This is a genomic window from Leisingera sp. SA32, assembly GCF_056033425.1.
Genome location: NZ_JBVYHB010000006.1, coordinates 113,436 through 228,778 on the forward strand (window position 1 = coordinate 113,436; position 115,343 = coordinate 228,778).

The following is a 115,343-nucleotide window of genomic DNA, read 5'->3' on the forward strand; positions in this document are numbered from 1 at the left end:
TACGTGATCATCGGCGTCGGCTCGGCTGATGCGGTCTTGGCCGACCGACCGGCGGAATGCGGCCGTTACCGGGTCTGCGTTATGCGGCGACCCGGACGGGTCCGCTGTCGATCGGCGTCAACGAGGCGGGCGAGTTTGTGCGCGGTACTCCGGACCGGCCCAGGCCGAACATGCAGCTGTATTTCTCGCCGCTGAGCTATACCAAGGCCCCCGTCGGCAAGCGACCGTTGATGAACCCGGACCCGTTTGCAGGGTTCCTCTTCGGGGTACAGCCGACCCGACCCACCAGCAGAGGGCATATTGCTCTGCGCTCCGAGGACCCGATGGCAGCGCCGGAGATTCACCCCAATTCGCTCAGCACTGAGCAGGATCGTCAGGACATGATCGAAGGCAGCCGCGGGCTAGTCCCAGACCGTCAACCCTTGCAAGGCGACGACGCGCTTTATTGGCCGGGAGATCTACAGCACGGGCGAGATGAACGCTGCGGCGGAACCAATTCCCCCGTGCGGCGTTGACTCCCGGTAGCTGGGTTGCGCTGCCGGGCCGCCCGACGGGTAGCCCTGCGACCAAGCTCAGAAATATAGGAGCATCCCATGACCAAGCAGCAACCGAAATATGACGTCATCGACGGTCTGAAGGGCTCGGAGCAGCATCACCCGCTGAAGAACCGCCCGGGCGAGAAGGGCGATCCAGACCACACCGACCCGGAGGCAAAGACCGAGGGCGGCGATGACAAGGTAGAGAACAAAGACAAAAAGTGACCCGCCGCCCTACGCGGAGACCGCCCGATGGGTGGCACCTGAGCGGCGCAGCCGCGTCTGGACAGCCTGCCTCGGTGTTTGGCGCCCCATGGCAACATTGGCGCTGTCCGATGGATTTGGGGGGTCAATCTCTACTCAGCACAAGGACCATTTGGTGACAGTTCTGCGCAGGCCAGAAGATTTGCTGCATCCACGCCCGCAGGGACTGTATTGCCCTGCGGGCGATTTTTATATTGATCCGGTGCGCCCTGTGCCACGTGCGATGATCACGCATGGGCACGCTGACCACGCCAGGGCCGGTCACGGCACCGTCTGGGCAAGCCCGCAAACCCTGGACATCATGGCGATCCGCTATGGCGCCGAATTCTGCGATCAGCGCTGTGCGGTGGAGGACGGTACCGAGGTGAATAGCCTCAGGGTCAAGTTCACGCCAGCAGGCCATGTGCTGGGCTCCAGCCAGATCACGGTGCATGACGGCAACATCGGCATCACGGTGTCCGGTGACTACGCGCGCGCCAGCAATCCCGCATGCGCCGCATTTCAGGTGGCGCCTTGCGATGTTTTCGTGACCGAGGCGACCTTTGGCCTGCCGGTGTTCAACCATCCCACCGCGGAGTCCGAGATTGAAAAGCTTCTGGGCTCTGTCGCGGCGCAGCCCGAGCGCTGCCACCTCGTTGGCGCTTACGCCCTGGGCAAGGCGCAGCGGGTCATCGCGCTGCTGCGGCAGGCAGGCTGGGACCAGCCGGTCTATATTCACGGCGCCTTGCAGCGGCTGTGCGACTATCACATCGAACAGGGCATAGATCTGGGAGAACTGCGCCCGGCGACCAGTAACGACGACAAGGCAGCGTTCAAGGGGCAGATCATTCTTGGCCCGCCTTCGGCCTTTGCCGCCACTTGGGCACAGCGGTTTCCCGATCCGGTGATCTGCTTTGCCAGCGGCTGGATGCAGGTGCGGGCGCGCGCGCGTCAGCGTGGCGTTGAGCTTCCCCTGATCCTGAGTGACCATGTGGACTGGCCTGATCTGACCCGAACGATCCGGGAACTGGCCCCGCAGGAGGTCTGGGTGACCCATGGCCGCGAGGACGCGCTGGTGCGCTGGTGCGCGTTGAACCAGATCAAGGCGCGCCCTCTGCGTTTGGTCGGATACGAGGAGGACGAAGACTGATGCAGGCCTTCGCCACCCTTCTGGAGCAGCTCGCCTTCACACCCTCCCGCAACGGAAAAATTGTGCATTTGGTCAATGCCTTCCGCACGATGCCGGACCCCGAGCGCGGCTACGCATTGGCGGCGATTACGGGCGATCTGAAGCTGCGCAATGTGACGCCGTCGCTACTGCGCCAGATCGTGTCGGAAGAGACCGATGCCGAATTGTTCCGGCTGTCTTACGAATTTGTCGGGGATCTGGCCGAGACCGTAGCGCTGATCTGGCCGCACGCCGACGCTCCCGTGGATCTGCCCCTCTCCGATGCAGTGGCAGAGCTTTCGGCGGCCGCAAAGGCACAGCTGCCCGATCTCATCTCACGGCGGTTGACCCAAATGACGTCCTCGCAGCGGTATGCCTATCTGAAGCTGGCCACAGGAGGTCTGCGCGTCGGCGTCTCTGCCCAGCTTGCCCGTGTTGCGCTGGCGCAATTCGGTGCGGTGGCCGTGACCGAAATCGAAGAGCTTTGGCACGGGCTGTCGCCGCCATATCTGCCGTTGTTTACCTGGCTGGAGGGCGGTGACAAGCCTGTCAGCCTGGCCGCGGCCCCGTTTCGCCCGGTGATGCTGTCTACTGCAACCGACCTTGAACAGTTGGCGGATTTGCCCCCTGCCGATTACCTCGCGGAGTGGAAGTGGGACGGCATTCGTGTACAGGCGGTCAACGACGGCGGCACCCGGCGGCTGTATTCGCGCACAGGCGAGGACATCTCTGTATCCTTCCCTGATGTGATCGAGGCGTTGACCGCGGATGTGACGCTGGACGGTGAACTGTTGATAAGGCGCGGCGAAGACGTGGCGCCTTTTGGCGATCTGCAAAAACGACTTGGCCGGAAATCCGCGTCAAAGTCCATTCTGGCAAGCCACCCGGCGGCGCTTCGGGTCTATGATCTTTTGTTTTGGAACGGTGAGGATCTGCGGAACCGACCGCTGATCGAACGCCAGGCCAGCCTGCGCGCTTGCGTGGCAGAGCTGGATACCCCGCGCATTGATCTTTCTGTTCCGCTGGACTTTGACAGTTGGCAGCGTCTGGCGGACCTGCGGTCTGACCCGCCCGGAAAGGTCATCGAAGGCGTGATGATAAAGCGCCGGGACAGCCCCTATATCGCCGGGCGAAAGCGGGGCAACTGGTACAAGTGGAAGCGGGATCCGATGCTTGTGGATGCGGTTATGCTGTATGCGCAGCGCGGTCATGGCAAGCGGTCCGGCTACTATTCCGACTTTACCTTTGGCGTGTGGCAGGGCGACCAGCTGGTGCCGGTGGGCAAGGCCTATTTCGGATTTACCGATGCCGAGTTGAAGGAGCTGGACCGGTTCGTGCGCAACAACACAACGGAACGGTTTGGCCCGGTGCGTGCGGTCAAGCCGGCGTTGGTGTTGGAGGTGGCATTCGAAGGGCTGAACGAATCCAGCCGACACAAAAGCGGCCTGGCGATGCGGTTTCCGCGTATCCACCGGATCCGTACGGACAAACCTGCGTCTGAAGCTGGCACGCTGGAGGAGCTGCGCGGCCTACTTTGACCTCCCTTGCATTCGCGCCGTCCGCCCCGCTGGCGCCCGCGGCCCGGAACGGTTGGACACCTCTCAACCTCTCCGCCGATCCGGCAGCCCGCCCTGTGGCCGCGCAACCTGTTGGTGACAGGGTTTTCCACCGGCGAGCGCTGCCGTGGTGCTGTCGCGCACCGATCTGAGCGAGTGCTGCACATGTGGCCGTTGCGCTAGCAGGCCAAGGTGTGGCGCATAGCCCCAGGTGCGCGCACGCAGCTGATGCACCTCACTGAGCGGTGCAGCCATATCGACGTAGCGCCGGTTTCCATCGCGCACAGGTTCCAGACCGGGCTGCTGTCCCTCGGGCAGGCCAAGGAAACGGGCCATGGCAGCGACGGTTGCCGTTGGGTCGGCGACGATGTCTTCGTACCGCAGCACCAAAGCATGGTGGAGATAGCGTAAATCCTGAAGCAGGACGTCATGGGCGTCCAGCCAATGCGCGTGAAGGGCTTCGTCGGGATCGCTCACCCACCCGCGCACCGATCGCGCCACGGCCTCCGGGTGCCGGGTCACGAACACAAAATGCGCCAGTGGAAACAGTTGCTGTAGCAATCGCGACCGGGTCAGATTGACCGGAGACTTCTCAACCCTCCACGCAACGTCGGCCGGGAACCACGCTGCCCAATCCTGTTCCATGCGCCGCTTTGTTTCAAGGGTGTTGAGGGCGTGCGTTTCGGTGAGGTGCTGATGCGGATCGGTTGCAAAATGCATCGGCCGCCCCGACAGCGCATGATGCGGAATGGCGCCTTGCAGATACGCTCCCTCGTTTTCAGGCACTGGCGCGTCGGTGATGGCACCGACCCCGGACAGGCTGGCAATCAGCCGGGCCGTCAGGCTGGTCCCGGACCGGTGGAGCCCCCCGACAAATACATACCGGTGAAGGTTGGGCCGCCGTGGGAATGGGTCTGGCACACGCGGTCTCCTGATTTTGTGACGCGGCAACGGATATGTAACGCCCGCCGCGGTCAATTGGTTGCGGCAGACGGATAGCCCGCGAGTAACGTGTGCCATGGCGACCAGCGCAAGGCGGCGCAACTTGTGCGGTGGGATCCGGTCGTCGGGTCGCGTCGGGAACGCTGTCATTTCCACCATCGTGCAGGAACCGATTTTCGCTGGCGGGCGTTAATCCCGCAGACGTAAGGATTTCTCAATGTACATCATGCATCTGGCACTCGGCGGTTGCCTGACCGCCCCAACTGTCCGCTATGGGATAACCCAAGACACGGGCGGACACATCGCCTATGTGCTTGGCGCCGCATCGGCGCAGGCCGCCAGCAAACGGGTAGAGCGGGTCGACATCGTCACCCGCGCGTTTTCCGCCCAAGACCTGGATCCTGTGCACAGCCAGCTGGAACAGCCGGTCACGCCAAGCCTGACGATCCGGCGGATCAGGGGGGCAAGCGATCGGTATCTGGAAAAAGAACGCCTGGCCGCGGATCTCCCGGCGCTCAAGTCGTCCTTCATTGCGCTTTTGGCGCAGCTGGACAAAAAGCCCGATATCATCCACGCCCATTTCGCCGATGCCGCCAGTCTGGCCGCCGCCGCTGAAACCCGGCTCGGCATTCCCTTTGTCTACACCCCCCATTCGCTTGCGATCGATAAGCAGGCCACCTGCACCCACCGTGCAGGCGCCGATCTGAAGGTCCGGATGGATCAGGAGCGGCGGGCCATGCGCCAAGCCCGCGCGATCATCGTGTCGTCCCGCGACGAGGCGGAGCGGCAATTGGGCGGCTATGGGGAAGATACCGAGCCGCGCACGCATCTGGTGGAACCAGGCGTCTCGATACCGGCTGGGATCTGCACCACCGGTCGAACGGCCGCCAGATCCATGCTGGCACAGCATCTGAGCAACCCGCAGCGTCCGATCATCCTGGCCGTCGCGCGCCCGGTGGCGCGAAAGAACCTGGTACGACTTGCCGCGGCTTATGCGTATTCACCCGCGCTCAACGGTCAGGCCAATCTGGTGATCCTGGCCGGACAACATTCCGCAAATAGCCCCGCCTCGCGCGCAGGACACGGGGTGGTTGCGCAGCTGCGCGCCATTGCCGAGCGGCCGGATATGCGGGGGCGGATTGCGCTGCCCGCGACGCATGATCCCGAAACCGTCCCTGAACTCTACCGGCTGGCCGCGCAAAGCGGCGGTGTCTTTGTCAATCCGGCGCTGCACGAACCCTTCGGATTGACCACGCTGGAGGCGGCGGCCCATGGACTTCCGGTTGTTGTGACACGGGAGGGCGGACCTCGGGACGTTGTCCGCGAGTTGCAGAACGGAAGCATCATCGATCCCCGGGACGAGCCAATGATATCGGACAAGGTGCTGGAGCTGCTGGAAGACCGCAGGCAGTGGCAGCACGCGGCCCGGAGCGGCCTGTCGCGGATCGGCCGTTACAGCTGGGATCGCTGGGCCCGACAGGCGGACAGGGTTTACCGGCAGGCCACGCGGCCCTGCCGGGTCAGCGTCGCGTCTTCGCGGGCAACGCTGATATCTGACCTCGATGACACCCTGACCGGCTGCCCCGAGGGGGCGGCGGCATTCAGGGCGTGGCTGACGGAGACCGGAACGCGATTCATTCTGGCGACCGGCCGTGCGATCGTGTCGGCGCGTGCGGTCCTGTCCCAGTGGAACCTGCCCGAACCTGAGGCTTTTATCACTGCGGTCGGCACCGAAGTTCATCTGCGCGACGGCACGGGGACACTGCGGCTGTCCCAGCGGTACGCAGATGACCTTGCGCAGAACTGGCCCCGGCAGAGCGCAATTGCCGTGATACGCCGACTCGGCATCCAGTGGCAGGCACCAATAGAGCAGCGGCAGTGGAAACTGGGGTTGTTTGGCACCGCCAAGGCGGCAGAACAGCTGCGCGAGGCCTTCCAGCGCGAGGGGCTGTTGGTTCGGGTCATCCACTCGCATGGCAACTTCATCGACGTGGTGCCGTATGCCGCGGGCAAGGCCAAGGCAGCAGAGCATCTGATGTCCCGCCTCGGCATCAACCGCGCCAGCTGTATCGCTGCGGGCAACTCCGGGAACGACGAGGACCTGTTGCGATCCATGCCGCGGTCCATTCTGGTCGGCAATGCCGATCCGCAGATGCGGCCGCTGCGCGAGCTCGGTCATGTCTATTCGGCAAACCGCAGTTTTGCGCCGGGGGTCCTGGAAGGGGCCGCCTACTGGCAGAGCCAGATGCGTGCGGCCCGGCCGCACACGGGGGGTGCCAAGGCGCAAGCGGGTCAATGAACACGGGCCTGAACATCGTGCCCCGGCGGGCGCCGATCGGCTATTTCGTCCACCATCAGGGGCGCGGCCATGCCGAAAGATGTGCCGCACTGGTGAACGTCCTGCCTCCGTCCCGCCCAGTCCAGATTTTCTGCGCGCGGGCGGACATCTTTCCACCGCTGAACGCGAATGTCTCAGTGGAGGTCATCCCGTCTCTGTTCGAACCCGCGGGTAACGAGACCCCGGTGCCGTTCGAGGATGCCCCGGACACGGTTCACTGCGCGCCACTGGGCTGGCCGGGCATCCGCGAGGCCATGGGGCGTATCGCTGGCTGGTTTGCACAGGCCGATCCGGCGCTGATGGTCTGCGATGTCTCGGCCGAACTGGCGCAGTTGTGCCGGATTTGTTCCGTCCCGCATGTTGGGGTTCTTCAGCATGGGCGCCGGACGGATCCGGGACACAAGGCGGCCTATGATGGCGCAATCGGGCTGTTGGCGGCCTGTTCAGAGCGTCTGGCGCAGCCGGATTGGACGAGCAGGATGCGGGCGAAAACCTTCTTCGCGGCGGGGCTGGGCGCGCGCCTGCCCCCCGCCGATCGGGCGCAGGCCCGCCGCAGGCTTGGTCTGGACGACGACGCAGAGGTCATTCTGGCAATCGCCGGGGAGGGCGGCAGCGGCATCACGTCAGCCCCGCTGGCCGTTGGAGCACGCGCCCTGTCACAATCGGTCTGGATTGCGGCGGGGCGGTTCCAGAGGGACTGGCACGCGACCGAGCCTTCAAACCTGTTGTTTCCGGGGTGGGTCGAAAACGTGGCGGACCACTTGATGGCTGCCGATGTCATTATCTCAACCGCCGGTAACACCGTGTGCCACCAGGTCTTGCAGGCGGGAAAACCGTGGCTCATGGTACCGCAGTGGCGCTACTTCGACGAACAGCGCCTGAAAGCCCGCGCTGTCCAGAAGGCTGGCGCCGGTGTGGCGCTTGCGCAGCTGCCATCCTGCGCGGCCAGCTGGCGCGCGGCGCTGGCGTCGGCAAAATCGCGGCATGACCCGCAAAAACAGACGCAGCTGATCGACAAGGCTTCGGAGCGTAAGGCGGCGGCCTGGCTCGAAGACCTTGCGCTGCGGGTCTCGCGGCCCTCCCGCTCCGCCGAAACTGCCGATGCCATTGAAATTTCAACCTGATGAGGATCTGCTATGACACATGCGACGGTTTCTGTACTCACCCTTGTGTCGGGCAGGGAAAATCACCTGCGCAATCTGATGCTGGGCCTGGCCCGGCAGTCAGTGAAACCCGATGAGCTGGTTGTCGGCGTGATGCAGGACGATCCGCCGCAAAATCTTCCTCAGATGGAATGTCCGGTGCGCCTGATCCCGGTTTCCGGCGACGGCCTGCCGTTGGCCAAGGCGCGCAATGCTGTCGCGCGGCAATCCCGCGGTGCATTGCTGGCCTTTCTGGATGTGGATTGCATTCCGGCCCCGGATTTTCTGGCGGACTACCTGCGCCACAGCCGACACGCCCAGGGCGTATTCATGGGCGACGTGCTCTACCTTCCAAAGGGCGCGGCGGCCACGGGATGGGATTACGACGGACTCGAAGACGCCGCCGAGCGCCATGTCGACCGCCCCGGCCCGCCCGATACCGGGCTGCGCGCCTGCGAGGACTACCGGTGCTTTTGGTCACTGAACTTTGCCATGCGCCGGGCGGATTGGGTCGCGAGCGGCGGCTTTGATGAACGGTTTACCGGCTACGGCGGCGAGGACACCGATTTTGGCAAGGCTGTCACCACGTCAGGCCTGCCCCTGTGGTGGACGTCCGGCGCGCGCGCCTACCACCAGTACCATCCGCACTGCATGCCCCCGATCCACCACATCCCGTCAATCCTGCGCAATGCGGAGCTGTTTGCCGAAAAATGGGGCTACAGGACGATGGAGCACTGGCTGCACGCGTTCAAGATGATGGGACTGGTCGAAGAAACGCCAACCGGGCTGCGCCAGATCAGGCCACCGTCGCGTGCAGATTATGCGCTGTGCCGACAACAGGAGGACATGCCCTTCGCCTCCTCAGGCCGGGTCATCAAGATTTTGCGAAAGCAGCACGGCGACGGCGAGCAGAACATCGCGGCCGAGTGATGAGGATCGCCCTTCTTGCCCACGTGCGCCATCCGATCGCGCCGCCCTTCAAAGGAGGCATGGAGGCCCATGCATGGCATCTCGCCGCAGAGCTCTCGCGTCTTGGGCATGAGGTCACGCTGTTTGCCTCCGGCGATTCCGCAGCGGGCCTGCCGCCGGGCGTGCGGCTGTTTCCGGTGTTCGAGGCACATTACGATCGCGAATTTCCCTGGCACCGGTGGCACGGCACCGCGGCGCTCAACGCGCATCTCGATGCCGGGTTCACCCGGGTGCTGGACGCCCTGCGCACGGGACGGTTCGACGTCGTCCATAACAACAGCCTGCATCGCTTCCCGCCGCGGTTTGCACGGGCAGCACGGATTGCGATGCTCACCACCCTGCATGTGCCCCCCTTTGATGCCCTGCGCCGGGCTGTCCACGACGGTGCGGCGCCCTGGAGCCGGTTTTCGGTTCCCAGTCGCCAGCAGCTTGGTCTGTGGTGGGAGGCGCCTGCGGCACCTGTCTATACCTCGGTTCTGCCAAACGGGATCCCGCTGGATGCCTGGCCCTTCGCGCCAGGCGGCGGGCGCAGCGCCGTGTGGGCCGGCCGGATCACCCCGACCAAGGGCACCCATCTCGCGGCGCAGGCGGCCGTGCAGTCGGGCGTGCCGCTGAATATTTTCGGAACGATCGAGCATCAGGACTATTTTGACAGCGACGTGCGGCCGTGGCTGGGGCAGACTGTGCGATATGGCGGCCATTTGACTGGCCCGGAACTCGCCCGTGAATACGCCAAGGCGTCGGCGTTCCTGTTCACGCCACTGTGGGAGGAGCCATTTGGCCTGTCAGCGGTCGAGGCAATGGCAACAGGCCTTCCCGTGGCCGCCCTGGACCGCGGCGCCGCACGCGAAGTGATTGGCGATGCGGGATGTTTCAGCCGCACCGCCACGGCCACCGATTTGTCCGCCGCGCTTTGCGGCGCACTGGAGATTTCGCCGCGGACGGCCCGTCAGCGGGTCGAGACACGATTTTCCCTGTCTGTCATGGCCCAGAACTGCATTCGGGAATACCATCTGGCACGGGACAGCCTGGCCGTCCCTTATGAAGCCGCCAGCTTTTCCCACCGGGAACTCGCGCGACCCTGACGCATGCGCCGGGCAGGAAGACTGCGAAAGTTTGAGCCACGGAAGGAGGTCCGCCAGCCCGTGCCTCTCTTCCTCGGTGATCCCGAACACCTGACCTAAGGTCATATGCAGGGCAATGATTTGATCGCCGCCAAACCCTCGCCTGATACTTAGTGGTTGTTGCGCAACGGGTGCTTGCGGGCCACATCGCGATAGGTCTCGGCCCCGTCGATTACCATGCCTTCAGAGAACGGGCGCGCGGTGGAGCGGAACAGGCTTTGCCAGGGGGTCTGGCTTTCGGGAACCGCATAGCCGCCCGCCGCCTCCAGGCGCGCGCGCCGGGCCGCCAGCTCCTCCGCGCTCAGCAGCACGTCGACGCGGCGCGCGTTCAGGTCCACGCGGATGCGGTCGCCGTTTTCCAGCAGCGCCAGCCCGCCGCCATCCGCCGCCTCCGGCGAGGCGTTCAGGATCGACGCCGAGCCCGAGGTGCCAGATTGCCGCCCGTCGCCGATGCAGGGCAGGGCGCGAATGCCCTGTTTGATGAGGTAAGACGGCGGCCGCATATTCACCACCTCCGCACCGCCCGGATACCCCTTGGGACCGGTGCCACGCATTACCAGAACGCAGTGGGCGTCAATCGCCAGCGTCGGGTCGTCAATGGTGGCGTGAAACTGCTCTGGCCCGTCGAACACAACCACCCGGCCTTCAAAGGCATTCGGATCCGCCGGATCCGACAGGTAGCGGCTGCGAAACTCCGCGTTGATGACAGAGGTCTTCATTAGCGCGCTGTCAAAGAGGTTGCCCGACAGGTTCAAAAAGCCGGCATTGGCCACCAAGGGCTGCGACACCGGACGGATCACATCGGCGTTCGCCGTCTGCGCTGACTGGTAATTCTCAGCCACCGTCTTGCCATTGGCCATGGGGGCGTTGGGGTGCGGCAGCAGATCGGCCTTCAGCAGCTCTGCAATCACTGCAGGTACGCCGCCCGCGTGAAAGAAATCCTCGCTCAGGTAGGTTCCGGACGGCTGCATGTTCACCAGCAGCGGCACCCGGTGACCCAGCCGTTCCCAATCGTCGTTGGTCAGCTCAACACCAAGGTGGCGGGCAACCGCGTTCATATGGATCGGCGCGTTGGTGGATCCGCCAAGCGCGGAGGCCACCACGATGGCGTTCTCAAACGCCGCGCGGGTCATGATGTCGCTGGGGCGCAGATCCTGCCTGACCATCTCGACAATGCGCAGCCCGGTGTAATAGGCCATCTGCCCGCGCTCGCGGTAGGGTGCCGGGATCGAGGCCGAGCCGGGCAGCTGCATGCCCAGGATCTCCGCCAGGGAATTCATCGTCGAGGCCGTCCCCATGGTGTTGCAATAGCCCACCGACGGCGCCGAGGAAGCGGCCATTTCTAGAAAACCCTCGGCGTCGATCTCACCCGCGGCCAGTTGCTGGCGGGCCTCCCAGATCACACTGCCGGAGCCGGCCCGCTTGCCCTTGTGCCAGCCGTTCAGCATCGGCCCGACCGACAGAGCAATTGCCGGAATGTTCACCGTTGCCGCCGCCATCAGCAGCGCCGGCGTGGTCTTGTCGCAGCCTATGGTCAGCACCACGCCGTCGATGGGGTAGCCATAAAGCGTCTCCACCAAGCTCAGATAGGCGAGGTTTCGGTCCAGCATGGCCGTGGGCCGCTTGCCGGTTTCCTGGATGGGATGCACCGGCACCTCCAGCACAATGCCGTCGGCGGTGCGAATCGCCTCACGGGTGCGCTGCGCCAGCTCCAGGTGGTGGCGGTTGCAGGGCGACAGGTCGCTGCCCGTCTGGGCAATGGCGATGATCGGCTTGTCCGAGCGCAGCTCCTCCAGCGTCAGCCCGTAGTTCAGGTAGCGCTCCAGATAGAGCGCCGTCATCTCCGGATCATCCAGGTTGTTGAACCACTCGCGCGAGCGCAATTTGGCAGCAGTCATGTCGGGCTCCTATCTTCCGGTGATCCCGGGAAACGCAATCAGCAATGCAAGTGCCAGCATCTGCATCGCAATGAACGGCAGCAGCGAGCGGAAAATCTCGCCCAGCGAAATCCCCTCGGGTGCGACCGATTTGAGGTAGAAGGCAGCCGGTCCAAACGGCGGCGACAAGAAGCTCACCTGCATGTTCATCGCAAAGACCACGCCGAACCACACCGGGTCAAAGCCAAGATCGCGCACGATCGGCACAAAGATCGGCATCGTCAGCAGCGCGATGCCGACCCAGTCGAGGAACATGCCCAGCACGAACAGGATCAGCATCATCACCAGCACAATAACGGTCGGATTGTCGGAAATCCCGGTCAGCAGAGAGGACACGAAATTGATGCCGCCCATCAGGTTGAACACGCCCACCAACGCCGAGGCCCCGATGCCGATCCAGACGATCATGCCGACGGTCGACAGCGTCTGCAACGCAGCCCCCTTCAGCAGCGCCAAGGTGAATTCGCCGCGGATGATGGTCGACAGGGTTACCCCGATCACCCCGATGGCCGAGGCCTCGGTGACAGAGGCGATGCCGCCGTAGATCGAGCCGAGAACAAAGATCACCACCATTACAGGCAGGATCAACCCCTTGAGCAAGCGCAGTTTCTCGCGCCGCGGTATTTCGCCAACCTCCGGCACCGGCGCCACTGCCGGGTTCAAATAGGCGCGGATCAGAACATAGGCGATGTAAAAGCCCGCCAGCATCAGCCCCGGCAGGAAGGACGCGGTGAACAGATCGCCGATCGACACGCTGGCGGTCAGACCATAGATGATCAGCACGATCGACGGCGGCACCATGGTTCCCAGCGCGCCGCCGGCGCAGCAGACGCCAATCGCCAGCCGCCGGTCATAACCCAGCCGCAGCATCTGCGGTAGCGCCAGCAGGCCCAGCAGTACCACCTCGCCGCCGATGATCCCGGACATCGCCGCCAGAACCACCGCCACCAGCAGCGTCTGGATCGCCACGCCGCCGCGCAGCCGGCCGCCCACCACGCGCATCGCGTCGAACAGGTCGCGGGCAATGCCGGAACGGTCCAGGATCGCCGCCATCAGCACGAACATCGGCACCGAAACAAAGACGAAGCTGTTGACAAAGCTGAAGATCCGCGAGGTGATCAGCGGCACCGCCATCGGCCCGAACCACCCCAGCGCAAAGACCAGCGCCACCAAAAGGGTGACAAAAGCCAGCGGCATTCCGGTCAGCAACAGCAGCAACAGCATGGCAAACATCAGCAATGTTGCCCATTCGATGCCCATCGCCTTGAGGTCGGGCATCAGCGTCAGAAATTCCATGGATCAGGGTCCCGGCTTGCGAAGGTAATTGAGTGCCAGTACGGCAAATTGCAGGGCCATCAGCAGCAGCACGGCAAACAGAAACAGCTTGGTCAGACCGGGCGTCGGCGGGTTCCAGGCACTGCCGCTGGTTTCCAGGCGCAGCATCCCCGCAGGTGTCCAGACCGCGCGCGCAACGCTGCTCCAGGAGGCCCAGGCGAAACAGGCGCAGGCCAGGCTGCACACGATTGAAATGCCCGCATCCATGGCGCGTCGGGCGCCGGGCGACAGCTGGTCGTAGATCAGCACCACCCGGATGTGGGCGTTGCGCGCAGCGGCATAAAGGCCGCCGAATACAAAGGAGCAGGCGGTCAGAAAGATCACCGTCTCATGTGCCCAGACCGTCGGGCGGTTGAAGCCATAGCGCAGGATGACCTCCAGAAACAGGATGCCCGCACAGGACAGGATGGCGATGGCAAAGCCGGTGCCGCACAGGTTAATGATTTGGCCCAGTGCGCCGGCTTCGGCAACGGCGCCGCTGTCGGCCTTGGGGCCGGTTTCGGGGATCGGGGGCGTTGTGTCGTTGGTCACGGGAACGGGTCCATCAAGAAAAAGGCAGCCCGGCCAGTCCGGCGCCGGGCTGCCCGTCTGTCTGCGGGTTTACTGCAACAGACCTTTTTCGCTGAGATAGCCGGTCAGGGTGTCATAGACCTGCTGCGAGGCGTCGGAGGCTTCTGCCGCGGCGGCCCATTCGCCCTTGGCAATCGTGCGGAACCGCGCGCGCTCCTCGGCCGGCCAGTCATGCACGGTCACCTTGCCGGACGCCACGGCCTCGGCCACGGCGGCGGTGTCACGCTCGGCGAGGATCGACACCTGCTTGCGGGCGAAATCCGAGACGCTGTCCTCCAGCGCGGTCTGGATATCAGCGGGCAACGCGTCCCAGGTCGCCTTGTTGATGCTCACCTCCACCAGCGGCATCGAGTGGAAACCGGGATAGACCGGATGGCTGGCGATGTCGTGCATGCCCTGCTCATGGTTGGTGGAAAACACCGTGTAGTCGGCCGCGTCGATCACGCCTTTGTCGAGCGAGGTGAAAACCTCGCTGCCGGGCAGGTTCACTGGCGCCGCACCCGCCGCGGCAAAGACCTTCTGCACCATGCCCTCGGGCGCACGCATCTTCAGACCCTTCAGATCATCCACGCCGTTCAGCGGCACCTTCGACAGGAAGGCCTCCAGCCCCGGGGTGGTGGCGCCGATGAAATGCAGCCCGTAGGGTTCCAGCAGCTGGTTCATCAGCTCCTTGCCGCCGCCGTTTTCCATGAAATCCAGCATCTGTTCCGGGTCCGACCAGGCCCCGACCGGATTGGCGATCAGGCCAAAGGCAGGTTCCTTGCCCGCAAAGTAGGACGTGTCCGTGAAATGACCGGTCAGGATGCCCGCCGCCACCGCATCCTGTGTTTCGGTATGCGCCACGATGCTGCCGACCGGCAGCAGCTCAATCGCGACCCGGCCACCTGTCCGCTCGGCCACATCCTCGGCCCAGGATTGTTGCAGGATGAAATTTGCATTGCCTGCCGGGTCCGACGACTGGAAGCGGAAATCATACTCTGCCGCCAGTGCTGCCCCCGATACCGACAGCGTCGCAACCACTGACCACGCCAGCCCCTTGAGAATCGTCTTCATTGGTTAGTCCTCCCTTAGTGTTGCCGCATCAGTAATGATTGCGCAATCATTTGTCAACTTGCACCCCTTCTTTGATCATGCGATGCTTTCTTGAAATGAAGAAAACCAAACAAACCCATAAAGTTACCCTGAAAGACGTGGCGGCGCATGCGGGTGTCAGCGCAATCACGGTGTCCCGGACTGTCCGCGCGCCCCATCTGGTGTCCGAAAAGGCGCGTACAAAGGTGCAGCACTCCATCGAGGTGCTGGGGTACGTGCCGGATGCCGCCGCCTCGGCGTTGGCCTCCAACCGGACGGATGTCATCGGGCTGTTGATCCCGTCGGTAACCAACAGCGTTTTCACCGATGTGCTCACCGGTCTTTACGACGCACTGGAGGGCAGCAGATTCTCGATCCAGATCGGCAATTACCGCTACAGCCCCGCCACCGAAGAAAAGCTGGTGCGCACCTTTCTCAGCCAAAAGCCTGCCGGCATGATCCTGACCGGCGTTGATCAGACGGAAGCCTGCCGCGAATTGCTGCTTAATGCGCCCTGTCCGGTGGTGCAGATCATGGACAGCGACGGCGAAGCGGTCGACAGCGTGATCGGCCTGTCGCATTTCGACGCCGGGCGCTCTGCGACCCGGCACCTTGTGGCACAGGGCTATCAGCGTATCGGATTTCTGGGTGCCCGGATGGATCCACGGTCGCAGCGGCGGTTCGCGGGTTTTCGCGCCGCGCTCACAGAATGCGGTATGTTTGACGAACGCCGGGTGGTGACAACGCCCAAGGCGTCAAGCTTTGGGCTGGGTGCCGACCTGTTGCGCGACCTGTTGGCCCGCGCGCCTGATACGGATGCGCTATTTTGCAACAATGACGACCTCGCTGCCGGCGCCCTGTTCGAGGCTCAACGCCGCGGCATTCGCGTCCCGCAGGAGCTGGGCATCTGCGGCTTCAACGATCTGGAGCTGAGCCGCAACCTCAACCCATCCCTGACGACCGTGGCCACGCCGCGCTATCAGATCGGGCAGGAGGCGGTCACGCTGCTGATGCGTGCACTTGATAAGCCTGAGGGCTCCGGTCGCCAGAACATCGACCTCGGTTTCGAGGTGATCCCGCGCGACACGACGCGCCGCTGACCACCGCAGGGGCGGCGCCGGCGATCTGCCGGTGCCACCCATTGTTTGCTATCAGATATCCTTGACCAGCCGCAGGGCGTCATAGATCGCGGCATGGGTGTTGCGGGCGCTGACGGCATCACCGATGCGGAACAGCTGGAACGCGCCATCCGGGTTGCGGGCGATGGTCTGCGGCCGCCCGTCGATCAGCGCGTCGTAATCGACGGCGCCGTGGTTGCGCGACTGCGGCTTAAGGTCGAAATAAAGATCATCCAACGGCATCGTGCCATAGTTCACCACGATCTGATCATAGGTCTTCTCCGAGATGAAATCGCTGTAGTCGGTCCCGATCCGGGCCTTCAGCAGGTTGCCGTCGCGGCTGACATCGATCAGACGTCGGGTAACGGTAAAGGTCACATCCTTGTCCTGAAGAGCACGCATATAGGGCACCAGGTTCATCGCCATGATGTCCGGCGCAAAGACCCGGTCCGGCGTCATCACCTCAACCTTGGCACCAGCCTTGGCGGCGACTTCTGCGGCTTGCAATCCGGGGTGATCGCCGCTTTCGTCGTAGATCAGCACATTCTGTCCCGGCTTCACATCGCCGGAGATCAGATCCCAGCTTGTCACCACCAGATCCTGTTCGTGCCCGCTCTCGAACAGCTCCGTATTGGGCAGACCTCCGGTGGCGACGATCACCACATCCGGGTCCAGCGCTGTCACGTCCTCCGCCTCGGCCCAGCTGTTGAAGCGGAACTCGACATCCCGCGCCGCGCATTGCGCCATGCGCCAGTCGATGATCGAGATCATCTCGCGGCGGCGCGGGTTCTGCGCCGTCAGCCGCAGCTGACCGCCGGGATCCGGCTGCGCCTCGAACACGGTGACCGCATGGCCGCGTTCGGCGGCAACCCGCGCCGCCTCCAGCCCGCCCGGACCGGCCCCGACAATGACCACCTTCTTGGTCTCGCCCGCCGGGGAGATGTCGTGCGGCATCGTCAGTTCGCGCCCGGTGGCCGCGTTGTGGATGCACAAGGCGTCGCCGGCCTGATAAATCCTGTCCAGACAATAGGTTGCCCCGACACAGGGGCGGATGTCGTCCTCCCGTCTTTCGATGATTTTGCGCACGATATGCGGATCGGCCATATGCGCCCGTGTCATGCCGACCATGTCCAAAAGCCCCGCCTGAACCGCGTGACGGGCGGTCGCCACGTCGGGGATCCGGGCGGCGTGAAAGGTCGGCATGCCGGTCGCGGCCCTGACCGCGCCTGCAAAATCCAGATGCGGCGCGGTCCTCATCCCCTGCACCGGGATCACGTCGGTCATCGCCGGGTCGGTGTGAATGCGGCCGCGGATCACATTCAGGAAATCAACCATGCCGCTGTCCGCCAGACGTTTTGAGATCTCAAGCCCCTCTTTCGGCGTGATGCCGCCCGCTTCGGCCTCATCCGCCGTGTAGCGCAGGCCGACGATGAAATCGTCGCCGACGCGGTCGCGGATACCGCGCAGCACGTCTAGGGGAAATTTCAGCCTGCTATCAAGTGACTGGCCGCCATAAGGCCCCTCCAGATCATTGGTCAGCGGCGACCAGAACTGGTCCAGAAGATGGCCGTAGACCTGCAATTCGATGCCGTCCATACCACCTTCCTTCATCCGCTCCGTGGCGTCGGCGAAGTCGCTGATGATCCGCTCTATGTCCCAATCCTCAATCAGCTTGGGAAAGGCCCGGTGCGCCGGTTCACGATGCTTTGACGAGCTGACCGAAGGCAGCCAGTCCCCCTTGTTCCAGCCGGTGCGGCGGCCCAGGTGGGTCAGTTGGATCATCACTGCGCAGCCGTGTTCGTGGCAGGCATCGGTCAGGTTCCGGATCCAGGGCACGACCTCATCTCGGTAGGCGAGGATATTGTTGAACACCGGCGGGCTGTCCTTGCTGACCGCGGCGGAGCCTGCCGTCATCGCCAAGGCGACACCAGCCTTGGCGCGTTCGGCATGATAGGCGGCATAGCGTTCCTTGGGCATGCCGTCCTGGGGGTAGGCGGGTTCGTGACTCGTGGTCATGATCCGGTTCTTCAACGTCAGATGCTTCAGCTGAAAAGGTTGCAAAAGCGGGTCATTGGACATTGCGTATTCCTTGAATGCTACTGTGCGGGCAATCCTAAAGGGTGGCGTCAGTACCAGGCATCTTTCACCGAGGCTTTCTTGCGGGCAATGAAATCCTGCAACGCCGCGTCGGTGGCCGCGTCCATCGCGGGGGCCTCGTAGTTTGCCAGAGTGTTCTTCCAGCGCGTGTTGGCGCGCTGTGCGGCGTCGGCGCTGCCTTGTTCCTCCCAGCTCTCAAACGGCTGGTCGTCGTTCAGGCCGCTGTCCCAATAGGCCGTTTGATAGTGGCGCAAGGTATGCGCGGTGCCGAACAGGTGTTCGCCGGGCCCGTTTTCGGCCAGCGCGTCGACGCCCAGCGTGTCCTCGCTGACGGTGATCCCGTTTAGATAGGCATGCAGCGCGCCGCACATGTCGGTATCCATGACAAATTTCTCGTAGGACATGGACAACAGCCCATCGAGGAACCCGGCCGCGTGCAGAATATAGTTCGCACCGCCCTGAACGGCGGACATCATCGACATCATCGACTGTTGCATCGCCTGGGCGTCGGGCCGCTTCGAGGTGCTGAAATTGCCCGCGCAGCGCAGCGGCATGTTCAGCCGCCGGGCCAGCTGCCCCATCACCAGCGATCCAAGCGCCGGTTCCGGCGTGCCAAAGGTGGGCGAGCCGGTCCGCAGCGACATTGACGACAAGAACCCGGCAAGCACTGCCGGAGCCCCGGGGCGCACCAGTTGGGTAAGCGCGCAGGAGGTCATCGATTCCGCCAGACACTGGGCGACCGCCCCCGCCATCGTCAGGGGCGACACCGCCCCGCCCAGAAGAAACGGCAGATGGATCGACCCTTGTCCGGCGCTGGCATATTCGCGAATGCCCCGCGTCGTGACCCCATCCAGAACCAACGGCGAGGTGGTGTTGAAATTCCCGAGGATCACACAGTTCTGGTCGACAAAGTCGGAGCCGAACAGGATGCGGCACATCTCGACACTGTCGGCGGCGCGTTCCGGAGCGGTGATTGATCCCAGAAACGGCCGGTCGCTATAGCGCATGTGGGCATAGACCATGTCCAGATGGCGTTTGTTCACCGCGATGTCGGTCGGTTCGCAGATCGTCCCGCCAGAGTGGTGCAGCCAGGGCGAAGATTGCGCCAGTTTCACAAAGTTTTCAAAGTCCTCGATCGTGCCGTAGCGCCGCCCCTTGTCTAGATCCATGACAAAGGGCGAGCCATAGGCGGGCGCGAAGACCATCGCGTCGCCGCCAATTTCAACGGAATTCGCCGGGTTGCGCGCGTGCTGGGTGAACCGGGCCGGCGCCGTACGCAGGATTTCGCGGATCAGTCCCGGCTCAAACGTGATGTTCCAGGCGTCAGCCGACAGGGGCCGCACCTTGCCACCCGCGCGGCGAAACAGCTCCACGGTTTCGGGGTCGTCGCGAAACTCCAGCCCGATTTCGGCCAGTATCCGGTCGGCAGCCTGCTCAATCCTGATGAGTGAGCCCTCGTCAAGAAGATCATAGGGCGGGATTTTTCGCGTGATGTAGGGAACGCGCAGGTGCGGGTTCTCGCCTGGCGCGCTGCCGCGGCGGGTGTGTGTCCGGCTGCGGCGGCGGCGGAGGTTCGGCTCTGGCAGCTCGGTCATGGCACAGCTCTTTCGTTGTCTCGGGATGGGATTGGCACCATCCTGCTGCCAACCGCTGTGGAGCAGGGTGCTGCTCCCGGCGACACGCGGCAATTACAGATAAATTTGCCTTGGCTTAGCTGAGTTAAGTCATCACTCTGGAAACCGGGTGCAATACAACGGCTGATTGGCACCCCGCCGCAAGTTGAGTGAGGTGCGCTTGCCCCAACGCCCGTATGATCTGCCCCCGCTGAGCAGCCTTGTCGCCTTCGAGGCCGCTGCCCGACATGTGGGGTTCAAGGCCGCCGCGCGCGAATTGAATGTCACGCCCGCCGCGATAAGCCATCAGGTGCGGGCGTTGGAGACGGAGTTGCGCTGCCAGCTGTTCACGCGCCACCATCGCGGCGTGGAGCTGACGGAAACCGGCGCCTATCTGCTGGTGGCCCTGCAACGCGGGTTCGAAACGATGGGCGATGCGATGGATCAACTGCGGCAGAGGTCGAACCGGGCTTCGGTCACGATTCGGGTGACCACAGCGGTCAGCTCACTCTGGCTGACGCCCAAACTGGCACAGTTCTGGCGATCGCATGGCGATATCTCGGTGGCTCAGATTGTCAGCGACACGGACCACTCCGGGGCGGATTGCGACCTGAGCATTCACTACGGGGACGTGTCTCGCGAAAGCGGCACGTGCAGCATTCTGTTTCATGACCAGATCATGGCCCTTGGCAGCCCGAGGTTCGCCCAAGCGCACAGGGTGGCGGGGGCCGCCGAACTGGCGAGACTGCCGCTGATCCATTTCGATTCCGCTGTGTCCGGTTGGACCGATTGGCACGGCTGGTTGCGCGCTCTCGGCTACGCTGGGCCGGTGACAAACAGCCACCGCGTCAACAATTACGTGATTGCCCTGCAGGCCGCGCGGGATGACATGGGGGCCGTGCTTGGCTGGGTCGGCCTGACCCGAACCTATCTGGAGACCGGCGCATTGGTGCCGCTGTTACCGGAGCGGGTGGAGACCGCCGAGGACTTCTACATAAAGCTGTCGCCGCACCCATCACAAAGAGCACGTCTGGTCTACGACTGGCTTTTGACTGCATCATGAGTGCCGCCCAAAGGCCCCTGCAACCCGGCCGGCCGTCTGCTGACGTTCGGCAACACGATCCCGGCGGCCGTCATCAGATCCTGCTGGAACTGTCCCTTCGCCCGCGCTTGCTCCGCCGGATCGGGAAGCCGCAGAAGATAGGCGGGGTGAAGGGTGATGAGCACCGGCAAGCCGCCCGGCCCCCGCTCGATCTTGCCGCGCCGGGACAGGATGCCCGCTCCCTTGCCCGTAAGGCTGAGAGCCGCAGTGGCGCCCATGGCGAGGACCAGTTTGGGTTGCACCGCGGCAATCTCGGCCTCCAGCCACCACCGGCACTGCTCTATCTCGGGCATGTCGGGGCGCTGGTGGATGCGGCGCTTGCCACGGGCGGTGAATTTGAAATGCTTGACCGCATTGGTGACATAGGCGGCCTCCCGGTCCAGCCCGGCTGCAGCGGCGGTCCTGTCGAACATTTGCCCGGCGGGACCAACCAGCGGGCGGCCGCTCAGATCCTCCATGTCGCCGGGTTGTTCCCCCACCACCATGAGATCGGCGTCTGCGGGGCCTTCGCCCGGTACCGCCTGTGTCGCGTGGCAATGCAAAGGGCAGCGCGTGCAGGCGCGGATCGCCCGGGGCAGATCCTCGGTCGGCCCGTCCCAGGCTGATGTGCAAGACGCCAACTGCGCCTGCACCTGCGCCATGCGGGCCGGGGGCAGGGTGGGGCCTGCCTCGGCCATGGCACGGGCGCGCGCCGGGGCCTCGGCAATCATCTGGGGGATCAGGGCGGCCTCGGGCATGTTCTTCCAGTATTTCTTCGGCATCTCCGATTGCATCGCCTTCACCTTCAGGCGCGCCGGATTGAAGATGTTCTGGAAATAGGTGATCCAAAGCTGCTCGCCCGCGTCCGCGGGCAGATCGGGCTTGGCGTGGCCCGCCTCAAAGCGCAGGGTGCCGTTCTCAAAAATCGCCGAGACATCGGGGGTCAGGATGCGCCAGTCCATATCCGCAAAGCGCCGCACAAAGAAATCCGCCGTGGGTTCCACCGTGTGATGCGTCGGCTCAAACCAGGCGGCAAAACTGCGACGGTCCGCATCCGGCGCGCCGATTTCGCGAAAGCGAACAAAGGCTTTCATCTTGTGCTGGCACCGACGCACGTTCTTTTCCATCTGTCGCAATTTCGACAGATCGGCATCACCCCGGTCGGCCATCAGATTTGGCGCATCCTTCAGCCTCCACAAAAAGGCATACAACCGGGCAAAGCGTTCCGGATCGCTGTGCCAAACGGCGGTTTCAGCCATCGTGATAAAGCTGCGCGGCACCGACGCGCGGCCCGTGGCCGGCGGTGCGGCGTCGCCGCCAAAGAGGTCGGGCGCGGCGGCATGACCGCCCCAGAGAATCTGCTCGGGCGGCACCCCGGCGGCGAGGAAGCCGCGCGCTGCCGCGCGCCACGCGGCAGCCGTGCCAATCTGTGGCAGGGTGACGCGGTGCATCAGAACAGGGTCAACTGTTCGGGCGGCGGTGTGAAGCGCGCGCGCAGGTTGGCGCTGTCGGTCAGCCCGCCCGGCGTCCAGCCCCCGGCAGTGACAAAAGCGCGCGCCTTCTTCATCGACGCCCCCATGCGCAGCAGATCTTCGTAGCGCAAGCTGCGGTGACGCCGCGTCGCCAGAATGCGATTCACGGTCTTCACCCCAAACCCCGGCACCCGCAGCAGCATCTCTCGGCTGGCGCGGTTGACGTCGAGGGGAAAGACCGCGCGATGCGCCAAGGCCCAGGCGAGCTTGGGATCGACCTCCAGATCCAGATTGCCGTCACGGGTGACAGAGGTGATCTCGTCCAGCTGGAAATCATAGAAACGCAGCAGCCAGTCTGCCTGATACAGCCTATGCTCGCGTTGCAGCGGCGGGCGGATCAACGGCAGTTTGGCGGAACTGTCGGGGATCGGCGAAAAGGCAGAGTAATAGACACGCTTGAGCTTATAGCTGGAATAAAGCCGCGTTGACTGGCCCAGCACGGTTGCATCGTTCGACCCATCCGCGCCGATGATCATCTGTGTCGACTGGCCTGCCGGTGCGAAACGCGGCGGGCGCTTGCCGGAAAAGGACCTGTCCTTGCTCGCCTCCTTGGTCATCCGCACGTTGGCCATGGCGCGGCGGATCTGCTCGGGCTTCTTCTCGGGCGCATACTGCTGCACTGCCGTATCGGTGGGCAGCTCCACGTTGATCGACAGACGGTCGGCCAGACGGCCCGCTTCCTCGATCAGCTCAGGCGCGGCGTCGGGGATCGTCTTGAGGTGGATATAGCCCCGAAAATTTTCCTCGTGCCGCAGTTTTCGCGCGATCTGCACCATGTCGGACATCGTCGCGTCGGGCGAACGGATCACGCCAGAGGACAGAAATAGCCCCTCGATATAGTTGCGCCGATAAAATTCGATGGTCAGCTTCACCACCTCGTCGACGCTGAACCGCGCCCGCGTGACGTTGGAGGAGACGCGGTTGATACAGTAGCTGCAATCGTAGATGCAGAAATTTGTCATCAGGATCTTCAGCAGGCTGATGCAGCGCCCGTCGGGGGCGTAGGCATGGCAGATGCCGCTGCCTTCGTTGGACCCCAACCCCTTGCCGTCGCGCGAATGACGCTTGGTCGAGCCCGAGGACGCACAGGATGCGTCGTATTTCGCGGCGTCACTGAGAATCGCCAGTTTTTGTTCGAGTGTCTGCTTTGCCATATGTTCTACATATGTTCTGTGCGCAGCCGTGTCACCCGCTGACGCGCAGAACCGCCCGGATTGGGCGTGAATTCGCCTGACACGCCACCATTTGCAGCTGCGGCTGCGCCCGCACGCCGAAAGGTCGGGTGCCAGCGGTCGTGGTATCGCCGTGGCAGGCGCGTGATTTGCAGAGAATTGCATCCTGACAGCTTTTCTTTTAGGTTGGTAAGCTGGCGAACGCATATCGCGATACCGCCCCTCGCCGCAGGTCAAGGAAAACCCAGATGCAGAAAACCGCCGCGGCTGACGATTTGTCCGGCATGCTGGATGTGCTGAATGCTCTGGATGACGAGACTGTCGTCGTGGACGCGACCGGCTGCATTGTCGCTGTCAATCCGGCCTGGGAAGCGTTTCGGGTTGAAAACGGGGGCGCGCCGGACAGCTGTTCGATCGGCAGCAACTATCTGGCGGTCTGCTCCTCAGCCGAAGGAACGTCGAGTGCCACCGCGTCTTTGGCGGCGGAGGGTCTGAACACGACGCTCACGACAGGCAGCCCTTTCCGTTGCGAGTATCCCTGCAACAGCCCAACCGAAAAACGCTGGTTCGAACTGTCTGCGAACCGTTACCAGAAAAACGGCAGATCCTATCTGATCGTGCAGCACCGCAACATCAGCAGGCGGCATGTTGAGCGGGAGGAGATCGAGCAGGCCTATGTCAACGCCAGCGCCATGACCGCGTTGATCGCCTCGACCAGCGATGCGGTCATCAGCTATGATTTGGATGGCAATATCATCACATGGAACCCCTCCGCAGAGCGGCTCTACGGCTACCGGTCGGCAGAGATTCTGGGGCGCTCCCTTGAAACGCTGTACCCGGAAAAGTGGCCCAAGCGGGTCGCCATCTACCGCGATGAGATCATTGCGGGCAGGCTGCGGGACTTTGAGGCCACGCGTGTCGCCAAGGACGGCACGGAACACGAGGTCTGGATCAGCTGCGCGCCGATCCGCAACGCAGAAGGCGAGGTGATCGCGATCTCCAACATCCACCGGGACGTGACGGAGGTGCGCAAGGCAGAACGCGCCCGCGACCTAATCGCGAGCGAGGTGATCCACCGCGCCAAGAACATGCTGGCCGTCGTCTCGGCCATCCAGCGCCAAACCGCGCGCAGTGCCACAACGCTGGAGTCGTTCAACAAGAGCTTCGGCGCCCGCCTGGCGTCGCTCTCGAAATCGACGGATCTGTTGGTCCACAACGCCTGGACCAGCGTCCCGCTCAGCCGCCTGGTCGCGGAACACCTCGAACCCTTTACGGCTGTCGACAAAGACCAGCGCATGGTGATCTCTGGGCCGGACATCGATCTGCAACCTGAATCGGTCCAGACAATCGGCATGGCCCTCCACGAGCTGGCGACGAACTCCGCGAAATATGGCGTGATGCAACAGCGTCAGGGGCAGGTTGCGATTTCCTGGCAGGTCGCGCAGCCCGGCGGGCCATTGCAGTTTCGGTGGCTGGAAACCGGGATGGCCATTGAGGGCAAACCCAGCAGGCACGGCTTTGGTCATTCGGTACTGACCACCTATGCGACAACGGCCCTGGACGCGCAGGCCTCCTATGTGGTGGATGACCGCGGGATTGTCTGGGAGATCGAGGTGCCACCGTCGCATTTTCACGCGCGCTGACATCGCCCGGCACCGATGCCGATCTGGGCGCTTTTGGCGTACTGGGCACCCTCCGGCCCCGGCGCGATGCCGACTCGTGCGGCGCAGCCCGGCCAAGAACGTCTTGCCATGCAGCTTTTTTCCAGCCTATCGACACATATGCGCAGGTTGCCCTTTCTAATACCGCTGCTGGCGACGATCGTGATTGCGGTCGGCGTCTTCACGGCGTCCGGCGCCTATTTCCGCTCGGAGGAACGCGCCAAGGCGGCGGGGCGGCTGTCGCTCTACCGCAGCTCCGTGGTTGCCGAACTGGAGCGGTTCTCGCATCTGACTTATGTGCTGGCCCGCGATGCCGCTGTGCGGGCGACCGCCAAGGGACAGGACACAGACACGTTGAATGCGCGGCTGCGCAGCTTTGCCGCCAAGGCAGGGCTGGACGCCATCTACCTGATGGATGCCGACGGAACCACCATCGCCGCCTCCAATTATGGCCAGCCCAGCAGCTTTGTCGGGCAGGGTTATGCCTTTCGGCCCTATTTTCAGCAGGCGCTGGCGGGCCGCCAAGGGCGGTTCTTTGCCATTGGCACCACAACCGGGTTGCCCGGCTATTTCATCGCCGATCCGGTGCTGGGCACCGACGGGGCGCCAATCGGGGTCATCGCCATCAAGATCAGCTTTGCCCGGCTGGAGCAAAGCTGGCGCAACTCGGGCGAGCAGGTGTTGCTGGCGAATGACGACGGCGTGGTGCTGCTGGCGTCGGCGCCGGATTGGCGCTACCGGGTGCTGTCGCCCCTGTCTACCACTCAGCGTCGCCGGATCCTGGAAGCCCGGCAATTTCCGGACCAAGCGCTGGAGCCGCTGGACTGGCAACCGGGTGCGCGTGGCCGCGCGGTCATTGCGGACCGCGCCCAGCTGCACCTGACGGCCGCCATCCCGCCACATGACTGGACCTTGCATTACTTTGCCAGCGACGACCGTGCGGCGGCGCGCAGTTGGCTGCTGACCTCGCTCGTTGTTGTTGCGGCTGGCATGGCACTGTTGCTGTTGCAGCTCCAGCGCGCCCGGCGGATCAGCGCCGCCTTGGCCCGGTCGGAACAGGAAGAGGCCCAGCTGCGCCGCGCCAATGAGCATCTGGCGGTCGAGATCGAAGAGCGGCGTGCGGCGGAGCGCCGCCTGAAACGCACCCAGGACGAGCTGGAGCGCGCCAGCCGTCTGGCCGCTTTGGGCAGGCTGGCCGCCTCTGTGACGCATGAACTGGGCCAGCCAATCGCCGCCATGCGCAACCACTTGGTGGCGGCCGAGCTCGCCCCGGACAGCCCCGCCGCGCTGGCGCCCCGGATCGGTGCCCTGGTGGACCGGATGGAAGGGATCACCCGACAGCTCAAGTTCTTTGCGACACCCGACGCCGACGCCCTGACTGCCGTCGATCTGAACGCGGCGCTGCGCGCCTCTGCCGCCCTGGTTGCCCCCAACCTGGAAGCGGCGGGCGCTGAGCTGCGGCTTGCCGCCGGACACGATCCGGTTGCGGTGCTGGGCAGCCGCTTGCGGATCGAACAGGTGATGACCAACCTGCTGCGCAATGCCATCGACGCCAGCGAGGACAGCCCCGCGCCGCGGATCGAGGCGCACACCGGCGCGGCGGAGGGCGCGGTCTGGTTCGAAATCAGGGACAACGGCCACGGGCTGGGGGCCGCCACCCTGGCCGATTTGCAGGAACCCTTCGTCACCACCCGCGAGAGCGGCCGCGGCATGGGCTTGGGGCTGGCGATTTCAGCCGGTATCGTGCAGGACCATGGCGGCACCATGACGGCCCGCAACCGGGCCACTGGCGGCGCGGTGTTTCGCGTCACGTTTCCCGCCATGCCCGCAAAGGAAGACCAATGACGACCGGCGCCCGGCCTTTCACCATTCTTGTCGTCGATGACGACAAATCCATGCGCCTGTCGCTGACCGACCTGCTGGAGGCCGCAGGCTGGCAGGTCACCGCAGTCTCCCGCGCGACGACCGCGCTGGAGCGTCTGCCAGCGCTTGAACCGGACGTCATCCTGTCCGATGTGCGGATGCCCGGCATGTCCGGTCTCGACCTGCTGGACAGCCTGGACGCCAAAGCGCCGCCTCTGGTGCTGATCTCCGCCCATGGCGACATTCCGATGGCGGTGAAGGCGATGCAGGACGGGGCCTACAGCTTTGTCGAGAAACCCTATGAGCCGCGCCGCCTGCTCGCCATCCTGCGCCACGCCGCCGAACAGCACCGCATGCAGCAAAGCAACACGCGGTTGAAGGCGCGGCTGTTTGAGCTGTCCGGGCTGGACCGGTTGCTGCTGGGCCAGTCGGCGCCAATCGCACAGCTGCGGCAGGACATTCTGGATCTTGCCGAAACCGGCACCACCGTTCTGATCGAGGGCGAGACCGGCACCGGCAAGGAGCTGGTGGCGCGGGCGCTGCACGACCTGGGGCCAAACGCCGATGCGCCCTTTTTGGCGCTGAACTGCGCGGCGCTGTCACCCGCCACCTTTGAGGCCGAAATGTTCGGCACCGCAGACGGCGGCGGCGGGCGGCTGCTGACGGCCTCGGGCGGGACGCTGTTCCTGGACGAGATCTGCTCCTGCCCGCTGGAGGTGCAGGCCAAGCTGTTGCGGGTGATCGAGGACAAACAGATCCTGCCCGCAAGCGGCCGCCTGCCGGTGCCGGTTACGTTCCGCGTGGTATCGGCAACCAATGAGGCCGTCGATCTGGCAGTGCAGGAAAACCGCCTGCGCAAGGATTTGCTGTTTCGCCTCAACACGATGGTTCTCACTCTGCCACCGCTGCGCCAGCGCCGCGACGACCTGATGCTGCTGACCGCGCATTTCCTGGCAAAGTTTGCCCGGCTCTATGAAACCGCGGTGCCGCAGATCACCCAGGACGATCTGGCCGCCCTGATGGCGCATGACTGGCCCGGCAACGTGCGCGAGCTGCGCAGCATCTGCGAGCGGCGCGTGCTGGCGGCGCGGCGCGGCGGCGGCTCGATGGCGGCCGCGATCCGCCTGGATCCGCAGCCGGACGACGTGCCCGATACCCTGCGCGCAGCCGTGGCAGCCTTTGAACGCGAGCTGATCGGCAAGGCAATCAAGGCGCATGAGGGCCGCATGGATGCCGCCGCCGAGGCGCTGGGGATCGGCCGCCGCACGCTGAACGAAAAAATCGTCAAACTGGGCCTCGACAAGGACGCCTTACTGTAGCCCACAGGCCCTGCGGAAATCCGCAGGGCGCCGCCTCAGGCGCGCGCATTTTCCTTCATAGGCAGGCGCTTCGTCATCCCGGATACTCCCCCAATCATATCCGCATGTATCTGGGAGGAGCATCCGTGCGCACATACCTCAAAGGGGCCGCTCTTGCCGCCCTCACCACCGCATTTGCAACCGAAGCCATGGCCACCGAGTGGAATGTCTCGCTCTGGGGCAAGCGCCGCGCCTTTACCGAACACGTCGAGAAGCTGGCAGAGCTGGTCGACGCGAAAACCGGCGGCGCGTTCACCCTGAACATCAGCTATGGCGGACTGTCCAAGAACAAGGAAAACCTCGACGGTATTTCCATCGGCGCGTTTGAGATGGCGCAGTTCTGTGCCGGCTATCACCGCGACAAGAACCCCACCATAACCGTGCTGGAGCTGCCGTTCCTGGGCGTCACTTCGCTGGAGCAGGAAATTGCCGTCTCGCAGGCGCTGTATCAGCACCCGGCGGTGCAAAAGGACCTGGCGCGCTGGGACGCGACCCTGCTGATGCCCTCGCCGCTGCCGCAATATAACCTGGTCGGCACCGGTGACGTGCCCGCCACGCTGAAGGATTTCGAAGGACTGACCGTGCGGGCCACCGGCGGCATCGGCAAGGCGATGGAAGCGGTCGGCGGGGTTCCCACCTCGATGTCGGCCACCGAAGTGCGCCAGGCGATGGACAGCGGCATCGTCAAGGCCGTCGCCTTTGCGCCGCACGCGCATATGTCCTTTGGTACCATCGAAAACGGCGCCTGGTGGACCACCAACCTGAACCCCGGCACGGTGAACTGCCCGGTGGTGGTGAACACCGACGCGCTCGACAGCCTGTCTGACGACCACCGCGCCGCGCTGCTGGACTCGGTGGATGAGGCGCTGGCCCATTACGTCGATTTCTACACGTCCAAGACCCTGGACGCCTGGCAGCCCGCCCTCGAAGCCGCCGGCATCGAGCAGGTGACTTTCCCGGATGCCGAGATCGCCGCCTTCAAGACAGCGGCTGCCGCCCCCGCGGCCGAGGCCTGGATCGAAGAAAACACAGCCCGCGGCATCCCCGCCCAGGAGCTGTATGATCTGGTAACCGGCCTGATCGCTGACGGCAGCTGACCCTGCCGCGCCCCGCAGCCAGCCGCTGCGGGGCCCTTTCCGCTTTCCTGAAACCTGATGGAGGTCCGCCATGGCCGGCGCATCCCTGGTGCTGACAGACGGCAGCCGTCTCAGCACCCTTGACCAGAAGCTGTACCAAATTGAGAAACCCCTTGCCCTGCTCAGCGGTCTGGCGGTGTTTTCGCTGATGCTGCTGGCGGTGGGCTCCGTCGGCGGGCGCAATCTGTTCAACAGCCCGCTGCCGGGCTATGTGGACTGGATCGAGCAGGCGATGCCGCTGATTGCCTTCATGGGCATCTCCTTTACCCAGCGCGATGGCGGCCACATCCGCATGGACATGCTGGTCGGCGCCCTGAAAGGCCGTGCGCTGTACCTCGCCGAATTCATCACCACCGCGGCCGTTCTGCTGCTGATGCTGCTTATGGTCTGGGGCTCCTGGGCGCATTTCGAGCGCAGTTTCGACCTTACCGCCCCGTGGTGGAGCGGCGACAGCTCAATGGACATCTCGCTGCCGCTCTGGCCGGCCAAGCTGCTGGCGCCGCTTGCCTTCAGCGTGCTGTGCCTGCGCCTCTGCCTGCAACTGTGGGCCTATGGGGCGGCTCTGCGCAGCGGCACGGACCGCCCCGTTGCCGTCCCGATGATCGCCGACGCCGCCACCCAGGCCGCGATGGAGGCGGATCACGTCTCTGGCCACGACACCTGAGGAACATCTGACATGGAACCGATTGAAATTGGCCTGATCGTCTCTGGCGGGCTGCTGGTCATGGTTATCCTTGGCATGCGCGTGGCCTTTGCCGCGGCCGCTGCCGGGATGATCGGCCTGATCTGGATCTTCTGGGCCAAGTTCGGCTATGACCCGGCCCGATTTGGCAAGGCGCTGACCATCGCGGTCAAGACAGCAGGGCAGGTGCCGCACTCCAAGGTCTCCAGCCAGGCGCTGTCGCTGATCCCGACGTTTATCCTGATCGGCTACCTTGCCTATTACGCGGGCCTCACACGCGCGCTGTTCGAGGCCGCCAAACGCTGGCTGGCCTGGGTGCCGGGGGGGCTGGCGGTCTCGACCGTCTTTGCCACCGCAGGCTTTGCCGCGGTGTCCGGCGCGTCCGTGGCCACGTCGGCGGTCTTTGCCCGCATCGCCATCCCGGAGATGCTAAAGATCGGCTACAACAAGCAGTTCGCGGCAGGCGTCGTGGCGGCGGGTGGCACGCTGGCCTCATTGATCCCGCCCTCGGCGATCCTGGTGATCTATGCGATCATCGTCGAACAGGACGTGGGCAAGCTGCTGCTGGCGGGCTTCATTCCCGGTGCCTTCTCCGCGCTGATCTATGGCGCGTTGATCATTGGCATGGCCATGGTCATCAAGGATTTCGGCCCGCGCGTTACCGGCTTTACTTGGCGCCAGCGCTTTGCCGCCTTGCCGCAGGCCCTGCCCATCCTGTTCGTTGTCGTGACTATCATTTTCTTTGTCTACAACCCCTTTGGCGGTGACGCCTGGGGCACCCCGACCGAGGGCGGCGCCATCGGGGCCTTCGTGGTGTTTCTGATGGCCCTGTACCATGGCATGCGCTGGCAGCAGCTGAAAGATGCGCTGCTGGAAACCGCCAAGCTGAGCGTAATGATCTTCACCATCATCTGGGGGGTGCTGATCTATGTGCGCTTCCTCGGCTTTGCCGATTTGCCCGGTGCCTTTGCCGATTGGATCACCGCTCTGGAGATGAGCCCGATGCTGATCCTGGTCTGTATCCTGCTGGCCTATGCAGTGCTGGGCATGTTCATGGATGCAATCGGCATGCTGCTGCTGACGCTGCCGGTGGTGTACCCGGCGGTGATGGCCTTGAACGGCGGCGAGGCGGTTTCGGCTGCGGACAGCACTTTTGGCATGTCCGGCCCGATGTGTGCGATCTGGTTTGGCATCTTAGTGGTGAAAATGGCCGAATTCTGCCTGATCACCCCGCCGATCGGGCTCAACTGCTTTGTGGTGGCCGGGGTGCGCGACGATCTGAGTGTGCAGGATGTGTTCAAAGGGGTCACCCCGTTCTTTATCGCGGACGCCGTCACCATCGCATTGCTCGTTGCCTTTCCGGCCATTGTGCTGTGGTTGCCCGGCCAGGTCTGAACCCTTGTACCCCCCGCGGAGACCGTTCTTCGGTCTCCGCGACCTCCGCTTTCGAGCACTGCACGACGCGCGCCATCTTTCAAACCGGGGCCTTGGCATGCCACCACCCTTCGATCCTGCGGCGCTTCCCAGATCCGGCTGCCTGTAGACAGTGCCCGTGGCACGATCTCCTCATTGGATAACCCCCTGACCGTTATCAGGAATCGCACTTTTAGAAAGCGCGTGCCTGTGCGCGTGCACCCCTATTGCGTGGAATCAGGGTTATGGTAAGACACCGCGCTATACCAGATCCTCCTTTGCCGCATTGGCGCGCCGTTCTGGGCCAAGTCGATAATTAGCATGTATACTAACTTGTATTCTCAGGTCCTCCCGGCTTACAAATGCGCTGCACCCGTCTTGGCGCCGGGCGTGGGCTTTCAGGGCCAAAATTCACAACAGAATTTGACAGGTTTAAGACGCAATGAAGGATTGGAACTCAGCCGCGGCTGATCTCTACGATGGCGCGCTCCGCCGGATGTTTATCGACGGACAGTGGTGCGAGGCACGTTCGGGCGAGGTGCTCGAAGCGCGAAACCCGGCGGACGGCTGCCTGCTCGCCACGGTTCCCCGCGGCAGTGCCGCCGACGTAGATGCAGCGGTGACCGCTGCGCGCAAGGCCTTTGACGGGCCTTGGTCGAAATGGACCCCGTTCGAGCGCCAGGCATTGCTGTTGCGCATTGCGGAAAGGTTCGAGGCGGAGTGGGAAAACCTTTGCCTGTCCGACACATTGGACATGGGCATGCCAATTCAGCGCACCCTTGCCAACAGCCGCCGGGTGTTGGGCATGCTGCGGTTCTACGCGGGTCAGGCCGTCGCAATCCACGGCGCCACAATTCCAAATTCCTTTCCCGGCGAAATCTACTCTCAGACCGTGCGTGAGCCCATCGGCGTCGTCGGGGCGATCATTCCGTGGAACGCGCCAATCGCGGGGTCTGTGTGGAAGATAGCGCCCGCCATCGCAACCGGCTGCACGGTGGTGCTGAAGCCCTCCGAAGAAGCCTCGCTCACAGTGCTGATGATCGCCCGGATCATGCAGGAAGCAGGTCTGCCCGATGGCGTTTTGAACATCGTGACGGGTCTGGGCAGCGAAGCCGGGGCGGCGCTTGCGGAACATCCTGGCGTCGACAAGATTGTTTTCACCGGCTCGACCGCGACCGGCCAGGCGATCGCACGCGCGGCCACTGGCAACCTCAAGCGGGTTTCGCTGGAATTGGGCGGCAAGTCACCCGTGATCGTCTGCCGTGACGCCGATATTGACAAAGCGGTGCCGGTTGCCGCGATGGCCGTTTTTGCCAACTCCGGGCAGATCTGTATCGCCGGGTCGCGCCTGTTTGTTGCCCGCGAAATCCACGACGAATTCCTGCGCCGCGTTGCCGAATATGCCGCGTCCCTGCGGATTGGTCACGGGATCAAGGAGGACACGGACATTGGCCCGATCATCTCGGCCCAACAGGCCGAACGCATCGCAGGCTATCTTGCGGCAGGCACGCAGGAGGGGGCGACGGTTCTGACCGGTGGCGCCCGCGCTGAGGGGCCGGACTTGCAAGACGGTCATTTCTTCCAGCCCACCGTATTGGGCAGCGTCACGGACGACATGAGCGTGGCGCGCGAGGAGATCTTCGGCCCCGTCATCTCCGCACTGCCCTTTGACACCCTGGATGAGGTGGTGGAGCGGGCCAACGCGACGCCCTATGGTCTCGCGGCGGGCGTCTTTTCGACCCACCTTGGCACCGCGCACAAGCTCGCCCACCGGCTGAAGGCGGGGTCCGTATGGGTGAACATGTACCACGCCATCGACCCTGCGGTTCCCTTCGGCGGTGTCAAAATGTCGGGTTACGGCCGTGAAGGCGGCACCGAACACATGGAAGAATACCTCGACACCAAGGCGATCTGGATCAACGCGGACTAACTTCGGACCGGTTCAGGTCCCCACACTCTGACAGAAAGAGCATCGAAATGCATGTTGGCATCATCGGCGTTGGGCTTATGGGGCATGGGATTGCCCGCAATGTCCTTTCACGAGGCGGCTTTGCGCTGAGCTTCCTTGACCATCCGGGCAACCAGCCGACGGATGAAATCGTGGGCCTTGGTGCCAGCGTCTGCGCGACCCCGGCCGAGATTGCCGGGGCGTCGGACGTGGTAATCCTCTGCGTGACCGGTACGCCGCAAATCGAAGCGATCATTACCGGCCAAGGTGGCCTTGCTTCTGCCCTCAAACCCGGAACAGTCGTGGTCGATTGCTCCACCGCACTGCCGGACTCGACCCTGCGGATGGGGGAGATTATTCGTCAGGCGGGCGGCGACTATATCGACGCCCCTATGACCCGCACCGCGAAACACGCCCACGACGGCACCCTGAACCTGCTGGTCGGCGGCGCCGCGGAGACATTGGAAAAGGTGCGTCCCGTGCTGGCCTCCTTTACCGAGAAGGTCGACCACGTTGGGCCGCTGAGCCATGGCCACAGGTTGAAGCTCCTGCACAACTACGTCTCCGTGGGCTTCATGACGCTGCTGGCCGAAGCGGCGGCGCAGGCCTCGGACGCAGGGGTTGATCCGCAGACCTTTGTCGATGTGCTGGCAAACGGCGGCGGTGCCAGCGCGGCGCTGGACCGGCTGGCCCCCTACATTGTTGAACAGGACCGCGAGGGGCTGCCCTTCTTTGTTTCCAACGCGCTGAAAGACATCGATTATTACCGCGACATGTCAAAGGCGTCCGGCGCGCGGCAAACGGTTGCGGACGGGGTTGCGCTGGCGTTGAAAGCACCGGTCGAAGCCGGACATGGCGATGCCTATGTCCCGGAATTGGTCCGCCTGTTCAGCAAGAACAAACAAGGCTGACCACAACATCGGCGCCCCTCTTGGCGAGGGGTTGCCACAGATAGTTGCCTTGTGTAGCAACTAATTGAATTCAGAGGGAGGATTTCAATGACTTTCGTTTTCCGCGGTCTGGCGTCTGCCGGGCTGCTCATCGCGGCTGGGCTGCCGGCCTTGGCACAGACTGAGTTGAAGATCGGCTACGCGCTGGCGCCCGACAGCCACTACGGCGTCGCGGCTCAGAAATTCGAAGAGGTTCTGAAGGCCGAAACCGGCGATGCGTTCGATTTCAAACATTTCCCGTCGTCAGGTCTGGGCGGCGAGCGTGAAGTGATCGAGGGTCTGCAGCTTGGCACGGTCGAGGCAACCATCGTGTCCTCCGGTACGCTGGCGAATTTTGTCCCGGACACGGGCGTTTTTGACATCCCCTTCCTGTTTCGCGATCTGCAACATGCCCGCGCTGTCCTCGATGGGCCTATCGGGCAGCAGATCCTTGGAAAATTCGACAACGTCGGCCTGCACGGCCTGGCCTGGGGCGAACAGGGGTTTCGTCACATCACCAACAACCGCAACCCGATCCACACCCCGGCCGACGCCGAAGGGCTGAAGGTCCGCACCATGGAAAACCCGGTGCATCTGGCGGCCTTCAACGCGATGGGCGCTGCGCCGACACCGATGGCCTGGCCAGAGGTGATTTCCTCGCTTCAGCAAGGGGTGATCGACGGGCAGGAAAACCCGCTCTCGGTGATCGTATCCGTGAAACTGGACGAAGTGCAAAAATACCTGACCTTGTCCGGCCACGTGTATTCTCCGGCCATGCTGCTGGTGTCCAAACCATTCTGGGAAGGGTTGGATGACACCCAGAAAGCCGCATTTGAGAAGGCCGCGGCCGAAGCCGCCACGGCGATGCGCGGCTATGTCGACAACGTCGAGACCAGCGGCGTCGAAACGCTGAAAGAGCGCGGCATGGAAATCAACGCGTTGTCTACAGAAGAGAAAGCGGCCTTTCAGGCCTCCATCAGCTCCGCTTACGAAGGTTATTACGAGACCTACGGCCAGGATCTGGTGAACGCGATCGTCGAATTCGAGTGATCATTGCGCGTCGGCGCTGGTGATGCGCCGACGCCTTTTCCGTTGCGGGGGTATCGTGAAAAAGCTGGAGCACATATTCGTTGCGCTGAACGGTTGGGTGCTGATCCTGATGCTGTCTGCCATGGCCGTCATCATCGGGACCAATATCACGCTGCGGTACCTGACGTCGCACTCGCTGCCTTGGGCGGATGAGGCGGCCCGGTATTTGATGATCTGGCTGACGTTCACCGGCGCCGGGCTGATTCTGCGCATCGGTGGCCATGTTGCGATTACCAATCTGCAGGACGCGCTCCCGCGCACCGGTCAACGGCTGCTGCGGGCGGTGATCGTCGCCCTGCTGCTGGGCTTTTTCGCATTCATGGTCCATGTCGGCTGGCAGTACGCCCAACGGATGCAGTATCAGGTCACGCCGGCCCTGCGGCTGCCGTTCCTGTATGTCTATGCAGCGATGCCGGTTGGTTTTTCCCTGCTTATGGTGCATTTGTTGCTGATCGCCCGTCCGTTTATCGAAGCTGGGAATTACCGGCCCCTTGCGCCCGATGGGGGTGGTCATACCGCCTTGCCCGGAGGCGCAAATGGCTGAAATTCTGTTTCCCGCGCTGTTCCTGCTGCTGGCGCTGGGGCTGCCCGTCGCCTTTGCGATGGCCATTGCGGTGTTCCTGGCCATCACCTTTGCCTCGAACTACCCACATCTCGTGGTGGTGAAAGAGATGTTTGCCGGGCTCGACAGTTTCCCGCTGCTGGCGGTTCCCTTTTTCATTCTCGCCTCTGAAATCATGACCGGCGGCGCGGTGACACATGCGATCTTGCGCCTTGCACAGGCGTTTGTCGGCCACCTGCGCGGCGGACTTGGGCATGCCAATGTTGTCAGTTCAGCGATGTTTGCCGGCATTTCCGGCAGCGCACTTGCCGATGCGGCCGGCCCCGGCACAATGATGATCCGGATGATGGAAAAGGGCGGTTATGATCGACCCTATGCAGGGGCGTTGACCATCGCCAGTTCGGTCGTGGGACCGATCATCCCGCCTTCGATCACCATGATCATCTATGCCATGCAGGACAAGGAAGTCTCGGTCGGTTCACTGTTCATGGCGGGTGTGTTGCCGGGGTTGCTGATTACGCTGCTGATCCTGCTGGCCAACGCACGGGTCAGCAAGCGCCGTGGCTATGCCTCCGGGCAACCGATGCCATCCATGGCCGAGATCGGCCGGATTGCGCTTTATGCCGTGCCCGCCCTGTTGCTGATCCTGCTGGTGGTCGGCGGCATCCGGTTCGGCATCTTCACCCCGACAGAGGCCTCCGTCATCGCTGTTTTCTATGCGCTTCTGGTCGGCATGTTCGTCTACCGCTCGCTGCGCTTGCGTGACCTGCCGGATATTGTGCTGCGGGCGGCCCTGACCTCTGGTGCGGTCCTGTTGATCCTGGGCGCAGCGCGGGCGTTTGCCTGGGTGCTTATCATCGAAAGCGTGCCGCAGGTCCTGGCAGAGACGATCATTTCGTGGAACCTGTCGCCCATCGTGTTTCTGCTGGCGGTCAACCTACTGCTGCTGGTGTTTGGTCTGTTCATGGATCCGCTGCCGGGTGTGATGATCCTGGTGCCGATACTCGCGCCGATCAGCTTTGCGCTGGGGATTGACCCGAACCATTTCGCGATCATCGTGATCGTCAACCTAACGCTTGGCCTGGCCACCCCGCCGGTCGGGAGCCTGATTTTCGTGGTGTCTTCCACCGCCGGGCTGAAACCCTCGACGCTGGTGCGTGAGATGCCGCCGTTCTTCCTCGCATTGGCGGCGGCGCTCCTGCTCATCACCTTCGTGCCCGTTCTGTCCACGTGGCTGCCAGCCATCAGCGGGTTTTGACTTTGATGCGCCTGCCGGGTGGCGCGCGATTTGGCTTTCGCTGAAACGGCAGGCACGCCGCCCATTGTTTGCGCACATGACGCGTGCCGAGCGGCCCGGTAAGGTGCCTGCGCTATTGCTGAGCTGCAGAACTTGCGATGGTCTCGGCATGGCCGATCCCCTGTCAATCATCGTTGTGGAAACCGACCGCGACCGCGCGTCGATTATCGTCGACGGTTTGCGCGAAGCAGGAAACTACGACATTCACGTTATCTCAGAGCCCTCTGAACTCGCCCGCAATATCCAGGCCAGGGCGCCCGACGTTGTGCTGATCGACATCGAAAACCCCTCCCGCGACGTGCTGGAGGAACTGGCGCTGGCCTCCGGTCCGCAGGAACGGCCCGTGGCGATGTTTGTGGACCGAAGCGCCGATGGGCTGACCGCTGCCGCAGTGGAAGCAGGCGTGTCGGCCTATGTGGTTGACGGTCTGCAGCCCGGCCGGCTGAAGCCGGTTCTGGACGCCGCCATCGCCCGCTTTCGGATGGTGCAACGTATCCGCACCGAACTCGCCGCGACCAAACGCGCGCTAGAGGAGCGCAAGGTGATCGACCGGGCCAAGGGCATGATCATGAAAGCCCGCGCCATCACAGAGGACGAAGCCTATGCGCTCTTGCGCAAGACTGCGATGGACCAGAACAAACGCGTGGCCGAAGTCGCGCAGGCGCTGGTGACCGCGGCGGGGCTGCTGGCATGACCTTGACGACATTGCCTGCAGGTTTCGTGCCGCTTACCGACGCCGCGCCGCTGATCATCGCGCAGGAGATGGGGTTTGCCGCCGAGGAACGGTTGACGCTTGATCTGCGTCGGGCTCCCTCATGGTCGGCGCTCCGGGACATGCTGGCCTTTGGTCAGGTCGACGCGGCACACATGTTGGCGGCGCTGCCGGTGGCCGCCGGACTAGGGCTGGGCAGCAGCAATGCGGCGTTCTCTGTTCTTTCCGTGCTCTCCGTAAACGGCACCGCCATCGGGATCGGCAACCAGCTGGCAACCCGCCTTGCCGCGGCCGGTCACGGTTTCGACTTTGCCGATGCAGCTGCTGCCGGCCAGGCCTTCCTCGCGGCTGCAGAGGACGAACTGCGCATCGGCGTGCCCTTCCCGTTCTCGATGCACACGGAATTGCTGCATTACTGGCTGAAGGGCGCCGCCAAGCGGCTCAGCATCCGTACCGTGCCGCCCCCCCTGATGGCGGACGCGGTGCGCGACGGCGAGATCGACGCCTTTTGCGTCGGCGAACCCTGGGGGTCACTGGCCGTCGATCAGGGCGCTGCGGCGCTCTTGCTGCCCGGCCGTGCGATCTGGAGCTGCGCGCCAGAGAAGGTTCTGGCAGTACGCAGCGAATGGGCCAACGCCGAAGGCGCCCTCGCCGGCCGCCTGATCCGCGCCCTCTGGCGGGCCGGGCGCTGGCTGTCCGACCCGTCGAGCCACGGGCTCGCGGCTGAAATCCTGGCGGCGCGTCAATACCTCGACCTTCCTCCCGAGATCATCGAACGCGGTCTCACCGGAAAGTTCACCGTGACCCCGCAAGGCTTGCAGCGACAGGCGCCGGGTTTTGCCGAGTTTCACCGCGGCGCCGCAGGCTTTCCTTGGCAAAGCCAGGCGCAATGGATCGCCCTGCAACTGGCACGCCGAAACGGTCTGGCGATCCGGCCTGCCCTGGCACAGGCCGCAGACGTCTTTCGCAGCGACATCTACCGCCGCGCGCTGGAAGACACCGGAGCGGTTCTGCCCCGTGCCTCTTCCAAACCGGAGGGCGCGGCGGCAGCCGAAATCCCGGCTGCCGGAGAATCACAAGCGCTCAACCTGATGGAAAACCGGTTCTTCGACGGCTGCATTTTTGACCCCTCCGCCGAGCGCTGATGAAAATACGGGCAGCCAGCCCGCCCGTCGCGCTGCGTCGCAGCAAAATTCGCCGCGATCGCGAAAGAACCCTTTGGCCCCGCCCCCGCATGCGGCAACCTGATCCCAGGTCGGCAATGGCGCCCGCCTGACAGAATTTCCCGAAGACCGGGTTTCATTGAGCAAAGCCGCTCGACCCACTGCCACTCCTCCCGGCGGTGCGTGTCAGCGGCTTTTTTCTGTTCGGCCCTCCGCGTCCGGACGCAGCAACCAAGGGGAACCTTCCCGATGCAGAAACTGATCCTCGCCCTCACAGCTTCCACCGCCCTCACCGGCCCCGCGCTGGCAGCAACACTCGACCTTGAGAAGGACGTGCTGACCTTCGGCTTCATCAAGCTCACCGACATGGCGCCGCTCGCCGTCGCCTATGAGCAGGGTTTTTTCGACGATGAAGGGCTTTTTGTCACGCTCGAAGCCCAGGCGAACTGGAAAGTCCTGCTGGACGGCGTGATCGACGGCACCCTGGATGGCGCACACATGCTGGCAGGCCAGCCGCTGGCGGCGACCATCGGCTATGGAACCAAAGCGAACATCATCACGCCCTTCTCGATGGATCTCAATGGAAACGGCATCACGCTGTCCAACGAGGTCTGGGAAAAAATGAAGCCGAACCTGCCCACGGATCCAAGCGGCAAGATCGCGCACCCGATCTCTGCCTCTTACCTGAAACCGGTGATCGAGGACTTCAAGGCCGAAGGCAAGCCCTTCAACATGGGCATGGTTTTTCCGGTTTCGACCCACAATTACGAGCTGCGCTACTGGCTGGCCGCCGGTGGCATCAACCCCGGCTACTACTCCCCTGAAAACGTGACCGGCCAGATCGGCGCCGAGGCGTTCCTGTCGGTGACCCCGCCGCCGCAGATGCCCGCGACGCTGGAGGCCGGCACGATCTCCGGCTACTGCGTGGGGGAGCCGTGGAACCAACAGGCCGTGTTCAAGGGCATCGGCGTGCCAGTCATCACCGATTTCGAAATCTGGAAGAACAATCCCGAAAAGGTCTTTGGCCTGACGGCGGAATTCGCGCAGGAGAACCCGAACACCACCCGCGCCGTCGTCAAGGCACTGATCCGCGCCGCCATGTGGCTGGATGAAAACGACAACGCCAACCGTGCGGAAGCGGTCGAGATCCTATCGCGCCCGGACTACGTCGGTGCCGATGCGGAGGTGATCGCCAACTCGATGACCGGCACCTTTGAATACGAGCCCGGCGACACGCGCGCGGTGCCCGATTTCAACGTGTTCTTCCGCTACAACGCCACCTATCCGTTTTATTCGGACGCGGTCTGGTACCTGACCCAGATGCGCCGCTGGGGCCAGATCGCCGAGCCCAAGCCCGACAGCTGGTATGACGCGGTCGCGCGCTCGGTCTACAAGCCTGAGATCTACCTGGAAGCGGCGAAAATGCTGGTCGATGAAGGGCTTGCCGATGCCGCCGACTTCCCTTGGGACAGTGACGGCTACAAAGCGCCGACCCCGGCAGAGGACATCATCGACGGCATTCCCTTCGATGGCACAGCGCCCAACGCCTACATCGACAGCCTGCCGATCGGCCTGAAGGCCGGGCAGACCGTCGTCGGCAGCGCCGTTCAGGGCTGACACCGGCCGGGCGCGCGGCGCGGCCGACCAAGCCGGTGCCGCCGCCCAGTCGCAGCATTTCCCGAAAAGGATCCCACCATGACCACCGTCGACCCCGACACGCTCAGCTCCGAAGCCCGCCGCGCGCGGCTGTTCACCCGGATCAACAAGCTGGATGCCTGGTTTCAGGTCTTTGGCCTGGCCTGGATCACCCCGGTTCTGAAAGCCGCCGCAGGCGACAACCCCAAGGCTCAGATGAAAGAAATCTGGCGCCTGCTGGCCGTTCCCGTCATTGCGATTGCGGTTTTTCTTCTGCTCTGGGCCACCATGGCTCCCAAAGTACAGACGTCGCTGGGCGCCGTCCCCGGCCCTGCCGCCGTCTGGACCGAAGCCGTGAACCTGCACAGGGATGCTGCGCTCAAGGCCACCAAGAAACAAGCCCACGACGAGAAGGTAGAGGCCCGCAATCAACGCTTTATCGACCGCGGCCAGCCGGACCAAGTGAAAGACATCCCCTATACCGGGGCGCCGTCTTACTACCAGCAGATCTGGACCTCGATCCAGACGGTGTTCTTCGGATTTCTGATCGCCTCGGCTGTGGCCATTCCGCTGGGCATCCTGGCGGGCCTGTCACCGGTCGCCAATTCCGCGATCAACCCCCTGGTGCAAATCATGAAGCCGGTGTCGCCGCTGGCCTGGCTGCCGATCGTGACCATGGTGGTCTCGGCGCTTTATGCCAGCAACGACGGGCTGTTGTCCAAATCGTTCCTGGTCTCTGCAATCACCGTCACGCTGTGCTCCCTGTGGCCGACGCTGATCAACACCGCGCTGGGGGTCGCCTCCATCGACAGGGATTTGGTGAACGTCTCCAAGGTTCTGAAGATGAACACCTACACCAAGATCACCAAGCTGGTGCTGCCCTCGGCCCTGCCGCTGATCTTCACCGGGCTGCGGCTGTCGCTGGGGGTCGGTTGGATGGTTCTGATCGCGGCAGAGATGCTGGCGCAGAACCCTGGCCTCGGCAAATTCGTCTGGGACGAGTTCCAGAACGGCTCCAGCCAGTCGCTGGCCAAGATCATCGTCGCGGTGCTGACCATCGGGGTCATCGGCTTCCTCCTGGACCGGGTGATGTACGCGCTGCAGTCGCTCTTTACCTTCTCGAACAACAGGTGATCCGTGATGCGTGTTCTTGAGTTCAAAAATGTCTCCAAGAGCTTTGGGGAAGGCACCACCCGCACCGATGTTTTGAACAACATCAACCTGCAGGTGGAAAAGGGCGAGTTTCTGGTGCTGCTGGGCTTCTCTGGCACCGGCAAGACAACCTTGATCAACCTGATGGCCGGGCTGGACCGGCCCTCCAAGGGCTCCGTCACCTACCGCGGCAAGGAGATCACCGGCCCCGGCCCCGAACGCGGCGTGATCTTTCAGCGCTACTCGCTGATGCCCTGGCTGACGGTGAACGGCAATGTGTCGCTGGCGGTGGACACCATCTTTCCCGGCATGGGCCGGGCGGCGAAACAGGCCAAGGTGGACCATTACGTGAAAATGGTGGGCCTGGACCACGCCGCACACCGCCGCCCGGCGGAGCTGTCGGGTGGCATGCGCCAGCGGGTCAATGTCGCGCGCGCTCTGGCGATGGACCCGGAGGTGCTCTTGCTGGATGAGCCGCTGTCGGCGCTGGATGCGCTGACCCGTGCCAATCTGGCGGATGAGATCGAGATGATCTGGCAGGCGGACAAGAAGACCTGCGTGCTGATCACCAATGACGTGGACGAGGCGATCCTGCTGGCCGACCGCATCATCGCGCTGAACCCCGACGGCACGCTGGGCGAAGAGTTCAAGGTGAGCATCCCGCGCCCGCGCGAGCGCTCCGCCATGAACAGCGACGAGACCTTCAAACGCCTGCGAAGGGAGGTGACCTCCTGCCTGATGGATGCCGGAATCGAAGCCAAAATCGAAAGCACCAGAACCCTGCCGGACGTCATCCCGGTCCACGGCCTCCCCGCCGCCGTGGCCCAAGCCTCGAAATCGATGACCGAGGAACGTTTCCTGGACTTCTCGCAGCTGCACAAGATCTACCCCACCCCCAAGGGGCCGCTGACGGTGGTCGAGGATTTCAATCTCAAGATCAACAAGGGCGAATTCATCTCCTTGATCGGCCATTCCGGTTGCGGCAAATCCACGGTGCTGACCATGGCCGCCGGGTTAAACCCGATCTCCAAGGGCGCGATCAAGCTGGACCGCCGCCATGTCGAGGGTGCCGACCCGGAACGCGCAGTGGTGTTCCAGTCGCCCAATCTGTTCCCCTGGCTCTCAGCACGGGAAAACTGCGCCATCGGCGTCGACAAGGTGTACCCCAGGGCCAGCCAGGCCGAACGGCAGGACGTGGTGGAATACTACCTCGAACGTGTCGGCCTGGCGGATGCGATGGACAAGCCCGCCCACGCGATGTCGACCGGCATGCAGCAGCGCGTCGGCATCGCCCGCGCCTTTGCTCTGTCGCCCAAGCTGCTCTTGCTGGATGAACCCTTTGGCATGTTGGACAGCCTGACCCGCTGGGAGCTGCAAGAGGTGCTGATGGAGGTCTGGAGCCGCACCAAGGTGACCGCCATCTGCGTCACCCATGATGTGGATGAGGCGATTCTGCTGGCCGACCGTGTGGTGATGATGACCAACGGGCCACAGGCCACCATCGGCAGGATCACCGAGGTTGACCTGCCCCGCCCGCGCACCCGCAAGGCGCTGTTGGAGCATCCCGACTACTACACCTACCGGCAGGAGGTGCTCGATTTCCTTGAAGAATACGAACACGGCGCAACACCCAGACCCAAACCAGCCGCCAACCAGATTGCAGCGGAGTGAGACCATGACCCAGAAACTCGTCATCATCGGGGCCGGCATGGCCTCTGGCCGGGTGATCGAGCATTTGCTCGACGCGGACCCGCGCGCCTTTGACATCACCCTGTTCAACGCCGAGCCGCGCGGCAACTACAACCGCATCATGCTGTCGCCGGTGCTGTCGGGCGACAAGACTTACGAGGAAATCGTCACCCATTCCAACGATTGGTACGCAGAACACGGCGTCACCTGCCGCTTTGGCGAGCATGTCACCGCGATTGACCGGGAGGCCAAGACTGTTACCGGGGAGAACGGTACGGTGACTTATGACAAGCTGCTGATCGCCACCGGGTCGGCCCCCTTCATCATTCCGGTGCCGGGGCATGACTTTCCCAATGTCATCTCCTACCGCGATCTGGATGACACCAACGCAATGATCGCGGCCGCTGGCAAGGGCGGCAAGGCGGTGGTGATCGGCGGCGGCCTGCTGGGTCTGGAAGCTGCGGCAGGCCTGAAGGAACGCGGCATGGATGTGACCGTGCTGCACCTGATGGGCCATCTGATGGAGCGCCAGCTGGACGAAGCCGCAGGATACCTGCTGCGAAAGGATCTGGAGGCGCGCGGCATCACCGTGAAGACCCAGGCCTCGACCAAGGCGATCCTGGGCGAAGACCGTGCGCAAGCGGTGCTCCTGGACAGCGGCGAGACGCTGGGCGCCGATCTGGTGGTCATGGCGGTGGGGATCCGCCCCGAGACCCGCCTGGCCAGCGACGCGCATCTGGACGTTTCCCGCGGCATCGAGGTGAACGCGCAGATGCAGACCTCCGACCCGGACATTTATGCGGTCGGCGAATGCGTGGAGTTCGACGGGCACCTGTTCGGGCTGGTGGCACCGCTTTACGATCAGGCCAAGGTGCTGGCTGACAGCCTCTTGGGAGCGCCGAGTGCCTTCGTGGTCAAGGAACTGGCCACCAAGCTAAAGGTGACCGGGTGCGATTTGTTCAGTGCCGGAGACTTTGCAGAGGGCGAGGGGCGAGAGGACATTGTCTTTCGCGACCCTTCCCGCGGCATCTACAAGCGGCTGGTGATCGAAGACGACCAGCTGATTGGGGCCGTGATGTACGGCGACACGGCTGATGGCAGCTGGTCCTTCGGGCTGATCAAGGACGGCACCGATATCGAGGACATGCGCGAGACGCTGATCTTCGGCCCGGCCTTTCAGGGGGGCGCCTCCGTGGACCCTCTGTCAGCCGTTGCAGCCTTGCCGCCTGAGGCGGAAATTTGCGGCTGCAACGGCGTGTGCAAGGGACAGATCACCAGCGCCATCGAAGGCGGTGCCACCGACCTCGGTTCGGTTCGCGCTGCAACCAAGGCCAGTGCCTCCTGCGGCACCTGCACCGGGCTGGTGGAACAGCTGCTGCAAGTGACGCTGGGCGACGACTTCCAGATGCCGCAGGCGCAGCCGGTTTGTGGCTGCACCGAGCTCAGCCACGAGGACGTCCGCCGCCTGATCAAAAGCCGGGAGCTGAAAAGCCAGGCCGCGGTCTGGCAGGAGCTTGGATGGACCACCCGCAACGGCTGCCACATATGCCGCCCGGCGGTGAACTACTACCTGCTGGCCGACTGGCCGCTGGAATACCGCGACGACCCGCAGAGCCGCTTTGTAAATGAGCGCAAGCACGCCAACATCCAGAAGGACGGCACCTTCTCGGTGGTGCCGCGCATGTGGGGCGGCATCACCACACCCGACGAGCTGCGCGCCATTGCCGATGCTGCGGACAAATACGATGTGCCGACGGTCAAGGTGACCGGCGGCCAGCGCATCGACCTCTTGGGCGTGAAAGGCGAGCACCTGCCCGATATCTGGGCTGATCTGAACGGGGCCGGGCTGGTCTCTGGTCACGCCTATTCCAAAGGGCTGCGCACGGTGAAAACCTGCGTCGGCACCGACCATTGCCGGTTCGGCACCCAAGACTCGACCGGGCTGGGCATCAAGCTGGAAAAGCACCTCTGGGGCTCCTGGACGCCGCACAAGCTGAAGCTTGCGGTCTCCGGCTGCCCGCGCAACTGCGCCGAGGCCACCTGCAAGGACATCGGCGTGGTCTGCGTCGACAGCGGCTACGAGATCCACGTCGGCGGTGCCGCGGGCATGGAGATCAAGGGCACCGAGCTGTTGTGCAAAGTGACGACGGAGGGCGAGGCGATGGAAGTGATCTCGGCCATGACCCAGATCTACCGCGAAAACGCCAAGTATCTGGACCGGATCTACAAATGGCTCGCGAAAGTGGGGCTCGACTGGGTCAAGGAGCAGGTCGTGGACGATCTGGAAAACCGCAGGGCGCTGGCTGCCAGGTTTGAACTGTCTCAATCCGTTTACCGCAAGGACCCCTGGGCCGAGCACGCGCAGGACCGCACCACGCGGGCGCAATACGCCCCGCTTGCCAATCTCACCTTGGAGGCCGCCGAATGACCTGGATCGACATTGGCCACATCGACGACATCCCGCTGCATGGCGCGCGGGTGGTGAAAACACCGGTTGGCTGCATTGGCCTGTTCCGTACCGCCGATGCGGAGGTCTTTGCCGTCTCCGATCGCTGCCCGCACAAGGGCGGACCACTGTCCGAGGGCATCGTGCATGGGCAAAGCGTGACCTGTCCGCTGCACAACTGGGTGTTCGACCTGAACACCGGCGAAGCGCAGGGCGCTGACGCAGGCCGGATCGAGACCTATCCTTTGCGCATCGAGGCGGGTCGGCTGCTGATCGACGGCGCCACCGTCGGCAAGCGGAGCGCAGCGTGATGGCGGGCGGCAAGGCGGCGGAGCTGCGCTCCACCTGCCCCTATTGCGGTACCGGTTGTGGCGTGCTTCTGCGGGCGGACGGCGCGGGCGGGCTGTCGGTGCGCGGCGACCCGGACCACCCGGCCAATCGCGGTCGGCTGTGCTCCAAGGGGCTGGCGTTGGGGGAAACCGTGGCGCCGGACGGCCGCCTGCTGGCGCCGCAAGTCAACGGTCGCGAGACGGACTGGGACAGCGCGCTTGACCTGGTTGCCACCAAATTCCGCCAGACGATCCGGGCGCACGGCCCCGGCAGCGTCGGATTTTACCTCTCAGGTCAGATGCTGACCGAGGACTACTATGTCGCCAACAAGTTGATGAAAGGCTTTCTCGGCTCGGCGAACATCGACACCAACTCGCGGCTGTGCATGGCCTCCACCGTGGCGGGGCACAAGCGTGCCTTCGGCACCGACACCGTGCCGGGCACCTATGAGGATCTGGAGGCGGCAGATCTGATCGTGCTGGTCGGCTCCAATCTCGCCTGGTGTCATCCGGTGCTGCACCAGCGCATTCTGGCAGCGCGTGCGGCGCGCGGTACCAAGCTGGTGGTGATCGACCCGCGCCGAACGGCAAGCTGCGATCAGGCCGACATGCATCTGAAGCTGCGTGCGGGCAGCGATGTGGCGTTGTTCAACCGGCTACTTACCGCGCTTCATGACGGCGGGATGCTGGATGAAGCGTATCTGAACCACGTCAACGGGCTGCGCGAGACACTGCAAGCAGCCCGCGCCGCCGACGCTTCTGTTACGGGCCTTCAGGAACCCGAAATTGCCGCATTCTGCGACCTGTGGGCACGCACCAAAAAGGTTGTGACCGTGTTCAGCCAGGGCGTGAACCAGTCCACGTCGGGCACCGACAAGGTGAACGCGATCCTGAATTGTCACCTGGCAACTGGCCGGATCGGCAAACGCGGCTGCGGTCCGTTCTCGGTCACTGGCCAGCCCAATGCCATGGGCGGGCGCGAGGTCGGCGGGCTTGCCAACATGCTCGCCTGCCACATGGCGTTGGAAAACCCCGCGCACCGGGCCGCTGTGCAAGATTTCTGGCAGTCCCCTGCAATGCCCGAACGCGCAGGGCTGAAGGCGACGGACCTGTTTCGCGCCGCGGGGGAGGGGCGGATCAAGGCGCTGTGGATCATCCACACCAACCCCGCAGCCACCCTGCCCGAGGTCGACGCTGTGCGCACTGCGATCCGGGACTGCGCCTTCACCGTGGTCAGCGACATCACCGCCGCAACCGACACCGCACGGCTGGCAGATGTGCTGCTACCCGCTGCCGGATGGACGGAAAAAGACGGAACCGTCACCAATTCCGACCGCACCATCAGCCGTCAGCGCGCCCTGCTGCCTGCCCCCGGACAGGCGCGGCCCGACTGGGCGATCCTGGCCGACGCGGGCCGCCGCATGGGCTGGCAGGAACAGTTCGACTACCAGAGCCCGGCAGATATCTTCCGCGAACATGCGGCGCTGTCGGGGATCGCGGGCCGCTTCGGACTGGACTTTGACGTCTCTGGTCTGGCTGACCTGAGCGACGCCGACTATGCCGCATTGGCGCCTGTGCGGTGGCCAGTGACCTCCTCCCGCCAAGGCGGCCGGTTCTTTGCCGACGGGCAATTCTTTCATCAGGACGGCAAGGCGCGGATGATCCCGGTGCGCCACCGCCCTCCGGCCGCGGCGCAAGACCGCCGTTACCCGTTCCGTCTCAACTCCGGGCGCATCCGCGACCAGTGGCACACGATGACCCGCACCGGCCTCGCCCCGCGCCTGTCCGGGCATCTCGCCGAGCCCTTCGCCGACATCCACCCCGAGGACGCACGCCGCCTGGGCGTGAAACCCGCCGACCTTCTGCGTCTGCACAACCCGCAGGGCACGGCTGTCCTGCGCGCCCGGATCACCACGGATGTGCAGCCGGGTGACCTGTTCGTCCCGATCCACTGGACCGCAGAGACCGCTCCCAGCGCACGAATCAGCGCGCTGGTCTCAGGCGCAACCGATCCGGTATCAGGCCAACCGGAAAGCAAGGCCTCTGTGGTGGCTGCCGCCCGGTTTGAGGCCGCGTGGTATGGTTTCGCCGTCTCCCGCAGCCCTCTTGCACCGAACGCCGACTACTGGGCGGTGGCACGCAGCGCGACCGGTTACCGGGCGGAGCTTGCAGGGCTGTCCCCCATCGGCGACCTCGAAGCCACAGCGCGGGAAATGTTCGCCTTGCCGGATGCGACGCTGCAGATGGTGACCGACAGCCGTGGCGGCGCGCGGCTGGCCCTGTTCGAAGACGGCATCCTTGCCGCCGCGTTCTTTACCGCGCGTGAGCCGGTGGCGGTGCGGCGTGCGTACCTGGCGCAATTGCCAGGAACCTCCGCTCCGGCGGCGCTGACAGGTTTGCCCGACGCAGATCAACCCGATCCCGGACCAGTCGTCTGTGCCTGTTTCAACGTCGGTGTGAACACCATTCTGCGGGCCATTGAAACGGATGGCCTCAGCAGCGTCGCCGAGATCGGCGCCGCGCTGCAGGCCGGGACCAACTGTGGCTCCTGCCGCCCTGAGATTGCCGGGCTGGTGCAACGGCAGAGCCTGTCACAGGCAGCTGAATAGGAGATTTAGGCATGACACGACATGGCACAGCGCGCGGCTCTCTCGCACTTGTCGGGGCGGGACCCGGCGCCAGTGATCTGCTTACCTTGCGCGCCCTTCGCAAGCTGCAGGCGGCTGATACCATCTACTACGACCGGCTGGTCGACCCTGAGGTTCTGGAGCTGGCACCTGCAACCGTAAAAAAGGTCTTTGTCGGCAAACATGTTGGCGCCCACGCCTGGCCGCAGGAACGGATCAACGCCGAGATCGTTTCCGAAGCCCTGAAAGGCCGCCATGTTGTGCGGCTCAAATCCGGCGACCCCGGCATCTTTGGTCGCCTGACGGAGGAACTGGACGCCGCGCGCGCGGCCGGGATCAAGACCGAAATCGTGCCCGGCGTCACCGCGGCCTGCGCCGCTGCCGCGCAGACCGGCATCTCGCTGACTGAACGTGGGGTGTCCGACACGCTGGTTCTGTCGACCGCAGCCTGCCGGGCGGGGGACCCCCTGCCCGACTGCACCCGGCACATGCAGCCCGGCACCACCGCCGTCTTTTACATGTCCGCCGGTCAGGCCACCCGCCTGCGCGCGGGCCTGCTCCGCATCGGCCTACCCGCCACAACGCCGGTGACCGTGGCGGCCGATGTCTCCAAGCCGTCGGCTCGCACGCTGGTTTGCCCGTTGGCAGAGCTGCCGGATGCGATGGCGCAGCGGGCGATCGCGGGCTGCGCGGCAATTATCGTGACCTATCCCAAAATACTTGCCGAGCAGGTCGCAAAGACTGCCAGCCTGTCTGTTGTCAGGTAACGCGAGGCATCCCTTGCTGCGAAACTGTGGCTTGCCGGTGACCGGACGGTGACAGTTACTTCCCAAACCCCCGGTGTGAACAGCGCACCGCGTGAACACGCTGATGTTGTCCGCATGGACCACCGCATCCAGTCACTCTGGGGTGCCTGGAAATCGCAAAGGCACGACCGAGGGTTTGGAGGCTGTCCAGGAAGATTTTCGGCATAGGCACTGTCAGCCTCGCGTCTTGTGCCGCAATCGGGTCAGCCGGTAGACCACGACGAAAAACAGCGGCACGAAGAGCACCCCCAACACAGTGGCGGAGATGACGCCGCCCATGACCCCCGACCCCATTGCCGTGCGTCCACCTGCCCCTGCCCCGGAGGACAAGACCAACGGCAATACGCCAAGGGAAAAGGCCATGGACGTCATCAGGATCGGGCGGAACCGCTGCTGCGCGGCATCTGTCACCGCCGCCAGGAGCGGCTCTCCGGCCTGGGCCTTGTCGCGGGCGAATTCGACGATCAGGATCGCGTTCTTGCCGGTAAGACCGATCACCGTCAGCAGCGCCACCTGGAAATAGACGCCATTCTCAAAGCCGCCGAGCCACGCGCCGACCAAGGCGCCTGCAACACCAATCGGCATCGCCAGCATGACCGCAAAGGGTATTGACCAGCTCTCATACAGCGCCGCCAGGCATAGAAAAACCGCGGCAAGCGACAGCGCATAAAGCAGAGCGGCCTGATCTCCGGCCTCGCGTTCTTCAAGCGACAGACCGGTCCAGGCGACCTGAAAACCCGGTGGCAGCTGCGTCACCAACGCTTCGATTTCGGCCATGGCCTCGCCCGTGGTCACGCCGACCGCCGGGCTGCCCTGCAACTGGATCGCCGCCACACCATTGTAGCGATAAAGCCCCTGCGGACCGAATTGCCAACTGGCCTTGGCAAAATTGGAGAACGGCACCATGCCGCCGGTGTCATTGCGCACCCGCCATTTCTCTATGTCCTCGGGCACCATGCGATACGGGGCGTCACCCTGAACGTAGACACGCTTGATCCGTCCGCGGTCGAGGAAGTCGTTCACGTAACGACCCGCCCAAGCGACGGAGAGCAGGTCCCCCACATCCGTGGCGGACAACCCCATCGCGCCAGCGGCCCGCCAGTCCACATTTAGGTTGAACTGGGCGGCATCCTCCAGACCGTTGGGCCGGATCGAGGCGATCTTGTCGCTTTGTGCCACGAGCCCCATCAGCTGGTTGCGCGCGGCCACCAGTTCCTCATGCGGCTGGCCGTTGCGGGCTTGCAGATAGAAGTCGAAGCCGCTGACGTTCCCCAGCTCGATGACCGCGGGGGGAACGATGGGAAAGACAAAGGCCTCCCGGATCTGTGAAAACACGCCGAAGGCGCGGCCTGCAATGGCCTGGACACTGCGGTCTGGCGTGGTGCGCTCTTCCCAGTCCTTGAGGCTGACGAAGGCAAGCCCCATGTTCTGTCCCTGCCCGGCAAAGCTGAAGCCGCGCACGGTGAACAGCGAGCTGACGTTGTCCGCCTCGGTTTCGAGGTAGTGCGTTTCCAATCGTTTCAGCACATCCTCGGTCGCCTCCGCAGTGCTGCCGGTCGGGCCCTGCACCAAGGTGAACAGGATCCCTTGATCTTCCTCTGGCAAAAACCCGGTAGGGGTGCGCAGGAACAGGCCGACCATCATGGCGCCGATCATCAGGTAAATCAGCCCGATCCGCAGCGGGCGTCGGATGATGTAACCAACAGTGGTGCCATAACCGCGGGTCAGCCGGTCGAAGGCGCGGTTGAACAGGCCGAAGACACCGCGGCGTTTGCCGCCATGGTCGGGCTTGCGCAGCATCGTGGCGCAAAGGGCCGGTGTCAGCGTCAGGGCCACCACCACCGACAGCATCATTGCCGAGACGATCGTGATCGCAAACTGCTGATAAATCACACCGGTGGAGCCGCCGAAGAACGCCATCGGCACAAAGACCGCGGACAGCACCAGCGCGATCCCGATCAGCGCGCCGGTGATCTGGCCCATCGATTTGCGTGTGGCCGCGACGGGATCCAGCCCTTCCTCCTCCATGATCCGCTCGACGTTTTCGACCACCACGATGGCGTCGTCGACCAGCAGGCCGATCGCCAGAACCATGGCCAGCATCGTCAACGTATTGATGGAAAAGCCAAATAGCGCCATTACGCCAAAGGTGCCCAAGAGGACCACAGGCACTGCCAGTGTCGGGATCAGCGTTGCCCGCAGGTTTTGCAGGAACAGGAACATCACCAGGAACACCAGCACGATTGCTTCGAAGAGGGTTTTCACCACTTCCTCGATCGAAATTTTGACAAACGGCGTGGTGTCATAGGGAACCACGTAGTCGACACCCTCAGGGAAAAACTGAGAGACTTCCTCGAGGCGGGACTTCACCCGCTCCGCGGTATCCAGCGCATTGGCACCAGAGGCCAGCTGGATCGCCATGCCCGCTGTCGGAGAGCCGTTGAACCGGGCCGAGGTCGTATAGCTTTCAGCGCCAATTTCCACCCGCGCGACATCGCGCAACAGAACCAGCCCGCCGTCGGTTTCGGCACGCACCACGATCTGTTCGAAGTCTTCCGGCGTCGACAGCAGCGACTGGGCGGTGATGGTGGCATTCAGCGCCTGCCCTTCGACGGCAGGTAGCGAGCCGAAGGCGCCAGCAGACACCTGGGCGTTTTCCTCCGAAACCGCCCGCACAATGTCGCCGGGGCTAAGCTCGAAAGCGGCCAGCTGCTCCGGGTTGAGCCATATGCGCATTGCGTATTGGGCCCCGAACACCTGGACATCACCCACACCCTCAAGGCGGCTGAACTCATCCACCATGCTGGACACCATGTAATCCGACAGATCAACCGCATCGAGGCGGCCGTCGCTGGAGACCAGCGCGGCCACCAAGAGGAAGCCACCCGAGGACTTGCGCACGGTGACCCCCTGCCGCTGCACTGTTTCCGGCAGCAGTGGGGTGGCCTGGCTCAGCTTGTTCTGAACCTGGACCTGCGCGATGTCCGGGTCCGTGCCGGTTTCGAACGTCAGCGTTACCGAGGCAGAGCCGGTCGAGGTCGAGGCGGAGTTGATGTAGCGCAGCCCGTCGATCCCGGTCATCTGCTCTTCGATAACCTGGGTGACGGTGTTGTTCACGGTCTGCGCTGAGGCACCGGGATAGCTGGCGCGGACTTCGACCGTTGGCGGGGCGATCTGTGGGTATTGCGCCACCGGCAGCACCATGACGGCAAGCACACCTACGCCCATCAGCAGAATGGAAATCACCCAGGCAAAGACCGGACGGTCAATGAAATAACGTGCCATTGTAAACCTTTATGTAAAGACGCGCAGCGCTGTGCGGCTTAGTCTTCTGCCGCCTCGGGGGTGGGGGTCTGTTCTTGCGGGGCGACAGTGGCACCCGGTCCGGTCTTTTGCAGTCCGGCGACGATCAGGCGGTCACCGGGCTCCAGCCCCTCGGAGACAATCCAATTGCTGCCTTGAGTGCCGAGCACGGTCAGGACGCGGGCTTCCACAAAGTTGTCGTCATTCACCACCAGGGCGGTCGGTTGGCCGCGCCGGTCGCGGCCGACGCCCTGCTGCGGTGCCAGCACCACATTGCGGGCCAGGCCGACCGGGACATGTGCCTTGACGTACATGCCGGGCAGCAACAGCTCGTCCGGGTTGGGAAACTGGAGCCGCAGAACCGCCACGCCCGTCTGCGGGTCGACCTGCGGCTCGGCGGCCAGCAGGGTCCCGTTGTGACCGAAGCTCAGCCCGTCCGCCAGGGTCAGTGTCACCGTCGGGTCAAGCTCGGTCTCGCTGCCGGTTCGCGCTGATCGTGCCTCGCGTGCGTCCCGTGCGCGGGTATAACGCAGCACATCCGCGGTGGAGGCCGTGACATCGACATAGACCCTTTCGATCTGGCGGATAACCGCCAGCGGTTCGGCCTGCTGCGCGGTCACCAGCGCGCCTTGGGTGGTCAACGCCCGTCCGACCCGGCCCGACAAGGGCGCCTTGATAACGGTGTGTTCCAGATCAATCTCGGCCGCCTGCAACTGTGCCTCGGCAACCAGCAGGCCCGCGCGGGCTGCGTCGCGCCCAGCTTCCGAGTCGTCGATCGCCTGCTGGCTGGCGACGCCGCGCTGGAACAGTTCGGCAAGGCGCTGCTCTTCTTTTTCAGCCGCCGTCAGGGTTGCCTTGGCTTGCGCCACACTGGCGCTGGCCTGCGCAACCCGCGCCTTGTAGATCGCGTCGTCAATCCGGTACATCGGATCGCCAGCGGCCACGGCGCCGCCCTCCTGAAACAGACGTTCCACGATGATGCCGGACACCTGCGGGCGCACTTCGGCGACACCAAGCGCCACAACCCGGCCCGGCAACTCGGAGTCGAGCGTGACGTCCGCTGCCTGAAGGGTCACCACCGTGACCGGCTGGGGCGGGCGTGCCTCCTGCGCCGATGTCGCAGCCGCGGCAAGCACCAATGAGGCCGCGGCAGCGATCCCGCGCAGTCTGTTTCTGTTCCAAAGGACGGTCATGGTGTTCTCCCGGCTGATGCCGTTCGCAGCTGCATGTTGATATGTCTGTGCTGGATCCGCGATAAGAGCGCGTGCGCACGACAAGACGCGCAATCCGGTCCGCTGGCCCGGCCCGGAAGGGCGGTCTTCTTCTGTACGTTCACGTCTGCTGCCCCGTTTCGATCGATCCAATCCGATGCTCCGTCCGCAACCGGAAAAGCCGGATCACGCGGCACCCGTTATCCGGGGCGCGTGGTTGGGTCGCGCATAGCACATCCTTCCAGGGGGCGGACTATGAAACAGATCACAGAAACGGTGAAATTTGCGTCCCGCTGCACGGGTACCGTGCAACGGGACACGCTGTGACGCCTTCAGCGACGCAGGGCGGGCAACCCCACACCGGTGGCCTGAAACCCGCCGTCCGAGGCGATGGTCTGACCGGTCACATAGCTGGCCTGGTCCGAACACAAGAAGACGATCACCGCGGCGATTTCATCTTCGCTGCCATAGCGGTTGAGCGGGATCGCATCATGGTAGGCGTCGATGATTTCCTGGCTGTGCACGGCCATCGCCAGCTTGGTGCGCACCGGCCCCGGCGCGACGCAATTGGCGCGGATGCCATATTCGCCCAGCTCTGCTGCTTGCTGCTGGGTCAGGTGGATCACCGCCGCCTTGGAGGTGCCATAGGCGACCCGCAGCGTCGAGGCGCGCAGGCCGGAGATCGAGGCGATGTTGACAAGCGCGCCGCGGGTCGCCTTCAAATGCGGCACCACGGCCTGGGAGCACAGGAAGACCCCGTCGAGATTGGTGTCCATCACCCGACGCCAGCGGTCAAAGCCGGTTTCCTCGATCGGACCGAAATCAGCCACGCCGGCATTGTTGACCAGCGCGTCGATGCGGCCAAGGCTTGCCGCGCATTCCGCGATCATGGCGTCGACCTGGTCCGGGTCGGACACATCGCACTCGATCGGCAGGACGCCATCCAGCTGTGCCGCTTCGGCCCTCAGCGCCTCGGCGTCGCGGTCGATCATCGCAACGCGGCGGCCTTCGGCCAGAAACTGCTTGCTGGTGGCCAGGCCGATGCCGCGGGCGGCGCCGGTGACGATGGCGGTCTTCTGGGTCATGGTGGTCTCCTTGGACAGGTCAGTTGGCGGATGTCAGCAACAGGGTCGACAGCTGTGGCACCAGGCCGATCACTGCGAGGCCCAGCAGACAGGCCGCCAGGAACGGTAGCGCACCGCGGGCCACGCGCTCAATCGGCAGCCGGGTCACATTGGCCGCCACATAAAGGTTGATCCCCACCGGCGGCGTGATCAGGCCGATCGCCAGGTTGACCATCACCAGAACCCCGAACCACACCGGATCCCAGCCCAGCTCTCGGGCGACCGGCAACAGAACCGGCAGGCAGATGAACATCACCGTGACCGCATCCATGAACATGCCCGCGATCAGCAGGATCAGCATCACCGTCAGAAGGATCACCCATTCCTGGCCGCTAAGCCCCAGCAGCAGGCCGGAGTAGCTGCCGACCAGATCCTCGACCGTGACAACCCAGCCGAACAGGCTGGCGTAAGCCACCACCAGCATCACCGTGGCGGAAGACGCCGCCGCATCGCTGAGCGAGGCATAAAGCCCGCGGAGGCTGAGCGTGCGATAGACCAGCCCGCCCACCAGCAGCGCATAAACCGTCGCCACCAGCGCGGCTTCGGTTGGGGTGAAGATGCCGGAATAGATACCGCCGAGGATCACCACTGGCGTCATCAGCCCCCAGAAACTGTCCTTGAAGGACAGCCACAAACGCAGGCCATAGGGTTTGTCCGCATGCGGCGGCGGGCTCAGCGCCTGCAACGACGGCGCGCCCTGCCCCGCCGCGCCCCGCTTGGCGAAGGGCAGCGTCAGCAGCATCATCAGCCCCATGAACACGCCCGGCAGGATGGCGGCAAGAAACAGCTGCGAGATCGAGGTCTCGGCGATGACCCCATAGATCACCAACCCGATGGATGGCGGGATGACAATCGACAGCGCGGCGCCGGTCGACACCAGGCCGGCCGCATAGGCGCGTGGATAGCCGTCTTCCTCCATGCCCTTGATGATCATCGGGCCAATCGCCGCCACCGAGGCCGGGCCGGAGCCGCTGACCGCGCCCCAGAACAGGCACACGGCGGTGCCGACGATACCCATGCCGCCGGGCAGCGAGCCGATCATGACCCGGAAGAAGCGGATCATGCGCTCCGCAATGCCGAGCGAGCCCATCAGCGTGCCGGCCAGGATGAAGAAGGGGATCGCCAGCAGCGAGAACTTGGTAATGCCGGTTGCGATCAGATCGCCCGCCAGCTCCAGCCCGAAACCGATCTGCCACATGGCATAAAGCGCGGACAGCCCCAGCGACATCGCCACCGGCACCCGCAGGGCCAGCAGCAGGAAGAACAGGATGACCATTTCGGTCCCGGCCGACAGGCCGGGGAACAGATCATACATTGGGGATCACCTCGTCCGTGTTGTCGTCGCGCCAGATCTGCCAGGCGTGTTGCAGGTAACGCAGCAGCACCAGCGAAAAACCGAACGGCACCGCCGCCTGGTAATACCACGCCGGAATGCCCAGCCCGTAAGACCGCAGCCCGTTGTCCACCAGGTTCGCAACCGCCTGCCATGAGAACCAGGCCGACAGCCCCAGCAGCAGCGTCGCCGCCAACACCGACACCACAAACACCAGCCGCCGCAGGGCGCGCGGCAGCAGGTCATAGACCAGCCCGACCGCCAGATGTTCACCGCGCCGGGCGGCGATGGCCGCGCCAAACACCGTCAGCAGCAGAAAGCCGTTGGTCAGCAGTTCCTCGGTTGCCGCAAGCGAATAATTGGTGCCATAGCGCACCACCACATTGGCAAATCCGAGAAGGGTCATGGCCATGAAGATCACCGCGCAGATGATCTTTTCGGCCTCGCGCAGGATGAAGGACATCCCCTTCTCCTTTGATCGGACAGCTGCCGGGCGCCGTCCGAAACGGTCAGCACCCGGCGAAGGTCACGGTTACTTGGCGGCGCTGATCGCGGCTTCGAAAGTCTGCACGAGCTCAGGGCCAACCTTGGCGGCCCATGCGTCATAGGCCGGCTGGGTGGCCGCCTTGAAGGCCGCCAGTTCCTCGGCGCTGGGTTCATAGACCTCCATGCCCTTGTCGCGCAGGAACGCGATGCCGGTCGCTGTCGCCTCGCGCGAGATCTGGCGCTGGTAGTCCATCGCCTCGGTCGCGGCGGCCTTCAGTTTGGCCTGCATGTCCGCATCATAGCTGTCCCACTTCTTCTGGCTGATGCCGATGAAGATCGGATCATAGGAGTAATGCCAGGTGGTCAGGTATTTCTGCACCTCGTAGACCTGCTGCGGAATGATCACTGCGCCGATCGGGTTTTCCTGCCCATCAACCACCCCCTGCTGCAGCGCCGTCATCGTCTCGCTCCACTGCATTTGCTGGGGGTTGGCGCCAAGCGCGTTCATCACGTCGATATACATCGGCCCCGCAACCCGCATGTTAAGCCCCTTCATGTCCTCCGGGGCTTTGACTGGACGGCTGTTGTTGGTCACCTCGCGAAAGCCGTTTTCCCCCCAGGCCAGCACGATGATGCCCTTGGCTTTGAGGATCTCGGCCAACTTTTCACCGGGGGCACCCTGGGTGGTGGCGTCCACCTGATCATAGTCGGAATAGAGATACGGCAGCGAGAACACGGCCATTTCCGGCACCAGCGGGGTGACGTTGATCGCGGAGGTCACCACCAGGTCCAGCGCGCCGCGGCCGGTCATTTCCGCCTGGCGCATCTGGTCGCCGCCTGCCAGCTGGGCGTTGGGAAAAACACGCACCTTGACGTCGCCACCGGTTGCCTCGGCAATCAGCTCGCCGAATTTCTCGGCGCCCTTGTGCCAGGTCGTGGTGTCGCCGGTGTTGTGCGACAGGCGCAGGGTTTCGGCGCTCGCCGCAGCCGCCATCACCGCACCGGCCAGAACCGTGGCCAGCGCCGTCAGACCCAGTTTCGAAAATGTCATCTCTGCTCTCCCAAATTGCGGGCCGCCCTGGCCCTGCCGACGGGGCGGCCCCGCGCTGGCATCGATCCACATAATGGAACAAGTTAACTGTCGTGAATTTATTGCCACGATCAGGAAGAACTTGCAATATTGCGAAACAACGAAATGATGTGCCGCAACGATATGAGCGCGAAACGGGGAGAGGACCATGTATGGTCCACATTATGGAACACAGTAAACAGGACAGCACAGCAGGTGCCCTGGCTGGCAGTCAGACGGTGGATCGCGCCCTGGCGCTGTTGGGCATGGTCGGCCGCCACCCGTCGCAGGGGGCTAGCCTGGGGGAGCTGGTCGCTGAAAGCGGGCTGAACAAACCCACGGTGCGGCGGCTTCTGCTGGCGCTGATCCGCAATGGCATGGTCGAGCAGAACCTGGACAGCCGCCGCTACTTCCTCGGCGAAGAGACCTATATCCTTGGCACCTTTGCCGCCCACCGCCACGGGTTGCTGGAACTGGCGTTTGAACCGCTGGCCCGGCTGGCGGCAGATACCGGCGATGCGGCTTTCCTGTCAGTGCGGCGCGGGTTCTCGTCGCTGTGCCTGCACCGCGAGGAAGGCACCTACCCGATTCGCACCTATGCGCTGATGACGGGCCGGTTGCACCCGCTGGGGGTTGGCGCCGGCTCGCTGGCGATGCTGGCAGCGCTGCCGGACAGCGAGGTGGAGGCCGCGCTGGACGCAAATGCCGCGGTGCTGGCGGCCGAGTATCCCAAAATGCAGCCTGCCGGCATCAGACAGCTGGTGACAGAGACACGCCGCGATGGCTACGCGCTGAACCCTGGGCTCGTCTTCCCGGATTCCTGGGGAATCGGCGTGGCCCTGCACCGCCCCGACGGCACCCTGGCCGGCGCCCTGTCGCTGGCCGCAATCGAAAGCCGCATGCAACACCCCCGGCGCGCAGAGCTGGCGGGGCAGTTGCAGCAGGCGGCCCAGAGCATCGAAACCAAACTGACGCAGCTTTACGACTCGCGCACCCGGACCTGAGGAGCAGACCATGAAAGACGCACACATTGTCGGCTGGGGGCACACGCCCTTTGGCAAATCGGCCTTGCCGGATACCGAAGCCCTGATGGCCGCGGCCGTGGCTGAGGCGCTGGAGCACGCAGGCCTCGAACCGCAGGACGTTGACGGCATCTTTGCCGGCGTGTTCAACAACGGGTTTTCGCAGCAGGACTTTCAGGCGGCACTGGTGGCTATGGGGGATGCCCGTTTCGCCCACACCCCCGCCACACGGTTCGAAAATGCCTGCGCCACCGGCTCGGCCGCCTTGCACGGCGCGCTGGATTTCATCGCTGCAGGCCGCGGCAGGATCGCGCTGGTGGTCGGCGCCGAGAAGATGACCGCCACCCCGACGCCACAGGTCGGCGACATCCTGCTGGGCGCCAGCTACCGGGCGGAAGAGGCCGAGACCGACGGCGGCTTTGCCGGCCTGTTCGGCCAGATCGCGGCCGGCTATTTCCAGCGTTACGGCGACAAGAGCGAAGAGCTGGCGATGATCGCCGCCAAGAACCACAGCAACGGCATGGCCAACCCGTTGGCCCATATGCGCAAGGATTTTGGCACCACCTTTTGCAACACGGTGTCGGACAAGAACCCGATCGTGGCAGGCCCCTTGCGGCGCACCGATTGTTCGCTGGTGTCGGACGGCGCGGCGGTGCTGGTGCTGGCCGACCCAGAGACCGCCGCCGGGATGCGCCGCGCCATTGCGTTCCGCGCCCGCACCCACGCCAATGAGATCATGGCCCTGTCGCGCCGCGATGTGCTGGAATTCGCGGGCGCCCGCCGCGCCTGGGCCGAGGCCTTGGAGGTTTCGGGGTTGGCGCTGGAGGATCTGTCGCTGGTGGAGACCCACGATTGCTTCACCATCGCCGAGATGCTGGAGTATGAAGCCATGGGCCTGGCCGAGCACGGCCAGGGTGGCCGGGTGATCCGCGACGGAATCACCGCCAAGGACGGCAAGTTGCCGGTGAACCCCTCCGGCGGGCTCAAGTCCAAGGGTCACCCGATCGGGGCCACCGGCGTGTCGATGCATGTGATGGCCGCGATGCAATTGACGCAGGACGCCGGAGAGATGCAGATCCCCGGCGCCGAACTGGCCGGCGTCTTCAACATGGGCGGCGCGGCGGTGGCAAATTACGTGTCGATCCTGGAGCGGGTGAAATGAGCGACGCACAGTTTCAGAGCCTTATGCCAGTGTCCACGCGGGTGATGAACCTGTCGCATCTGCTGAGCGAAAGCGCCCGCCGCCATCCGCAGGACATCGGCTTTGTCTGGGGCAGCCAGACCTGGACCTGGGCCGAGATGGAGGCGCGCTCCGCCGCCTTTGCCGCCGCCCTGACGGACCGTTTCAAGCTGGCCAAGGGCGACCGGCTGCTGGTGCAATCCGCAAACTGTAACCAGATGTTCGAGGCCATGTTTGCCTGCTGGCGGATCGGGGCGGTCTGGGTGCCCGCGAATTTCCGCCAATCGCCCGGCGATATCGCCTATCTCGCCGAAAGCTCTGGCGCCAAGGGCATTCTCTGCGGGGCAGAGTTTCCGGATCATGCGGCGGCCTGCACCGATCTGCGCTTCACCATCGGCATCGGTGACGGGCTGGGCGACAGCTATGAGACGCTGGTGGCGGAATACCAGGGACAGAGCCCGGATGCGGTGGCGGTGAGCCGCGACGATCCCTGCTGGTTTTTCTTTACCTCCGGCACCACCGGACGTCCCAAGGCGGCGGTGCTGACCCACGGCCAGCTGGCCTTTGTGGTCACCAACCACCTGTGCGACCTGATGCCCGGCACCGGGCCGCAGGACGCGTCGATCGTGGTGGCGCCGCTCAGCCATGGGGCTGGCATCCACCAGCTGTCCCAGGTCGCGCATGGTGCCAAGACGATCCTGCCCGCCAAAGAGAAATTCGACCCCGACGAGATCTGGGGGCTGGTCGCCAAGTGGAAGGTCACCAATCTGTTTACCGTTCCGACCATCGTCAAACTGCTGGTCGAGCATCCCTCGGTGCAGGAGCACGATCATTCCAGCCTGCGTTACATGATCTATGCGGGTGCGCCGATGTACCGCGCCGATCAGGTGCGGGCGCTACAGGTGCTGGGGCCGAAACTGGTGCAGTATTTTGGCCTTGGCGAGGTCACCGGCAACATCACCGTGCTGCCCCCCGCGCATCATTCGGAACATGACGCAAACATGCGGATCGGAAGCTGCGGTTTTGCCCGCACTGGCATGCAGGTGCAGATCCAGGACAACGCGGGCCGCGAATTGCCGCCGGGCGAGACAGGTGAAATTGCCGTGATCGGCCCTGCCGTCTTTGCCGGCTATTTCAACAACCCGGAGGCCAACGCCAAGAGCTTTCGCGACGGCTGGTTCCTGACCGGAGATCTGGGCCACATGGATGCGGAGGGGTTCGTCTATCTGACGGGCCGTGCGTCCGACATGTATATCTCTGGCGGCTCCAACATATACCCGCGCGAGATCGAGGAGAAAATTCTTCAGCACCCCGCCATCTCCGAAACCGCTGTGCTGGGCATGCCGGACCCGGTTTGGGGCGAAATCGGCGTTGCCGTCTGCGTGCTGCGCGCGGGCCAAAGCCTGACCTCGGACGCGCTGCTGACATGGCTTGATGGCAGGCTTGCCCGGTACAAGATGCCCCGCCACGTGGTTTTCTGGGAGGAGATGCCCAAGAGCGCCTATGGCAAGATCACCAAGAAGATGATCCGTGAGCAGCTGATCGCGCGCCGCAGCCTGCCCGAACTGAACGCCACGCCATGAACACGCCGCAAGAGCTGAACCACCCCGGCCCCCGCGCCGATGTGCGTTTCGCCGCCCTGCCCTGCCGGGCGCAGCCGGTGCAGCTGCGCTTGCCGGCCGGGGTGCCGTTCGACCAGGCTGTGGCGCAGGCCTTTGACACCGCAGGATATTCCGCGGGCTACCTGACAGTGCCCGCGGCCCGATTTTTGCGCCTGTCCTATGTGATCCCGGACCGCGCGCCGGGCGACGGGCGCGCGGCGTGGTACAGTGACACCCGCGTTCTGGAAAACGCCGACGCCACCCAGATCGGTTTGCACTTGGGCCGCCGGGAGGGTGCGCCATTTCTGCACTGTCACGGCCTGTGGGGGCTGCCAACGGAGCCCTTGCGCATGGGGCATCTGCTGGCGCCGGACTCGGTGCTGGCTACCCCGGTGACCGCATCCGGCTGGGGGCTGACGGGTGCCAGGCTCGAGGTGCAGCCCGACCCGGAGACGGGGTTTGACCTGTTCACCCCGGTCCCGGACGGGCCGGCCGGCGCGGGTAGCGCGGCGCTGCTGTGCACCCTGCGGCCAAATACGGATCCGCATAAGGTGCTGCCGCAGATTGCGCAGGGTATGACACGGGCGCGCGTTGAGGGTATCGGCAGTCTCGTCAACACCGAATTCGACGGGCGTTTTCTGGACAGCTATGCGACCGAGGTGCTGTTGCATCCCAGCCGCATCGCGGCCGGACAGGCCCAGCTGCATGCCGCATCAGTCGGGTTCGACGGCATTCCCGTGACCGGAATCCTGCGCCCCCATCGCAACCGAATCTGCATCACGGCGGAACTGCTGTTGATGGACGACGACGCGCCAAGCGCAGCCTGAACCACGCCGCCGGGCGCGGGCAGCACCTGCCCCGCCCGGTCGCGCCGCGTCAGGTGGCGAAAAGGTCCTTGTGCTGGTCGCGCAGAATGTTCTTTTGCACCTTGCCCATGGTGTTGCGCGGCAGCGCGTCCATCAGGATCAGCTGGCGCGGGTGTTTGAACCGCGCCAGCGAGTGCTGCACCGCCGCCATTATGGCCACCAGATCCGGTGTCTCGCCCGCCACGGGAACCACGATCCCCAGCACCGTTTCGCCAAAGTCCGGGTGCGGCACGCCGATCACGGCGCTCTCCAGCACGCCGGGCTGCGCGTCCAGCAGCAGCTCGATTTCCTTGGGGTAGATGTTGTAGCCGCCCGAGATGATCAGATCCTTGTTGCGGCCGACGATATGCACATAGCCGTCGTCATCGATGCGCCCCAGGTCACCGGTGATAAAGAAGCCATCGTCGCGCAGCTCGGCCGCGGTCTTTTCCGGCATCTGCCAATAGCCCTTGAACACGTTTGGCCCGCGCACCTCGATCTGGCCGATCTCGCCCTGTGGCAGGGTCGCGCCGGTGTCGGCATCGGTGATTTTCAGCTCCACGCCGGGCAGCGCAAAGCCCACGGTTCCGGCGCGTCGCTCGCCGTCATAGGGGTTGGAGGTGTTCATGTTCGTCTCTGTCATGCCGTAGCGTTCCAGAATGCGGTGGCCGGTCCGTTGTTCGAACTGCACATGGGTCTCCGCCAGCAGCGGCGCGGAGCCGGAGATGAACAACCGCAGCGGCGCCGCCAGGTCGCCGGTGAACCGGTCGTCCCCCAGCAGGCGGGTGTAAAAGGTCGGCACTCCCATCATCGTGGTGGCCTGTGGCAGGCGTTCCAGCACCATGTCGAGATCGAACTTCGGCAGGAAGATCATGCTGCCGCCCGCCGCCAGGGTTACATTGGTCGCCACGAACAGCCCGTGGGTGTGAAAGATCGGCAGCGCATGCAGCAGCACGTCGCCGCTGGTGAACCGCCATTCGCGCACCAGCGTTTCGGCATTGGACAGCAGGTTGTTCTGGGTCAGCATCGCCCCCTTGGAACGCCCCGTGGTGCCAGAGGTGTACAAGAAAGCCGCGAGGTCCTCTCCGTCCCGGTCCACCGTGTCAAACGCCAGCGGCATGGCAGCGGCTTGGTCCATCAGCGTGCCCGAGCCATCCCCGTTCAGGGTTTCCACTGCGGCGCCCAGCCGTTTGGCAATCGGGGCCAAAGCCGCTTGGCGCGCACCATCGCAGACCACCACCGACGCGCCGCTGTTTTCAATGAAATAGGTCAGCTCTTCTGAGGTATAGGCGGTGTTCAGCGGCAAAAAGATCAACCCGGCCTGCGCACAGGCAGCATAAAGCGCCAGCGCTTCGGGTGATTTCTCAATCTGCGCCGCCACGCGGTCGCCGGCTTTCAGCCCGCTCCGCGTCAGCGCATTGGCGATCTGCGCGGCGGTGCCCAGAAAATCCTGATGAGTGACAACGCGGCCGTCCGGCAAATGCAGGAACGGTGTGGCCTTGCCAGCATGAGTGCCAAACAGCCGGTCAAACAAGGGGTTAGCCATAGGGGTGCCTTTCTTATGCCTGTGCGCTTGCGGTGGCCGCAAGGGTCTGCACCCCGGCTGCGGCTGCCACCTTTTGGGTGGCCGCGAAGCGTTCGTGGTTTTGCGCGGTTTTGCCCAGATCGTAAAGATAATTGACCATCGTGCCGCCAGACTGTGCGCGCCCCTTGTCCGACGTATCCGCATCCGCGTGAACCGCATGCACGATGGCGCCATTGCCCAGATGGAACCGGGCCACCGGGTCATATGGCTGGCCGCGCTTGTTCTTGGCGGTCAGCAGATAGCGCGCGGCGAGTGCGCGCATGGCGTCTGCGTCCGCGCTGTCCCAGCTCAGCCCTTCCTCGCGCAGCCATCTGGTCAGCCCGGGGATCGGCGACAGGGTGACAAAGGTGTCCAGCCCGGACAGTTCCGCGGCCAGGTCGCTGGCCACCTGCTTGATGAGCGAATTGCCAAAGGAAATGCTGGCCAGCCCCGCCTGGCAGTTAGAGATCGAATAGAACACCGCCGTGTTGGCATCCTCGGCGGGCAGGGCCTCGCGGTCCTCGGCCAGCAAGGCCTGCACCGAACCGGGGATCTCCCGTGTCAGCGCGACCTCGACAAAGATCAGCGGCTCATCCGGCATTGACGGATGGAAAAAGGCAAAGCAACGCCGGTCCGAGGGCTCCAATCGGCGGCGCAGGTCATCCCAGCTGCCGATGGCGTGCACGGCCTCATAGGCGATGATCTTTTCCAGGATGTGGGCCGGGCTCTCCCAGCTGATCGGCCGCAGCACCAGAAAGCCCCGGTTGAACCAGCTGGCGAAGAGGTGGCGAAAGTCGAGATCCAGCGCTTCCAGCTCCGGCTCCCCGCGGCCCAGCCGCAGCAGATCCGCCCGCATCCGCACCAGCGCCCCGGTGGCATCCGGCACCCGGTTGAGACGCCGGATCAGCTCTTGCCGCCGAGGCTCGGCGGCGGCCATGAAGGCGCTGTAGCTGGCCTTGGAGGGGGTCTGCTCATAAGCGTCCAGTGTCGCGCGCACGGTGGCGGGCGCGATGTTCATCTGCCTAGCCAGATGGCGAAAGAACGCGCGCTTGCCGTCGTCCTCCAGCGCGGCAAAGCGGGTGAGGATTTCCGCTGCCAACGCCAGCCCGGATGTTTCCCCGGTGGAGCCGACCAGTGCATCGCTCAACTCCTCCAGCGGGCGGCCATCCGGCGCGGCGGCGGTGTCCCGGCGTAGCCGCCGTTCGAACACCGTGGACAAAAGATCTGCCAGAAGGGTCATCTCGCCGCCCCCATCACCAGATCGGGCAGCCAGGTGGCCAGCCCCGGAAACAGGCACAGCAGCACGATCGCCAGCACCATGCAGGCCACGAAGGGCAGCGAGCCGGTCAGGATAGTCCGCAGTGAGATGTCCGGCGCAATGCCGTTGATGACATAAAGGTTCAGCCCCACCGGCGGCGAAATCAGCCCGATTTCCATGTTGATGGTCAGCACCACGGCAAACCAGATCGGATCAAAACCGGCGGTGGTGATGATCGGCAACAGGATCGGCGCCGCCATGAGGATCACCGCAACCGGCGGCAGGAAGAAGCCCGCAATCAGCAGGAACACGTTGACCGCGCCCATCAGGACCCAGCGGTTCACGTCCAGCGTGCCGATCCATTCGGCAATCGCCTGCGTGATGAACAGCGACGACAACATGTACGAAAACACTCCGGCGGCGGCGATGATGAACAGGATCATCACGCTTTCCTTGGTGCTGTCGCGCAGCACCACCCACAGGTCTCGCGGGTGCCACAGCTTGTAGATGATGACCGCGATCAGCAGGCACAGCAGCGCCCCCACGGCGGCGGTCTCCGACGGCGTCGCAATGCCGCCGTACATCGCGTAGAGCACGCCCAGAATGATCGCCAGGAAGGGCAGCACGCGCGGCAGGATCTCGAACCGCTGGCGCCAGCTGTAGCTGCCCGATGCCAACAAAGCGGCATCGCCGGAGCGCCAGGTGGAGTACAGCGACCAGGCCATGAACAGTCCGACCAGCAGCAGCCCCGGAATGACGCCGGCCAGGAACAGCCGCCCGATGGAGGTCTCGGTGGCGATGCCGTAGACGATCATGGTGACCGAGGGCGGGATCAGGATGCCCAGCGTGCCGCCGGCCGCGATGGACCCGGCGGCAACACCATCGGGGTAGCCGCGCTTGCGCATCTCCGGGATGCCCATCTTGCCAATGGCGGCGCAGGTCGCGGGCGAAGACCCCGACATCGCCGCAAACAGCGCGCAGGCGCCGAGGTTCGACACCACCAGCCCGCCGGGGATGCGGGTCAGCCAGCGTTCCAGCGCCTCGTACAGGTCGGCGCCCGCCCGGGTGGAGGCAATCGACGCGCCCATGATAATGAACATCGGGATCGACAACAGGGCAAAATTGTCCAGCTTGCCGAACAGGATTTCCGGCATCAGCTCCAGCGAGCGCGGGCCGTCAAAGATGATCAGGAAACCGGCAGAGACGATCAGCAGGCCAATGGCCACCGAGACGCCGGAAAACAACACGGCAATGGTGGCCAGCGCCACGATGCCGCCAAGCAGAAGCGGGTCCATCGGCTTTACTCCAGTCCGAAAGGTTTATCGACGCCGGTCAGGACGGCGACCAGGTCTGCAATCAGTTGCAGCAGCAACAGGCCAAAGCCGACGGGGATCGAAAGATAGGGGATCCACAGGCGCACGCCCCAGACGGTGTCCGACCGCCAGCCGCGTTCCCAGGCGAAATGCCAGTATTCGAACCCGTACCACAGCATGATGGCGACGATGACGATCGACAGCACCGCCGTCAGCACCGCCAGCACCAAGCGGGCGCGCGGGGCCAGCGACAGCGGGATCAGATCGACATTCACATGGCCGCGCAGCCGCTGCACATATGGAAGCCCGACCAGGGTGGCGGCGATAATCAGATAGATCACCGCCTCGGTCTGCCAGATGGTCGACCCATTCAGCACGAAACGCACCACGATCATCTGGCAGGTGATCGCCACCGCCGCAACGATCATGCCGGCCGAACACCAGCCCGCAAGGGTCGACAGCGCCGCGGCGAGGCGCAGAAAGAGGTTGTTGCCGGTGCGGGCGGCGACGGCATTGCTGTGGCTGGCCATCAGCGTCTCCCGTAGTTGGAATGTCAAAAAGGGCGGAGCGGCCAAGCCACCGCTCCGCAGGCAGTCAATCGAGGGGGATCACTCGACCGCCAGGGCAAGATCCAGCAGCTTCTGGCCGTCCGGAACCTCTTCGACGAAGCTTTTGTAAGAGGTTTCCATTGCCAGCTTGCGCCAGGCTTCGAAATCCTCGGCCGACATCTCTGCGATCTCGACACCCGCGTCAGCGAAGACCTTGGCCGAAGCGGCATCCTGCTTCTTGGCCTCTTCCAGGTAATAGGCCTGCGCCTTTTCCGCCGCGGCCAGCAGCGCCGCCTGCTGCTCTTCGTTCAGCCCGTCAAAGGTGCTCTTGTTCATCAACAGGGGCTGATACATGAACCACAGCGCCACGTCGCCCGCCGGTGTGTAGCAGCTGACCTGCTCATAGATCCGGTAGGACACAAACGAGGAGGACGAGGTATTGGCCGCCTGCAACACGCCCGTCTGCATTGCGTTGTAGATTTCCGACGATGCCATCGAGGCAATCGAGGCCCCTGCCCCGGCAAGCATCTGTTCAAACGACTTGCCGGCCGCGCGGGTTTGCAGCCCCTGCACGTCCTCTGGGCTGGTGATGCATTTGTCCTTGCCGGCAAAACCGCCCGCCAGGTAGCCATGCACCAGCACCATCACGTCGTCCTCGGCCATCTTCTCCTCCAACGCCTCCATGAAGGGCGAGGAGCTGAGGCGCGCGGCGTGGTCGTGGTTTTTCACCAGACCCGGCATCAATGTCAGGTTATAGGCCGGCTGCTGTCCGCCGGCATAGGACAGCGGCAGCACCGTCATGTCCAGCTGCCCGCGGCTCAGCGGCTTGTACTGCTCGCGCGGCTTGAACAGCGATTTGGAACCGAAAATCTTGATGTTCAGATCCACATCGGCGGCGTCGACCTCATTGGCGACAATCTCGGCGACCTTGTGGCGCACGTCGTTGTTGGACCATTGGTGCGACAGGCGCAGCTCGGTTGCATTTGCCAGACTGCCCGCCGCAGCCAGCGCCAATCCGGCCACAGCGGCCTTGAGAACAGATGTCATGTTTTCCTCCCTGAAATCTTCTGGCGGACCAGAAGCTGCAAAAAGGTAGACGCCCGCTGTTTCTCAAGTCAAGATTTTTGTATACAATAATGGTAATCTTGAATTCAGTTCCGTTCGCAGGTAAGTCTGATCCATGCAACAACGCCGCGCCGAAACCATCGCCGAACAGCTGGAAGAGCTGATTTTCAATGGAAATTATTCCGATGGAGACCGGCTGGACGAGGTGCGTCTGGCGGAACAGTTCGGCGTGTCGCGCACGCCCCTGCGCGAAGCCTTGCAGCGGCTTGCCCTGTCCGGACTGGTAGAGCTGGTCCCCCGCCGTGGCGCCTTTGTGCGTCAGCCTGGCCCGGTGGAGCTGATGGAGATGTTCGAGGTGATGGCGGAGCTGGAGGCGGTTTGCGGTCGCCTCGCCGCGCGGCGGATTTCCGAGGCTGCGCTGGCGCAGCTGCGGGCGGCCAATGCCAAATGCCAGGCGGCGGTCGATGCCCGCGACGCCGACACCTATTACGTCGAGAACGAACGCTTCCACAGGATCATCTACCAGCAGTCAGGCAACAGCTTTCTGGCGCAGGAGGCCACCAAGCTGCACAAGCGGCTGAAACCCTTCCGGCGTCAGCAGCTGCGCTTTCGGGGGCGGATGGCCCAATCCATGGCAGAGCATGAACATGTCGTCGCGGCCCTGGAAAACGGCACCGCAGAGGCCGCGGCTAACACCCTGCGCGGGCATGTGGCCGTGCAGGGGGAGAAATTTCACCAGCTGATGGCAACCCTGAAGAAAGACGCGGGATAAGGCGGCGTCGGTCGCGGCCGTGGGGTCATCCCCAGCTTCCCGTTCGCAATGAACCCGGCGAGATGTCGCCCGGCGTGGCGCGAAACGGCAGGATACCGGGCCGCCACAGACCCTGATGCAGGGTAAACTGCCACCCCCTTTGCGCCCCCTCAAAGGCGGCGATCTCGGGATCAGTTGCGTCCAGCAGGTCAACCGTACCGGTCAGCGCCAGCAAACTGCCGGTTTCGAAATCCGCAAACACCAGGCCCGCACGCGGGTACAGCAGGAAGTTTCCAAGCGTGTTGAAATGGTTATTCCCGGCGAAATCGGGAATCGTCAGCGTGTCACCGTCAACCCGGACAAATCCCGGCCGCCCGCCCCGGTGCGAGACATCGCAGCCTGCGCGCCCCGGTCCGGCCGGGGCCGGGGCATGGCTGGCGACATGGAACATGCTGGCGCCGAAAATCAGCGCTTGATGCGCCGGAGTCAACCGGGTGAACCGTTGCGGCGCAGGCGGCGGCCCGGGCTGGCGGGCCGGGGTCAGCGCGTGCAGCTGAATATATTGCGGGCAGTTGCCAAAGGCCTGCTCGACCCGCAGGCGAACACCCTGCGCGTCGACGGACTGCACCCTGCCATTGACCCGGTTGCGCCGTCGCGTCGTCAACTCAATTCCCAACAGGCCAAGTGCGGCACCGGGGTAGATCGCCGCACCCACCGGGTCTGCCGGGTCTGGGACAAGCGAAAGCGTCAGATGCTGCGGATCGGGGCTATAGGCAAAACCTGGGGGGCCGGTCAGCAGGCTGGCCCAGGGCCAGCCGTCCGCGTCCAACGCGCCGGCCACCAGGAATGGCAGCTGCGCATAGAACTCCCGGTGCTGGTCCGGCAGGCAGGCGCGGATCATCCGACGGCCGAGGGTCTCGGCCTTGTCCCGCTTGCCCGCGCGGCGCTGCATTTCCTGTTCACCGGCGTGAAAGGGCGAGGGGTCGGTCATGTCCGGATTTGCCATCTGTGCGTCCAGTCGTTCTGTAGAAGGGGCCGTTCCGTAGAAAAGGCGGTCGCGGCCCATGCCGCAACCGCGTGGTGATCAGGCGGCGAGGCCAACCTTGCTGGAGGGCATCGGCTTGAAACCCGGCAGCGCTTCGATCCGGGACAGAAGCGTGCGCAAAGCGGGATAGGGGTCCAGCGAGATGCCGCCTTCGGGGGCGTGGGCCACATAGGAATAGATCGCTACATCGGCAATGGTCGGTGTCTCGCCGACCAGATAACCACGCCCGTCCAGATGGGTCTCCAGCCGGGATAGCACCCGCGCAGCGATACTGGCGCAAACCTCTGCATCCAGTGGCGCGTTGAACAGGTTGATCAGCCGTGCGGCTGCGGGACCAAAGGCGATATCGCCGGCCGCGAGGGTCAGGAACGACTGCACCTCCGCCTCGGCCAGCGGGTCCGTCGGCAGCCAGCTGGGGGCATATTTGCGCGCCAGATAGACCAGGATCGCGTTCGAATCGCTGATGACGTTTGCGCCATCCTCGATTACCGGCACCTGGCCTGCGGGGTTCAACGCCAGAAAGGCGGGCTGCTTGTGCTCTCCGGCCGCCAGATCGACGGGGACGATCTCATGCGGGACGCCGGCCAGGCTGGCAAACAGCTCTACCCTATGGGCGTGGCCGGACAGTGCGAAGCTGTGAATACGGATCGGTTGGGGCATTGGGGGCTCCTTGGGCTGAGGTATCCTGTGGTGCCCCCTATGTAACGGCGGATCTAGTCGGGGATAATGACTTCGATTGCGGAATGATTATGTACTCTGCATACATGATCGCGGAGACTGTGGAGGCGGAGATGGACAAGCTGGATTGCATGCGGGCCTTTGCTGCGGTGGCGGCGCAGACGTCGTTCACCGGCGGCGCGCAGCAACTGGGGATCAGCACCAAGCTGGCCAGCAAGTACGTGGCCCGGCTGGAGGAAAGCCTGGGCGCGCAACTGTTGAACCGCACCACCCGCAAGGTGACGCTGACCGACACCGGCCGCGCCTATCTGGAGCGCTGCCTGCCGCTGTTAGACCAGTTCGACGAATTGCAGGACGTGGTGCAGATGCGCCAGCGCGAGCTGGCCGGGCCGATCCGCATCACGGCACCCACCGGGTTGGGCAGCCGCGAGCTGGTAGAGGCCTTGCACCCGTTCCAGCAGGCCCATCCCCAGGTCGAGATCGAGCTGCTGCTGTCCGACCGCCACCTGCCGCTTCTGGAGGAGGGGGTGGATCTGGCGGTGCGCTTTGGCACCCTGAAAGGCGCGACGCTGGTGGCGCGAAAGCTGTGCGAGATGCGCCTGGTGGTGGTGGCCGCGCCGGAGTACCTGTCCCGCTGCGGCACCCCGCAATCGCCACAGGCGCTGGCCAGTCACACCTGTCTGCTGCTGACCACCACGCCGCAACCGGAGGTCTGGCAGTTTGGTCAGGGGGCAGCGCAACAGGCGATCCGCGTCGGCGGTAGTTTCCGGGCCAATTCGCCGCGGGCGGTGGCGCATATGGCAGCCAACGGCGCAGGCATTGCCCGTTGCCCTCACTACACCGCCCGGCCGCTGCTGGAATCGGGCCGCCTGCGGATGCTGTTCGCGGATCAAGAGCCACAGCCGCTGTCGCTGTATGCGGTCTATCCGCCCAGCCGTCACCTGACGGCGCGAATCCGGGCGCTGATCGATCATCTGGCAGCAGTTTGGGGGCGCAGCATCCAGGATTCTGATCACGACGAGGACGGTTTGCCCGAACATCAGGCGCCGTAACCGCCCGTCAGGGAGAAGATTATTGCCGGAGATATTTTAATCTTGAAATATCTATGCGAGCCTGCGTAGGCTTGTCTTTAAGGCTGGCGTCAGACCAGCCGCGGGGATGCGGTCTGCCGCCCGGCTTGGCTTTCGCTGCCGCTGCGGTATTGTCGCAAGTATTTGCACAAGCGATCCGGCGTCAGACCGGACATTTACTGGGAGGACAACACGTTATGAAGATCATCCAAAGGCTGGCAATGGCTGCGGCGCTTCCGGCACTGGCCGCGGCGGGGGCCACGGGTGCCCTTGCAGACACCAAGATCGGCATGATTACCACCCTGTCCGGCGGCGGCGCAGGCCTGGGCGTGGACGTGCGCGACGGCTTCATGCTGGCGATTGAACAAGACGGCCGCGAGGGTATCGAAGTGGTGATCGAGGACGATCAGCGCAAGCCCGAAGCAGCCGTGCAGATTGCTGACGAGATGATCCAGTCCGAGAAGGTCGACATCATGACCGGCATCATCTGGTCGAACCTGGCGATGGCGGTGATTCCTGCCGCGACCGCGCAGGGCGTGTTCTACCTGTCTCCCAACGCCGGGCCTTCGGCGCTGGCCGGCAAGCGCTGCCACCAGAATTACTTCAACGTGGCCTGGCAGAACGACAACCTGCACGAGGCCGCTGGCGCCTATGCCAATGATGTCGGCCTGAAGAACAGCTTTATCCTGGCGCCGAACTACCCGGCGGGCAAAGACGCGCTGACAGGCTACAAGCGCATGTACGAGGGTGAACTGGCGGGCGAGATCTACACCAAGCTGGGCCAGACCGACTATGCGGCGGAAATTGCGCAGATCCGGGCCTCGGGCGCGGATTCTGTCTATTTCTTCCTGCCCGGCGGCATGGGGATTTCCTTCCTGAAACAATACGCGGGCAGCGGCGTGGACCTGCCGGTCGTGGGGCCTGCGTTCTCCTTCGATCAGGGCATCCTGCAGGCGGTGGGCGATGCTGCGCTGGGGGTCAAGAACACCTCGCAGTGGAGCAAGGATCTGGACAATGAGGCCAACGCCGAATTTGTCGCCGCCTTCCAGGAAAAGTACGGCCGTCTGCCGTCGCTCTATGCCAGCCAGGGATTTGACACCGCCAACCTGATCCTCAGCGCGCTGGATAAGGCCGATGTGTCCGACCAGGACGCCTTCCGCGCCGCGCTGAAAGAAGCGGATTTCGCATCAGTTCGCGGGGACTTCAAGTTCGGCAACAACCACCACCCGGTGCAGAACATCTATGTGCGTGAGGTGATCAAGGAAGGCGATGTCTATACCAACAAGATCGTCGCCACCGGCCTGGAGAACCACGCAGACGCCTACGCGGCTGAGTGCAAGATGTAAGACAGACCAACAGGCGCAGGCACCACGTGTGCCTGTGCCGCTGGCCTCACTTCCCCTCGGACAATTAAGATGACGTATATTCTAGTTCTGGAGCAGATCCTGAACGGGCTCCAGCTTGGCGTGATGCTGTTTTTGATGGCAGCCGGGCTGACGCTGGTGTTCGGGGTGATGGGGCTCATCAACCTCGCACATGGCTCACTATATATGGTGGGCGCCTTTGCCGCCGCGGCTGTCGCGGGCTGGACGGGATCGTTCCTGCTGGCGCTGATCGCCAGTCTGGCCGCCGCCGCCGCTGCCGGCGCGGTGGTGGAGCTGGTAGTGATCCGGCGCCTTTACCGGCGCGACCATCTGGATCAGGTCCTCGCGACATTCGCGCTGATCCTGATTTTTTCCGAGGGCACGCGCTGGCTGTTCGGCTCCTTCCCGCTGTTTCTGGACGTGCCCGCCTATCTGTCGGGACCGGTCAGCCTGCCGGGGGGGATCGAATACCCGCTGTACCGGCTGACGATCATCCTGATCGGGCTGGCCATCGCGGCGGGGCTGTTTCTGCTGATCGCCAAGACCCGCATCGGCATCCAGATCCGCGCGGGCGAGGCCGACCGCGAGATGATTGCCGCGCTGGGTGTTGATATTTCGAGACTCTACACGCTGGTCTTTGCCTTGGGCGCGGCGCTGGCCGGCCTGGCCGGTGCGCTGGTGGGGGCAATCCAGTCGGTGCAGGTGGGCATGGGTGAGCCGGTGCTGATCCTGGCCTTTGTGGTGATTGTGATCGGCGGCATCGGGTCCATCAAAGGGGCGATGGCGGGGGCGTTGCTGGTCGGGCTGACCGACACGCTGGGCGGCGTGTTCCTGCCGCAGCTGTTTGCCCTGTTCATGGACCCCGCCAGTGCAGCCTCGGCAGGCGCCTCGCTCGCGTCGATGCTGATTTACATTCTGATGGCGGCGGTCCTGTTGGTGCGTCCCTCAGGCCTGTACGGAGGGAGCGCATGATGACGCGTGAAAACCTGCTGAACTGGATGATGATCGCCGCCCTTCTGATCGTGCCGCTGGCGGCATGGCTGCTGGAGGAGCCGTTCATCGTCACCCTGGCGACCAAGGCGGCAATCCTGGCGCTGGCCGGCGTGGGGCTGAACATCGCGCTGGGGCTGGGCGGGCTGATCAGCCTGGGCCATGCGGCGTTTTTCGGGATCGGCGGCTATGCCATGGGCATCCTCGCGGCCCATGCGCAGAATTATGAACCGCTGTTTTCCTGGCCATTCCTGTTCGAGGGCAGCAATCAGATGCCGTTGATATGGCTGGTGGCGGTTGTCTTCAGCGCGCTGGCCGCACTGGTGATCGGGGCGCTGTCTTTGCGCACCTCCGGCGTCTATTTCATCATGATCACCCTCGCCTTTGGTCAGATGCTGTATTACTTCGCGATCAGCTGGAGCGCCTATGGCGGCGAGGACGGGCTGTCGATCTGGGTGCGCAACGAGTTTCCGGGGCTGAACACGCTGGATCCGATCCAGTTCTTTGCCATCGCCTATGTGATCCTGTGCCTCGCGCTGTTCTTTGCTGCCCGACTGGCGGCCTCGCCCTTCGGCCTGGCGCTGGCCGCGGCGCGGCAGAACGTCGACCGGGTCGAGGCGGTGGGCCTTACACCGTTCAAGCTGCGGCTCGTGGCTTTCGTGATTTCCGGCGCGATCACCGGCCTGGCCGGGGCGCTGTTTGCGGATCTCAACCGCTTTGTCAGCCCCACCATGCTCAGCTGGCACACCAGCGGCGAGATCATGATCTTTGTGATCCTTGGCGGCGTGGGCCGCCTGTATGGGCCGGTGGCTGGTGCGGCGCTCTATATCGTGCTGGAACATCTTCTTGGTGGGGTCAGCGACTACTGGCAGATCTTCCTGGGGGTGCTGCTGTTGTTGATCGTGCTGTTTGCCCGCGGCGGGCTGATCGGCGCGCTTGCCGGGCGGGAGAAGGCGCATGGCTGATGTGGTGCTGAAAACCGAAAACCTCTGCAAGAGCTTTGGGGCGCTGAAAGCAAGCTGCGATGTTTCACTGGATCTGCGGGCAGGGGAAATCCACGCGCTGATCGGGCCGAACGGGGCTGGGAAATCGACGCTGATCAAGCAGATCGCCGGAAACTTTGCGCCCGACAGCGGCCGGGTTCAGCTGCTGGGCCGCGATGTCACGGCGCTGGACACGGTGGCGCGGGCGCGGATGGGGCTGGGGCGCACCTTTCAGATCTCGGCGCTGGCGATGGAGTATACCGTGTTGCAGAACGCCGTTTTGGGTGCGCTTGGCGGCCAGGGGCGGGTCTTTCGCTTTTTCCGCAATGTGATGAAGGATCCCGCGTTGCTGGAGGTCGCCCGCGACGCGCTGGAGCGGGTTGGTCTGGCCGACGACGCCCACCGCCGCACCGCGGACCTCTCGCATGGCCAACGCCGCCAGCTGGAGGTCGCGGTGGCGCTGACGCTGAAGCCGAAGCTGTTCCTGATGGACGAGCCGATGGCGGGCTTGGGCGCCGATGGCTCGCACCGGCTGACGGGCTTCCTCGACGGGTTGCGACAAGAGGCGCCGATCCTGTTGGTGGAACACGACATGGACGCGGTCTTTGCGCTGGCGGACCGGATCAGCGTGCTGGTTTACGGCCAGATCATCGCCACCGGCACCGCGGACGAAATCCGCGCCAACGCCGAGGTGCGCCGCGCCTATCTCGGAGAGGAGGATGCCGCATGAACCTGCTTAAATTACAAGGGGTTGAGGCCTCTTACGGCCCGGCGCAGGCGCTGTTCGGCGTCGATCTGGAAATCGGCGAGGGCGAGGTGGTGGCGCTGATGGGCCGCAACGGAATGGGCAAATCGACCACCATCAAGACGATCTGTGGCATGCTGCCCGCCACTGCCGGCACGCTGCTCTTTGACGGGCAGGACCTGCGGCAGCTGCCCTCACACAAGATCGCGCGGCTGGGCATCGGACTGGTGCCGGAGGGGCGGCGCTGCTTTGGCCCATTGACGGTGGAGGAAAATCTGATCGCCGCCGCCCGCCCCGGTCCCTGGGATATGCAACGGGTGGCCGCGCTGTTCCCCCGGCTGGAAGAACGCCGCCAGCAAAAGGCAGGGTCGTTGTCGGGCGGCGAACAGCAGATGCTGACCATCGGCCGCGCCCTGATGACCAACCCGCGCCTTCTGATCCTGGACGAGGCCACCGAAGGGCTGGCGCCGGTGGTGCGACAAGAGATCTGGGCCGCCATCGCGCGGCTCAAGGCCGACAGCGGGCTGGCCATTCTGGTGGTCGACAAATCCTTGCGCGAGCTGTCTTCGGTTGCGGATCGCGCCGTGATCCTGAACCGTGGCAGCACCGTCTGGACCGGCCGCATCAGCGCGCTGAAGGCAGAACAGGCCGACCGTTACCTCGGCGTATGATCTGACCATCGCAAGGTAAGAAAACAGGCAACTCTCCTGAGGGATAGTTGCCTGCAATCTCGGTTCACATGGGCTGGCTTACCAGGAGGTCAGCACCGTGCCGTGGTATTTTTCCTCGATGAACGCCTTGATCTCTGGGCTGTGGTAGGCGTCGATCAGCGGCTGCACCCATGGCTGTTCCTGATCGCCGTCCCGCACGACGATGATGTTCACATAAGGGTTGTCGGCGCTTTCCACCGCGATGGCGTCCTCTTTCGGGTTCAGGCCCGAGGCAATCGCGTAGTTGGTGTTGATGAGCGCCGCATCCAGATCGGCCAGCGAGCGCGGCAGCTGTGCGGCGTCCAGCTCGCGGAAGCGGATGTCCTTGGGGTTCTCCACCACGTCCAGCACGGTCGGCACCAGGCCGGTGCCTTCGGCCAGCTTGAGAAGTCCAAGTTGCTGCAACACCAGCAGCGCGCGGCCGCCATTGGTAGGATCGTTCGGGATCCCCATGGAGCCGCCTTCGGGGAAGCTCTCCAGCGCGGTGATCTTGTCGGAGTAGACCCCCATCGGGGTGGTGATGGTGGTCGCGACCGGCACCAGCGCAAAGCCGCGGTCCTTCATCTGGTTGTCCAGATAGGGCTGATGCTGGAACGAATTGGCCTGAATGTCGCCATCGGCCAGCGCCTGGTTCGGCACCACGTAGTCGGAGAATTCGACAACGTCGATGTTCAGGCCCATGGGCTCGGCGACCTTGGCCACCTCTTCCATGATCTCGGCGTGTTCGCCGGGCGAGACGCCAACCTTGATGTCTGCGGCTGTGGCCATGCCGGCCATCAGCGCAAGGGCAGAGACGAGCGGAAACATACGTGTCATGGGGTCTTTCCTTTTCGGGTTGCAGCGGGTGCTGCGTGTTGACGGATCAGCGGCCCCGGTTGCGCGGCGCACGCTTGTCGACCAGTCTGGCCAGCCCCTCGCCGAGGGACTGGACCAGCTGGACCAGCACGATGAGAATGACGACCACCGCCAGCATAACCTCGGGCATGAAGCGCTGGTAGCCATAGCGGATGCCCAGATCCCCCAGCCCCTCGCCGCCCACGGCGCCAACCATGGCGGAGTACCCGATCAGGCTGACAACGGCGAGCGTGAGCCCCAGCGTGATACCGGGCAGCGCTTCGGGGATCAGCACCTTGCGGATGATCTGCATCGGGGTGGCACCCATGGCGCGAGCAGCTTCGATCAGCCCACTGTCAACCTCGCGGATCGCATTTTCCACCAGCCGCGCAATAAAGGGCGCGGCGGCAATGGTCAGCGGCACGATGGCGGCTGTGGTGCCGATCGAGGTGCCGGCAATCATCCGGGTAAAGGGAATGATCGCCACCACCAGGATGATGAAGGGCACCGAGCGCGCGGCGTTGACCACCAGCCCCAGCACCTTGTTCACCACGGGCGAGGACAGAAGCTCACCACGCTGCGACACCGCAAGGTACACCCCGACCGGCAGGCCGATCAGCGTGCCGAGCAGTCCGGAAATCGCGACCATGTACAGCGTTTGCAGGGTCGCTTCGATCAGCATGTTGATGAGGTTAGCCGACATAGCCCAACACCTCTGTAAGCAGGTTGTGACGATCCAGATAGGCGCGGGCCTCGGCGCCGCGATCTGCCTCGACGGAGACCAGCAGATTGCCGAACGGATGCGGGCCGATCTCCTCAATTGCGCCGGCCAGGATGTTGACGGCGATGCCCAGCTCCGAGGTCAGCTTGGCCAGCATCGGGTCTGTGGCGTGGCGCCCGGCAAAGGTGATGCGGATAACCTCCTGGCTGTCGCCCTGCGGCCGCTGCGATTGCAGCCGGTGCGCAACAAAACTGGGCAGGGTGATGCCGGTGATACCGGACAGGAAGGAGCGCGTGGTCGGATGTTTGGGATCGGCAAACACATCATAGGTGGTGCCCGCCTCAACGATCCGCCCCCCGTCGATCACCGCGACATGGCTGGCAATGTCGCGCACCACCGCCATCTCGTGGGTGATCAGCAGGATGGTCAGGCCCAGGTCACGGTTGATGTCGGCAAGCAGCTTCAACACCGTTTGCGTGGTTTCCGGGTCCAGCGCCGAGGTGGCCTCGTCCGACAGCAGCACCTTGGGCTTGGTGGCCAGCGCCCGCGCAATACCCACGCGTTGTTTCTGGCCGCCCGACAGCTCCGCCGGGTAGCGCTGGCTCAGATCCTCCAGGCCGACGCGGGCGACCAGGTCATCGACACGGCGCTCAATGTCCGCTGCGGGCAGGCCCGCGATTTCCAGCGGCAGGGCAACGTTGCCATAAACGGTGCGAGAGCTGAGCAGGTTGAAATGTTGAAAGATCATGCCGACGTCACGTCGGATGCGGCGCAGATCGGCAGCCCCGGCCCGGCCCACGTCATGCCCGGCAACGGTCACCGTGCCAGAGGTCGGCTGCTCCAGCCCGTTGACCATACGCAGCAGCGTGGATTTGCCCGCGCCGGAGCGCCCGATAATTCCGGTGATGGTGCCCGCGGGCACATCGAGGGTAACGCCCTCAAGCGCAGTCACCTGGCCCGCGCCCTTCTTGTAGAAGGACTTCTCCAGGTTCTCAAAGGTGATCGCGGCACCCGATGTCTGTGTGTCGGCCATCCGAGTCTCTCGTGTTCGTGCGGCCTCCTCCCTGGCGCGCGGTAAACCGGATATGCCGTCCAGAGGCAAGCCCCCGTGCCAGCAAAACCGCCGCCCGCCGCCTGCGCGCGTGATAAACTGTTCGCGAGCGTCATCCGCGCGGCCCCGCCTGCCCAGCCGACGCGTCACAGCCGCCGTCGCGCCAAACAGCAGCCGGGCGGGGGCCAGAAACATTTGCCCTGCAAATGGCGCGAAAATCGCGCTATAGACGCCGGTAAGAGCCACGCCAACGCGCGCCGACGCAGCACACGGCGCCAAGGCCACCCCGCCCGTTCCAAAGGAGCCACCGCCCCATGTCCCAGCTGTCCGGCACCCTGCTGACCCTGCTCGAAATCCTCGCCTATGCCTTTATCTTTGCGCTGGGTGCGGCGTTGCTGGCACTGGTGGTGATCTATGTGCGCGACAAGACCCAGACCGACAGCACCCTGCGCCGAAATTATCCGGTTTTGGCGCGGTTTCGCTATCTCTTCGAACACTTGGGCGAATTCTTCCGCCAGTACTTCTTTGCCCTCGACCGCGAGGAGATGCCCTTCAACCGCGCCGAACGGTCCTGGGTCTACCGCGCGGCCAAGAACGTCGATTCCACCGTCGCCTTCGGCTCGACCCGCGATCTCAGCCCGCCGGGCACCGTGTATTTCGCCAATTGCGCCTTTCCGGACCTGGTGCATGACAGCGCGGCGCCGACGCTGACCTTCGGCCCCTTTGCCCGTCAGCCCTACAGCACCGATGCGGTGTTCTGCATTTCGGGGATGAGCTTTGGCGCGATTTCCGTACCGGCGGTGCGGGCCCTGTCGCAGGGGGCCAAACAGGCGGGGATCTGGCTCAACACTGGCGAGGGCGGGCTGTCGCCGTATCACCTGGAGGGCGGCTGCGACATCGTCTTTCAGATCGGCACCGGCAAATTCGGCGTCCGCAACCAAGCCGGGGGCTTTGATGACGCCAAGCTGCGGGCCGTGGCCGCCCATGACAGCGTGCGCATGTTCGAGCTGAAGCTGTCGCAGGGGGCGAAACCGGGCAAGGGCGGCATTCTGCCCGGTGCCAAGGTCACGCCCGAGATCGCCGCCATCCGCGGCATTCCCGAAGGGCTGGATGCGATCAGCCCCAACCGCCACCCCGAGGCGGCGGATGTCGCCGGGCTGCTGGACATGATCGCCCACATCCGTGACCTCACCGGCAAGCCCACGGGGCTGAAGGCGGTGGTCGGCGGACAGGACTTTCTCCGGGCGCTGTGCCAGGAAATCCAGACCCGCGGCGTCGAGAGCGCACCCGATTTCATCACCATCGACAGCGCCGACGGCGGCACCGGTGCCGCCCCGATGAGCCTGATCGACAACATGGGCATGCCTCTGCGCGAAAGCCTGCCACTGGCGGTGGACGTGCTGGTGACCTACGGCCTGCGCGACCGCATCAAGATCTGCGCCAGCGGCAAACTGATCAACCCGTCAGAGGTCGCCTGGGCCTATTGCGCGGGCGCCGACATGGTGGTGTCGGCGCGCGGGTTCATGTTCGCGCTTGGCTGCATCCAGGCGCTGCAATGCAACAAGAACACCTGCCCCACCGGCATCACCACCCATGATCCGCGCCTGCAATTTGGCCTGGATCCCGCCAGCAAATCGGTGCGCGTGGCGCAATATGCGCAGAACATGGCCAGGGAGCTGGGCGTCATCGCCCACAGCTGCGGTGCGGAGGGGCCGCGGCAGCTGCGCCGCCAGCACGCGCGTATCGTGCTGGACACCGGCCGCTCCATTTCGATGGCTGAACTATTTCCCGCGCCGAAACCACTGGCGGCCCCGGAACCGGGCCGCCAGTGACCCTTTGCGCGGGTCCTGTACGACGCTTCGTTACGCGTAGGCGCCGGCTGAATAGGTCAGCTCATAGCTGTGGCTGTACAGCTCGAACACAATGCCGAACGGGTCTTCGACATAGACCATGCGGTAGGGTTTTTCGCCCGGGAAATATTCCCGCACCGGCATGCGTTGACGTCCCCCCGCCGCGACGATGCGTGCAAGCAGCCCTTCCACATCCGGGTCCTGGATGGCGAAATGGAACGTGCCATGGCGGCGGTGCTCCAGATTGTTCTCGGGGGCGTAATTCTCTGGAAACTCAAAGATTTCGATGCCAATGCCGTCCGCCGTCGCCAAATGCGCAATGCGCAGCGACCCCCAGCCGGGCCCAAACACATCGGTACACATGACGCCAATGGCGCTGTCGTCCTCAACCGCCTCGGATGGCTGCATCACGACGTAAAAGCCGAGCACTTCGGAATAGAATTTCACCGCGGCCTCGAGGTCCGGGACGGACAGGCCGATATGCGAAAACGTGCGGGGAGTCGGGGTCATCTGAAATCTCCTTTCATGTTGCGTTGCCCCAACCGTAGACAGGCACCATGCAAATGTGAAATTATCAAGTTTAATAGAGATCATAACAAACTGTTTTAGTCACCCATGCTGAATGCCACCTGGCTCAACACCTTCACCACATTGTGCGAAACCGGGCATTTCACCCGCGCGGCAGAGCGGTTGAACATGACACAGCCCGGCGTCTCGCAGCATCTGCGCAAACTGGAGGCGCAGCTTGGCCAGGCGCTGATCAGCCAGCAGGGCAAGGGCTTCAACCTCACCGAGGCGGGCGAGGCGGTGTTTGCCCTCGGGCTGTCGCGGCGGCGCGAGGAGCGGGCGCTGCGTGACTTGATCGCCCGTGACACCCGCGACGCCGGCGACGTCCGCATCGCCTGTTCCGGCAGCTTTGCCATGCTGCTCTACCCGGCGCTGCTGTCCTGGATGGAAACCGCCCCGGATCTGTCGTTGCGGCTGGAGGCCGCGCCGCAGGCGGCCATCCTCTCGGGCCTGCGCGATGGTCGTTTCGACCTCGGCGTGCTGGGGGCGGACCCGGACCATCCGCGGCTGCAAGCCCGGCACCTGGGGCGCGAGGAGCTGTGCCTGATCTTGCCCGCCGACAACGCCGACGTGCCAAGCAGCTTTGCCGATCTCGATGCCCGTGGATTTATCGCGCACCCCGACGGCTTTGCCTATGCCGACGATCTGCTGCGCCGGAACTTTCCCGGTGACTATCCCGGCGCCGACCACATCCGGGTGCGCGGACATGTGAACCAGATCGGGCAGATCCCCGCACCGGTTGCGCAAGGGGTCGGCTACACACTGTTGCCCCGCAGCGGTATTGAGGTCTTTGCCCAGAAAGACCGCCTGACGGTGGTGCAGCTGCCCGAGCGCCGCTGGCACGCGCTTTGGCTTGCCTGGCGGCGGGGCCGGACGCTGCCTGCGCGGCTGCAACATGCGACGGATCTGATCCTGGCCGCTGCCGGGCAGCTAAAGTGAGACCTCGTCCCGGCGGACCGCCAGTCAGTGGCAGACAGTGGCAGACCTACCCCGACGGGTCTTCGGACGTGGCGCGAAACGGTTTCAGACTGTCGGCAAAGGCATCCAGGAAATCCAGCGCCAGCAACGACCGGCTGCCCGACACCGGCCGCAGGATCGACAGCCGGTGGCTGATCTCCGGCTCAAACGGCACGATCGCAATGCCTTGGCCGCGGTACTGCTCTGCATCCAGCGCGCTGACCACCGTGGCGCCCTGCCCCTGGCTGACGATGATGCAGGCGGTGGAAAACTGGCGCACCTCGATCCAGCTGTTCATCTCCACCCCGGTTTCAGAGAAGACGCGCAGCAGTTTGCGGAAAAACGGGCTGTCGCGGCGGGTGTGAATCAGCTTGCGATCGGCGAGGTCCAGCGGCGTCACGACCGCGCGTTTGGCCAGCGAATCGCCCTCCGGCAGGACGCAAACGGTGAGAATCGGCACGTCGATGCTTTCCACCGCCGGATGTGTGGCGAACTCATCTGTTATGCCGCAATCGTATTGTTCGCCAATGATCCACTCCAGAATCCGCTCCGGCCGGTCCGGTTCCAGCGTCAGCCGCACGCCGGGGCGATGCTCCAGAAACCCTGCCAGCAACTTGGGCAACAGGGCCGTGGCAAATCCGGGCAGACAGGCTATGCGCAGATGGCCGGCGGTGCGTTCGGTCAAGTCCCGGTTGAGCTCCTCCAGGTGGTTCAGGCTGTCGAACACCCGCCCCACCTCGGACAGAAGATAGCGCGCCTCGGAGGTCGGAATCAGGATCCCGTCCTTGCGGGTGAACAGATCCACCGCCACTGTTTTTGAAAAATCGGAAAGCAGCCGGCTGGCCGCAGGCTGCGAAATCCCCAGGGATTCCGCAGCGCGTGTGACCGATCCGGTGCGGGCCACGGCCTGAAAGGCCTCGAGCTGGCGGAGTTTGAATTTCAAGGGCTTAGCCACATTTGAGGGGGTTTCTTCAGCCGTTGTATAACATCGTGTTATGAAATTTGTCAAAAAACTTTTGCTTGAATTATTTGCTGACTCGCACAAAACCTAGGCGCAGAGCCAACTTTGGGAGTACAGCTCATGTCCATCAAATCCATTCTCAGCGCCTCGGCCATTCTGGCCGTTGCTGGCAGCACCGCATTTGCAGAAACCGAAATTCAGTGGTGGCACGCCATGGGCGGCACCAACGGCGAGCGGGTCAACAAGATCGCCGAAGATTTCAACGCCACGCAGGACGAGTACAAGGTCGTGCCCGTCTACAAGGGCAACTATACCGAGACCATGACCGCGGCCATCGCCGCCTTCCGCGCCAAGGAACACCCGGAGATCGTGCAGGTCTTTGAGGTCGGCACCGCCACCATGATGGCCGCCAAGGGCGCCATCTACCCGGTTGAACAGCTGATGAACGACGCCGGCGTGCCGTTCAACGGCGACGACTACCTGCCCGCGGTTGTGTCCTACTACGAGACCCCCGAGGGCGAGCTGCTGTCGATGCCCTTCAACAGCTCCACCCCGGTCATGTGGTACAACAAGGACGCGCTGGACGCGGCCGGCGCCGAAGTGCCCACCACCTGGAACGAGGTCAAGACCGCCGCGCAGAAGCTGGTCGACAACGGCATGAAATGCGGCGTCTCCTTTGGCTGGCAGTCCTGGGTGATGGTCGAGAACTTCTCGGCCTGGCACAACATGCCGACCGGCACCAAGGAAAACGGCTTTGCCGGGTTCGACACCGAGCTGACCTTCAACAACGACAAGCTGGCCGCGCGGCTGGATGACATCGCTGCCATGGGCAAGGACGGCCTGTTCGTCTACGGCGGCCGCCGCGGCGACAGCCTGCCGATGTTCACCAACGGCGACTGCGGCATGTGGATGAACTCCTCCGCCTACTACGGGTCGATCTCCGATCAGGCCGATTTCGAGTTTGGCCAGACCATGCTGCCGCTCGACACCGATGTCGCCGACGCGCCGCAGAACTCGATCATCGGCGGCGCCACCCTGTGGGTTCTGGCTGGCCATGACGAGGAAGAGTACAAAGGCACCGCCGAGTTCCTGAAGTACCTGTCCTCCCCCGAAGTGCAGGCCTGGTGGCACCAGGAGACCGGCTATGTTCCGATCACCACCGCCGCGTATGAGCTGTCCAAGGAACAGGGTTTCTATGACAAGAACCCCGGCACCGACACCGCCATCAAGCAGCTGAGCCTGAACACCCCCACCGCCAACAGCCGCGGCATCCGCTATGGCAACTTCGTGCAGATCCGCGATGTGATCAACGAAGAGCTGGAAGCGCTGTGGGGCGGCGAGAAGACCGCACAGGAAGCGCTGGACGCCGCCGTGGAACGCGGCAACGAGCTGCTGCGCCGCTTTGAGCGCTCCGCCAAGTAAACCATTTCACTGACCCTGCCCTGCCGCCTGTCACCGGGCGGCAGGGTTTTTCTGATTGGGGGCTTCATGCTCAAACGGGTGCATTTCCCATCTTCGCTGCTGCCGTACCTGCTGGTCGCGCCGCAGATCCTCATCACGCTGGTGTTCTTCATCTGGCCTGCCAGCCAGGCGATGTACCAGTCGTTCCTGATCGAGGACGCCTTTGGCCTCGGCACCGAATTTGTCTGGTTCGAGAATTTCGAGCAGCTGCTGGGCGACAGCCACTACCTGGCCAGCTTCCAGCGCACCGCGGTGTTCTCGCTGCTGGTGGCGGCCCTGTCGATGGGCACGGCGCTGATCCTTGCGGGTTTTGCCCAGCGGGTTGTTCGCGGCGCGATGTTCTACCGCACCATGCTGATCTGGCCCTATGCGGTGGCCCCGGTGCTGGCCGGTGCGCTCTGGGTGTTCATGTTCAACCCCACCTTGGGCATCTTCCCCTATTTCCTGGAAATGGCGGGCATCACCTGGAACCACTACCTCAATGGCAATCAGGCGATGGCGCTGGTGATCCTGGCCGCCGCCTGGAAACAGGTGGCCTACAATTTCCTGTTCTATCTTGCCGCCATGCAGTCGATTCCCAATTCGGTGATCGAGGCCGCCGCCATCGACGGCGCAGGCCCGGCGCGGCGCTTCTGGACGATCATCTTTCCGCTGATCTCCCCCACGACGTTTTTCCTGCTGGTCATCAACATGGTCTACGCCTTCTTTGAAACCTTCGGCATCATCCACGCGGTGACCCAGGGCGGCCCCGGCACCTCGACCACCATCCTGGTCTACAAGGTGTTCAACGACGGTTTTGTCGGCCTCGACCTCGGCGGCTCTGCGGCGCAGTCGGTGGTGCTGATGGGGCTGGTCATCGCGATGACCGTGGTCCAGTTCCGCTTTGTTGAAAGAAAGGTGGAATACTGATGGTCGAGAACCGCCCCCTTGCGACATTCCTCACCCATCTGGTGCTGGTGCTTGGCGTCTTCGCCATTGCGCTGCCGGTATGGATCACCTTTGTCGCCGCCACCCATGAACCCCTGCGGATGAGCCAGGCGCCGCTGCCGATCTGGCCCGGCGATCATTTTCTCGCCAACATCAAGCAGACCCTGTTCGGATCTGGTCTCAGCGGCACTGAAACCGCGCCGGTCTGGCTGATGCTGCTGAACTCGCTGGCGATGGCGCTGATGATCTCCACCGGCAAGATCGCGATTTCGCTGCTGTCGGCCTTTGCCATCGTCTATTTCAAGTTCCCCTTCCGCATGACCTTCTTCTGGATGATCTTCATCACCCTGATGCTGCCGGTGGAGGTCCGCATCCTGCCCACCTTCGAGGTGGTGGCAAACCTGGGCATGCTGAACAGCTACTGGGGCCTGTCGATCCCGCTGATCGCCTCGGCCACCGCCACGTTCATGTTCCGCCAGGTGTTCCTGACGGTGCCGGATGAACTGCTGGAAAGCGCGCGCATAGACGGGGCCGGGCCGCTTCGGTTCTTCTTTGACATCCTGCTGCCGCTGTCGCGTACCAATATCGCGGCGCTGTTCGTGATCCTGTTTATCTACGGCTGGAACCAGTACCTCTGGCCGCTGTTGATCACCACCGACACCTCGATGACCACCATCGTGATGTCGATCAAGCAGATGCTGGAGGCGGCAGAGCAGAGCCCACAGTGGAACATCATCATGGCCACGGCCCTTCTGGCGATGATCCCGCCGGTGTTCGTGGTGATCGCAATGCAAAAGCTCTTTGTGCAGGGCTTGACGGAAACCGATAAGTAAGGCGCCCCGAAATGGCAGATATTCAACTCAAAGATCTGGTGAAATCCTACGGGCCAACCGAGGTGCTGCACCACGTCGAAGGCGACATCAAGGATGGCGAATTCGTCGTCATCGTCGGCCCCTCTGGCTGCGGCAAATCCACCCTGCTGCGCATGGTGGCGGGGCTGGAGACGGTGACCTCGGGCGAGATCGCCATTGGCGGCAAACGCGTGAACGAGCTGGAGCCCGCGTCGCGCGACATCGCCATGGTGTTCCAGAACTACGCGCTCTATCCGCATATGTCGGTGCGCGAAAACATGGCCTATGGCCTCAAGATCCGCAAACTCTCCAAGGAAGAGATCAACCGCCGGGTCGAGGAAGCGGCGGATATTCTTGAAATCAGGCAATACCTTGACCGCAAACCGCGGCAACTGTCCGGTGGCCAGCGCCAGCGGGTTGCCATGGGCCGCGCCATCGTGCGCGACCCGCAGGTGTTCCTGTTCGACGAGCCGCTGTCCAATCTGGATGCCAAACTGCGCGTGCAGATGCGGCTGGAGATCCGCAAACTGCAACAGCGGCTGGGGGTAACCTCGATCTATGTGACCCACGACCAGGTCGAGGCGATGACGCTGGGCGACCGGCTGATGGTGCTGAACGGCGGCTATGTCGAACAGTTCGGGACTCCGATCGAACTGTATGACCGCCCCGCTTCGGTGTTTGTGGCGGGATTCATCGGCAGCCCGGCGATGAACTTTCTGCCGACAGAGGTGCAGAACGGCCAGGCCATCCTGCCCGGTGGCGCGATGGTAGCGGTCGCCAGCCAGCACACCGGCGCCGCCACCTTTGGCATCCGCCCGGAACACCTGGAGGCGGATGAAGCCGGCGCAATTGCCATTCAGGTGGACATGCTCGAACAACTGGGCGCCAACACGCTGCTGCACGGGCGCCTGCAAGGCACCGATCACACACTGGTCGCCAGCGTGCCCGGCCATGCCACCGACGCGCCCGGCAGCCTGCGCCGCTTTGCAGTGCAGCCTGACCGCAGCCACCTGTTCGACGCCAGCAGCGGCAAACGGCTGGACAGCTGATGACCTATCCCCAACTCTCCGCCTTTGCCGGCGGCCCCGGCGTGATCCGCCTGGTCGGCCACCGCGGCGCCCGCGGGGTGCTGCCGGAAAACACCCTCGCAGGGTTTGAGTTCGCGCTGCAAGCCGGAGTCGAACTGCTGGAGCTGGATGTCACCGCCACCCGCGACGGGGTGGTGGTCATCACCCATAACCATCACCTGACGCCCTCGATGGTGCGCGACAGCAATGGCAACTGGCTGCAAGGCACCCCGCCCAAGGTCTCCGGGCTCAGCCATGAAGAATTGCTGCCCTATGACGTGGGCGGGCTGGACAGCCGCAGCGCCTATGGCCAGCGGTTCCCGGATCAGGCTTTTCTGCCGCAAACGCCAATCCCGCGATTGTCGGAGCTGCTGACCTTGCTGCAAGCGCCGCAGCATCGGCATGTACATCTGTTGCTGGAGATCAAATCCGATCCCGACCTGATGACCGACAAGGCTGCCCGCAGCGCCCTGGTGCAGGCGGTGGTCGACGAGGTGCGCGGCGCCGACGTTCAGGACCGCACCGTGCTGCACAGTTTTGATTGGGATCTGCTGGCCGATTGCCAGCGCATCGCGCCAGAGATGCCTGCCTCTTTCCTGACGCAGCTGCCGGACAACGACGACGACGTGGGCGAGGATTCCTCCAAGGCGGTGAACCCGGTCGCAGGCTTCAGCGTGCTGGAGCTGCCAGACAGGGTGGCCGACGCCGGTGGCCAGTTCTGGTGCCCCTACTATCTGGACATCACCGCCGAAGCACTGGCCCGTGCGCGTGAACTGGGGTTGATCACCGTGGTCTGGACCGCAAATGAAACTGCGGACATCACCCGCATGATCGAGCTGGGCGTCGATGCGATCTGCACGGACTATCCCGGCCGGGTGCAGCATCTGTTGCGCAGGCAGGGGCTGCACTGGCTGCCAGGGCCCCACCCATCCTGACCACCTGCTCCGGGGCGTCGGCCTTTGCCCGCCCCGGACGCTTCTCCATGCCGCTTAGGCAATGCGGCGCAATGGCTCCGGTCGCGCCTGCGCCGCCTCCTGCGACTGGCCCAGCTCGAACTGGCCGACCACCGCCGAGAGGCTGTGCGCCTCGTTTTGCAGCAGCTGGCTGGAGGCCGCGCCTTCTTCGGCCATGGCGGCGTTCTGCTGGGTCATGTTGTCCAGCTGGTGCATGGCGCCGTCGATCTTTTCCAGGCCCAGTGACTGGGTGCGCACCCCTTCGGCAATCTCGCTCACCAGACCGGACACGTCCGACACCTGTTCGATGATGCTGCTCAGCGCATCGCCCGCGCGGCCCACCATCGACACACCATTGGCGACATATTCCTCGCTGGCGGTGGTCAGCGCCTTGATCTGCCCCGCCGCGTTCGAGGCCCTTTGCGCCAGCGCCCGCACCTCTGAGGCAACCACCGCGAACCCCGCCCCCGCAGGGCCCGCGCGCGCCGCCTCCACCCCGGCATTCAGGGCCAGCAGATTGGTCTGGAAGGCCACATCGTCGATCAGGTTGATGATCTTGGAAATCTGGGCTGAGGCCTCCTGGATCTGGTCCATCGCCTCGACGGCAGAGATCACCACCCCACTGCTCTGCTCCGCCTCGCTGCGGGCGCCGCGCATGGTTTCATCCATCCGCCCGGCCCGCTCCGCGGTGGCCCGGATGCCGCCGGTCAGATCCCGGATGGCTGTTGCCGTTTCCTCCAGCGTCGCGGCCTGACTTTCGGTGCGGTGGGCCATTTCGGTGGCCGCGCCGCGCTGCTCTTCAGAGAACCGCCCGACATTCTGGGCCGCGCCCACGACCTCTCCCAGCGAACTGCGCAACCGTTCAAGGCTGCGGTTGAAATTCTCCCGCAGGGTCTCATATTGGCCGTCAAACGGCACCTCGATGTCGCAGGCCAGATTACCGCGTTGCAATTCCGCCAGCGCCGCACTCATCCCCTCGACCACCGCCGCCGTGTGGCGGGCCGCCTCGACCTCTCGGGCCGCCGCGGCGTCGGCCTCTTTCAGCTTGCCACGAAAGGTATCGAGGCTGCGGGCCAGGTCACCCAGCTCGTCGCCGCGGTCACGGCCCCGGATTTCGGTGTCATACTGGCTGTCGGCCAATGCGTTGGTGGCTTCGCGCAGGGCATGCACCGGCCGGGTGACACTGCGCGCCGCAAGCCAGGACACCCCGATCGCCGCCAACAGCGCCGCGCCGATCAGCGCTGCGGCAGTCAGCCGAATCCGCTCCACCGCGGCAAAGGCGGTGCGGGCGTCGGTCTCCAGCACCAGCGACCAGTCCAGCCCCGGCAGATGCAGCGGCAACACCATGGCAATCGCCGACGTGCCGAGGCTTGACGTCTCTGCCGCCATCTGGCCTTGCGCGCGGACCATGGCCGCCTGCACCTGCGGTGTCTGCGCCAGCGGCTCCAGAATGGGAAACAGCCCGGACACGGAGGCCGGGCTCCGCGCGCGGCCATCGCTGCTGACCACAAAGATGTTCTGATGGCTGCCCCCCGACAGGTTGCTGGTCAACGCATTGACGACGCCGTCGCTGCCCAACTGCACCGCGATCACACCCACCACCTGCTTGCGCTTGGAAAACACTGGCGCGGCCATGAAGGCCGCAACCCCGTCGCTGCCATGGGCGTAGCTGGCGAAATCCGCTGTCACCACGGTGCCGGCTTCCGCCTCCAGCGCCGACGCATAGACCTGCGCCAGGCCGCTGTCCGGCGCGTCCTGGATGTCGGTCATGAAATCACCCTGCTTGCGGACCGAATAGACCACCTGCCCCTTGGCGCTGATCAGGTAGAGATCTTTATACCCGTTCAGCCGCAGGCTTTGCAGGAAGGTCGGGTGATAGGTCACATGCGATTGGTTGTAGTAGCTGCCGTCGCCAGCATCCAGCAGCTCTTCGCGCTGGTCTGCGGGATGCGGGTTTGCCGCGGCATAAGTCTGCTTCAAATAGGCCACGGGGTCGTCTTCCTCGACCATGCCGATCACCCGTTCAAAGTTGCTGATGGCCCGGAACACCGCCGGCTGCCCGGCGAGGCTGGAGACATCCGAGCGCGCCGCCTGGATCAGGAACCCCAGCGCCTGGGCGCCGGATTTTGCCTCGATCTCCTGCGCGGCAAAAGCGTTTTCGCGGATGCTGCGCTCGGCCATCGAATAGACCAGCAGCGAGACGGTCACCAGAAATGCCCCGGTCAGCGCCACCATGATCAGTGGCAGTTTCAGCTTCAGCGGCAACTTGGTCAGGCGCGGCAAACGGGACATACTGGGCAATCTCCTGCAAGGCGGTCTCCGGATCGGATCCGGGATTGTCGGAGCGTAGACAGCAATGTCCTGACAAAACGTGTACCGTATATTTGCCGCTGATCCCGTCACCGCCGCCGCCAATCCGTTTGCAGCCCGTGGCCTGCCACGCCAAGGGGCGGCGACGCCGCGCCGGGCGCGCCCAACGGTCACCGCGCTGGCTGCGGTAGACGTCTGGAATCCCTCAGAGTTCTGATGGAATCTCTATTCCTGGAGATCCCTGCAACAGGACCACCAGCGTACTGACCGCCTGCCCCGCAGATCACGGCCCAAAACCGCGCAATTCTAAACACTCTTCCTGTAGCCCGGGCCGATCCGCACCGAACCGGGCCGCCCAACGGCCCCGCCAGATGAAAAACCGCCCCAGCGCTGGCGCGGTCAGTCACCGCTGTCTGGCCTCAGCCGGGCAGCGCGTCCAAGGCGTCGGCGATGGCACTCCAAAGCTCCTCCGCCGGTTCGGTGCCGACCGACAGTCGCACGAAGCCCGGCGCCACATCGTCCCCCCAGCGCGCGCGCCGCTCGGCTGAGCTGTGAACACCCCCAAAGGACGTCGCCGCGCGCAGCAGCGGGCAGCCGTTGATGAAGGCATCCGCCTGTTCGGCACTCTCCAGCGTCAGCGAAATAAGGAAGCCGAAGCGGGCCATCTGCCGCTTGGCCAGTGCATGGGCCGGATCCTGTGGCAGGCCGGGATAGCGCACCGTGCCGGCCTTGGGATGCGCTGCCAGCCGCTCGGCCAGCATTTCGGCGGTGCTGCACATACGATCAAACCGCAGCTCCAGCGTTTCCAGACCGCGATGCGCCAGCCAGGCCTCCTGCGGGCCGGGGATGCCACCGCCGAACTGGCGCCATTCGCGCGCAGCCGTCAGGATCGTCTCGTTGCGGGTGGACAGATGGCCCATCAGCACATCGGAATGGCCGCCCGGCGCCTTGGTGTCAGAGGCGACGACCACATCCGCGCCCAGGTCCAGCGGGCGCTGGCCCAGCGGGGTCATGGTGGTGTTGTCGACAATCAGCACGCCCCCCGCTGCATGCACAGCCTGCGAAATCGCGCGCAGGTCGCACAGGTCAAGACCGGGATTGGACGGCGTCTCGGCGAAGACCACGTCATAGCCCGCAAACCCGCCCTCGGCGAATTGCGCGCTGGGGCGCTGGTCGACCTCGACGCCCAGCTGCGCCAGGAACCGCTCGCTCAGCCGCCGGGTGACATAATAGCCGTCCGACGGGATCAGGATCCGAGAGCCTGCCTTTACGCAGGCAAACAGCGAGGCTGAGATCGCCGCCATGCCCGAGGGGTAGGCCAGCGTGGGCGCATCCTCCAGATAGGCCAGCACGTGCTCCAGATGTTCCCAGGTGGCATTGTCGGCGCGGCCATAGCTGGGTCCGCCCTGCCAGTCGCCCGGCAGATGATACATCGAACTCTGCGTCAACGGCAGCGCCACCGGGTCGCCCTCGGTCAGGGTGTTGCCGCGCAGATGCAGCATGGCTCCGGCTTTGGGGGCGGTGGGGGTGTCCATTGTCTGTGCCTCTTGCTTACGCCTGTTCTGCCAAAGTGTTACCCGCCCCGGACACAAAAGGAAATCGGCGGGTGCCGCAGGCCCGCAGGATTTTTTGGATTGCCCCTGACCGGATCCTCCCTAGGCTGGCGCGACCCTGTCCCCTACCCCACGGAGCCACCATGACCCAGATCACCGAACCGCTGCTGCAACAGATCCGCAGCCGTTTTGCCCAGGTCGACAGCTGTCCTGAGCAGGGCGCGCGCGTCTTTTTCGAAAATGCCGGCGGTGCGTTGACCCTGAAATCGGTGGTTGAAACCTCGGCCCGCTATGCGGCGATCCCCGACAACCAGGGCCGCGACAACCCCGGCAGCCACGCGCAGGTCGCCGCCATTGCCAAGGCGCGTGCAGACATGGGCGAGCTGATGAACGCGCCGGGCGGGCAGTTCTTTACCGGCGAAAGCGGCACCGAGCTGCTGTTTCGCCTCATCATGAACGCCTGCCTCGCCGCACCCGCCGGGGCCATCGTTCTGGGTTCGACGCTGGAGCACCCGGCAACGCGGGCCGCCTGCGCCCGCTGGGCCGGGGTGGCGCGGCAGCAGCATGTGCTGATCCCGCATGACGACGCCAGCGGCACCATCACCGCCCAGGCCTATGCCGAGGCTGTCACCCCCGACACGGCGGTGGCGACCATTGTACACACCTCGCCGGTGACCGGCATGGGGGTGGACGTGGCCGCTTGCGTCGCCGCCATCCGCGCGGTGGCACCGGAGTGTTTCATTATCATCGACGGCATCCAGCATGCCGCCCACGGGCAGATCGACCTGGCGGCTTACGGCGCAGATGGCTACGTGATCTCGCCTTACAAGATGTTTTCGCGTCATGGCTTTGGCCTTGCCTGGATCTCCGACCGGATGACGCGCCTGCCGCATGATGCGCTGATTGGCGGGCCCGCGGACACCTGGGAAATGGGGACCCGCGACAGCGGCAGCTATGCAACCCTGTCGGATGTGGCCGAGTACCTGGACTGGCTGGGCGGCGCGGTCAGCAGCAGCACCGATCGGCGCGACCGCTTCCGCGCCGCGGGGGCGGCGATCCATGCCCACGAAAAGACACTGACCGATGCGATGATCCACGGCACCGGCAACCTGCCCGGCCTGGCAGAGCTGCCGGGCCTCACCATCCTGGGCGGCGCCGACAACCCCGCGCGTGAGGGGTTGGTCTGCTTTGCATTGAACAGCCTGGCCTCGGCAGAGGTGGTGAAGCGCCTGAACGCAGCAGGCATCCGCACCCATCTGCGCAAGGCGGATCATTATTCGGGCAATATCCTGACGCCCTTGGGCCTCGACGCCTGTGTGCGGGTTTCCCTGTGTCACTACAACACGCTGGGCGAGGTTGCGGCCTTCCTGGCGGTGATGAAGGAGCTCGCCGCCTGAGCCACCCCCGCATTCTGCCTGTGGGCGACGTGCATCACTGCGCGACAAACACCCCGCTGGCGACCGGTTTGGTTACCGCCGCGCATAAAAATCGGTCTAGGCTGGCTCAAAGTCCGCATCAAAAGCGGGCGACGAGAGGCAAGTCATGAGCAGATCTTCTTGGGCGGTGCGTTCCGTATTGCTGGCCGGAACCGTTCTGTGCAGCTGTACTGTTGTCGGGCGCGACTATCAGCGTCCCGACGTGGCGGTGCCTGCCAGCTATTACCAAAGCCGCGGCACGGACACCGTACAGGCGGCCAGCGCCCCTTGGTGGCAGGGGCTGAACGATGCCACGCTGAACCGGTTGGTCAGCGCCGGGTTGGCCCAGAACCTCAGCCTTCAGGCCGCACGGGAGCGACTGAAGGCGGCCGAGGCCACCCGCCGCGGCAGCGGCCGGGTGCAGCAGGTCGATGGCGGTCTGGAAGCCAGCTCGATTTTCTCGCGGCGGGAGTCGCAGAACGGCTCCAGCAACCTAGACCAGGCCACGATTGACGCCACCTATGTGTTCGATCTGTTCGGTGGTTTCCAACGTCGCTCGGAACGCGCGGTGGCAGATCGCGACGCACAGTTCTACCAGATGGCCACCACGCGGCTGGCGATCATCGACGCCATCACCCGCACCTATATCCAGGCCCGCTATTTCCAGCGCGGCGCCGATGTGACCCGCAAGACCATCGCCCTGCGCCAGCAGATCCTGGGCACCGTTCAGGAACTGCAGGAGGCCCAGGCGGTGCTGGCGCTGGATGTGGAGCGCACCAAGCTGCAGGTTGCCAGCGCCAAGGCCGACCTGCCCGGGTTTGTCGCCAACTATGAGGCATCGGTCTATGCATTGGCCACGCTGCTGGACCGGGACGCGGCAGAGGTCTTTCAGATGATGCAAGGCCGCTATGGCCAGCCCTACCCGGCCAGCCAGCCGGAACTGGGCGTGCCAGCCGCCCTGCTGCGCAATCGCCCCGATGTGCTGCTGGCCGAGGCACAGCTGCGCAGCGCCACTGCCGCCATCGGCGTCAGCGAGGCTGAGCTTTATCCCTCGTTGGAAGTGACCGGGCAGGTGCAGGCCAGCCGTGGGCTGGATAATCTTTATACCATCGGTCCGGTCCTGACCCTGCCGCTGTTCAACCGCCCGGTGTTGCGCAGCCTGCGCCAGCGCGCCATCGCAGAGGCCAAGGCAACGGAATATGATTACCGCGCCGCCATCCGCGCCGCGGTGGAGGAGGTGCAGGCCCAACAAAGCGCGCTCAGATCCGCCCGCCAAAGCGTCGCGGCCCAAACCCGTGCGGTCAATCTGGGCACCAAGGTGGCCAGCCTCGCGCGCGAAACCTTCCGTGCGAGCGAAATCACCCTGTTTGACCTGCTCTCGACCGAGGAGGCCCTGCGCACCAATGAGCTGAACCTGATTGCCGCACGCCGCGATCTGGCGCTGACCTGGGCCGGGCTGCAAATCTCGCTGGGCCAGGGTTGGGCCGCGGATCAGGATCCGGGCAGCGCCGTGGTCAAGGTCGCCAAGAAATAGACGGTAGAAACCACACGGCCCGCCCCTCGCGGGCGGGCCTTTTGCAATGTGTCGTGTACGCTGGCGCGGATCCGGCCGCGGCGGTCAGCCCTGCGGCTGTTCCATCCGTTCGACCATCTGCCGCGCACGCTTGCATTGCAGCTTGTCGCGCAGCGGGCTGTCGGGGTCGATGTCCTTGGCGCAGACCACGCATTTGTCCGCGCCGGAAATCGCGTTCAGCCCGCCACAGCTACCCTTGATCTTCTTGCCCATCAGGATCACCCCCAGCGACATGCCTAGGGTGATGATCAGCAGCAGGATGAAGGCCAGAAGAAAAGTGCTCATGATACGGCTCCCGCGCGGTGGATCAGTTGGCGTTCAGCGCGTCAAAGGCGCTGCTGGTGGCGGTGATATAGGCATCCTCGCCCGCCGTCACATCCCGATCGATGAAATACACGGCAAGTTTATGCGCCTCCGCCACGGCCAGCCCCGCCTCGCGGCCCAACACCAGCATCGCGGTGGCCCAGGCATCAGCCAGCATGGCGTTTTCGGCCAGCACCGTCACAGAGGTGGTGGCATGGGTCACCGGCCGGCCCGACACCGGATCGAGGATATGGGAATAGCGACGCCCCTCATGTTCAAAGTAGTTGCGGTAATCCCCGGACGTCGCCAGACCCAGATTGCTCACCGGCACCACCAGCTGCACGGTCTGCGCTGCGGCGTCGGGTTTCTCGATGCCGATGCGCCAGGGCTCGCCCGCGAGGTTCTGCCCCTTGGTCACCAGATCACCGCCGATCTCGACCATGTAGCTCTCGATCTCAAAGCCCTGCAAAGTCTCGGCCACCGCATCGACGCCATAGCCCTTGGCGATGGCCGACAGGTTGATGCCAACGTCGGGCGCGGATTTGGCCAGGGTGCCACCCGCGCTGTCCAGCGTCAGCAGGCGCGCCTGGCCGACCTCCTGCAACGCCGCCGTGATCGCGTCATCCGATGGCAACGGATCCTCCGGTTTGCGCGGGCCAAAGCCCCACAGCTCAATCAGCGGACCCAGGGTGACATCAAACTTGCCGCCGCTCTTTTCATGCACGTCATTGGCCGCGGCCACCACATGGGCAAACTCCGCCGAGATCGCGACCGGCGCGGTGCTGTCCGCGGCGGAGAAGGTCGAGACCTCGGAGTTGGGATCCCAGTTCGACATCTTGGCGTTGACCGCCGCCAGCGTGTCCTCGATCGCCGCCGCCAGCGCTTCGCCGTCCAGATCGGTGCCGATCGCGGTCACATTGTAGGTCGTGCCCATGGTCTCGCCCGACAGGCGCAGCTCCTCGGGATCGCTGGCAAACCAGCATCCCGGCACCAGCAGGATCAGGGCAAACAGGAACCATCTCGGCATGTGGAAAGCCTCCGCAACAAAAAGCTGGCGCACGTATGCCCGCGACCCGTGGCAGAGTCAAACCCGGCCGCGGCAGTGCTTCAGAACTTCAGCGGCACAAAAGCCAGCGCCAGCAGTCCCAGCGCAGCCGGCACCCCGAACAGCCAGGCCCGCAGCCGCGCATTGGGCGGCTGCTCCTTCCAGGTCTTGCGGTACATATGGCCGCAGACCACCACCACGAACACCAGCAGCGCCCCGGTCACCGGCGTCAGGTAAAGCCTATCGAACATGTTGTTTTCCTGCCGTTGTTAGCGCTCGCGAAATTTCAACCCTTTCAGGTTTCCAATCCCGCGTTAAGATGAGCGGGAGACCTGACACAGACCAGGAGGAGACCCATTATGGCACCGTTCTCTTATCAGCCGCCGACCCGTGGCGACAAGGAAGACAAGCACACCTACAGCCAGACCGCCGACACGGCACTGTCACATGATCAATCCACCGTGGCCAAGCTGCTGGAGAAGAAAGGCGATGCGGTATTTTCCATTCGCCCCGGCGACACGGTTGGCCACGCCGTGGAGGTGCTGCGCGACAAACACATCGGCGCGCTTCTGGTCACCGATCAGAATGGCCAGTTGCAGGGCATCCTGTCCGAGCGCGACATCGTGCGGCGCATGGCCGAGACGCCGGGCCAGACCCTGCCGCAGAAAGTCGCCGACCTGATGACCCAGGAGGTCAAGACCTGTGCGCCGGAAGATCTGTTGATCGATGTGGCCAAGGTGATGAACACCGGTCGCTTCCGTCACATGCCGGTGATGGATGACGGCCATCTGCGCGGGATGATCACCATCGGTGACGTGGTGAACTATCGGTTGCAGGAGCTGGAGTATGAAGCCCTGCGCATGAAGCAGATGATCGTCGGCTGACCCCCGCGGCGCCTTGGCATTCCGTTCCGGCGCCCCCGGCGGGCGCCGGACAAATCGCATTTCTGGCAACCTCTGCGCGGGTGGCCGACACATGGCTTTGGTTGAAAAATACTACTCAGTAGCATACATTCAGCACAGGCCACCTGTCCGGAGAATGCCCCATGAGTGTCAAAGCCTCCATTTCCCTCAGCGAATCCCAGGACGCCTTTGCCCGCGACCTGGTGGCCCAGGGCCGCTTTGCCAGTGTCAGCGCGGTGATGCAGCAGGGGCTCGAGCTGCTCCGGGCCGAGACCGAGGCCCGCGCCGCAGAGACCGAAGCCCTGCGCGCCCTTCTGAAAGAACGCCGCGACGGCACCTTCTCCGATACGCAGGAGATGCGCCACAGCACCCGCGCCATGCTGGCCCGCAAGAAAGCGCAGCATGGCCTATAGGGTCGTTGCGGCGGCTGATGTCGCCCGGGATCTGGATGCCATCTTCGATTTCCTCTTTGAGGCTGCGCTCGGCTTCGGCGAAGATCCGCAAACCGCCTTTGACCGCGCCTCGAACCGCATCCTGTGGATTGAAACCGCGATGCGGGATCTCACCAAGGCCCCCTTTCAGGGCACTCTGCGCCCCGAGCTGGGCGCGGGCCTGCGCGCTGTGACCAAGGGGCGCGCAATTTTTTGTTTTGACCTTGTCGAAGACGAACAGTTGCTGCGCGTCCTGGCGGTCTTTTTTGGCGGTCAGGATCATCAGCGGCAAATGCTGCTGCGCCTGCTCTCCCCCCACCGAGACAACTGACCACCCCCGACCCTCCGCCACCAAGACGCAAAAACCCCGGATGATGCCATCCGGGGTTTTCTGGTTTTTCGGGAGCTTAGCCGCCGAAATCGTCCAGCATGATGTCTTCGCGGTCGACACCCAGTTCCAGCAACATGTTGATCACCGATTGGTTCATGATCGGCGGACCACACATGTAGAATTCGCAGTCTTCCGGCGCCGGGTGGTTCTTGAGGTATTCCTCATACAGAACGTTGTGGATGAAGCCGGTGTAGCCTTTCCAGTCGTCCTCGGGCTGGGCATCGGACAGCGCCACGTGCCATTCGAAGTTGTCGAACTCCTCGGCCAGCTTGTCGAAGTCCTCGACAAAGAACATCTCCTTCTTCGAGCGCGCGCCGTACCAGAAGCTGATCTTGCGGTCACGGTTCTCCAGCCGCTTCAGCTGGTCGAAGATGTGGCTGCGCATCGGTGCCATGCCGGCACCACCGCCGATAAAGACCATTTCCTTTTGCGTGTCGCGGGCGAAGAACTCGCCGAAGGGTCCGGAAATGGTGACCTCGTCGCCCGGTTTCAGGTTGAAGATATACGACGACATCTTGCCGGCCGGAATATCGGTGCTGCCCGGCGGCGGCGAGGCGACGCGGACGTTGAGCATGATGATGCCCTTTTCGTCCGGGTAGTTCGCCATCGAATAGGCACGCTCCAGCGGCTCGTCCACGACGGATTTGTACTGCCACAGGTTAAACCGGTCCCAGTCCTCACGGTACTCCTCCTGCACGTCGAAATCGGTGTAGGACAGCTGGTGCGCGGGCGCTTCGATCTGGATGTAGCCACCGGCGCGGAAGTTGACGTCCTCGCCCTCGGGCAGCTCCAGCACCAGCGCCTTGATGAAGGTCGCGACGTTGTCGTTGGAGCGCACCTTGCAGCGCCATTTCTTGACGCCGAAGACTTCCTCGGGGACTTCGACCTCCATGTCCTGCTTGACCGCCACCTGACAGGACAGGCGATCCCCGCAGGCGGCTTCGCGCTTGGTGATGTGGCTTTCTTCGGTCGGCAGGATAGAGCCACCCCCAGAATGCACACGCACCTTGCACTGCGCGCAGGTGCCACCGCCGCCGCAGGCGGAGGGCACGAACAGTTTCTCTGCCGCCAGCGTCTGCAACAGCTTGCCGCCCGCAGGCACAGAGATGGTTTTCTCACCGTTGATGGTGATGTTGACGTTGCCGGTCGAGACCAGGCGGGACCGGGCGGCCAGAATGATGGCCACCAGCCCCAGCACGATCACCGTGAACAGGACAACGCCGAGCGTGAAAGTTTCCATAAGTTCCGCGCTCCCTTACAGTTTGACGCCGCTGAAGGACATGAAAGCCAGCGCCATCAGACCTGCGGTAATAAAGGTGATGCCCAGACCCTGAAGCCCGTCCGGCACGTCGGAGTATTTCAGCTTCTCGCGCACGCCGGCCATGGCGGTGATCGCCAGCGCCCAGCCAAAGCCGGAGGACAGACCATAGGTCGCCGCCTCGGCAAAGTTGTAGTCGCGTTCCACCATGAACAGCGAGCCACCCAGGATCGCGCAGTTCACGGTAATCAGCGGCAAGAAGATGCCCAAGGCGTTGTAAAGCGGCGGGAAATACTTATCCAGGATCATCTCCAGGATCTGCACCATGGCCGCGATCACCCCGATATAGGAGATCAGACCAAGGAAGGTCAGATCCACATCGGGAAAGCCCGCCCAGGCCAGCGCGCCGGGTTTCAACAGGTAGGTCAGCAGCAGGTTGTTGGCCGGAACCGTGATCGCCTGCACCAGCATGACAGAGATACCCAGCCCCAGCGCGGTCGAGATCTTTTTCGACACCGCGATGAAGGTACACATGCCCAGAAAGAAGGACAGCGCCAGGTTTTCAACAAAGATGGCCTTGACGGCCAGGGAAATAAGCCCCTCCATCAGTGCGCCTCCACGGATTGGATTTTGAATTCACGCTCTTCAACCTGGGCCGGTTTCCAGGTGCGGAAGCCCCAGATGATCAGACCGATGATAAAGAACGCCGAGGGCGGCAGCAGCAGCATGCCGTTGGGCACATACCAGCCACCATTGTTCACGGTTTCCAGGATGGTGAAGCCAAACAGCGACCCCGCGCCGAACAGCTCGCGGACGAAGCCCACCAGCATCAGGATCAAGCCGTAGCCCAGGCCGTTGCCGACGCCGTCGATGAAGGACGCCACTGGCGGGTTCTTCATCGCGAATGCCTCGGCGCGGCCCATCACGATGCAGTTGGTGATGATCAGGCCGACGAAGACCGACAGGGTTTTTGAAATCTCAAAGGCATAGGCCTTCAGCACCTGGTCCACCAGGATCACCAGCGACGCGATGATGACCATCTGCACAATGATCCGGATCGACCCCGGAATCTGGTTGCGCAGGATCGAGATGAACATCGACGAGAACGCGGTCACGAAGGTCACCGCCAGGGTCATCACAAACGCCACCTGCAAGGACGATGTCACCGCCAGCGCCGAACAGATGCCCAGCACCTGAAGCGTGATCGGGTTGTTGTCGACCAGCGGGTCGACCAGCATGTCTTTCTTGGTCTGCGCCATATCAGAGCTCTCCCGCTTGCAGGGCGTCCAGGAACGGGCCGTAACCTTCTTCGCCCATCCAGAATTTCACCAGGTTGTCCACACCGACAGAGGTCAGCGTCGCACCGGCCAGCGCATCAATGTGATGCTCCGGCCCGGCCGGCCCTTGGGTCTTGGCCACGCTGATTTTCAGCGCCCCGGTTTCGCCCCGCACCTTCTTGCCCGGCCACAACGCCTTCCAGCGCGGGTTGTCCACCTCGGCACCCAGGCCCGGCGTCTCGCCGTGCTGGTAGAACTGCAGGCCATAGATGTCGTTGCCGTTTTCCTCCAGCGCGATGAAGCCGTAGAGGGTCGACCACAGGCCATAGCCGTGGATCGGCAGGATCACCTTGTCCAGGTCACCGTTTTCCTCGCGCAGCAGGTACACGGTCTTGTAGCGCGACTGGCGGCCGATGCCTGCCGGGTCGTTCTCCAGTTCGCGGCCCAGCTCAGGGTCCTGTGCCGCGGCCAGACCGTCAAAGGTTGCGGCGTCGAACTGGTCGGTGAACGTACCGGTCGAAAGATCCAGCACCCGCGGTTCAAACGCCTCAAAGGCTTCGGCCACGTCCTGATCGGGCCGATACAGCCCGGCCACCTGCAACACGTTCAGCTGCTTGTCGCGCTTGCGGTTGATCTCCTGCACCGGGCGCAGGGAGACGGCAGCAGCGGACACGATCATCGAGGCCAGCAGGCAGACACCCACCGCGATCACGACGGTCTTGCCCACCGAATCCGGCGATGCGGCAAGGAAACGGCCAATCAGGCCCTTGCTTTGGGAATCAGCCATGGCGGCGCGCCCTCCGTTTGATGTTTGCCTGCACCACAAAATGGTCGATCAGCGGTGCAAAGACGTTGCCGAACAGGATTGCCAGCATCATGCCTTCGGGGAAGGCCGGGTTCAGCACCCGGATCAGCACCACCATCACCCCGATCAGCGCGCCATAGATGTAGCGGCCAAGGTTGGTGTGGGACGCCGACACCGGCTCTGTCACCATGAACACCAGGCCAAAGGCATAGCCGCCCAGCACCAGATGCCAATACCAGGGCATTGCGAACATCGGGTTGGTGTCGGACCCGATCAGGTTCAGCAGCATCGAAAACGCGATCATACCACCGAGGCAGCCCGCGATCAGGCGCCAGTTGGCGATCTTGGTGGCCAGCAGGAACACGAGGCCAATGGCACAGGCCAGCGTCGAGGTCTCGCCAAAGCTGCCCTGGATGGTGCCATAAAACGCGTCCGACCACTCGATCCCCTTGGCGGCCAGCGCCTGAAAACCATCCGCTGCGGAAACACCCAGCGCGGTGGCGCCGGAATAGCCGTCAACCGGGGTCCAGACACTGTCACCCGACATGTTGGCGGGATAGGCAAAATACAGGAACGCACGGCCCGTCAGCGCCGGATTCAAGAAGTTTTTGCCAGTGCCGCCAAAGACTTCCTTGCCGATGACCACGCCAAAGATGATCCCCAGTGCCACCTGCCACAGCGGCGCCGAGGCGGGCATGATCAGCGTGTACAGCATCGAGGTCACAAGGAAGCCCTCGTTCACCTCATGGCCGCGCACGGTGGCAAAGATCACCTCAAAGATGCCGCCTGCCACCAGTGTCACGACATAGATCGGCAGGAAATACAGGAACCCGTGGGCGATGTTCGCCATCGGGTTCGCTGCGTCCAGCGAGATGCCCAGCGTGTTCAGAATGGCGATGCGCCAGCCGGTGGCGGCATCCGCCCCCAGCGCCGCAATCGCGGAATTGGTCTGGTAGCCGGTGTTCCACATGCCCCACAGGATGCAGGGGATGGTGGCGATCACCACGTAGGTCATGATCCGCTTCATATCGACATATGAACGCGCATGCGGTGCCGCGGTGGTGACGGTTTTTGGTGTGTAGAGAAAGCTCTCCACCATCTCGTAGACGGGGAAGAGTTTCTCGTATTTGCCGCCCTTTTCAAAGTGCGGCTCGATGCTGTCAAAGAAGCTGCGCAATCCCATCCGGCTCAGCCCTCCTTTTCAATCTTGGTCAGGCAGTCGCGCAAGGCTTGCCCGTATTCGTACTTGGCCGGGCAGGCAAAGCCGACAAGGCCCATGTCTTCCTCGTCCAGTTCCAGTGCGCCCAGTGCCTGTGCGCTGTCGGTGTCCATCACCAACAGGGCGCGCAGCAGCTGCGTCGGCAGGTAATCCTGCGGCATCAGTTGTTCGAACGTGCCGGTGGGCACCATCGCGCGGCGGCCACCGTTCAGGTTGCTGGTCAGACCAAACAGCTTGCGCGTCAGGGCTGACCCCAGCACCGGCTGCACCGCGTATTTGCTGCCCATCGGGCGGATCCAGCCCAGCGGGATCTGCTTGCGGTCTTCCTCGATGATGGCGACCTGACGGGCAAAGCGGCCCAGGTAGGCCAGCGGCCCGGCAGCGGCGCGGCCCGACAGGATCGTGCCGGAGATCACCCGCACAGGGCCATCCGCCGCGATCTCGCCGCGGGTCAGCTCATCCAGGTTCGCGCCCATCACGGTGCGCAGCAGGCGCGGATTGCGCGCAGCCGGACCAGACAGCGCCACCACGGTGTTGGGATCCAGATGACCGGTCTGCAACAGGCGACCAATGGCGATCACATCCTGATAGGAAATCGTCCAGACCTCGCTGTCGCTGCGCAAGGGGTGCAGGAAATGGATATGGGTGCCCGCCAGCCCGCTGGGATGCGGTCCTGCAAAGGCCGCGGCTTCAACCCCGGCAATGTCGCTGCCCGGGATGCTGTCGCCGGCCTTCTGGCACAGGAAGGTTGTGCCCTCGGTCAGCAGCGTCAGTGCAGTCAACCCGGTCTCGAACGCCTCGGCCGCGTCGTTGATGATGACCGCGGCATCGGCGGCCAGCGGCTCGGAGTCCATCGCGGTCACAAAGATTGCGTCGGGCTTGCTGCCCGGCTGCGGCATCTTGGAATAGGGGCGCGTGCGGAACGAGGTCCACAGACCCGCCGCGCACAGCTTCTCGGTCAGACCTTCGGCGCTGTCGCTGTTGCCGGTGGCGGAAAAGTCGACGCCCGCGTCCTCAGCATCGGAGACCGCGATCACCACGCTCTGCAACACCCGGCGCGCGCCGCGGTTGATCGCCACGACCTTGCCGGTCAGCGGCGCCACCATCATCGCGGCCTCTGCGTCCTTGTGGCAGAACAGCGGCGTGCCGCGGCGGACCTCGTCGCCTTCCTGCACCAGCATGCGCGGTTTCAGCCCCAGGTAATCCGGCCCCAGCACTGCCACCGACGTGATGGCCGGGCCCGGTTGGATGGTCTGTTCCGGCGCGCCTGTCACCGGCAGATCCAGCCCCTTCCTCAAGTTAAATGTTTTCATATCTGGCTTACGTCCTTCCGAGGCCGATTCCCGTGGCGGTTCTTATCTGTTTCCGGCGGTTTAGACAAAGAAAACGCCGGCATTGGTCGTCTTCGACGCAACGCAGCGGTGCCGGGCCTTTTTTCCCGCGCGCACTCGAATCAAATTTGCCGCCGAAAGGCAAGGGCGCGCGCCCCGATCGGGCGCGTTTTCCACAGACTTCGCCGCAATCGGGCCGGTTTGCCGCATCTGCGCACGGCGGTCGTCCGATAGCACCCCGCGCGCGCCTGCCGCCCGCACTCCTCTTAATGACCCCGATTTTGCCCCCCGCCCCTGCCCTGCCCCGTGGCTGCGGCTTGATTCGGCGCAGTCAGTCGTCACGCGCCCCCGCCGCGCCCCAAGGGCGCCACCGCCGCAAACGCCGATTTACCGGGACTGAAAGGGTTGTTTCGTTTGTTTTCAGATGCTTGGCGAAAAATCCCAGCTTAGGCCCACAGATCCCGCCGTCGGTTGGCGGGCGGCTTAGCCTCTGAAAAGCAAGGAATCTGTTGCATAGGCCCGTCGGCATTGCGTATAGAAACGTTAAATAAGGCGCTGACGCAAAACAGCGTTACTATCGAGAGGGCAGCAGGTGGCAGAGGCACTCCACATCAATCAGCGTATCCGCGAGAACGCGGAAAACCTCAGCGCGGCCCTTGAGAGCCACATGCTGCAGAGTTTTGCGCCAGACGCAAGGAAGGAGTTGCGGCTGTTCAGCGCCGGCGAGGCGGCGGAGATGCTGGGCATTTCCTCCAGCTTCCTGCGCAAGCTGCACTTCGACGGCAAACTGCCTGAGGTCCACACCACTCCGGGCGGCCGGCGCCATTACTCCGCCGCCGATCTGCTGGAGATGCGCAAGATCCTGGATGCGGCGGCCAAGACGCCCGGCACCTACTTGCGCGGCCGACGCGCGGGCGACAAGGTGCAGGTGCTGTCCTTCCTCAACTTCAAGGGCGGCTCGGGCAAGACCACCTCCTCGATCCACACCGCCCAGCGTCTCGCGCTCAAGGGCTACCGGGTTTTGGCGGTGGACATCGACCCGCAGGCGTCTCTGACAACCCTGTTTGGCTACCGGCCAGAGGTCGATTTCCTGGAGACCGGCACCATCTATGACGCGATCCGCTATGACGATCCGGTGCCGATGCGCCAGATCATCCAGAAAACCTATTTCAGCGGTCTCGATCTCGCCCCCGGCGGGCTGATCCTGCAGGAATTCGAGCATGAAACCCCGCAGGCGCTGCTGAACAACATCCAACCGGCCTTCTTTGCCCGCATGGCCGCTGCCTTGCAGGAAGTGGAGCAGGATTACGACGTCATCATCTTCGACTGCCCGCCGCAGCTGGGCTATCTGACGATGTCGGCGCTTTGCGCGTCGACCGGGGTGCTGATCACCGTGGTGCCCAACATGCTCGACGTCGCCTCCATGTCGCAGTTCCTGCAAATGGCCGCCGAACTGCTGGACGTGGTCTCGGACGCCGGCGCGGCGCTGGAGTTTGATTTCCTGCGCTTCCTCATCAACCGCTATGAGCCCAACGACGGGCCGCAACAGCAGGTGGTCGCCTTCATGCGGCAGCTTTTCGGCGAAGAGGTGATGGTGGCGCCGATGCTGAAATCCACCGCCATTTCCGATGCGGGCCTGACCCAGCAAACGGTCTATGAGGTCGAAAGATCCCAGTTTCACAGGTCAACCTACGACCGTGCGGTCGATTCACTCAATCAAGTTAACGATGAGATAGAATCGCTCCTTCAACAGGCATGGAGGCGTTGATGGCACGCAAAGGCATTCTGAATTCCGCCCTGAAACCCGGCAATCCGGCCCCCACGACGGCCAAGCCCAAGATGATGCCGCGCGGCGCTGTCGGGGCGTTGCAATCTTCGCTCAGCAAATTGCAGGAAAGCGCGGTGCAGGAGATCGACACCGGACTGATCGACGACGCCGGCTACGAGGATCGCCTGTCCAGCGGCGGCGAGGCACAACAACAGCTGATGGAGAGCCTGCGGACCTATGGTCAGCAGGTTCCTGTGCTGCTGCGCCCCCACCCCAAGACACCGGGACGCTACGAAATCGTCTATGGCCGCCGTCGTCTGATGGCGCTGCGCCAGCTCGGCCTGCCGGTCAAGGCGATGGTGCGGCAGCTGGACGATCACGCGCTGGTGATGGCACAGGGACAGGAAAACACCGCCCGTCTGGATCTGAGTTTCATCGAAAAGGCGTCCTTCGCGGCGCAGCTTCAGGCGGATGGCTATGACCGGCAGACAATTGCCGCGGCGCTGTCGATCGACCTGCCGATGGTGTCGCGGATGCTCAAGGTGGGCACCGCGTTTGAGTTGCCATTCCTGCGACTGATCGGCGCCGCCCCCAGCATCGGGCGCGAACGCTGGATGACGCTGGTCAAACTGTTTCAGGAGCCAGGTGTGCGCAGCCGCGCGGTGGCCTATGCCAACACCCCGGATTTCCTGACCCATGATTCCGATGGCCGGTTCGAGGCGGTGCTAAACCGCGCGCAGGAAGCGTATGACGCCGTCCACCAGGCCGACAAGCCAACCCCTGCCCCGGCCACAACCCGCGCGCTGCCCGGCCCGGACGGCGCGGCGCTGGCCGGGCTGAAAACCACGGCCAAGGGCATCACGCTGACGATCGCGGAAAAGGATGCACCGGGTTTTGGCAGCTGGTTCGACGATAACGCAGAAACCATCCTGCAAGAGCTTCACCACCGCTGGCAGCAAGACCAGACCGACGGCTGAAGAATAAACAAGAGCAGAGCAACCAAGAAAGACAGGAGGCACGAGCAGACGGCAAAAGAAAAGCCCCCCAGGACATCACATCCCAGAAGGCCGTTCTCAGATTTAGCACCTTTGGAATAGCCCTTCACCGTTGAGACTGTCAACTCCATGCGTTGCATGGGGGCGGGTATTTTTTGGCCTTTCGTGAAAATTGACATGGAAATGGCGTCCCAAACCTCATTTGGGCGGCTGGACCAGTGCGACCTGACGGTAGCGTCCCATGACAAATGGGACCTGCTGGCCGCGCTGACCCTTGCCGCTGCCGAATTCGATCTTGGCCATCGCACCTTGGGCGTGCTGAAAGCCTTGATGACGTTTCTGCCCAGCCGCGAGATCACCCCGCAGCGCCACAGTGCGATCGTGTTCCCCTCGAATCGCAAGCTGTCGGAACGGCTGAACGGCATGCCCGAGAGCACCCTGCGGCGTCATCTGGCGCGCCTGGCAGATCTCGGAATTGTCAGCCGTCACAATAGCCCCAACCGCAAACGCTACGCCCGTCACAGCGGCGGCGATTGCCAGCTCGCCTTTGGCTTTGACCTGTCGCCCCTGGCGGTGCACGCTGAGCAGATCCGCGATGCTGCACGGGCGGAAAAACAACGCACCGAACGCCTCGCCGTGCTGCGCGACCGGGTGGCTGTTCTGCGCCAGCAGCTTCTGGACTGTGCGCCGGACCACGCCGCGGACCTGCTTGAAACGGTACGCAAACTGCTGCGCCGCAAGCCCTGTGAAGTGGCCCTGTCCCAAGCGGAGGCCGATCTGACGCGCGAACTCGCCTGTCTGCGCCCGGTCACCGGGACGGCGCAGGACAAGCTGCCGACAAAAGAAATGAGCGGCAGCAACAGCCAGAATGAGCGGCACATACAGGATTCAATTAAATATGATTCTGACTCTGAAAAGAGGATTGTGCCCGACGATCCAGATCCGCAAACACCTGTGGTGACCGCAAAGCCTGGAAGCAGAGAAACGATCAGCCTCATTTCCGAGAGCAACCTAGCGACCCTGTTACAGGCCTGTCCTGCGGTGCAAGCCTATTACCCCGATCAACTGCAAAACTGGCAGGATGCCGACAGGGCGGCTGAGAAACTCTCGCCGATGATGGGCATCGACAGCCCGGTGCTGAACGACGCCCGCGCCGCCATGGGGCGCAAGAACGCCGCGACCGTGATCCTGTGCATGCTGGAGAAAGTCGGCACCATCCGCAGCCCCGGCGCCTACCTGCGGCGGCTGGCGCAAAAGGCCCGCACAGGGCAGTTTTCGCCAGCGCCGATGCTGAATGCGCTGCTTCAGCGGCAGAGCCGATCCGCGATTGTCAGCTGACAATTCACGGTCCCGCCCCGGCGCGCCCACGGCATTTGCGCAGGCGCTGGTCCCTCGGTGACAAAATTGTCAGCTGACAATTTTTCTGGCAGCCTGATCCGCAGAGCGTGAAAAGACCCAGCAAAAGAGGTCAAGCAATGTTGGCGATCCTGCGAAACCGCACCTACCGGCACCTGTTTCTGGCGCAGGTGGTTGCCCTCAGCGGCACCGGACTGGCCACCGTGGCGCTTGGGCTGCTGGCCTATGATCTGGCCGGGCCGCGCGCTGGCATCGTGCTTGGCACGGCCTTGACGATCAAGATGCTGGCCTATGTCACCGTCGCCCCGATTGCCGCGGCCCTGGCCGAGCAGCTGGACCGGCGGCGAATGCTGGTGATGTTGGACCTTTTGCGCATGGCAGTGGCCATCTGCCTGCCCTTCGTCAGCGCGGTCTGGCAGGTCTACGTGCTGATCTTCCTGCTGCAAGCGGCCTCTGCCGGCTTTACCCCTGCGTTTCAGGCCAGCATCCCGGATGTGCTGCCGCAGGAGCGCGATTATACCCGCGCGCTGTCCCTGTCCCGCCTCGCCTATGAACTGGAGAGCCTGGCCAGCCCGACCCTGGCGGCGGGGCTGTTGCTGCTGGTCACTTTTGACCACCTGTTCTGGGGCACTGCCGCAGGCTTCGCGGCCTCGGCCCTGTTGCTGCTGACAATCACCCTGCCCTCACCTGCGCCCAAGGCGCCGCGCCCGATCTATGAGCGCACCACCCGCGGTATCCGTAATTACCTGCGCACGCCCCGCCTGCGCGGCTTGCTGGCCCTCAGCTGGGCGGCGGCGGCGATCAGTGCGATGGTCATCGTCAACACGGTGGTGCTGGTGCGCGCGCAAATGGGACTGGGAGAAAGCCAGATGGCACTGGCCCTGGCGGCTTTTGGCGGCGGCTCAATGCTGGTCGCACTGGCGTTACCGCGGCTGCTGGAGCACCTGCCCGATCGTCGGGTGATGCTGACGGGTGCGGAGTTGGGCACCGCGGTGTTTCTGGGGCTGGCGCTGGTCGACCTGCTGGACGGCCTGACCTTTGGGCTGCTGCTGCTGGGCTGGACGCTGAGCGGTGCGGCCTACAGCGCCATCCTGACCCCCGCGGGCCGGGTGTTGGCGCGCTCGGCCCATGCGGCGGACCGCCCGGCGATCTTTGCCGCGCAGTTCACCTTGTCCCACGGCTGTTGGTTGCTGTTCTACCCGTTGTCAGCTGGCCTAATGGCAGGTTTTGGGGCCACCGCGGCCTTCGCGGGTCTGGGGCTTATGGCAGGGCTTGGCGTGTTGGCCGCCCTACGCCTGTGGCCACAGGACAGCGACGCGCCGCAACTCCACAGCCACCCGGATCTGGCACCGGACCATCCGCATCTGCACGGCAGCCATACCCACGCGCATCCGATCATCATCGACGATCTGCACCCCAGGATGCCCCCGCAGGCGCCTGAGTGAAACCCACCTGCCCTGCACTTTTATGACTAGACATAATCTCCAATTTCCGTAGTTTATTTCAAAACGGACAATAAGGGGAGTCGCAGGACCGTGACCGCTGATGACAAGACGGGGAACTATGTACTGACTGGTGCGCGGCTGGCCACGATGGCCGGGGCAGAGAGCGAAAGCGCAGCGCCCTATGGCCTGGTCAAGGATGGCGCTATCGCCGTTTCTGACGGCCAGATCGTCTGGGCGGGTCCGCGCGAGGAATTGTCAGCTGACAATCGCAGCTGGCCGCAGCGCGATCTCGGCGGGCGGCTGGTGACACCGGGTCTGATCGACTGCCACACCCATATCGTCTTTGGCGGCAACCGGGCGATGGAGTTTGAAATGCGCCTGAATGGCGCGTCTTATGAAGAGGTCGCAAGGGCAGGGGGCGGGATCGTCTCCACCGTGACGGCCACCCGCACCGCATCGCTGGAGGATCTGGTGCAGGACGCGCTGCCGCGTCTGGATGCGCTGATCGCGGAGGGGGCCACTGTGGTCGAGGTGAAGTCCGGCTATGGGCTGGACCGCGAAACGGAGCTGACGATGCTGCGCGCCGCGCGCCGTCTGGGCGAGTTGCGTCCGGCCACGGTCAAGACCACCTTCCTTGGTGCCCATGCCACCCCGGCCGAATTCAAGGGCCGCGATGACGCTTATATCGACGAGGTCTGCATCCCCGCCCTGCGCGCCGCCCATGCCGAAGGGCTGGTCGACGCGGTCGACGGCTTCTGCGAAAACATCGCCTTTGCCCCTGCGCAGATTGAGCGGGTGTTCAAGGTCGCGCAGGAGCTGGGCCTGCCGGTGAAATTGCATGCCGAACAGCTGAGCCACCAGGGCGGCACGGCGCTGGCGGCGCAGTATGGCGCATTGTCTGTGGATCACGTGGAATACGCCAATGAAGAGGACGCCAAGGCGATGGCCGCGAGCGGCAGTGTCGCGGTGATCCTGCCCGGTGCGTTCTATACCATCCGTGAAACCCAGGCCCCGCCGATTGAGCAGTTCCGCAAACACGGCGTGCCGATGGCGCTGGCGACCGATTGCAATCCCGGTTCGTCGCCGCTGACCTCCTTGCTGCTGACGATGAACATGGGCTGCACCCTGTTCCGCATGACACCCGAGGAGGCGTTGGCGGGCGTCACCCGCAATGCCGCGCGCGCGCTGGGGCTGACGGACCGTGGTCAGATCGCCTCCGGCATGCGCGCCGATCTGGCGGTCTGGGATGTCGAGACCCCGGGCGAGCTGGCCTATCGCATCGGCTTCAACCCGCTTCACATGCGCATTCATGAGGGCAAAGAATGATCCAGATGATCCCCGGAACGGTGACGCTTGCCACCCTGCAGGACGTCTACCGCAACCTGACCCCCGCGCGGCTGGACGACAGTGCCCGCGCCCCGGTTGAAGCTGCCGCCCAGATGGTGGCCAACGCCGCCGCCGGTGACGAGGCCGTCTATGGCATCAACACCGGTTTTGGCAAACTCGCCTCGACCAAAATCGCGCCCGAGGACACCGCGACGCTGCAACGCAACCTGATCCTGTCGCATTGCTGCGGGGTGGGGGAGGCGTTGCCGGAAGACAAGACCCGGCTGATGATGACGCTGAAGCTGCTGTCGATGGGCCGGGGTGCTTCGGGCGTGCGCTGGCTGGTGATCGAGCAGATCGAACAGATGCTGGAACGCGGCGTGGTGCCGGTGATCCCCTCGCAGGGTTCTGTCGGCGCATCGGGCGATCTGGCGCCGCTGGCGCATATGGCGGCCGCAATGATCGGGGCAGGGGAGGCCACCTATGACGGCACCCGCATGCCCAGTGCCGAGGCGCTGGCAAAGGCCGGGATGCAGCCGATTGTGCTGGGGCCGAAGGAAGGCCTGGGGCTGATCAACGGCACCCAGTTCTCCACCGCCTGCGCGTTGGCCGGGCTGTTCGATGCTTGGCGGATGGCCGAGGCGTCGATGGCGATTGCCGCGCTGAGCACCGACGCCATCATGGGCTCCACCGCGCCTTTGATTGCCGACATCCACACCCTGCGCGGCCATGCCGGGCAGATCGACGTGGCGCAGCAGATGCGCGACATCATGGCAGGCTCCGAAATCCGCGAAAGCCACCGGGAAGGCGACAGCCGCGTGCAGGATCCCTATTGCATCCGCTGTCAACCTCAGGTTGTTGGCGCAGCACTGGATGTGTTGCGCATGGCGGCCAAAACGCTGGAGATCGAGGCGAATGCCGTCACCGACAATCCGCTGGTGCTGGTGGATGAGGGGCGCATCGTCTCGGGCGGCAACTTCCATGCCGAATACGTGGGCTTTGCGGCAGACCAGATCGCGCTGGCCGTGGCAGAGATCGGCGCGATTGCGCAGCGCCGGGTGGCCTTGATGGTGGATCCGACGCTGAGCCACGATTTGCCGCCGTTCCTGACCCCCAATCCGGGGCTGAACAGCGGCTTCATGATTGCCGAGGTGACCACGGCGGCGCTGATGAGCGAGAACAAACATCTCGCCAACCCCTGCGTGACGGATTCCACCCCGACGTCGGCCAACCAGGAAGATCACGTGTCGATGGCCGCCCATGGCGCGCTGCGGCTGGGGCGGATGAACGCCAACCTGTCGGTGATCCTGGGCGTTGAAATGCTCTGTGCCGCGCAAGGGGTCGAGGCCCGCGCACCACTGCAAACCTCTGAACGGCTGCAAGGCGTGCTGGGGCTGCTGCGGGCGGACATTCCCGCGCTGGTGGATGACCGGTATCTGGCGCCGGACATCGAGGCCGCGAGCACCATGGTCCGCGAGGGCCGCGTTGCGGCGGCGGCAGGCGTGGAGGTGGCGGTATGATCGAGGTCAGCACAGGTTCCTCGCCGCTGGTTCTGGGGCTGCCCCACACCGGCACCGATGTGCCACCCGAGGTCTGGGAGCGCCTGAACGAGACCGGCCGCGCGCTGGCGGATACCGATTGGCATATCCACGACCTTTACGATGGCTTGACGGAGGACGTGACCACTGTGCGCACGCCGATCCACCGCTATGTGATCGACGTGAACCGTGATCCCGCCGGGGTCAGCCTGTATCCGGGCCAGAACACCACCACGCTGGTGCCGCTGACCGATTTCGACGGGCTGCCGATCTGGCGCGCGGGGCAGGCGCCGGACGAGGCGGAGATCACCCGACGCCGCGAGACCTATCACGCGCCGTATCACGCGGCGTTGATGGCGGAGCTGGAGCGGGTGAAGGCGATCCACGGCTTTGCCATCCTGTACGATTGCCACTCGATCCGCGGCGACATTCCGTTCCTGTTCGAGGGCCGCCTGCCGGATTTCTGCATCGGCACCAACGTGGGCGAAACCTGCGATCCGGAAATCGAGGCGATGACCGTGGCCCGCTGCGCGGCGGCTGAGGGCTATACCTCGGTGCTGAATGGCCGTTTCAAGGGCGGCTGGACCACCCGTCATTATGGCCGCCCGGCGGAGGGGCTACATGCGATCCAGATGGAACTGGCGCAGGCCACCTACTGCCAGGAAAGCCCGCCCTGGACCTATCTGCCGGAGCGCGCGGACAAACTGCGCGCCCATCTCACCAAAATTCTGACTGATCTGAAAAACTGGAGACCCGCAGCATGAGCGATCCCCGTAAAAACTCCCGCGACATTTTCCCGCCCACCGGCACGGAGCTGAACGCCAAGTCCTGGATGACCGAAGCGCCGCTGCGGATGATGATGAACAACCTGCACCCCGACGTGGCGGAAAACCCGCATGAGCTGGTGGTCTATGGTGGCATCGGCCGCGCCGCGCGCACCTGGAAGGATTTCGACATGATCGTCGAGAGCCTGAAAAACCTGGAGGAAGACCAGACCCTGATGGTGCAGTCGGGCAAGCCGGTTGGCGTGTTCCAGACCCACAAGGACGCGCCCCGCGTGCTGATCGCCAACTCCAACCTGGTGCCGCATTGGGCCAATTGGGACCACTTCAACGAGCTCGATAAGAAGGGTCTGATGATGTACGGCCAGATGACCGCTGGCTCGTGGATCTATATCGGCACCCAAGGCATCGTGCAGGGCACCTATGAGACCTTTGCCGAGGCGGGTCGCCAGCATTTCGACGGAGATCTGACCGGCAAATGGATCCTGACCGGTGGTCTGGGCGGCATGGGCGGCGCGCAGCCCTTGGCAGCGGTGTTTGCCGGCGCCTGCTGCCTCGCGGTGGAGTGCAACCCCGACAGCATCGATTTCCGCCTGCGCACCAAATACCTGGACGAGAAGGCCGAAACTCTGGACGAGGCGCTGGAGATGATCGAGCGCTGGACCAAGGCGGGCGAGGCGAAATCCGTGGGCCTTCTGGGCAATGCGGCGGATGTGTTTGCCGAGCTGGTGGAGCGCGCCAAGGCGGGCGGCATCCGCCCCGACATCGTGACGGACCAGACCTCGGCCCATGACCCGGTGAACGGATATCTGCCGCAGGGC

The 115,343-nt window shown here is 64.1% G+C and carries 99 protein-coding genes (1 of these 99 only partly in view); 61 read left to right on the forward strand and 38 right to left on the reverse strand.

Annotated elements, in window-relative coordinates; all coding sequences use genetic code 11:
- Positions 1-56: 56 nt before the first annotated feature.
- From AC0IPL_RS10965 to AC0IPL_RS10980, 4 genes are all read left to right on the forward strand, one after another.
- Entirely contained in the window at positions 57-515 is a 459-nt protein-coding gene (locus tag AC0IPL_RS10965) for a GMC oxidoreductase (protein ID WP_474274437.1), read from the forward strand.
- 78 nt (positions 516-593) lie between these two features.
- Positions 594-761, forward strand: coding sequence for a hypothetical protein (locus tag AC0IPL_RS10970; protein ID WP_474274439.1), 168 nt, complete (start codon positions 594-596; stop codon positions 759-761).
- A 154-nt stretch (positions 762-915) separates the two neighbouring features.
- A complete protein-coding gene (locus AC0IPL_RS10975; protein WP_474274441.1) occupies positions 916-1,929 on the forward strand; it encodes a ligase-associated DNA damage response exonuclease in 1,014 nt (337 codons plus the stop codon).
- Positions 1,929-3,485, forward strand: coding sequence for a cisplatin damage response ATP-dependent DNA ligase (locus AC0IPL_RS10980; RefSeq protein WP_474274442.1), 1,557 nt, complete (start codon positions 1,929-1,931; stop codon positions 3,483-3,485). Before AC0IPL_RS10975 ends, AC0IPL_RS10980 begins: the two co-directional genes overlap by 1 nt.
- A 63-nt stretch (positions 3,486-3,548) precedes the next feature.
- On the opposite strand, the gene AC0IPL_RS10985 is transcribed toward AC0IPL_RS10980, so the two are convergent.
- Positions 3,549-4,424, reverse strand: coding sequence for a sulfotransferase family protein (locus tag AC0IPL_RS10985; protein WP_474274444.1), 876 nt, complete (start codon positions 4,422-4,424; stop codon positions 3,549-3,551).
- Positions 4,425-4,662: 238 nt separating this feature from the next.
- Here AC0IPL_RS10985 and AC0IPL_RS10990 point away from each other — a divergent pair, with 238 nt between their 5' ends.
- From AC0IPL_RS10990 to AC0IPL_RS11005, 4 genes are read left to right on the forward strand one after another with little or no spacing between them, the layout of a single operon-like run.
- Complete coding sequence (locus AC0IPL_RS10990) at positions 4,663-6,744, forward strand: HAD-IIB family hydrolase (protein WP_474274446.1); 2,082 nt, start codon at positions 4,663-4,665, stop codon at positions 6,742-6,744.
- Positions 6,741-7,907 carry a glycosyltransferase gene (locus tag AC0IPL_RS10995; protein WP_474274448.1) on the forward strand — a complete coding sequence of 389 codons (1,167 nt, stop codon included), beginning with the start codon at positions 6,741-6,743 and terminating at the stop codon, positions 7,905-7,907. The genes AC0IPL_RS10990 and AC0IPL_RS10995 overlap by 4 nt, the downstream gene beginning before the upstream one ends.
- Positions 7,908-7,919: 12 nt before the next feature.
- A complete protein-coding gene (locus AC0IPL_RS11000) occupies positions 7,920-8,855 on the forward strand; it encodes a glycosyltransferase family 2 protein (protein ID WP_474274450.1) in 936 nt (311 codons plus the stop codon).
- Positions 8,855-9,979 carry a glycosyltransferase gene (locus AC0IPL_RS11005; protein ID WP_474274452.1) on the forward strand — a complete coding sequence of 375 codons (1,125 nt, stop codon included), beginning with the start codon at positions 8,855-8,857 and terminating at the stop codon, positions 9,977-9,979. The genes AC0IPL_RS11000 and AC0IPL_RS11005 overlap by 1 nt, the downstream gene beginning before the upstream one ends.
- 149 nt (positions 9,980-10,128) lie before the next feature.
- Here AC0IPL_RS11005 and AC0IPL_RS11010 read toward each other — a convergent pair whose 3' ends face one another.
- The 4 genes from AC0IPL_RS11010 to AC0IPL_RS11025 all read right to left on the reverse strand — a co-directional run bounded on the left by AC0IPL_RS11010 (position 10,129) and on the right by AC0IPL_RS11025 (position 14,913).
- A complete protein-coding gene (locus tag AC0IPL_RS11010; RefSeq protein ID WP_474274454.1) occupies positions 10,129-11,916 on the reverse strand; it encodes an IlvD/Edd family dehydratase in 1,788 nt (595 codons plus the stop codon).
- Between the two features lie 9 nt (positions 11,917-11,925).
- Entirely contained in the window at positions 11,926-13,251 is a 1,326-nt protein-coding gene (locus tag AC0IPL_RS11015) for a TRAP transporter large permease (protein ID WP_474274456.1), read from the reverse strand.
- Between the two features lie 3 nt (positions 13,252-13,254).
- Positions 13,255-13,821 (reverse strand): TRAP transporter small permease subunit, encoded by a 567-nt coding sequence (locus AC0IPL_RS11020; RefSeq protein WP_474274458.1) that lies wholly within the window; start codon positions 13,819-13,821, stop codon positions 13,255-13,257.
- A gap of 69 nt (positions 13,822-13,890) precedes the next feature.
- Positions 13,891-14,913: a TRAP transporter substrate-binding protein gene (locus AC0IPL_RS11025; RefSeq protein WP_474274460.1), complete on the reverse strand. Its 1,023-nt coding sequence runs from the start codon at positions 14,911-14,913 to the stop codon at positions 13,891-13,893.
- Positions 14,914-15,008: 95 nt separating this feature from the next.
- Here AC0IPL_RS11025 and gntR point away from each other — a divergent pair, with 95 nt between their 5' ends.
- Positions 15,009-16,031, forward strand: a complete 1,023-nt coding sequence (gene gntR, locus AC0IPL_RS11030; RefSeq protein ID WP_474274462.1) for an HTH-type transcriptional regulator GntR — start codon at positions 15,009-15,011, stop codon at positions 16,029-16,031.
- 51 nt (positions 16,032-16,082) lie between these two features.
- On the opposite strand, the gene AC0IPL_RS11035 is transcribed toward gntR, so the two are convergent.
- Both AC0IPL_RS11035 and AC0IPL_RS11040 read right to left on the reverse strand, forming a co-directional pair.
- Positions 16,083-18,128, reverse strand: coding sequence for an oxidoreductase (locus AC0IPL_RS11035; RefSeq protein ID WP_474274464.1), 2,046 nt, complete (start codon positions 18,126-18,128; stop codon positions 16,083-16,085).
- Positions 18,129-18,175: 47 nt separating this feature from the next.
- Complete coding sequence (locus AC0IPL_RS11040) at positions 18,176-19,741, reverse strand: trimethylamine methyltransferase family protein (protein ID WP_474274466.1); 1,566 nt, start codon at positions 19,739-19,741, stop codon at positions 18,176-18,178.
- A gap of 199 nt (positions 19,742-19,940) precedes the next feature.
- Here AC0IPL_RS11040 and AC0IPL_RS11045 point away from each other — a divergent pair, with 199 nt between their 5' ends.
- Positions 19,941-20,822: a LysR family transcriptional regulator gene (locus tag AC0IPL_RS11045; RefSeq protein WP_474274468.1), complete on the forward strand. Its 882-nt coding sequence runs from the start codon at positions 19,941-19,943 to the stop codon at positions 20,820-20,822.
- Here the strand turns inward: AC0IPL_RS11045 and AC0IPL_RS11050 are convergent.
- A complete protein-coding gene (locus tag AC0IPL_RS11050) occupies positions 20,795-22,291 on the reverse strand; it encodes a UdgX family uracil-DNA binding protein (protein WP_474274469.1) in 1,497 nt (498 codons plus the stop codon). The genes AC0IPL_RS11045 and AC0IPL_RS11050 overlap by 28 nt on opposite strands.
- Complete coding sequence (locus AC0IPL_RS11055) at positions 22,291-23,526, reverse strand: putative DNA modification/repair radical SAM protein (RefSeq protein ID WP_474274471.1); 1,236 nt, start codon at positions 23,524-23,526, stop codon at positions 22,291-22,293. Before AC0IPL_RS11055 ends, AC0IPL_RS11050 begins: the two co-directional genes overlap by 1 nt.
- Positions 23,527-23,792: 266 nt before the next feature.
- Here AC0IPL_RS11055 and AC0IPL_RS11060 point away from each other — a divergent pair, with 266 nt between their 5' ends.
- The 20 genes from AC0IPL_RS11060 (at position 23,793) to cobA (ending at position 50,002) form a co-directional block, all read left to right on the forward strand.
- A complete protein-coding gene (locus AC0IPL_RS11060; protein ID WP_474274472.1) occupies positions 23,793-25,187 on the forward strand; it encodes a PAS domain S-box protein in 1,395 nt (464 codons plus the stop codon).
- A gap of 108 nt (positions 25,188-25,295) precedes the next feature.
- Positions 25,296-27,050, forward strand: a complete 1,755-nt coding sequence (locus AC0IPL_RS11065) for a sensor histidine kinase (protein WP_474274474.1) — start codon at positions 25,296-25,298, stop codon at positions 27,048-27,050.
- The gene (locus AC0IPL_RS11070) at positions 27,047-28,387 is read left to right on the forward strand and encodes a sigma-54-dependent transcriptional regulator (protein ID WP_474274476.1); all 1,341 of its coding nucleotides are present in this window, start codon (positions 27,047-27,049) and stop codon (positions 28,385-28,387) included. Before AC0IPL_RS11065 ends, AC0IPL_RS11070 begins: the two co-directional genes overlap by 4 nt.
- 125 nt (positions 28,388-28,512) lie before the next feature.
- Entirely contained in the window at positions 28,513-29,523 is a 1,011-nt protein-coding gene (locus tag AC0IPL_RS11075) for a C4-dicarboxylate TRAP transporter substrate-binding protein (RefSeq protein WP_474274478.1), read from the forward strand.
- A 70-nt stretch (positions 29,524-29,593) separates the two neighbouring features.
- Positions 29,594-30,226, forward strand: coding sequence for a TRAP transporter small permease subunit (locus tag AC0IPL_RS11080; RefSeq protein WP_474274480.1), 633 nt, complete (start codon positions 29,594-29,596; stop codon positions 30,224-30,226).
- A 12-nt stretch (positions 30,227-30,238) separates the two neighbouring features.
- Entirely contained in the window at positions 30,239-31,639 is a 1,401-nt protein-coding gene (locus AC0IPL_RS11085; RefSeq protein ID WP_474274482.1) for a TRAP transporter large permease, read from the forward strand.
- Between the two features lie 460 nt (positions 31,640-32,099).
- Positions 32,100-33,587 (forward strand): aldehyde dehydrogenase family protein, encoded by a 1,488-nt coding sequence (locus AC0IPL_RS11090; protein WP_474274484.1) that lies wholly within the window; start codon positions 32,100-32,102, stop codon positions 33,585-33,587.
- A gap of 47 nt (positions 33,588-33,634) precedes the next feature.
- Positions 33,635-34,516 carry an NAD(P)-dependent oxidoreductase gene (locus AC0IPL_RS11095; RefSeq protein WP_474274485.1) on the forward strand — a complete coding sequence of 294 codons (882 nt, stop codon included), beginning with the start codon at positions 33,635-33,637 and terminating at the stop codon, positions 34,514-34,516.
- A gap of 87 nt (positions 34,517-34,603) precedes the next feature.
- Positions 34,604-35,584, forward strand: coding sequence for a TRAP transporter substrate-binding protein (locus tag AC0IPL_RS11100; protein ID WP_474274486.1), 981 nt, complete (start codon positions 34,604-34,606; stop codon positions 35,582-35,584).
- Between the two features lie 55 nt (positions 35,585-35,639).
- A complete protein-coding gene (locus tag AC0IPL_RS11105; protein ID WP_474274487.1) occupies positions 35,640-36,167 on the forward strand; it encodes a TRAP transporter small permease in 528 nt (175 codons plus the stop codon).
- Entirely contained in the window at positions 36,160-37,443 is a 1,284-nt protein-coding gene (locus tag AC0IPL_RS11110; protein WP_474274489.1) for a TRAP transporter large permease, read from the forward strand. Before AC0IPL_RS11105 ends, AC0IPL_RS11110 begins: the two co-directional genes overlap by 8 nt.
- A gap of 148 nt (positions 37,444-37,591) precedes the next feature.
- Positions 37,592-38,176 (forward strand): ANTAR domain-containing response regulator, encoded by a 585-nt coding sequence (locus AC0IPL_RS11115; protein ID WP_474274491.1) that lies wholly within the window; start codon positions 37,592-37,594, stop codon positions 38,174-38,176.
- Positions 38,173-39,339 (forward strand): ABC transporter substrate-binding protein, encoded by a 1,167-nt coding sequence (locus AC0IPL_RS11120; RefSeq protein WP_474274493.1) that lies wholly within the window; start codon positions 38,173-38,175, stop codon positions 39,337-39,339. Before AC0IPL_RS11115 ends, AC0IPL_RS11120 begins: the two co-directional genes overlap by 4 nt.
- A gap of 267 nt (positions 39,340-39,606) precedes the next feature.
- A complete protein-coding gene (locus AC0IPL_RS11125) occupies positions 39,607-40,974 on the forward strand; it encodes a CmpA/NrtA family ABC transporter substrate-binding protein (protein ID WP_474274495.1) in 1,368 nt (455 codons plus the stop codon).
- Between the two features lie 78 nt (positions 40,975-41,052).
- Positions 41,053-42,126: an ABC transporter permease gene (locus tag AC0IPL_RS11130; protein WP_474274497.1), complete on the forward strand. Its 1,074-nt coding sequence runs from the start codon at positions 41,053-41,055 to the stop codon at positions 42,124-42,126.
- A 6-nt stretch (positions 42,127-42,132) separates the two neighbouring features.
- Entirely contained in the window at positions 42,133-43,815 is a 1,683-nt protein-coding gene (locus AC0IPL_RS11135) for an ABC transporter ATP-binding protein (RefSeq protein ID WP_474274499.1), read from the forward strand.
- Positions 43,816-43,819: 4 nt separating this feature from the next.
- Entirely contained in the window at positions 43,820-46,261 is a 2,442-nt protein-coding gene (gene nirB, locus AC0IPL_RS11140; RefSeq protein ID WP_474274501.1) for a nitrite reductase large subunit NirB, read from the forward strand.
- A complete protein-coding gene (gene nirD, locus AC0IPL_RS11145) occupies positions 46,258-46,590 on the forward strand; it encodes a nitrite reductase small subunit NirD (RefSeq protein WP_474274503.1) in 333 nt (110 codons plus the stop codon). The genes nirB and nirD overlap by 4 nt, the downstream gene beginning before the upstream one ends.
- Positions 46,590-49,217, forward strand: coding sequence for a molybdopterin-dependent oxidoreductase (locus AC0IPL_RS11150; protein ID WP_474274504.1), 2,628 nt, complete (start codon positions 46,590-46,592; stop codon positions 49,215-49,217). Before nirD ends, AC0IPL_RS11150 begins: the two co-directional genes overlap by 1 nt.
- 11 nt (positions 49,218-49,228) lie before the next feature.
- Positions 49,229-50,002 carry a uroporphyrinogen-III C-methyltransferase gene (gene cobA, locus AC0IPL_RS11155; protein ID WP_474274505.1) on the forward strand — a complete coding sequence of 258 codons (774 nt, stop codon included), beginning with the start codon at positions 49,229-49,231 and terminating at the stop codon, positions 50,000-50,002.
- Positions 50,003-50,215: 213 nt separating this feature from the next.
- Here cobA and AC0IPL_RS11160 read toward each other — a convergent pair whose 3' ends face one another.
- The 6 genes from AC0IPL_RS11160 to AC0IPL_RS11185 form a co-directional block, all read right to left on the reverse strand.
- Positions 50,216-53,326: an efflux RND transporter permease subunit gene (locus tag AC0IPL_RS11160; RefSeq protein WP_474274507.1), complete on the reverse strand. Its 3,111-nt coding sequence runs from the start codon at positions 53,324-53,326 to the stop codon at positions 50,216-50,218.
- Positions 53,327-53,364: 38 nt separating this feature from the next.
- Positions 53,365-54,537: an efflux RND transporter periplasmic adaptor subunit gene (locus tag AC0IPL_RS11165; protein ID WP_474274508.1), complete on the reverse strand. Its 1,173-nt coding sequence runs from the start codon at positions 54,535-54,537 to the stop codon at positions 53,365-53,367.
- A gap of 350 nt (positions 54,538-54,887) precedes the next feature.
- On the reverse strand, positions 54,888-55,640 hold the full coding sequence (locus AC0IPL_RS11170; RefSeq protein ID WP_474274510.1) for an SDR family NAD(P)-dependent oxidoreductase: 753 nt from the start codon (positions 55,638-55,640) through the stop codon (positions 54,888-54,890).
- A gap of 19 nt (positions 55,641-55,659) precedes the next feature.
- The gene (locus AC0IPL_RS11175) at positions 55,660-56,994 is read right to left on the reverse strand and encodes a TRAP transporter large permease (protein ID WP_474274512.1); all 1,335 of its coding nucleotides are present in this window, start codon (positions 56,992-56,994) and stop codon (positions 55,660-55,662) included.
- Entirely contained in the window at positions 56,987-57,475 is a 489-nt protein-coding gene (locus AC0IPL_RS11180) for a TRAP transporter small permease (protein WP_474274514.1), read from the reverse strand. The genes AC0IPL_RS11175 and AC0IPL_RS11180 overlap by 8 nt, the downstream gene beginning before the upstream one ends.
- Before the next feature lie 69 nt (positions 57,476-57,544).
- Entirely contained in the window at positions 57,545-58,549 is a 1,005-nt protein-coding gene (locus tag AC0IPL_RS11185; RefSeq protein WP_474274516.1) for a DctP family TRAP transporter solute-binding subunit, read from the reverse strand.
- A 203-nt stretch (positions 58,550-58,752) separates the two neighbouring features.
- Between AC0IPL_RS11185 and AC0IPL_RS11190 the strand changes: the two genes are divergently transcribed.
- From AC0IPL_RS11190 to AC0IPL_RS11205, 4 genes are read left to right on the forward strand one after another with little or no spacing between them, the layout of a single operon-like run.
- On the forward strand, positions 58,753-59,571 hold the full coding sequence (locus tag AC0IPL_RS11190; protein ID WP_474274518.1) for an IclR family transcriptional regulator: 819 nt from the start codon (positions 58,753-58,755) through the stop codon (positions 59,569-59,571).
- 10 nt (positions 59,572-59,581) lie between these two features.
- Positions 59,582-60,751 (forward strand): acetyl-CoA acetyltransferase, encoded by a 1,170-nt coding sequence (locus AC0IPL_RS11195; protein ID WP_474274519.1) that lies wholly within the window; start codon positions 59,582-59,584, stop codon positions 60,749-60,751.
- Positions 60,748-62,352 (forward strand): acyl-CoA synthetase, encoded by a 1,605-nt coding sequence (locus AC0IPL_RS11200; protein ID WP_474274521.1) that lies wholly within the window; start codon positions 60,748-60,750, stop codon positions 62,350-62,352. Before AC0IPL_RS11195 ends, AC0IPL_RS11200 begins: the two co-directional genes overlap by 4 nt.
- Positions 62,349-63,197, forward strand: a complete 849-nt coding sequence (locus tag AC0IPL_RS11205) for a PPC domain-containing DNA-binding protein (RefSeq protein ID WP_474274523.1) — start codon at positions 62,349-62,351, stop codon at positions 63,195-63,197. The genes AC0IPL_RS11200 and AC0IPL_RS11205 overlap by 4 nt, the downstream gene beginning before the upstream one ends.
- A gap of 49 nt (positions 63,198-63,246) precedes the next feature.
- Here the strand turns inward: AC0IPL_RS11205 and AC0IPL_RS11210 are convergent, their stop codons facing one another.
- The 5 genes from AC0IPL_RS11210 to dctP form a co-directional block, all read right to left on the reverse strand.
- A complete protein-coding gene (locus AC0IPL_RS11210) occupies positions 63,247-64,761 on the reverse strand; it encodes a malonate--CoA ligase (RefSeq protein WP_474274525.1) in 1,515 nt (504 codons plus the stop codon).
- A 13-nt stretch (positions 64,762-64,774) separates the two neighbouring features.
- Positions 64,775-66,019 (reverse strand): malonyl-CoA decarboxylase, encoded by a 1,245-nt coding sequence (locus tag AC0IPL_RS11215; RefSeq protein ID WP_474274527.1) that lies wholly within the window; start codon positions 66,017-66,019, stop codon positions 64,775-64,777.
- Positions 66,016-67,332 (reverse strand): TRAP transporter large permease, encoded by a 1,317-nt coding sequence (locus tag AC0IPL_RS11220; RefSeq protein WP_474274529.1) that lies wholly within the window; start codon positions 67,330-67,332, stop codon positions 66,016-66,018. The genes AC0IPL_RS11215 and AC0IPL_RS11220 overlap by 4 nt, the downstream gene beginning before the upstream one ends.
- A 5-nt stretch (positions 67,333-67,337) precedes the next feature.
- A complete protein-coding gene (locus AC0IPL_RS11225) occupies positions 67,338-67,880 on the reverse strand; it encodes a TRAP transporter small permease (protein WP_474274531.1) in 543 nt (180 codons plus the stop codon).
- Between the two features lie 78 nt (positions 67,881-67,958).
- Positions 67,959-68,945 (reverse strand): TRAP transporter substrate-binding protein DctP, encoded by a 987-nt coding sequence (gene dctP, locus AC0IPL_RS11230; protein WP_474274533.1) that lies wholly within the window; start codon positions 68,943-68,945, stop codon positions 67,959-67,961.
- Positions 68,946-69,078: 133 nt separating this feature from the next.
- On the opposite strand from dctP, the gene AC0IPL_RS11235 reads away from it, so the two are divergent.
- A complete protein-coding gene (locus tag AC0IPL_RS11235; protein WP_474274535.1) occupies positions 69,079-69,735 on the forward strand; it encodes a GntR family transcriptional regulator in 657 nt (218 codons plus the stop codon).
- 25 nt (positions 69,736-69,760) lie between these two features.
- Here the strand turns inward: AC0IPL_RS11235 and AC0IPL_RS11240 are convergent, their stop codons facing one another.
- Entirely contained in the window at positions 69,761-70,720 is a 960-nt protein-coding gene (locus AC0IPL_RS11240; RefSeq protein WP_474274537.1) for a pyridoxamine 5'-phosphate oxidase family protein, read from the reverse strand.
- A 78-nt stretch (positions 70,721-70,798) separates the two neighbouring features.
- Complete coding sequence (locus AC0IPL_RS11245) at positions 70,799-71,419, reverse strand: glutathione S-transferase family protein (RefSeq protein ID WP_474274538.1); 621 nt, start codon at positions 71,417-71,419, stop codon at positions 70,799-70,801.
- An 89-nt stretch (positions 71,420-71,508) separates the two neighbouring features.
- Here AC0IPL_RS11245 and AC0IPL_RS11250 point away from each other — a divergent pair, with 89 nt between their 5' ends.
- The 6 genes from AC0IPL_RS11250 to AC0IPL_RS11275 all read left to right on the forward strand — a co-directional run bounded on the left by AC0IPL_RS11250 (position 71,509) and on the right by AC0IPL_RS11275 (position 77,260).
- Positions 71,509-72,489, forward strand: coding sequence for a LysR family transcriptional regulator (locus AC0IPL_RS11250; protein ID WP_474274539.1), 981 nt, complete (start codon positions 71,509-71,511; stop codon positions 72,487-72,489).
- A 215-nt stretch (positions 72,490-72,704) separates the two neighbouring features.
- Positions 72,705-73,853: an ABC transporter substrate-binding protein gene (locus tag AC0IPL_RS11255; RefSeq protein WP_474274541.1), complete on the forward strand. Its 1,149-nt coding sequence runs from the start codon at positions 72,705-72,707 to the stop codon at positions 73,851-73,853.
- A gap of 69 nt (positions 73,854-73,922) precedes the next feature.
- On the forward strand, positions 73,923-74,843 hold the full coding sequence (locus AC0IPL_RS11260; RefSeq protein ID WP_474274542.1) for a branched-chain amino acid ABC transporter permease: 921 nt from the start codon (positions 73,923-73,925) through the stop codon (positions 74,841-74,843).
- On the forward strand, positions 74,843-75,826 hold the full coding sequence (locus AC0IPL_RS11265) for a branched-chain amino acid ABC transporter permease (protein WP_474274656.1): 984 nt from the start codon (positions 74,843-74,845) through the stop codon (positions 75,824-75,826). The genes AC0IPL_RS11260 and AC0IPL_RS11265 overlap by 1 nt, the downstream gene beginning before the upstream one ends.
- The gene (locus tag AC0IPL_RS11270; RefSeq protein ID WP_474274544.1) at positions 75,819-76,574 is read left to right on the forward strand and encodes an ABC transporter ATP-binding protein; all 756 of its coding nucleotides are present in this window, start codon (positions 75,819-75,821) and stop codon (positions 76,572-76,574) included. The genes AC0IPL_RS11265 and AC0IPL_RS11270 overlap by 8 nt, the downstream gene beginning before the upstream one ends.
- The gene (locus AC0IPL_RS11275; protein ID WP_474274546.1) at positions 76,571-77,260 is read left to right on the forward strand and encodes an ABC transporter ATP-binding protein; all 690 of its coding nucleotides are present in this window, start codon (positions 76,571-76,573) and stop codon (positions 77,258-77,260) included. Before AC0IPL_RS11270 ends, AC0IPL_RS11275 begins: the two co-directional genes overlap by 4 nt.
- Before the next feature lie 78 nt (positions 77,261-77,338).
- On the opposite strand, the gene AC0IPL_RS11280 is transcribed toward AC0IPL_RS11275, so the two are convergent.
- Genes AC0IPL_RS11280 through AC0IPL_RS11290 form a run of 3 tightly spaced genes read right to left on the reverse strand, consistent with a single transcriptional unit; the run spans position 77,339 to position 79,887 of the window.
- A complete protein-coding gene (locus tag AC0IPL_RS11280) occupies positions 77,339-78,115 on the reverse strand; it encodes a MetQ/NlpA family ABC transporter substrate-binding protein (RefSeq protein WP_474274547.1) in 777 nt (258 codons plus the stop codon).
- 46 nt (positions 78,116-78,161) lie between these two features.
- Positions 78,162-78,836: a methionine ABC transporter permease gene (locus AC0IPL_RS11285; RefSeq protein WP_474274548.1), complete on the reverse strand. Its 675-nt coding sequence runs from the start codon at positions 78,834-78,836 to the stop codon at positions 78,162-78,164.
- A complete protein-coding gene (locus AC0IPL_RS11290; RefSeq protein WP_474274550.1) occupies positions 78,826-79,887 on the reverse strand; it encodes a methionine ABC transporter ATP-binding protein in 1,062 nt (353 codons plus the stop codon). The genes AC0IPL_RS11285 and AC0IPL_RS11290 overlap by 11 nt, the downstream gene beginning before the upstream one ends.
- 332 nt (positions 79,888-80,219) lie before the next feature.
- On the opposite strand from AC0IPL_RS11290, the gene AC0IPL_RS11295 reads away from it, so the two are divergent.
- Entirely contained in the window at positions 80,220-81,737 is a 1,518-nt protein-coding gene (locus AC0IPL_RS11295) for an FMN-binding glutamate synthase family protein (protein ID WP_474274552.1), read from the forward strand.
- Positions 81,738-81,767: 30 nt separating this feature from the next.
- Here the strand turns inward: AC0IPL_RS11295 and AC0IPL_RS11300 are convergent, their stop codons facing one another.
- Positions 81,768-82,265 (reverse strand): lactoylglutathione lyase family protein, encoded by a 498-nt coding sequence (locus AC0IPL_RS11300; RefSeq protein WP_474274554.1) that lies wholly within the window; start codon positions 82,263-82,265, stop codon positions 81,768-81,770.
- Between the two features lie 105 nt (positions 82,266-82,370).
- On the opposite strand from AC0IPL_RS11300, the gene AC0IPL_RS11305 reads away from it, so the two are divergent.
- Positions 82,371-83,261, forward strand: coding sequence for a LysR family transcriptional regulator (locus tag AC0IPL_RS11305; RefSeq protein WP_474274556.1), 891 nt, complete (start codon positions 82,371-82,373; stop codon positions 83,259-83,261).
- Between the two features lie 46 nt (positions 83,262-83,307).
- On the opposite strand, the gene AC0IPL_RS11310 is transcribed toward AC0IPL_RS11305, so the two are convergent.
- A complete protein-coding gene (locus AC0IPL_RS11310) occupies positions 83,308-84,222 on the reverse strand; it encodes a LysR substrate-binding domain-containing protein (protein WP_474274558.1) in 915 nt (304 codons plus the stop codon).
- A gap of 138 nt (positions 84,223-84,360) precedes the next feature.
- Here AC0IPL_RS11310 and ugpB point away from each other — a divergent pair, with 138 nt between their 5' ends.
- The 5 genes from ugpB (at position 84,361) to AC0IPL_RS11335 (ending at position 89,481) form a co-directional block, all read left to right on the forward strand.
- Entirely contained in the window at positions 84,361-85,662 is a 1,302-nt protein-coding gene (gene ugpB / locus AC0IPL_RS11315) for a sn-glycerol-3-phosphate ABC transporter substrate-binding protein UgpB (protein ID WP_474274560.1), read from the forward strand.
- Positions 85,663-85,728: 66 nt separating this feature from the next.
- Positions 85,729-86,610: a sn-glycerol-3-phosphate ABC transporter permease UgpA gene (ugpA, locus tag AC0IPL_RS11320; RefSeq protein WP_474274562.1), complete on the forward strand. Its 882-nt coding sequence runs from the start codon at positions 85,729-85,731 to the stop codon at positions 86,608-86,610.
- The gene (ugpE, locus tag AC0IPL_RS11325; RefSeq protein ID WP_474274564.1) at positions 86,610-87,461 is read left to right on the forward strand and encodes a sn-glycerol-3-phosphate ABC transporter permease UgpE; all 852 of its coding nucleotides are present in this window, start codon (positions 86,610-86,612) and stop codon (positions 87,459-87,461) included. The genes ugpA and ugpE overlap by 1 nt, the downstream gene beginning before the upstream one ends.
- An 11-nt stretch (positions 87,462-87,472) precedes the next feature.
- Entirely contained in the window at positions 87,473-88,528 is a 1,056-nt protein-coding gene (locus AC0IPL_RS11330) for a sn-glycerol-3-phosphate import ATP-binding protein UgpC (protein WP_474274566.1), read from the forward strand.
- Positions 88,528-89,481 (forward strand): glycerophosphodiester phosphodiesterase family protein, encoded by a 954-nt coding sequence (locus tag AC0IPL_RS11335; RefSeq protein WP_474274568.1) that lies wholly within the window; start codon positions 88,528-88,530, stop codon positions 89,479-89,481. The genes AC0IPL_RS11330 and AC0IPL_RS11335 overlap by 1 nt, the downstream gene beginning before the upstream one ends.
- 54 nt (positions 89,482-89,535) lie before the next feature.
- On the opposite strand, the gene AC0IPL_RS11340 is transcribed toward AC0IPL_RS11335, so the two are convergent.
- Together AC0IPL_RS11340 and AC0IPL_RS11345 are read right to left on the reverse strand one after the other, a co-directional pair.
- Positions 89,536-91,791 carry a methyl-accepting chemotaxis protein gene (locus AC0IPL_RS11340; protein ID WP_474274570.1) on the reverse strand — a complete coding sequence of 752 codons (2,256 nt, stop codon included), beginning with the start codon at positions 91,789-91,791 and terminating at the stop codon, positions 89,536-89,538.
- 437 nt (positions 91,792-92,228) lie between these two features.
- Positions 92,229-93,344 carry a cystathionine gamma-lyase gene (locus AC0IPL_RS11345; protein WP_474274572.1) on the reverse strand — a complete coding sequence of 372 codons (1,116 nt, stop codon included), beginning with the start codon at positions 93,342-93,344 and terminating at the stop codon, positions 92,229-92,231.
- Between the two features lie 161 nt (positions 93,345-93,505).
- On the opposite strand from AC0IPL_RS11345, the gene AC0IPL_RS11350 reads away from it, so the two are divergent.
- A complete protein-coding gene (locus AC0IPL_RS11350; RefSeq protein ID WP_474274574.1) occupies positions 93,506-94,759 on the forward strand; it encodes an aminotransferase class V-fold PLP-dependent enzyme in 1,254 nt (417 codons plus the stop codon).
- Between the two features lie 145 nt (positions 94,760-94,904).
- Entirely contained in the window at positions 94,905-96,311 is a 1,407-nt protein-coding gene (locus AC0IPL_RS11355) for an efflux transporter outer membrane subunit (RefSeq protein WP_474274576.1), read from the forward strand.
- A gap of 84 nt (positions 96,312-96,395) precedes the next feature.
- Here AC0IPL_RS11355 and nqrM read toward each other — a convergent pair whose 3' ends face one another.
- From nqrM to AC0IPL_RS11370, 3 genes are all read right to left on the reverse strand, one after another.
- Entirely contained in the window at positions 96,396-96,635 is a 240-nt protein-coding gene (nqrM, locus tag AC0IPL_RS11360; protein ID WP_474274577.1) for a (Na+)-NQR maturation NqrM, read from the reverse strand.
- Positions 96,636-96,657: 22 nt separating this feature from the next.
- Complete coding sequence (locus tag AC0IPL_RS11365; RefSeq protein ID WP_474274579.1) at positions 96,658-97,680, reverse strand: FAD:protein FMN transferase; 1,023 nt, start codon at positions 97,678-97,680, stop codon at positions 96,658-96,660.
- A gap of 80 nt (positions 97,681-97,760) precedes the next feature.
- Positions 97,761-97,949 (reverse strand): hypothetical protein, encoded by a 189-nt coding sequence (locus AC0IPL_RS11370; RefSeq protein WP_474274581.1) that lies wholly within the window; start codon positions 97,947-97,949, stop codon positions 97,761-97,763.
- Between the two features lie 108 nt (positions 97,950-98,057).
- On the opposite strand from AC0IPL_RS11370, the gene AC0IPL_RS11375 reads away from it, so the two are divergent.
- The 3 genes from AC0IPL_RS11375 to AC0IPL_RS11385 all read left to right on the forward strand — a co-directional run bounded on the left by AC0IPL_RS11375 (position 98,058) and on the right by AC0IPL_RS11385 (position 99,362).
- Positions 98,058-98,582, forward strand: coding sequence for a CBS domain-containing protein (locus tag AC0IPL_RS11375; RefSeq protein ID WP_474274582.1), 525 nt, complete (start codon positions 98,058-98,060; stop codon positions 98,580-98,582).
- Positions 98,583-98,743: 161 nt separating this feature from the next.
- Positions 98,744-99,013, forward strand: coding sequence for a ribbon-helix-helix domain-containing protein (locus AC0IPL_RS11380; RefSeq protein WP_474274583.1), 270 nt, complete (start codon positions 98,744-98,746; stop codon positions 99,011-99,013).
- Positions 99,003-99,362 (forward strand): type II toxin-antitoxin system RelE/ParE family toxin, encoded by a 360-nt coding sequence (locus AC0IPL_RS11385; protein WP_474274585.1) that lies wholly within the window; start codon positions 99,003-99,005, stop codon positions 99,360-99,362. Before AC0IPL_RS11380 ends, AC0IPL_RS11385 begins: the two co-directional genes overlap by 11 nt.
- A gap of 76 nt (positions 99,363-99,438) precedes the next feature.
- Here AC0IPL_RS11385 and nqrF read toward each other — a convergent pair whose 3' ends face one another.
- The 6 genes from nqrF to AC0IPL_RS11415 are packed head-to-tail and all read right to left on the reverse strand — an operon-like array spanning position 99,439 to position 105,294.
- Positions 99,439-100,662 (reverse strand): NADH:ubiquinone reductase (Na(+)-transporting) subunit F, encoded by a 1,224-nt coding sequence (gene nqrF / locus AC0IPL_RS11390; RefSeq protein WP_474274587.1) that lies wholly within the window; start codon positions 100,660-100,662, stop codon positions 99,439-99,441.
- 15 nt (positions 100,663-100,677) lie between these two features.
- A complete protein-coding gene (gene nqrE / locus AC0IPL_RS11395; protein WP_024092714.1) occupies positions 100,678-101,286 on the reverse strand; it encodes an NADH:ubiquinone reductase (Na(+)-transporting) subunit E in 609 nt (202 codons plus the stop codon).
- Positions 101,286-101,939: an NADH:ubiquinone reductase (Na(+)-transporting) subunit D gene (locus AC0IPL_RS11400; RefSeq protein WP_474274589.1), complete on the reverse strand. Its 654-nt coding sequence runs from the start codon at positions 101,937-101,939 to the stop codon at positions 101,286-101,288. Before AC0IPL_RS11400 ends, nqrE begins: the two co-directional genes overlap by 1 nt.
- A 1-nt stretch (position 101,940) precedes the next feature.
- Positions 101,941-102,744, reverse strand: a complete 804-nt coding sequence (locus AC0IPL_RS11405) for a Na(+)-translocating NADH-quinone reductase subunit C (protein WP_474274590.1) — start codon at positions 102,742-102,744, stop codon at positions 101,941-101,943.
- The gene (locus AC0IPL_RS11410) at positions 102,737-103,945 is read right to left on the reverse strand and encodes an NADH:ubiquinone reductase (Na(+)-transporting) subunit B (RefSeq protein ID WP_474274593.1); all 1,209 of its coding nucleotides are present in this window, start codon (positions 103,943-103,945) and stop codon (positions 102,737-102,739) included. The genes AC0IPL_RS11405 and AC0IPL_RS11410 overlap by 8 nt, the downstream gene beginning before the upstream one ends.
- 5 nt (positions 103,946-103,950) lie before the next feature.
- Positions 103,951-105,294 carry a Na(+)-translocating NADH-quinone reductase subunit A gene (locus AC0IPL_RS11415; RefSeq protein WP_474274595.1) on the reverse strand — a complete coding sequence of 448 codons (1,344 nt, stop codon included), beginning with the start codon at positions 105,292-105,294 and terminating at the stop codon, positions 103,951-103,953.
- Between the two features lie 610 nt (positions 105,295-105,904).
- On the opposite strand from AC0IPL_RS11415, the gene repA reads away from it, so the two are divergent.
- The 8 genes from repA to hutU all read left to right on the forward strand — a co-directional run.
- Complete coding sequence (repA, locus tag AC0IPL_RS11420; protein WP_474274597.1) at positions 105,905-107,080, forward strand: plasmid partitioning protein RepA; 1,176 nt, start codon at positions 105,905-105,907, stop codon at positions 107,078-107,080.
- Positions 107,080-108,057 (forward strand): plasmid partitioning protein RepB, encoded by a 978-nt coding sequence (repB, locus tag AC0IPL_RS11425; RefSeq protein WP_474274599.1) that lies wholly within the window; start codon positions 107,080-107,082, stop codon positions 108,055-108,057. Before repA ends, repB begins: the two co-directional genes overlap by 1 nt.
- Before the next feature lie 195 nt (positions 108,058-108,252).
- Positions 108,253-109,413 carry a plasmid replication protein RepC gene (gene repC, locus AC0IPL_RS11430; RefSeq protein WP_474274601.1) on the forward strand — a complete coding sequence of 387 codons (1,161 nt, stop codon included), beginning with the start codon at positions 108,253-108,255 and terminating at the stop codon, positions 109,411-109,413.
- Positions 109,414-109,550: 137 nt separating this feature from the next.
- Positions 109,551-110,876 carry an MFS transporter gene (locus tag AC0IPL_RS11435; protein ID WP_474274603.1) on the forward strand — a complete coding sequence of 442 codons (1,326 nt, stop codon included), beginning with the start codon at positions 109,551-109,553 and terminating at the stop codon, positions 110,874-110,876.
- A 147-nt stretch (positions 110,877-111,023) separates the two neighbouring features.
- Complete coding sequence (gene hutI, locus AC0IPL_RS11440; protein WP_474274658.1) at positions 111,024-112,202, forward strand: imidazolonepropionase; 1,179 nt, start codon at positions 111,024-111,026, stop codon at positions 112,200-112,202.
- Positions 112,199-113,722, forward strand: a complete 1,524-nt coding sequence (gene hutH, locus AC0IPL_RS11445) for a histidine ammonia-lyase (protein ID WP_474274605.1) — start codon at positions 112,199-112,201, stop codon at positions 113,720-113,722. Before hutI ends, hutH begins: the two co-directional genes overlap by 4 nt.
- Complete coding sequence (gene hutG, locus AC0IPL_RS11450; protein WP_474274607.1) at positions 113,719-114,504, forward strand: N-formylglutamate deformylase; 786 nt, start codon at positions 113,719-113,721, stop codon at positions 114,502-114,504. The genes hutH and hutG overlap by 4 nt, the downstream gene beginning before the upstream one ends.
- On the forward strand, positions 114,501-115,343 hold the 5' portion of the coding sequence (hutU, locus tag AC0IPL_RS11455; RefSeq protein WP_474274609.1) for a urocanate hydratase. The gene runs 840 nt beyond the window's last position; only the first 843 of its 1,683 coding nucleotides appear in the window; the start codon lies at positions 114,501-114,503; its stop codon lies beyond the right edge, outside the window. The genes hutG and hutU overlap by 4 nt, the downstream gene beginning before the upstream one ends.

Bases quoted from the DNA above. Each gene is read 5' to 3' on its own strand.
- AC0IPL_RS10965 (WP_474274437.1), top strand. From the start codon at position 57: ATGCGGCCGTTACCGGGTCTGCGTTATGCGGCGACCCGGACGGGTCCG.
- AC0IPL_RS10970 (WP_474274439.1), top strand. From the start codon at position 594: ATGACCAAGCAGCAACCGAAATATGACGTCATCGACGGTCTGAAGGGC.
- AC0IPL_RS10980 (WP_474274442.1), top strand. From the start codon at position 1,929: ATGCAGGCCTTCGCCACCCTTCTGGAGCAGCTCGCCTTCACACCCTCC.
- AC0IPL_RS10990 (WP_474274446.1), top strand. From the start codon at position 4,663: ATGTACATCATGCATCTGGCACTCGGCGGTTGCCTGACCGCCCCAACT.
- AC0IPL_RS10995 (WP_474274448.1), top strand. From the start codon at position 6,741: ATGAACACGGGCCTGAACATCGTGCCCCGGCGGGCGCCGATCGGCTAT.
- AC0IPL_RS11000 (WP_474274450.1), top strand. From the start codon at position 7,920: ATGACACATGCGACGGTTTCTGTACTCACCCTTGTGTCGGGCAGGGAA.
- AC0IPL_RS11005 (WP_474274452.1), top strand. From the start codon at position 8,855: ATGAGGATCGCCCTTCTTGCCCACGTGCGCCATCCGATCGCGCCGCCC.
- AC0IPL_RS11010 (WP_474274454.1), bottom strand. From the start codon at position 11,916: ATGACTGCTGCCAAATTGCGCTCGCGCGAGTGGTTCAACAACCTGGAT.
- AC0IPL_RS11015 (WP_474274456.1), bottom strand. From the start codon at position 13,251: ATGGAATTTCTGACGCTGATGCCCGACCTCAAGGCGATGGGCATCGAA.
- AC0IPL_RS11025 (WP_474274460.1), bottom strand. From the start codon at position 14,913: ATGAAGACGATTCTCAAGGGGCTGGCGTGGTCAGTGGTTGCGACGCTG.
- gntR (WP_474274462.1), top strand. From the start codon at position 15,009: ATGAAGAAAACCAAACAAACCCATAAAGTTACCCTGAAAGACGTGGCG.
- AC0IPL_RS11035 (WP_474274464.1), bottom strand. From the start codon at position 18,128: ATGTCCAATGACCCGCTTTTGCAACCTTTTCAGCTGAAGCATCTGACG.
- AC0IPL_RS11040 (WP_474274466.1), bottom strand. From the start codon at position 19,741: ATGACCGAGCTGCCAGAGCCGAACCTCCGCCGCCGCCGCAGCCGGACA.
- AC0IPL_RS11050 (WP_474274469.1), bottom strand. From the start codon at position 22,291: ATGCACCGCGTCACCCTGCCACAGATTGGCACGGCTGCCGCGTGGCGC.
- AC0IPL_RS11055 (WP_474274471.1), bottom strand. From the start codon at position 23,526: ATGGCAAAGCAGACACTCGAACAAAAACTGGCGATTCTCAGTGACGCC.
- AC0IPL_RS11060 (WP_474274472.1), top strand. From the start codon at position 23,793: ATGCAGAAAACCGCCGCGGCTGACGATTTGTCCGGCATGCTGGATGTG.
- AC0IPL_RS11065 (WP_474274474.1), top strand. From the start codon at position 25,296: ATGCAGCTTTTTTCCAGCCTATCGACACATATGCGCAGGTTGCCCTTT.
- AC0IPL_RS11070 (WP_474274476.1), top strand. From the start codon at position 27,047: ATGACGACCGGCGCCCGGCCTTTCACCATTCTTGTCGTCGATGACGAC.
- AC0IPL_RS11080 (WP_474274480.1), top strand. From the start codon at position 29,594: ATGGCCGGCGCATCCCTGGTGCTGACAGACGGCAGCCGTCTCAGCACC.
- AC0IPL_RS11085 (WP_474274482.1), top strand. From the start codon at position 30,239: ATGGAACCGATTGAAATTGGCCTGATCGTCTCTGGCGGGCTGCTGGTC.
- AC0IPL_RS11090 (WP_474274484.1), top strand. From the start codon at position 32,100: ATGAAGGATTGGAACTCAGCCGCGGCTGATCTCTACGATGGCGCGCTC.
- AC0IPL_RS11095 (WP_474274485.1), top strand. From the start codon at position 33,635: ATGCATGTTGGCATCATCGGCGTTGGGCTTATGGGGCATGGGATTGCC.
- AC0IPL_RS11100 (WP_474274486.1), top strand. From the start codon at position 34,604: ATGACTTTCGTTTTCCGCGGTCTGGCGTCTGCCGGGCTGCTCATCGCG.
- AC0IPL_RS11110 (WP_474274489.1), top strand. From the start codon at position 36,160: ATGGCTGAAATTCTGTTTCCCGCGCTGTTCCTGCTGCTGGCGCTGGGG.
- AC0IPL_RS11115 (WP_474274491.1), top strand. From the start codon at position 37,592: ATGGCCGATCCCCTGTCAATCATCGTTGTGGAAACCGACCGCGACCGC.
- AC0IPL_RS11120 (WP_474274493.1), top strand. From the start codon at position 38,173: ATGACCTTGACGACATTGCCTGCAGGTTTCGTGCCGCTTACCGACGCC.
- AC0IPL_RS11125 (WP_474274495.1), top strand. From the start codon at position 39,607: ATGCAGAAACTGATCCTCGCCCTCACAGCTTCCACCGCCCTCACCGGC.
- AC0IPL_RS11130 (WP_474274497.1), top strand. From the start codon at position 41,053: ATGACCACCGTCGACCCCGACACGCTCAGCTCCGAAGCCCGCCGCGCG.
- AC0IPL_RS11135 (WP_474274499.1), top strand. From the start codon at position 42,133: ATGCGTGTTCTTGAGTTCAAAAATGTCTCCAAGAGCTTTGGGGAAGGC.
- nirB (WP_474274501.1), top strand. From the start codon at position 43,820: ATGACCCAGAAACTCGTCATCATCGGGGCCGGCATGGCCTCTGGCCGG.
- nirD (WP_474274503.1), top strand. From the start codon at position 46,258: ATGACCTGGATCGACATTGGCCACATCGACGACATCCCGCTGCATGGC.
- AC0IPL_RS11150 (WP_474274504.1), top strand. From the start codon at position 46,590: ATGGCGGGCGGCAAGGCGGCGGAGCTGCGCTCCACCTGCCCCTATTGC.
- cobA (WP_474274505.1), top strand. From the start codon at position 49,229: ATGACACGACATGGCACAGCGCGCGGCTCTCTCGCACTTGTCGGGGCG.
- AC0IPL_RS11160 (WP_474274507.1), bottom strand. From the start codon at position 53,326: ATGGCACGTTATTTCATTGACCGTCCGGTCTTTGCCTGGGTGATTTCC.
- AC0IPL_RS11165 (WP_474274508.1), bottom strand. From the start codon at position 54,537: ATGACCGTCCTTTGGAACAGAAACAGACTGCGCGGGATCGCTGCCGCG.
- AC0IPL_RS11170 (WP_474274510.1), bottom strand. From the start codon at position 55,640: ATGACCCAGAAGACCGCCATCGTCACCGGCGCCGCCCGCGGCATCGGC.
- AC0IPL_RS11175 (WP_474274512.1), bottom strand. From the start codon at position 56,994: ATGTATGATCTGTTCCCCGGCCTGTCGGCCGGGACCGAAATGGTCATC.
- AC0IPL_RS11180 (WP_474274514.1), bottom strand. From the start codon at position 57,475: ATGTCCTTCATCCTGCGCGAGGCCGAAAAGATCATCTGCGCGGTGATC.
- AC0IPL_RS11185 (WP_474274516.1), bottom strand. From the start codon at position 58,549: ATGACATTTTCGAAACTGGGTCTGACGGCGCTGGCCACGGTTCTGGCC.
- AC0IPL_RS11190 (WP_474274518.1), top strand. From the start codon at position 58,753: ATGGAACACAGTAAACAGGACAGCACAGCAGGTGCCCTGGCTGGCAGT.
- AC0IPL_RS11195 (WP_474274519.1), top strand. From the start codon at position 59,582: ATGAAAGACGCACACATTGTCGGCTGGGGGCACACGCCCTTTGGCAAA.
- AC0IPL_RS11200 (WP_474274521.1), top strand. From the start codon at position 60,748: ATGAGCGACGCACAGTTTCAGAGCCTTATGCCAGTGTCCACGCGGGTG.
- AC0IPL_RS11205 (WP_474274523.1), top strand. From the start codon at position 62,349: ATGAACACGCCGCAAGAGCTGAACCACCCCGGCCCCCGCGCCGATGTG.
- AC0IPL_RS11210 (WP_474274525.1), bottom strand. From the start codon at position 64,761: ATGGCTAACCCCTTGTTTGACCGGCTGTTTGGCACTCATGCTGGCAAG.
- AC0IPL_RS11215 (WP_474274527.1), bottom strand. From the start codon at position 66,019: ATGACCCTTCTGGCAGATCTTTTGTCCACGGTGTTCGAACGGCGGCTA.
- AC0IPL_RS11220 (WP_474274529.1), bottom strand. From the start codon at position 67,332: ATGGACCCGCTTCTGCTTGGCGGCATCGTGGCGCTGGCCACCATTGCC.
- AC0IPL_RS11225 (WP_474274531.1), bottom strand. From the start codon at position 67,880: ATGGCCAGCCACAGCAATGCCGTCGCCGCCCGCACCGGCAACAACCTC.
- dctP (WP_474274533.1), bottom strand. From the start codon at position 68,945: ATGACATCTGTTCTCAAGGCCGCTGTGGCCGGATTGGCGCTGGCTGCG.
- AC0IPL_RS11235 (WP_474274535.1), top strand. From the start codon at position 69,079: ATGCAACAACGCCGCGCCGAAACCATCGCCGAACAGCTGGAAGAGCTG.
- AC0IPL_RS11240 (WP_474274537.1), bottom strand. From the start codon at position 70,720: ATGGCAAATCCGGACATGACCGACCCCTCGCCCTTTCACGCCGGTGAA.
- AC0IPL_RS11245 (WP_474274538.1), bottom strand. From the start codon at position 71,419: ATGCCCCAACCGATCCGTATTCACAGCTTCGCACTGTCCGGCCACGCC.
- AC0IPL_RS11250 (WP_474274539.1), top strand. From the start codon at position 71,509: ATGTACTCTGCATACATGATCGCGGAGACTGTGGAGGCGGAGATGGAC.
- AC0IPL_RS11255 (WP_474274541.1), top strand. From the start codon at position 72,705: ATGAAGATCATCCAAAGGCTGGCAATGGCTGCGGCGCTTCCGGCACTG.
- AC0IPL_RS11260 (WP_474274542.1), top strand. From the start codon at position 73,923: ATGACGTATATTCTAGTTCTGGAGCAGATCCTGAACGGGCTCCAGCTT.
- AC0IPL_RS11265 (WP_474274656.1), top strand. From the start codon at position 74,843: ATGACGCGTGAAAACCTGCTGAACTGGATGATGATCGCCGCCCTTCTG.
- AC0IPL_RS11270 (WP_474274544.1), top strand. From the start codon at position 75,819: ATGGCTGATGTGGTGCTGAAAACCGAAAACCTCTGCAAGAGCTTTGGG.
- AC0IPL_RS11275 (WP_474274546.1), top strand. From the start codon at position 76,571: ATGAACCTGCTTAAATTACAAGGGGTTGAGGCCTCTTACGGCCCGGCG.
- AC0IPL_RS11280 (WP_474274547.1), bottom strand. From the start codon at position 78,115: ATGACACGTATGTTTCCGCTCGTCTCTGCCCTTGCGCTGATGGCCGGC.
- AC0IPL_RS11285 (WP_474274548.1), bottom strand. From the start codon at position 78,836: ATGTCGGCTAACCTCATCAACATGCTGATCGAAGCGACCCTGCAAACG.
- AC0IPL_RS11290 (WP_474274550.1), bottom strand. From the start codon at position 79,887: ATGGCCGACACACAGACATCGGGTGCCGCGATCACCTTTGAGAACCTG.
- AC0IPL_RS11295 (WP_474274552.1), top strand. From the start codon at position 80,220: ATGTCCCAGCTGTCCGGCACCCTGCTGACCCTGCTCGAAATCCTCGCC.
- AC0IPL_RS11300 (WP_474274554.1), bottom strand. From the start codon at position 82,265: ATGACCCCGACTCCCCGCACGTTTTCGCATATCGGCCTGTCCGTCCCG.
- AC0IPL_RS11305 (WP_474274556.1), top strand. From the start codon at position 82,371: ATGCTGAATGCCACCTGGCTCAACACCTTCACCACATTGTGCGAAACC.
- ugpB (WP_474274560.1), top strand. From the start codon at position 84,361: ATGTCCATCAAATCCATTCTCAGCGCCTCGGCCATTCTGGCCGTTGCT.
- ugpA (WP_474274562.1), top strand. From the start codon at position 85,729: ATGCTCAAACGGGTGCATTTCCCATCTTCGCTGCTGCCGTACCTGCTG.
- ugpE (WP_474274564.1), top strand. From the start codon at position 86,610: ATGGTCGAGAACCGCCCCCTTGCGACATTCCTCACCCATCTGGTGCTG.
- AC0IPL_RS11330 (WP_474274566.1), top strand. From the start codon at position 87,473: ATGGCAGATATTCAACTCAAAGATCTGGTGAAATCCTACGGGCCAACC.
- AC0IPL_RS11335 (WP_474274568.1), top strand. From the start codon at position 88,528: ATGACCTATCCCCAACTCTCCGCCTTTGCCGGCGGCCCCGGCGTGATC.
- AC0IPL_RS11340 (WP_474274570.1), bottom strand. From the start codon at position 91,791: ATGTCCCGTTTGCCGCGCCTGACCAAGTTGCCGCTGAAGCTGAAACTG.
- AC0IPL_RS11345 (WP_474274572.1), bottom strand. From the start codon at position 93,344: ATGGACACCCCCACCGCCCCCAAAGCCGGAGCCATGCTGCATCTGCGC.
- AC0IPL_RS11350 (WP_474274574.1), top strand. From the start codon at position 93,506: ATGACCCAGATCACCGAACCGCTGCTGCAACAGATCCGCAGCCGTTTT.
- AC0IPL_RS11355 (WP_474274576.1), top strand. From the start codon at position 94,905: ATGAGCAGATCTTCTTGGGCGGTGCGTTCCGTATTGCTGGCCGGAACC.
- nqrM (WP_474274577.1), bottom strand. From the start codon at position 96,635: ATGAGCACTTTTCTTCTGGCCTTCATCCTGCTGCTGATCATCACCCTA.
- AC0IPL_RS11365 (WP_474274579.1), bottom strand. From the start codon at position 97,680: ATGCCGAGATGGTTCCTGTTTGCCCTGATCCTGCTGGTGCCGGGATGC.
- AC0IPL_RS11370 (WP_474274581.1), bottom strand. From the start codon at position 97,949: ATGTTCGATAGGCTTTACCTGACGCCGGTGACCGGGGCGCTGCTGGTG.
- AC0IPL_RS11375 (WP_474274582.1), top strand. From the start codon at position 98,058: ATGGCACCGTTCTCTTATCAGCCGCCGACCCGTGGCGACAAGGAAGAC.
- AC0IPL_RS11380 (WP_474274583.1), top strand. From the start codon at position 98,744: ATGAGTGTCAAAGCCTCCATTTCCCTCAGCGAATCCCAGGACGCCTTT.
- AC0IPL_RS11385 (WP_474274585.1), top strand. From the start codon at position 99,003: ATGGCCTATAGGGTCGTTGCGGCGGCTGATGTCGCCCGGGATCTGGAT.
- nqrF (WP_474274587.1), bottom strand. From the start codon at position 100,662: ATGGAAACTTTCACGCTCGGCGTTGTCCTGTTCACGGTGATCGTGCTG.
- nqrE (WP_024092714.1), bottom strand. From the start codon at position 101,286: ATGGAGGGGCTTATTTCCCTGGCCGTCAAGGCCATCTTTGTTGAAAAC.
- AC0IPL_RS11400 (WP_474274589.1), bottom strand. From the start codon at position 101,939: ATGGCGCAGACCAAGAAAGACATGCTGGTCGACCCGCTGGTCGACAAC.
- AC0IPL_RS11405 (WP_474274590.1), bottom strand. From the start codon at position 102,744: ATGGCTGATTCCCAAAGCAAGGGCCTGATTGGCCGTTTCCTTGCCGCA.
- AC0IPL_RS11410 (WP_474274593.1), bottom strand. From the start codon at position 103,945: ATGGGATTGCGCAGCTTCTTTGACAGCATCGAGCCGCACTTTGAAAAG.
- AC0IPL_RS11415 (WP_474274595.1), bottom strand. From the start codon at position 105,294: ATGAAAACATTTAACTTGAGGAAGGGGCTGGATCTGCCGGTGACAGGC.
- repB (WP_474274599.1), top strand. From the start codon at position 107,080: ATGGCACGCAAAGGCATTCTGAATTCCGCCCTGAAACCCGGCAATCCG.
- repC (WP_474274601.1), top strand. From the start codon at position 108,253: ATGGAAATGGCGTCCCAAACCTCATTTGGGCGGCTGGACCAGTGCGAC.
- AC0IPL_RS11435 (WP_474274603.1), top strand. From the start codon at position 109,551: ATGTTGGCGATCCTGCGAAACCGCACCTACCGGCACCTGTTTCTGGCG.
- hutI (WP_474274658.1), top strand. From the start codon at position 111,024: ATGGCCGGGGCAGAGAGCGAAAGCGCAGCGCCCTATGGCCTGGTCAAG.
- hutH (WP_474274605.1), top strand. From the start codon at position 112,199: ATGATCCAGATGATCCCCGGAACGGTGACGCTTGCCACCCTGCAGGAC.
- hutG (WP_474274607.1), top strand. From the start codon at position 113,719: ATGATCGAGGTCAGCACAGGTTCCTCGCCGCTGGTTCTGGGGCTGCCC.